Annotated in this window: 101 protein-coding genes and 1 riboswitch; of the genes, 55 read left to right on the top strand and 46 right to left on the bottom strand. The window is 72.0% G+C overall.

The window, feature by feature from the left end:
- Both ABZ815_RS22250 and ABZ815_RS22245 read left to right on the top strand, forming a co-directional pair.
- Positions 1–2,613 (top strand): bifunctional [glutamine synthetase] adenylyltransferase/[glutamine synthetase]-adenylyl-L-tyrosine phosphorylase (locus tag ABZ815_RS22250; RefSeq protein WP_357700744.1); only part of this gene is annotated, 2,613 nt, incomplete at its 5' end.
- A 33-nt stretch (positions 2,614–2,646) separates the two neighbouring features.
- Entirely contained in the window at positions 2,647–3,690 is a 1,044-nt protein-coding gene (locus ABZ815_RS22245) for a hypothetical protein (protein ID WP_357700742.1), read from the top strand.
- 13 nt (positions 3,691–3,703) lie between these two features.
- On the opposite strand, the gene ABZ815_RS22240 is transcribed toward ABZ815_RS22245, so the two are convergent.
- Positions 3,704–4,531: a LysR family transcriptional regulator gene (locus ABZ815_RS22240; RefSeq protein WP_357700740.1), complete on the bottom strand. Its 828-nt coding sequence runs from the start codon at positions 4,529–4,531 to the stop codon at positions 3,704–3,706.
- A gap of 83 nt (positions 4,532–4,614) precedes the next feature.
- On the opposite strand from ABZ815_RS22240, the gene ABZ815_RS22235 reads away from it, so the two are divergent.
- Positions 4,615–5,889, top strand: a complete 1,275-nt coding sequence (locus ABZ815_RS22235; protein ID WP_357700738.1) for an MFS transporter — start codon at positions 4,615–4,617, stop codon at positions 5,887–5,889.
- Between the two features lie 43 nt (positions 5,890–5,932).
- Positions 5,933–6,619, top strand: a complete 687-nt coding sequence (locus ABZ815_RS22230; RefSeq protein ID WP_357700736.1) for a phenylalanine--tRNA ligase beta subunit-related protein — start codon at positions 5,933–5,935, stop codon at positions 6,617–6,619.
- Between the two features lie 30 nt (positions 6,620–6,649).
- Here ABZ815_RS22230 and ABZ815_RS22225 read toward each other — a convergent pair whose 3' ends face one another.
- The 3 genes from ABZ815_RS22225 to ABZ815_RS22215 form a co-directional block, all read right to left on the bottom strand.
- On the bottom strand, positions 6,650–6,883 hold the full coding sequence (locus ABZ815_RS22225) for a hypothetical protein (RefSeq protein ID WP_357700734.1): 234 nt from the start codon (positions 6,881–6,883) through the stop codon (positions 6,650–6,652).
- A gap of 181 nt (positions 6,884–7,064) precedes the next feature.
- The gene (gene glnA, locus ABZ815_RS22220; RefSeq protein WP_357700733.1) at positions 7,065–8,489 is read right to left on the bottom strand and encodes a type I glutamate--ammonia ligase; all 1,425 of its coding nucleotides are present in this window, start codon (positions 8,487–8,489) and stop codon (positions 7,065–7,067) included.
- A 95-nt stretch (positions 8,490–8,584) separates the two neighbouring features.
- Positions 8,585–9,601, bottom strand: coding sequence for a hypothetical protein (locus ABZ815_RS22215; protein WP_357700731.1), 1,017 nt, complete (start codon positions 9,599–9,601; stop codon positions 8,585–8,587).
- A gap of 77 nt (positions 9,602–9,678) precedes the next feature.
- Here ABZ815_RS22215 and ABZ815_RS22210 point away from each other — a divergent pair, with 77 nt between their 5' ends.
- From ABZ815_RS22210 to ABZ815_RS22195, 4 genes are read left to right on the top strand one after another with little or no spacing between them, the layout of a single operon-like run.
- Positions 9,679–10,140 (top strand): RDD family protein, encoded by a 462-nt coding sequence (locus ABZ815_RS22210; RefSeq protein ID WP_357700729.1) that lies wholly within the window; start codon positions 9,679–9,681, stop codon positions 10,138–10,140.
- Positions 10,137–11,312 carry an MFS transporter gene (locus tag ABZ815_RS22205; RefSeq protein ID WP_357700727.1) on the top strand — a complete coding sequence of 392 codons (1,176 nt, stop codon included), beginning with the start codon at positions 10,137–10,139 and terminating at the stop codon, positions 11,310–11,312. Before ABZ815_RS22210 ends, ABZ815_RS22205 begins: the two co-directional genes overlap by 4 nt.
- 47 nt (positions 11,313–11,359) lie before the next feature.
- Complete coding sequence (locus ABZ815_RS22200; protein ID WP_357700725.1) at positions 11,360–11,986, top strand: helix-turn-helix domain-containing protein; 627 nt, start codon at positions 11,360–11,362, stop codon at positions 11,984–11,986.
- On the top strand, positions 11,983–12,921 hold the full coding sequence (locus ABZ815_RS22195; RefSeq protein WP_357700723.1) for a hypothetical protein: 939 nt from the start codon (positions 11,983–11,985) through the stop codon (positions 12,919–12,921). Before ABZ815_RS22200 ends, ABZ815_RS22195 begins: the two co-directional genes overlap by 4 nt.
- On the opposite strand, the gene ABZ815_RS22190 is transcribed toward ABZ815_RS22195, so the two are convergent.
- The 14 genes from ABZ815_RS22190 to ABZ815_RS22125 all read right to left on the bottom strand — a co-directional run bounded on the left by ABZ815_RS22190 (position 12,902) and on the right by ABZ815_RS22125 (position 27,984).
- A complete protein-coding gene (locus tag ABZ815_RS22190) occupies positions 12,902–13,666 on the bottom strand; it encodes a class I SAM-dependent methyltransferase (RefSeq protein ID WP_357700721.1) in 765 nt (254 codons plus the stop codon). The genes ABZ815_RS22195 and ABZ815_RS22190 overlap by 20 nt on opposite strands.
- On the bottom strand, positions 13,666–14,346 hold the full coding sequence (locus ABZ815_RS22185) for a DUF4191 domain-containing protein (RefSeq protein ID WP_352323051.1): 681 nt from the start codon (positions 14,344–14,346) through the stop codon (positions 13,666–13,668). Before ABZ815_RS22185 ends, ABZ815_RS22190 begins: the two co-directional genes overlap by 1 nt.
- A gap of 57 nt (positions 14,347–14,403) precedes the next feature.
- A complete protein-coding gene (locus ABZ815_RS22180; protein ID WP_357700718.1) occupies positions 14,404–16,746 on the bottom strand; it encodes a glycoside hydrolase family 3 C-terminal domain-containing protein in 2,343 nt (780 codons plus the stop codon).
- A gap of 67 nt (positions 16,747–16,813) precedes the next feature.
- On the bottom strand, positions 16,814–17,623 hold the full coding sequence (locus tag ABZ815_RS22175; protein WP_357700716.1) for an alpha/beta hydrolase: 810 nt from the start codon (positions 17,621–17,623) through the stop codon (positions 16,814–16,816).
- Complete coding sequence (locus ABZ815_RS22170; protein WP_357700714.1) at positions 17,602–17,985, bottom strand: VOC family protein; 384 nt, start codon at positions 17,983–17,985, stop codon at positions 17,602–17,604. Before ABZ815_RS22170 ends, ABZ815_RS22175 begins: the two co-directional genes overlap by 22 nt.
- 97 nt (positions 17,986–18,082) lie before the next feature.
- Complete coding sequence (locus ABZ815_RS22165) at positions 18,083–19,039, bottom strand: helix-turn-helix domain-containing protein (protein ID WP_357700712.1); 957 nt, start codon at positions 19,037–19,039, stop codon at positions 18,083–18,085.
- Positions 19,040–19,126: 87 nt separating this feature from the next.
- Positions 19,127–20,056: a lipoyl synthase gene (lipA, locus tag ABZ815_RS22160; protein WP_357700710.1), complete on the bottom strand. Its 930-nt coding sequence runs from the start codon at positions 20,054–20,056 to the stop codon at positions 19,127–19,129.
- Positions 20,057–20,098: 42 nt separating this feature from the next.
- Complete coding sequence (locus tag ABZ815_RS22155) at positions 20,099–21,082, bottom strand: M48 family metallopeptidase (RefSeq protein ID WP_357700708.1); 984 nt, start codon at positions 21,080–21,082, stop codon at positions 20,099–20,101.
- 58 nt (positions 21,083–21,140) lie between these two features.
- Positions 21,141–21,833 carry a lipoyl(octanoyl) transferase LipB gene (gene lipB, locus ABZ815_RS22150; protein ID WP_357700706.1) on the bottom strand — a complete coding sequence of 231 codons (693 nt, stop codon included), beginning with the start codon at positions 21,831–21,833 and terminating at the stop codon, positions 21,141–21,143.
- Between the two features lie 37 nt (positions 21,834–21,870).
- Positions 21,871–22,608, bottom strand: a complete 738-nt coding sequence (locus ABZ815_RS22145) for a peptidase E (protein WP_357700704.1) — start codon at positions 22,606–22,608, stop codon at positions 21,871–21,873.
- A gap of 36 nt (positions 22,609–22,644) precedes the next feature.
- Positions 22,645–23,538, bottom strand: coding sequence for a TIGR01777 family oxidoreductase (locus tag ABZ815_RS22140; protein WP_357700702.1), 894 nt, complete (start codon positions 23,536–23,538; stop codon positions 22,645–22,647).
- A gap of 67 nt (positions 23,539–23,605) precedes the next feature.
- A complete protein-coding gene (gene sucB, locus ABZ815_RS22135; RefSeq protein ID WP_357700700.1) occupies positions 23,606–25,060 on the bottom strand; it encodes a 2-oxoglutarate dehydrogenase, E2 component, dihydrolipoamide succinyltransferase in 1,455 nt (484 codons plus the stop codon).
- 38 nt (positions 25,061–25,098) lie between these two features.
- The gene (lpdA, locus tag ABZ815_RS22130; RefSeq protein ID WP_357700698.1) at positions 25,099–26,463 is read right to left on the bottom strand and encodes a dihydrolipoyl dehydrogenase; all 1,365 of its coding nucleotides are present in this window, start codon (positions 26,461–26,463) and stop codon (positions 25,099–25,101) included.
- 51 nt (positions 26,464–26,514) lie between these two features.
- A complete protein-coding gene (locus ABZ815_RS22125) occupies positions 26,515–27,984 on the bottom strand; it encodes a leucyl aminopeptidase (protein ID WP_357700697.1) in 1,470 nt (489 codons plus the stop codon).
- 105 nt (positions 27,985–28,089) lie between these two features.
- Here ABZ815_RS22125 and ABZ815_RS22120 point away from each other — a divergent pair, with 105 nt between their 5' ends.
- The 3 genes from ABZ815_RS22120 to ABZ815_RS22110 are packed head-to-tail and all read left to right on the top strand — an operon-like array spanning position 28,090 to position 30,283.
- Positions 28,090–28,437 (top strand): GntR family transcriptional regulator, encoded by a 348-nt coding sequence (locus ABZ815_RS22120; protein WP_357700696.1) that lies wholly within the window; start codon positions 28,090–28,092, stop codon positions 28,435–28,437.
- Entirely contained in the window at positions 28,434–29,399 is a 966-nt protein-coding gene (locus tag ABZ815_RS22115; protein WP_357700694.1) for a hypothetical protein, read from the top strand. Before ABZ815_RS22120 ends, ABZ815_RS22115 begins: the two co-directional genes overlap by 4 nt.
- Complete coding sequence (locus tag ABZ815_RS22110; protein WP_357700692.1) at positions 29,396–30,283, top strand: CPBP family intramembrane glutamic endopeptidase; 888 nt, start codon at positions 29,396–29,398, stop codon at positions 30,281–30,283. Before ABZ815_RS22115 ends, ABZ815_RS22110 begins: the two co-directional genes overlap by 4 nt.
- A gap of 42 nt (positions 30,284–30,325) precedes the next feature.
- Here ABZ815_RS22110 and ABZ815_RS22105 read toward each other — a convergent pair whose 3' ends face one another.
- Complete coding sequence (locus ABZ815_RS22105) at positions 30,326–31,069, bottom strand: adenosylcobinamide-GDP ribazoletransferase (RefSeq protein WP_357700690.1); 744 nt, start codon at positions 31,067–31,069, stop codon at positions 30,326–30,328.
- A gap of 35 nt (positions 31,070–31,104) precedes the next feature.
- Between ABZ815_RS22105 and ABZ815_RS22100 the strand changes: the two genes are divergently transcribed.
- Positions 31,105–31,905, top strand: coding sequence for an ATP-binding cassette domain-containing protein (locus ABZ815_RS22100; protein ID WP_357700688.1), 801 nt, complete (start codon positions 31,105–31,107; stop codon positions 31,903–31,905).
- 39 nt (positions 31,906–31,944) lie between these two features.
- Here ABZ815_RS22100 and ABZ815_RS22095 read toward each other — a convergent pair whose 3' ends face one another.
- Positions 31,945–32,928: a bifunctional adenosylcobinamide kinase/adenosylcobinamide-phosphate guanylyltransferase gene (locus ABZ815_RS22095; protein ID WP_357700686.1), complete on the bottom strand. Its 984-nt coding sequence runs from the start codon at positions 32,926–32,928 to the stop codon at positions 31,945–31,947.
- A gap of 204 nt (positions 32,929–33,132) precedes the next feature.
- Here ABZ815_RS22095 and ABZ815_RS22090 point away from each other — a divergent pair, with 204 nt between their 5' ends.
- On the top strand, positions 33,133–33,339 hold the full coding sequence (locus ABZ815_RS22090; RefSeq protein ID WP_357700684.1) for a hypothetical protein: 207 nt from the start codon (positions 33,133–33,135) through the stop codon (positions 33,337–33,339).
- A gap of 61 nt (positions 33,340–33,400) precedes the next feature.
- On the opposite strand, the gene ABZ815_RS22085 is transcribed toward ABZ815_RS22090, so the two are convergent.
- The gene (locus ABZ815_RS22085) at positions 33,401–34,399 is read right to left on the bottom strand and encodes an aldo/keto reductase family protein (RefSeq protein WP_357700682.1); all 999 of its coding nucleotides are present in this window, start codon (positions 34,397–34,399) and stop codon (positions 33,401–33,403) included.
- 56 nt (positions 34,400–34,455) lie between these two features.
- Between ABZ815_RS22085 and ABZ815_RS22080 the strand changes: the two genes are divergently transcribed.
- Positions 34,456–35,406, top strand: a complete 951-nt coding sequence (locus ABZ815_RS22080) for a hypothetical protein (RefSeq protein ID WP_357700680.1) — start codon at positions 34,456–34,458, stop codon at positions 35,404–35,406.
- Positions 35,407–35,507: 101 nt separating this feature from the next.
- Here the strand turns inward: ABZ815_RS22080 and ABZ815_RS22075 are convergent, their stop codons facing one another.
- The gene (locus tag ABZ815_RS22075) at positions 35,508–36,092 is read right to left on the bottom strand and encodes a DUF3043 domain-containing protein (RefSeq protein ID WP_357700678.1); all 585 of its coding nucleotides are present in this window, start codon (positions 36,090–36,092) and stop codon (positions 35,508–35,510) included.
- Positions 36,093–36,243: 151 nt separating this feature from the next.
- Between ABZ815_RS22075 and ABZ815_RS22070 the strand changes: the two genes are divergently transcribed.
- The 6 genes from ABZ815_RS22070 (at position 36,244) to ABZ815_RS22045 (ending at position 40,829) form a co-directional block, all read left to right on the top strand.
- The gene (locus ABZ815_RS22070; protein WP_357700676.1) at positions 36,244–37,047 is read left to right on the top strand and encodes a PspA/IM30 family protein; all 804 of its coding nucleotides are present in this window, start codon (positions 36,244–36,246) and stop codon (positions 37,045–37,047) included.
- On the top strand, positions 37,044–37,322 hold the full coding sequence (locus ABZ815_RS22065; RefSeq protein ID WP_357700674.1) for a hypothetical protein: 279 nt from the start codon (positions 37,044–37,046) through the stop codon (positions 37,320–37,322). Before ABZ815_RS22070 ends, ABZ815_RS22065 begins: the two co-directional genes overlap by 4 nt.
- Positions 37,323–37,327: 5 nt before the next feature.
- The gene (gene htpX, locus ABZ815_RS22060; RefSeq protein WP_357700672.1) at positions 37,328–38,227 is read left to right on the top strand and encodes a zinc metalloprotease HtpX; all 900 of its coding nucleotides are present in this window, start codon (positions 37,328–37,330) and stop codon (positions 38,225–38,227) included.
- A 6-nt stretch (positions 38,228–38,233) separates the two neighbouring features.
- Positions 38,234–38,791 (top strand): hypothetical protein, encoded by a 558-nt coding sequence (locus ABZ815_RS22055; RefSeq protein WP_357700670.1) that lies wholly within the window; start codon positions 38,234–38,236, stop codon positions 38,789–38,791.
- Between the two features lie 25 nt (positions 38,792–38,816).
- Positions 38,817–40,160 (top strand): alpha/beta fold hydrolase, encoded by a 1,344-nt coding sequence (locus ABZ815_RS22050; RefSeq protein WP_357700668.1) that lies wholly within the window; start codon positions 38,817–38,819, stop codon positions 40,158–40,160.
- A gap of 66 nt (positions 40,161–40,226) precedes the next feature.
- Positions 40,227–40,829, top strand: a complete 603-nt coding sequence (locus tag ABZ815_RS22045; RefSeq protein ID WP_357700666.1) for an SIMPL domain-containing protein — start codon at positions 40,227–40,229, stop codon at positions 40,827–40,829.
- 81 nt (positions 40,830–40,910) lie between these two features.
- On the opposite strand, the gene nadA is transcribed toward ABZ815_RS22045, so the two are convergent.
- Complete coding sequence (nadA, locus tag ABZ815_RS22040; RefSeq protein WP_357700664.1) at positions 40,911–42,068, bottom strand: quinolinate synthase NadA; 1,158 nt, start codon at positions 42,066–42,068, stop codon at positions 40,911–40,913.
- A gap of 157 nt (positions 42,069–42,225) precedes the next feature.
- Here nadA and erpA point away from each other — a divergent pair, with 157 nt between their 5' ends.
- Both erpA and ABZ815_RS22030 read left to right on the top strand, forming a co-directional pair.
- Entirely contained in the window at positions 42,226–42,579 is a 354-nt protein-coding gene (gene erpA / locus ABZ815_RS22035) for an iron-sulfur cluster insertion protein ErpA (protein WP_125630793.1), read from the top strand.
- Positions 42,580–42,687: 108 nt separating this feature from the next.
- Positions 42,688–43,674 carry a carbohydrate kinase family protein gene (locus ABZ815_RS22030; RefSeq protein WP_357700662.1) on the top strand — a complete coding sequence of 329 codons (987 nt, stop codon included), beginning with the start codon at positions 42,688–42,690 and terminating at the stop codon, positions 43,672–43,674.
- 53 nt (positions 43,675–43,727) lie between these two features.
- Here the strand turns inward: ABZ815_RS22030 and ABZ815_RS22025 are convergent, their stop codons facing one another.
- From ABZ815_RS22025 to ABZ815_RS22015, 3 genes are read right to left on the bottom strand one after another with little or no spacing between them, the layout of a single operon-like run.
- On the bottom strand, positions 43,728–44,156 hold the full coding sequence (locus ABZ815_RS22025) for a CBS domain-containing protein (protein ID WP_357700660.1): 429 nt from the start codon (positions 44,154–44,156) through the stop codon (positions 43,728–43,730).
- Between the two features lie 53 nt (positions 44,157–44,209).
- Positions 44,210–44,455 (bottom strand): sulfurtransferase TusA family protein, encoded by a 246-nt coding sequence (locus tag ABZ815_RS22020; RefSeq protein WP_352353344.1) that lies wholly within the window; start codon positions 44,453–44,455, stop codon positions 44,210–44,212.
- On the bottom strand, positions 44,452–45,594 hold the full coding sequence (locus ABZ815_RS22015) for an aminotransferase class V-fold PLP-dependent enzyme (protein ID WP_357700657.1): 1,143 nt from the start codon (positions 45,592–45,594) through the stop codon (positions 44,452–44,454). The genes ABZ815_RS22020 and ABZ815_RS22015 overlap by 4 nt, the downstream gene beginning before the upstream one ends.
- 142 nt (positions 45,595–45,736) lie before the next feature.
- Here ABZ815_RS22015 and ABZ815_RS22010 point away from each other — a divergent pair, with 142 nt between their 5' ends.
- The 4 genes from ABZ815_RS22010 to ABZ815_RS21995 all read left to right on the top strand — a co-directional run bounded on the left by ABZ815_RS22010 (position 45,737) and on the right by ABZ815_RS21995 (position 49,989).
- Positions 45,737–46,570 (top strand): cytochrome c oxidase subunit II, encoded by an 834-nt coding sequence (locus ABZ815_RS22010; protein ID WP_357700655.1) that lies wholly within the window; start codon positions 45,737–45,739, stop codon positions 46,568–46,570.
- A complete protein-coding gene (gene ctaD / locus ABZ815_RS22005) occupies positions 46,567–48,228 on the top strand; it encodes a cytochrome c oxidase subunit I (protein WP_357700653.1) in 1,662 nt (553 codons plus the stop codon). The genes ABZ815_RS22010 and ctaD overlap by 4 nt, the downstream gene beginning before the upstream one ends.
- On the top strand, positions 48,228–48,641 hold the full coding sequence (locus tag ABZ815_RS22000; protein ID WP_352353336.1) for a cytochrome c oxidase subunit 4: 414 nt from the start codon (positions 48,228–48,230) through the stop codon (positions 48,639–48,641). The genes ctaD and ABZ815_RS22000 overlap by 1 nt, the downstream gene beginning before the upstream one ends.
- Positions 48,642–48,819: 178 nt before the next feature.
- Positions 48,820–49,989: an Ig-like domain-containing protein gene (locus ABZ815_RS21995; RefSeq protein WP_357700651.1), complete on the top strand. Its 1,170-nt coding sequence runs from the start codon at positions 48,820–48,822 to the stop codon at positions 49,987–49,989.
- A gap of 108 nt (positions 49,990–50,097) precedes the next feature.
- Here ABZ815_RS21995 and trpD read toward each other — a convergent pair whose 3' ends face one another.
- Both trpD and ABZ815_RS21985 read right to left on the bottom strand, forming a co-directional pair.
- Positions 50,098–51,144: an anthranilate phosphoribosyltransferase gene (trpD, locus tag ABZ815_RS21990; protein ID WP_357700648.1), complete on the bottom strand. Its 1,047-nt coding sequence runs from the start codon at positions 51,142–51,144 to the stop codon at positions 50,098–50,100.
- A 6-nt stretch (positions 51,145–51,150) separates the two neighbouring features.
- Positions 51,151–51,549, bottom strand: coding sequence for a hypothetical protein (locus ABZ815_RS21985; RefSeq protein ID WP_357700985.1), 399 nt, complete (start codon positions 51,547–51,549; stop codon positions 51,151–51,153).
- A 207-nt stretch (positions 51,550–51,756) separates the two neighbouring features.
- Between ABZ815_RS21985 and ABZ815_RS21980 the strand changes: the two genes are divergently transcribed.
- Genes ABZ815_RS21980 through ABZ815_RS21965 form a run of 4 tightly spaced genes read left to right on the top strand, consistent with a single transcriptional unit; the run spans position 51,757 to position 55,989 of the window.
- Positions 51,757–52,407 (top strand): heme-copper oxidase subunit III, encoded by a 651-nt coding sequence (locus tag ABZ815_RS21980; RefSeq protein ID WP_357700646.1) that lies wholly within the window; start codon positions 51,757–51,759, stop codon positions 52,405–52,407.
- A gap of 14 nt (positions 52,408–52,421) precedes the next feature.
- Positions 52,422–53,231, top strand: coding sequence for a c-type cytochrome (locus ABZ815_RS21975; protein WP_357700645.1), 810 nt, complete (start codon positions 52,422–52,424; stop codon positions 53,229–53,231).
- Positions 53,228–54,343, top strand: a complete 1,116-nt coding sequence (locus tag ABZ815_RS21970) for a Rieske 2Fe-2S domain-containing protein (protein WP_357700643.1) — start codon at positions 53,228–53,230, stop codon at positions 54,341–54,343. The genes ABZ815_RS21975 and ABZ815_RS21970 overlap by 4 nt, the downstream gene beginning before the upstream one ends.
- Positions 54,340–55,989, top strand: a complete 1,650-nt coding sequence (locus ABZ815_RS21965; RefSeq protein WP_357700641.1) for a ubiquinol-cytochrome c reductase cytochrome b subunit — start codon at positions 54,340–54,342, stop codon at positions 55,987–55,989. Before ABZ815_RS21970 ends, ABZ815_RS21965 begins: the two co-directional genes overlap by 4 nt.
- A 229-nt stretch (positions 55,990–56,218) precedes the next feature.
- Here ABZ815_RS21965 and ABZ815_RS21960 read toward each other — a convergent pair whose 3' ends face one another.
- Positions 56,219–56,506 (bottom strand): Lrp/AsnC ligand binding domain-containing protein, encoded by a 288-nt coding sequence (locus tag ABZ815_RS21960; protein WP_357700639.1) that lies wholly within the window; start codon positions 56,504–56,506, stop codon positions 56,219–56,221.
- A 17-nt stretch (positions 56,507–56,523) separates the two neighbouring features.
- Positions 56,524–58,248 carry a DEDD exonuclease domain-containing protein gene (locus ABZ815_RS21955; protein ID WP_357700637.1) on the bottom strand — a complete coding sequence of 575 codons (1,725 nt, stop codon included), beginning with the start codon at positions 58,246–58,248 and terminating at the stop codon, positions 56,524–56,526.
- Positions 58,249–58,429: 181 nt separating this feature from the next.
- Between ABZ815_RS21955 and ABZ815_RS21950 the strand changes: the two genes are divergently transcribed.
- From ABZ815_RS21950 to ABZ815_RS21940, 3 genes are all read left to right on the top strand, one after another.
- Positions 58,430–59,938 carry a serine/threonine-protein kinase gene (locus ABZ815_RS21950; RefSeq protein WP_357700635.1) on the top strand — a complete coding sequence of 503 codons (1,509 nt, stop codon included), beginning with the start codon at positions 58,430–58,432 and terminating at the stop codon, positions 59,936–59,938.
- Entirely contained in the window at positions 59,928–61,367 is a 1,440-nt protein-coding gene (locus ABZ815_RS21945) for a serine/threonine-protein kinase (protein WP_357700633.1), read from the top strand. Before ABZ815_RS21950 ends, ABZ815_RS21945 begins: the two co-directional genes overlap by 11 nt.
- Positions 61,368–61,436: 69 nt before the next feature.
- Entirely contained in the window at positions 61,437–63,059 is a 1,623-nt protein-coding gene (locus ABZ815_RS21940; RefSeq protein WP_357700631.1) for a hypothetical protein, read from the top strand.
- A gap of 192 nt (positions 63,060–63,251) precedes the next feature.
- Here the strand turns inward: ABZ815_RS21940 and ABZ815_RS21935 are convergent, their stop codons facing one another.
- From ABZ815_RS21935 to ABZ815_RS21925, 3 genes are read right to left on the bottom strand one after another with little or no spacing between them, the layout of a single operon-like run.
- On the bottom strand, positions 63,252–64,760 hold the full coding sequence (locus ABZ815_RS21935) for a PH domain-containing protein (RefSeq protein WP_357700629.1): 1,509 nt from the start codon (positions 64,758–64,760) through the stop codon (positions 63,252–63,254).
- On the bottom strand, positions 64,757–65,248 hold the full coding sequence (locus tag ABZ815_RS21930; protein ID WP_357700627.1) for a PH domain-containing protein: 492 nt from the start codon (positions 65,246–65,248) through the stop codon (positions 64,757–64,759). Before ABZ815_RS21930 ends, ABZ815_RS21935 begins: the two co-directional genes overlap by 4 nt.
- Positions 65,245–65,484 (bottom strand): hypothetical protein, encoded by a 240-nt coding sequence (locus ABZ815_RS21925; RefSeq protein ID WP_357700625.1) that lies wholly within the window; start codon positions 65,482–65,484, stop codon positions 65,245–65,247. Before ABZ815_RS21925 ends, ABZ815_RS21930 begins: the two co-directional genes overlap by 4 nt.
- 110 nt (positions 65,485–65,594) lie before the next feature.
- Between ABZ815_RS21925 and ABZ815_RS21920 the strand changes: the two genes are divergently transcribed.
- Positions 65,595–66,818, top strand: coding sequence for a histidine kinase (locus ABZ815_RS21920; protein WP_357700623.1), 1,224 nt, complete (start codon positions 65,595–65,597; stop codon positions 66,816–66,818).
- Positions 66,819–66,832: 14 nt separating this feature from the next.
- A complete protein-coding gene (locus ABZ815_RS21915) occupies positions 66,833–67,489 on the top strand; it encodes a response regulator transcription factor (RefSeq protein WP_357700621.1) in 657 nt (218 codons plus the stop codon).
- On the opposite strand, the gene ABZ815_RS21910 is transcribed toward ABZ815_RS21915, so the two are convergent.
- Complete coding sequence (locus ABZ815_RS21910) at positions 67,479–68,558, bottom strand: phosphotransferase family protein (protein ID WP_357700619.1); 1,080 nt, start codon at positions 68,556–68,558, stop codon at positions 67,479–67,481. The two genes, ABZ815_RS21915 and ABZ815_RS21910, sit on opposite strands and share 11 nt — an antisense overlap.
- Positions 68,559–68,702: 144 nt before the next feature.
- Here ABZ815_RS21910 and ABZ815_RS21905 point away from each other — a divergent pair, with 144 nt between their 5' ends.
- The 6 genes from ABZ815_RS21905 to ABZ815_RS21880 all read left to right on the top strand — a co-directional run bounded on the left by ABZ815_RS21905 (position 68,703) and on the right by ABZ815_RS21880 (position 76,195).
- Positions 68,703–70,025 carry an NYN domain-containing protein gene (locus ABZ815_RS21905; RefSeq protein WP_357700618.1) on the top strand — a complete coding sequence of 441 codons (1,323 nt, stop codon included), beginning with the start codon at positions 68,703–68,705 and terminating at the stop codon, positions 70,023–70,025.
- A 132-nt stretch (positions 70,026–70,157) separates the two neighbouring features.
- Positions 70,158–71,084, top strand: coding sequence for an NlpC/P60 family protein (locus tag ABZ815_RS21900; RefSeq protein WP_357700616.1), 927 nt, complete (start codon positions 70,158–70,160; stop codon positions 71,082–71,084).
- Positions 71,085–71,479: 395 nt separating this feature from the next.
- Positions 71,480–71,642, top strand: a riboswitch (cyclic di-AMP (ydaO/yuaA leader).
- A 130-nt stretch (positions 71,643–71,772) separates the two neighbouring features.
- Complete coding sequence (locus tag ABZ815_RS21895) at positions 71,773–72,255, top strand: C40 family peptidase (protein ID WP_357700614.1); 483 nt, start codon at positions 71,773–71,775, stop codon at positions 72,253–72,255.
- Between the two features lie 153 nt (positions 72,256–72,408).
- The gene (locus tag ABZ815_RS21890) at positions 72,409–73,239 is read left to right on the top strand and encodes a hypothetical protein (protein ID WP_357700612.1); all 831 of its coding nucleotides are present in this window, start codon (positions 72,409–72,411) and stop codon (positions 73,237–73,239) included.
- Between the two features lie 11 nt (positions 73,240–73,250).
- The gene (locus ABZ815_RS21885; protein ID WP_357700610.1) at positions 73,251–75,113 is read left to right on the top strand and encodes a M48 family metalloprotease; all 1,863 of its coding nucleotides are present in this window, start codon (positions 73,251–73,253) and stop codon (positions 75,111–75,113) included.
- The gene (locus ABZ815_RS21880) at positions 75,110–76,195 is read left to right on the top strand and encodes a glycosyltransferase family 4 protein (protein ID WP_357700608.1); all 1,086 of its coding nucleotides are present in this window, start codon (positions 75,110–75,112) and stop codon (positions 76,193–76,195) included. Before ABZ815_RS21885 ends, ABZ815_RS21880 begins: the two co-directional genes overlap by 4 nt.
- A 20-nt stretch (positions 76,196–76,215) precedes the next feature.
- Here ABZ815_RS21880 and ABZ815_RS21875 read toward each other — a convergent pair whose 3' ends face one another.
- From ABZ815_RS21875 to ABZ815_RS21865, 3 genes are read right to left on the bottom strand one after another with little or no spacing between them, the layout of a single operon-like run.
- Complete coding sequence (locus tag ABZ815_RS21875) at positions 76,216–77,133, bottom strand: carbohydrate ABC transporter permease (RefSeq protein ID WP_357700606.1); 918 nt, start codon at positions 77,131–77,133, stop codon at positions 76,216–76,218.
- A complete protein-coding gene (locus tag ABZ815_RS21870; protein ID WP_357700604.1) occupies positions 77,130–78,002 on the bottom strand; it encodes a sugar ABC transporter permease in 873 nt (290 codons plus the stop codon). Before ABZ815_RS21870 ends, ABZ815_RS21875 begins: the two co-directional genes overlap by 4 nt.
- Complete coding sequence (locus ABZ815_RS21865) at positions 78,002–79,288, bottom strand: ABC transporter substrate-binding protein (RefSeq protein WP_357700602.1); 1,287 nt, start codon at positions 79,286–79,288, stop codon at positions 78,002–78,004. Before ABZ815_RS21865 ends, ABZ815_RS21870 begins: the two co-directional genes overlap by 1 nt.
- A gap of 183 nt (positions 79,289–79,471) precedes the next feature.
- Between ABZ815_RS21865 and ABZ815_RS21860 the strand changes: the two genes are divergently transcribed.
- Positions 79,472–80,254: a DeoR/GlpR family DNA-binding transcription regulator gene (locus tag ABZ815_RS21860; protein ID WP_357700600.1), complete on the top strand. Its 783-nt coding sequence runs from the start codon at positions 79,472–79,474 to the stop codon at positions 80,252–80,254.
- A 43-nt stretch (positions 80,255–80,297) separates the two neighbouring features.
- On the opposite strand, the gene ABZ815_RS21855 is transcribed toward ABZ815_RS21860, so the two are convergent.
- Entirely contained in the window at positions 80,298–81,191 is an 894-nt protein-coding gene (locus ABZ815_RS21855) for an aldo/keto reductase (protein ID WP_357700599.1), read from the bottom strand.
- A gap of 59 nt (positions 81,192–81,250) precedes the next feature.
- Between ABZ815_RS21855 and ABZ815_RS21850 the strand changes: the two genes are divergently transcribed.
- Positions 81,251–81,619, top strand: coding sequence for a MerR family transcriptional regulator (locus ABZ815_RS21850; protein ID WP_357700597.1), 369 nt, complete (start codon positions 81,251–81,253; stop codon positions 81,617–81,619).
- Between the two features lie 4 nt (positions 81,620–81,623).
- Here the strand turns inward: ABZ815_RS21850 and ABZ815_RS21845 are convergent, their stop codons facing one another.
- Entirely contained in the window at positions 81,624–83,369 is a 1,746-nt protein-coding gene (locus tag ABZ815_RS21845; protein ID WP_357700596.1) for an AMP-dependent synthetase/ligase, read from the bottom strand.
- 128 nt (positions 83,370–83,497) lie between these two features.
- Here ABZ815_RS21845 and ABZ815_RS21840 point away from each other — a divergent pair, with 128 nt between their 5' ends.
- From ABZ815_RS21840 to ABZ815_RS21810, 7 genes are all read left to right on the top strand, one after another.
- Entirely contained in the window at positions 83,498–84,265 is a 768-nt protein-coding gene (locus tag ABZ815_RS21840; RefSeq protein WP_357700594.1) for a metallophosphoesterase, read from the top strand.
- Positions 84,266–84,326: 61 nt separating this feature from the next.
- Positions 84,327–84,770: an SRPBCC family protein gene (locus ABZ815_RS21835; protein WP_357700592.1), complete on the top strand. Its 444-nt coding sequence runs from the start codon at positions 84,327–84,329 to the stop codon at positions 84,768–84,770.
- Positions 84,767–85,930, top strand: coding sequence for an ArsA family ATPase (locus ABZ815_RS21830; RefSeq protein WP_357700590.1), 1,164 nt, complete (start codon positions 84,767–84,769; stop codon positions 85,928–85,930). The genes ABZ815_RS21835 and ABZ815_RS21830 overlap by 4 nt, the downstream gene beginning before the upstream one ends.
- Before the next feature lie 39 nt (positions 85,931–85,969).
- Entirely contained in the window at positions 85,970–86,365 is a 396-nt protein-coding gene (locus ABZ815_RS21825) for a DUF5304 family protein (RefSeq protein WP_189648026.1), read from the top strand.
- Between the two features lie 13 nt (positions 86,366–86,378).
- The gene (locus ABZ815_RS21820; RefSeq protein WP_357700588.1) at positions 86,379–87,311 is read left to right on the top strand and encodes an ROK family glucokinase; all 933 of its coding nucleotides are present in this window, start codon (positions 86,379–86,381) and stop codon (positions 87,309–87,311) included.
- Positions 87,312–87,350: 39 nt separating this feature from the next.
- Positions 87,351–88,010 carry an endonuclease/exonuclease/phosphatase family protein gene (locus ABZ815_RS21815; protein WP_357700586.1) on the top strand — a complete coding sequence of 220 codons (660 nt, stop codon included), beginning with the start codon at positions 87,351–87,353 and terminating at the stop codon, positions 88,008–88,010.
- 37 nt (positions 88,011–88,047) lie between these two features.
- A complete protein-coding gene (locus ABZ815_RS21810) occupies positions 88,048–89,154 on the top strand; it encodes a hypothetical protein (RefSeq protein WP_357700585.1) in 1,107 nt (368 codons plus the stop codon).
- A gap of 36 nt (positions 89,155–89,190) precedes the next feature.
- On the opposite strand, the gene ABZ815_RS21805 is transcribed toward ABZ815_RS21810, so the two are convergent.
- A complete protein-coding gene (locus ABZ815_RS21805) occupies positions 89,191–89,667 on the bottom strand; it encodes a hypothetical protein (RefSeq protein WP_357700583.1) in 477 nt (158 codons plus the stop codon).
- 46 nt (positions 89,668–89,713) lie between these two features.
- Complete coding sequence (locus ABZ815_RS21800; RefSeq protein WP_357700581.1) at positions 89,714–90,472, bottom strand: alpha/beta fold hydrolase; 759 nt, start codon at positions 90,470–90,472, stop codon at positions 89,714–89,716.
- A gap of 147 nt (positions 90,473–90,619) precedes the next feature.
- On the opposite strand from ABZ815_RS21800, the gene ABZ815_RS21795 reads away from it, so the two are divergent.
- Entirely contained in the window at positions 90,620–91,327 is a 708-nt protein-coding gene (locus tag ABZ815_RS21795) for a lysophospholipid acyltransferase family protein (RefSeq protein WP_357700579.1), read from the top strand.
- A gap of 20 nt (positions 91,328–91,347) precedes the next feature.
- Here ABZ815_RS21795 and ABZ815_RS21790 read toward each other — a convergent pair whose 3' ends face one another.
- Entirely contained in the window at positions 91,348–91,803 is a 456-nt protein-coding gene (locus tag ABZ815_RS21790; protein ID WP_357700577.1) for a MarR family transcriptional regulator, read from the bottom strand.
- A gap of 81 nt (positions 91,804–91,884) precedes the next feature.
- Here ABZ815_RS21790 and ABZ815_RS21785 point away from each other — a divergent pair, with 81 nt between their 5' ends.
- Positions 91,885–92,313 carry a DoxX family protein gene (locus tag ABZ815_RS21785; RefSeq protein WP_357700575.1) on the top strand — a complete coding sequence of 143 codons (429 nt, stop codon included), beginning with the start codon at positions 91,885–91,887 and terminating at the stop codon, positions 92,311–92,313.
- A 77-nt stretch (positions 92,314–92,390) separates the two neighbouring features.
- On the opposite strand, the gene mmuM is transcribed toward ABZ815_RS21785, so the two are convergent.
- The 3 genes from mmuM to ABZ815_RS21770 all read right to left on the bottom strand — a co-directional run bounded on the left by mmuM (position 92,391) and on the right by ABZ815_RS21770 (position 96,699).
- Entirely contained in the window at positions 92,391–93,257 is an 867-nt protein-coding gene (mmuM, locus tag ABZ815_RS21780) for a homocysteine S-methyltransferase (RefSeq protein ID WP_357700573.1), read from the bottom strand.
- Positions 93,258–93,661: 404 nt separating this feature from the next.
- Complete coding sequence (locus tag ABZ815_RS21775; protein ID WP_357700571.1) at positions 93,662–96,058, bottom strand: VIT domain-containing protein; 2,397 nt, start codon at positions 96,056–96,058, stop codon at positions 93,662–93,664.
- Positions 96,055–96,699 carry a helix-turn-helix domain-containing protein gene (locus ABZ815_RS21770; protein ID WP_357700569.1) on the bottom strand — a complete coding sequence of 215 codons (645 nt, stop codon included), beginning with the start codon at positions 96,697–96,699 and terminating at the stop codon, positions 96,055–96,057. The genes ABZ815_RS21775 and ABZ815_RS21770 overlap by 4 nt, the downstream gene beginning before the upstream one ends.
- 117 nt (positions 96,700–96,816) lie before the next feature.
- Here ABZ815_RS21770 and ABZ815_RS21765 point away from each other — a divergent pair, with 117 nt between their 5' ends.
- Positions 96,817–97,284 carry a DNA starvation/stationary phase protection protein gene (locus tag ABZ815_RS21765; protein ID WP_357700567.1) on the top strand — a complete coding sequence of 156 codons (468 nt, stop codon included), beginning with the start codon at positions 96,817–96,819 and terminating at the stop codon, positions 97,282–97,284.
- Between the two features lie 269 nt (positions 97,285–97,553).
- Positions 97,554–98,576 (top strand): alkaline phosphatase PhoX, encoded by a 1,023-nt coding sequence (locus tag ABZ815_RS21760; RefSeq protein ID WP_357700565.1) that lies wholly within the window; start codon positions 97,554–97,556, stop codon positions 98,574–98,576.
- Positions 98,577–98,720: 144 nt separating this feature from the next.
- Here ABZ815_RS21760 and ABZ815_RS21755 read toward each other — a convergent pair whose 3' ends face one another.
- Positions 98,721–99,578 carry a helix-turn-helix domain-containing GNAT family N-acetyltransferase gene (locus ABZ815_RS21755; RefSeq protein WP_357700563.1) on the bottom strand — a complete coding sequence of 286 codons (858 nt, stop codon included), beginning with the start codon at positions 99,576–99,578 and terminating at the stop codon, positions 98,721–98,723.
- A gap of 94 nt (positions 99,579–99,672) precedes the next feature.
- On the opposite strand from ABZ815_RS21755, the gene ABZ815_RS21750 reads away from it, so the two are divergent.
- Complete coding sequence (locus ABZ815_RS21750; RefSeq protein ID WP_357700561.1) at positions 99,673–100,572, top strand: beta-propeller fold lactonase family protein; 900 nt, start codon at positions 99,673–99,675, stop codon at positions 100,570–100,572.
- Positions 100,573–100,696 lie beyond the last annotated feature (124 nt).

Here is a 100,696-nt window from a genome sequence, read left to right as displayed (position 1 = left end):
GGGGGGGGGGGGGGGGCGGGGGCGGCGCGGCGCCCCGCCGCCGCCCCCCCCCCCGACGAGCCCGAGCCGCGCGCCGACGGCCCCGACCCGCTGGTGGCGCTGCGGGTGGCCTACCGGGGCCGCCTCATGCACCTGGCCGCCCGCGACCTCACCGGCCAGGCCACGCTCGCCGAGGTCATGGCCGAGCTGTCCGACCTGGCCGCCGCGGCGCTGGAGGCGGCCCTCGCGGTCGCCCGCGCCGAGGTCGACGACTCCGAGGCGCGCCTGGCGGTCATCGGCATGGGCAAGTGCGGCGCCCGGGAGCTCAACTACATCAGCGACGTCGACGTCGTCTTCGTCGCCGAGCCGCGCGAGGGCGCCGACGAGACCAAGGCGCTGCGCTCGGCCACCAGGCTGGCCCAGGCCATGATGCGGGCCTGCACGGCGGCCACCCAGGAGGGCTCGCTGTGGGAGGTCGACGCCGGCCTGCGCCCCGAGGGCCGGTCCGGCCCGCTGGTCCGCACCCTGGGCAGCCACCTGACCTACTACCGCCGCTGGGCCAAGACCTGGGAGTTCCAGGCGCTGCTCAAGGCCAGGCCGGTGGCGGGCGACCCGGAGCTCGGCGAGTCCTACGTCCAGGCGGTCAACGACCTGGTCTGGACGGCCGCCACCCGCGAGCACTTCGTGGAGGACGTGCAGGCCATGCGCCGGCGCGTCGAGTCGCACGTGCGCGCCGAGGGGGAGCGGCAGCTCAAGCTGGGGCCCGGCGGGCTGCGCGACATCGAGTTCGCCGTCCAGCTGCTGCAGCTCGTGCACGGCAGGCTCGACCCGCTGCTGCGCCGCCGGGCGACCCTCCCGGCCCTGGCCGCGCTCTCCCGCGGCGGCTACGTGGGCCGCGACGACTCACGCGGCCTCGCCGAGGCGTACACGTTCCTGCGCCAGGTCGAGCACCTGTTGCAGCTCCACCGGCTGCGGCGTACGCACCTGCTGCCCACCGACGAGGCCGACCTGCGTAGGCTCGGCCGCGCGCTGGGCATGCAGACCGACCCGGTGGGGGAGTTCACCGCCCGGTGGCGGCGGCACGCCATGGAGGCGCGGCGGCTGCACGAGAAGCTGTTCTACCGGCCGCTGCTCCAGGCCGTGGCCCGGCTGCCGGAGTCGGAGGCGCGGCTGTCCACGGCCGCGGCGGCGGCCCGGCTGGAGGCGCTGGGCTACGTCGATCCCAACGGCGCGCTGCGGCACATCGCGGCGCTGTCCACGGGCGTGTCCAGGCGCGCGGCCATCCAGCGCACGCTGCTGCCCGTCATGCTCGGCTGGTTCGCCGACACGCCCGACCCCGACGCGGCGCTGCTCGGCTTCCGGCAGGTCAGCGACAAGCTCGGCAGCACCCCGTGGTACCTGCGGCTGCTGCGCGACGAGACCGCGGTGGCCGCGCGGATGGCGCGGGTGCTCGGCACCGGCCGCTACGCCACCGGCCTGCTCATGCACGCCCCCGACGCGGTCGCGATGCTCGGCTCCGACCAGGAGCTGGCCGTCCGGCCGCCCGGGGCGCTGCGCGGCGAGGCGTCGGCGGCGGTGTCCCGGCACGCAGGAGAGCCGGAGACGGCGGTGGCGGCCGTGCGGGGGCTGCGCCGCAGGGAGCTGTTCCGCACCGCCGTCGCCGACATCTCGCAGCTCCTCGACATCGAGACCGTCGGCACGGCGCTGTCGTCGCTCAACGACGTGACCCTGCAGGCCGCGCTCGACGCCGCGCTGGCCAAGGCCCCGGACGTGACCCGGTTCGCGGTCATCGCCATGGGCCGGCTCGGCGGCATGGAGTGCTCGTACGCCAGCGACGCCGACGTGATGTTCGTGCACTCGCCGCTGCCCGGCGTCGAGGAGCGGGAGGCCACCGACGCCGCCTTCGCCGTGGCCAACGAGCTGCGCCGGCTGCTGTCGCTGCCCGCCCCCGACCCGCCGCTGCTCATCGACCCCGACCTGCGTCCGGAGGGCCGCCAGGGGCCGCTGGTGCGCACGCTGGCCTCCTACCGCGCCTACTACGCCCGCTGGTCGGCGCCGTGGGAGGCGCAGGCGCTGCTGCGCGCCCGCTTCTCGGCCGGCGACGCCGCGCTCGGCGACGCGTTCATCTCCATGATCGACGAGCTGCGCTACCCGTCCGAGGGGTTGCGCGAGGACGCGATCAGGGAGATCAGGCGGCTCAAGGCGCGCATGGAGGCCGAACGGCTGCCGCGCGGCGCCGATCCCGCCCTGCACACCAAGCTAGGCCCCGGCGGGTTGTCGGACGTGGAGTGGGTGGCCCAGCTCCTCCAGCTCTGCCACGCGGGCGGCGTGCCGGCCCTGCGCACCACCCGGACGATCGGGGCGCTGCGCGCGGCGGCGGCCGAGGGGCTGCTCGACCCGGCCGACGAGCTGGTGCTGGCCGAGGCGTGGCGCTTCGCCTCGCGCGTCCGCGACGCGATCATGCTGGTCAGGGGCAGGCCCGGCGACAGCGTGCCGGCCGACGCGGGGGAGCGCAGGCTCATCGCCCGTACGCTCGGCTACCCGCCGGACGGCTCGGAGGACTTCCTCGACGACTACCGCCGCGTCACCCGCCGCGCCCGCCGGGTCGTGGACCGCGTCTTCTACGGGGGTTGATCCCGGTCCTCGCCGGGGTGTATCAAGGCGCAGGTGTTATCCGTTTACGTGGACCTGGCCCTCGGCCTGGTGGTGTCGTTCCTGCTGCTTTCGCTGCTGGTGAGCGGGGTCAACGAGGCGTTCGTGCGCCTGCTCGCCATCCGCAGCAAGTTCCTGTGGGCCTACCTCAGGGACACCCTCGACGGCGCCGACGCGCAGGGCAGGTCGTGGCTGCCCGCCAAGCTGCGCGACGTGTTCGCCGCACTGCCGTTCACCCGCGATCCCCGGCCGGCCCACAGCGACCAGCCCGCGCCCGCCGAGCCCGGCACGCTGCCGGTCGCCGAGCCAAAGGCGCAGGACGCCATGGTCAAGCTGCTGTACGAGCGCGTCCAGGAGATCGACCATCCGACCAAGGGCCGTACGAGCATCGCGAACATCCCGCCGGGGCGCTTCGCCGTCGCCCTGATGGAGATGGCGGCCGCCGAGCCCGAGGGCGTCGAGGGCCTCCTGGCCAAGCTCAAGGAGATGGGCAGCCCCCTGTACGGCCACCTGCGCGGCGTCTGGGAGGCCGCGCAGCGCGACCTCGACCGGTTCAGGCAGGGCGTCGAGACCTGGTTCGACGGCGAGATGGAACGCCTGTCGATGTTGTACAAGCGCTACGTCAAGTGGGTGGTGGCCGTCCTCGGCCTCCTGGTGACCCTGCTGTTCACCATGGACGGCCTGGAGTACGGCAAGACGCTGCTGCGCGACAACGCCTTCCGCGCCTCGGTGACCGCCGTGGCCGAGGCGGGCCCGGCGGCGTACGACGAGCTCAAGGCCCGGTGCGGCCGGTCCGACCCGGTGCCGTGCATCACCGAGACGCTCAGCGAGCCCGCGATGGTCCAGATGCTCCAGCACGCGCTGGTCAGCATCGCCATCCCGGCCGAGGGCGACCCCACGCTCCACTGGAACGGCGCGGCCTGGTGGAACCGGCTCACCACTCCCAGCCACTGGCCCGGCTTCCTGCTGACGTACGTGGCCCTGCTGTTCGGCGCCCCCTTCTGGTGGGACGTGTTCCGCCGCATCACCGGCATCAGGTCCCGGCGCAAGGACCGGTGAGGGGAGCGGCGGGTCAGGCGCTCATGGCGTACAGCACGTCGCGCAGGGACTCCTCGCGGCCGCGCAGCCAGACCAGGCGCAGGGCCAGCGCGGGCGCCCGGCAGTCGAGCTCGACCAGCGCGCCGGAGTCGAGGTCGGAGCCCAGGGCGAAGTCCGGCAGCAGCGCCTGCCCGAAGCCCTGCCTGGCCCACTCGCGGGCGGTGGCGATGCTGGTCAGCTCCCTACGCGGCACGGCCGGGCCGAACGTCTGGTCGGCCGCGAGCCGGATCGAGCAGCCGGGCGGGCTCACCAGCAGCGGCTCGCGCTCGCCGTCGGGCGCGGCGACCAGCGACAGCGCGACCTCGCCGACGTCCAGGAAGTCCATGCCGGGCGGCGGGGTGAACCCGAGGCCGCCGATCCGGGGGCCGAGGTCCAGCAGCAGCGCCGCGTCCAGGTCGCCGGAGGCCACCTGGGCCAGCAGGTCGCGCCGTATCAGGGAGCGTACGTCCACGTCCAGGTCGGGGCGGCGTTCGGACAGGCGGCGCAGCACGGAGGGCAGCCGGGCGGCGGCCAGCATCTCCAGCGCGCCGACGCGCACCCGGCGGCGCCGGCCGGTGACCGCGCGGCGCACCTCCTCGGCGTGGTCGAGCAGGCCCTGCGCGCGGCCGAGCAGGGTGGCGCCGGCGTCGGTCAGCCGCATGCCCTGCGGTGTGCGCTCGAACAGCGCCACGCCGAGGCTGCCCTCCAGCCTGCGCACCTGCTCCGACACCGACGCGGGGGCCAGGCCGAGCGTGTTCGCCGCGCCGGTGACGGTGCCCGCGCCCGCCACCGCGACGAAGCCCCTCAACTGCCGCAAGTCCATATAAAGCAGCATAAGGTTTTCCCGAATGCCCCGTGCGGCGGCGCCTGTTGAGGGGAGAAGTCGCGTTTCAGCAGGCTGTGGGCATGCGAATGTTCGGCTTCTCCCTCGCCTACTTCCTGGTGATCCTCGACACGACCGTGCTGACGATCGCGCTGCCGGACCTGCGTGCCTCGCTCGGCGGCTCGCTGGCCGGGCAGCAGTGGGCGGTCAACGCCTACACCGTCGCCTTCGCCGCGTCGCTGCTCACCGGGGGCGCGGTGGCCGACCGGTTCGGCGCGGCCCGCGTCTTCAAGGCCGGGGTGGCGCTGTTCGGCGTGCTGTCGCTGCTCAGCGCGGCGGCGCCGGACCTGGGCGTGCTGGTCGCGCTGCGCGCCCTGCTCGGGGTGGCCGCGGCGCTGTGCACGGGCGGCTCGCTCGGCCTGCTCGCCGAGATGTACCCGGCGCCCGCCGTCCGCGCCCGTGCCACCGGCCTGTGGGCGGCGATCACCGGCTCGGCGCTCGCCGCCGGCCCCCTGCTCGGTGGCCTCCTGGTCGGCCTGTCCGGCTGGCGCGCCGTCTTCCTGGTCAACGTGCCCTTCGCCGTGACCAGCCTGCTGATCATGCGCGGCGTCGCCTCGCCGCGCGGCTCCCGCCGGATCGACTGGCAGGTCCAGGCACTGGCCTGCGTGCTGCTCGGCCTGGTCGCCGAGGCCCTGATCGACTCCTCCGCGCTCGCCGCCGCGCCGGCCGTGGCCGTCCTGGTGGCGCTGGTGCTGGTGGAGCGCCGCAGCCACGCCCCCGCCCTGCCCGGCGGCCTGCTCGCCGCCACCTGGCCCGAGCTGCTGGCCGGGACGGCCGCCAACTTCGCCTTCTCCGGCGCGCTGTTCGTGCTCACCCTCCTCCTCCAGGACACCCGCCACCTGTCGCCGGTCGCCGCTGGGCTCGCCTTCCTGCCGCTCACGCTGCCCATGACGGTCAACCCGCTGCTCACCGGCCGCCTGGTGGCCCGCCACGGCCCGCGTCCGCCGATCCTGGGCGGCCTCGCCCTCCTCGCGACCGGCCTGGCCGGGGTCGCGCTCACCGACGTGTCGTGGCCCTGGCTGGTGGTCATGGGGTTCGGGCTGTCGTTCGTGCTCCCGGCGCTGATGGCGGGCATGGTGAACGCCGCCCCCGCGGGCACGGCGGGCACCGCGGGCGGCGTGCTGAACGCCTCCCGCCAGGTCGGCGCCACCCTCGGCGTCGCGGTGCTGGGCGTCGTCGGACGGCCCCTGCTCGTCGCGGCCGTCGTGACGGCGCTGGCGTTCGCCTGCTACGCCCTGGCCGCCGCCCGCGCCCGGCACGCCGCGAACGGGCGACGGGAGGCCGCCGCAGTATCGTGAGGCGCACCAGCGTGACGACCGGCACGGTGACAGTGAGGTGACAGTGCGTTTCCAGCATTCCGACGACATCTGGCGGGACTTCCCCGACCTGGTGCCCTTCGCGCTCCACGTGGAGGGGGTCGACGCCGCCGCCCGCGTCGACGACCAGGTGGCCCGCTACGGCGACCTGGCCGCGCGGCGGGCCGGCCCCGAGAGCGAGCTGCCCGAGATCCAGGCGTGGCGGCGGGCGTTCACGCGGATGGGGCTCAAGCCGACGCAGTACCGGTGCGCGTCGGAGTCGCTGCTGCGCCGCTTCAGGAAGGAGGGCGCCCTGCCGCGCCTGCATCCCCTGATCGACCTGTGCAACGCGGTCTCGATCGCCTTCGCCGTCCCGGTGGCGGTGTTCGACGTCTCCCGGATCTCCGGCTTCGTGGAGGTGCGGTACGCCACGGGCGAGGAGACATACCAGACCTTCTCCGGCGAGACGGAACATCCGGCGCCCGGAGAAGTGATCTTCGCCGACGCGGACGGCCGGGCGCACGCGCGCCGCTGGACCAACCGGCAGAGCGGCCTGTCGGCGGTCGGCGACACCACCACCGACGTGCTCATCGTGGCCGAGGCCCTGCACGAGACGGCCCGCGCCGACGTCGAACGCCTGGCCGCGGCCCTCTACGACGAGCTGACCGCCCTGTGGCCGGTGTCGCCGAAGTCGGAGATCCTCACGCCGTCGGCGCCGCGCTTCGACTTCTGACCACCGCCGGCCACGGGCGGTCTCCCCGGATCAGCAGGGCGTGAAGTAGACCTTCTGGGTGCCCGACAGGATGCCCCACTCACCGGCGGGCTGGCCGCAGCCGAACCAGCGCTGGCCGACGAGCTGGTCGCCGCTGAAGTAGGCGAAGACGACGAGGAGGTCGCCGCCGGGCGGAGGCGGCGGAATGGCGTGAGCCGGGGTGGAACCGAGACAGAGCGCGCCGGCGGCCAGCACCGCGGCTAACACCCCTCGTGTGATCCTCATGACGGTCCTCCAGACCGTTCGGGCGCGTTCGGCCGATGGCCGGTTGCGTGATCTGGGATCAAGGTAACCGCGTTCGGGGACGGCCGCCAGAGCCCTCCTGGCGCCGCCCCGGCCCCCGCACACGGAACGGCCCGGCGTCGCGAACGATCGCGGCCGGGCCGTCTCCGTCAGGCCTTCGACGTCACACGTCGTAGTACAGCTCGAACTCGTGCGGGTGCGGCCGCAGGCGGATCGGGTCGACCTCGTTCTCCCGCTTGTACGACACCCACGTCTCGATCAGGTCGGGCGTGAACACGCCGCCTTCGAGCAGGTAGTCGTGGTCGGCCTCCAGCGCGGCGAGCACCTCGGGCAGCGAGCCGGGCACCTGCGGCACCTGGCGGGCCTCCTCCGGCGGCAGCTCGTAGAGGTCCTTGTCGACCGGCTCCGGCGGCTCGATCTTGTTGCGGATGCCGTCGATCCCCGCCATCAGCATCGCCGCGAAGGCGAAGTACGGGTTGCACGACGGGTCGGGCACGCGGAACTCGATGCGCTTGGCCTTCGGGTTGGACCCCGTGATCGGGATGCGCACGCAGGCCGAGCGGTTGCGCTGGGAGTAGACCAGGTTGACCGGCGCCTCGTAGCCCGGGACCAGGCGGTGGTAGGAGTTGACCGTCGGGTTGGTGAAGGCCAGCAGCGACGGCGCGTGCCGCAGCAGGCCGCCGATGTAGTAGCGGGCGGTGTCGGACAGGCCCGCGTAGCCGACCTCGTCGTAGAACAGCGGCGAGCCGTCCTTCCACAGCGACTGGTGGCAGTGCATGCCGGAGCCGTTGTCACCGAAGATCGGCTTGGGCATGAACGTGACGGTGTGGCCATACTCCAGGGCGGTGCTCTTGATGACGTACTTGTAGAGCATCAGGTTGTCGGCCGTCTTGAGCAGCGTGCCGAACTTGAAGTCGATCTCGGCCTGGCCCGCCGTGCCGACCTCGTGGTGCTGCATCTCGACGTCGATGCCGCACTCGATGAGGTTGCGCACCATCTCCGAGCGCAGGTCGGTGAAGTGGTCCATCGGCGGGACCGGGAAGTAGCCGCCCTTGTAGCGCGGCTTGTAGCCCAGGTTGCCGCCCTCGGCCCGCTTGCCGGTGTTCCAGGCGCCCTCGATGGAGTCGATGTAGTAGTAGCCGGCGTTCGCCTTCGTCTCGAAGCGCACGTCGTCGAAGATGTAGAACTCGGCCTCCGGGCCGAAGTAGGCCGTGTCGGCGATGCCGGTGCCCTTGAGGTACTCCTCGGCCTTGCGCGCCACGTTGCGCGGGTCGCGGCTGTAGGCCTCGCCGGTCAGCGGGTCGTGCACGAAGAAGTTGAGGTTGAGCGTCTTGTGCTGGCGGAACGGGTCGAGCACCGCGCTGGACGGGTCGGGCAGCAGCAGCATGTCCGACTCGTGGATCGCCTGGAAGCCGCGGATGGACGAGCCGTCGAACATGAGCCCGTCGGTGAAGACGTTCGCGCCGAAGTTCTCAACCGGGAAGGTGAAGTGGTGCGTCGTCCCCGGCAGGTCGGTGAACCTGACATCGACGAACTGCACCCCTTCGTCACTGATGAACTTCAGGACGTCGTCGGCGGAGTTGAACACTCTCGAACCTCCCTGAGGGACTGGCCATCATGCCGACGCTAGGTCGCGGCCGTTTCCGTACGGTGTCTCGATTGTTTCGCATGTGTTACGCAGGGTCACGTCTCCTCGGACGTGTCGCAGCCCCCGTCGGAAACCGATCGTTCCTCCAGTTCGTAGGGGTCGGTGGCCGGGCCGCTCGGCGCGACGGAACCGGGCGGGTCGTCGTCGTAGACGGGATGGACGAAGCCGTCTTTGGTGCCGCACCTGGCCGGGGTGTGACTCATGCCCCACTCCACGTACGCGGCCGTCCGGCCCTCCGAGCGGTACACCTGCACCTCGCCGGTGAGGTGCGAGACCAGCCGCATGGTGGTGGACGGCTCGCCGGGACGGCGCACGGCGTAGACGGCCAGGTAGTTCACCTCGACCTTGACGCCGTGCAGGCCGTCCTCCCGGAAGGTGCCCAGGCGGGCGGTGCCGTTGACCTTGATCACGTCGCCGACCGGCTCGGCGCTGCCGGGGGCGAAGCTGTTGACCAGGTCGCGGCTGTCGTAATTCTTGCCGCCCAGCGCCTCGTAGAACAACTCGCGCTGGTCGGGCTCGAGCAGCCCGGCGAACGCCTTGGGCCTGCCTCCCAGCAGCGTCTCGCGGTCGAGGAGGGCCGCCGCGAGCAGGGCGCGGGTGCGCTTCAGCCCCTTGGCCACGTCCGCCTTCGACAGGCCGCCCAGCGCCTTGGCCTCCGGCATCACGAAGCCCGCGGCGCCGTCGGCGTAGCGCTCGGCGGGCGAGCCGGCGAAGGGGTTGTCGGTCCGTACGGGATTCGCGAGGACCGGCAGGCCCTCCAGGCCCGGGTTCGCGCCGAGCCGGTCGGGGCGGTAGATGATCATGAGGCCCGCGGCGCTCACGACCACGCCCAGCACGATCAGCGCGACCGACATGCGTCCGAGCCTGCGCGAACCGGGGCCGGCGGGTAAGCGCTCCGGCCGCGGCGGGCGTGGCGCGCGTTGTGGCGGGGCGCCCGCCCTGGCCTCCCTGGCCTGCCTGGCGGCCGACGAGCGCATCCTGCGGCGCTCGCCCTCGTCGATCTGCGCGACCACCTCGTTGAAGCGCGCGTCAAGGTCATCCCCGTGTGGCATGGCGACCATGATGGCGGCGGCAGGGCGCGGTTGGGTCACGACGCCGACCGGCCCGGGGGCCGGATACCGTTGAAGGCATGAGCAGCAATGAGCCTCGGTGGACGCAGACCTGGCTGGGCGGCGTCCGGTCCGCCGGGATCGACCTCGGATACCCGGGTGAGCGTCTCGGGCTGCCCGAGGAGGGCAGCGGATCGGTCGCCGGGTGGGGGCGCAGGATCGCCGCGCTCGCGATCGACTGGATGATCTGCACCTGGTTCGTCGTGCAGTTGCTACTCAGGATGAACCCGGCCGAGTCCCCGTGGGCGCCCGTGGCGGTGTTCGCGCTGCAATACCTGCTGCTCGTCGGCTTCATGGGCCAGACGTTCGGCCACCGGCTGGCCGGCATCCGCGTCGCCGCCATGGACGGCGGTGCACCGCGCCTGCTGCCCGTGCTGGTGCGCACCGTGCTGCTGGGCCTGGCCCTGCCGGCCCTGATCTGGGACCGCGACCACCGCGGGGTGCACGACCGGGTGTCCAACACCGTGGTCGTCCGGATGTGACGACCTCCGGGGCGGGCCGGTGGTTCGGCCCGCTCATGGTGGCGGCGGTGTGCGTGCAGGCGGCGACGTTCGCGGCCCGTCCGATGGTGAGCTACCGGGCCATCGAGATCGGCGCCGGCAACCTCGGCATCGGGCTCGTCACCGCCGGTTTCTCGCTGCTCCCGCTCTTCGCGGCCGTCTCCGTGGGGCGCTGGGTGGACGCCTCCGGCGAGCGTGGCGCGACCCTGCTGGGCGCCGCGCTGATCACCGGCAGCGCCCTGGCGCTGGCCGTGGCCCGTTCGTTGTGGGCGCTGGTGCTGCTCAACGCGGTGTTCGGGCTCGGGCACCTGCTGTCCGTCGTCGCCCAGCAGGCCGTCATCGCCAACCGGGTCGCCGCCGGAGGCCACGACCGCGCCTATGCGCGCTTCACCGTCTTCACCTCGCTCGGCCAGCTCGCCGGGCCGTCCGCCGCGGCCCTGGTGGCGGCCGGCACCGCCTCCGGGGGCGCGGCCCAGGTGGGGCCAGCCCTCGCCGTTGCGGCCGGGTTCGGGCTGGTGGCGGGGCTGGCGAGCCTGCGCACCGGCGGTCCCGGCCCGGCTCGGGGGCGGGCCGCCGTCCGGCGCTTCCCGCTGCGGGGCACGCTCGGCCAGGAGGGCATGTGGCAGGCCCTGATGACGAGCCTGGCCACCGTGTCCACGCTCGACCTGGTGCTGGCGTACCTGCCGGCCTGGGGGGAGAGCCGCGGCGCCGGGGTGGTCGCGGTCGGCGCGCTGCTGGCGCTGCGGGCCGCCGCCACCATGGCGAGCAGGCTCGCCATGGAACGCCTGGTCCTGCGGTACGGCCGCCGCGCCGTCCTGGTGACCAGCACCGTCGTGGCCGCGGTCACCGTCGCCGCGCTGCCCCTGTGCGGGCCGGCCGCCGCGGTGCCGGTCGTCGCGCTGATGGGGCTCGCGCTGGGGCTGGGCCAGCCGCTGACGTTGTCGTGGGTGGCCGGACGCGCGCGGGCGGGCGAGCGCGGCACGGCGCTCGCGCTGCGCCTGACCGGCAACCGGCTGGGCCAGGTGCTGGTGCCGGCCCTGGCGGGCGTGGTGGCGGGCGCGACCGGCGTGCTCGGCGTCTTCACGCTCAGCGCCGCCATGCTGGCCGCCACCGCCGGCCTGGCCGCCCGCGCGCCGATGAGCACCGCGGAGTAGAACCATACCGGGTTGGAAAACGTACCCGGTATGGTTATGGTGGTCCCATGATGGCGGGGCTCAGGGAACGCAAGAAGGAGCAGACCCGGCGGCGCATCGCGGAGACGGCTCTGCGGCTGTTCGCCGAGCGCGGCTACGACGCGGTGACGGTCAACGAGATCGCCGAGGCGGCCGGGGTCGCGAAGGTCACGCTGTTCGCGTACTTCCCCAGCAAGGAGTGCCTGGCGCTCGACGGCGTGTCGGAGGACCCGGCCGCGATCGTGGCGGGCCGCGGGCCGGGCCGCTCGCCGCTCGGCGCGCTGCGCGAGCACTACCGGTCGATGGCCGCCCGGGGCGCCGGAGAGGTCGACGTGGAGGGGCTGCTGACCCGGGTCCGGGTGATCGCGGCCACCCCGGCGCTGCTGGCCGCCGTCCAGCAGGTGCACGCGGGGGAGCGGTACGAGCTGGCCGCGGCGCTGGCCGAGGCGGCGGGCGCGCCCGCGGACGACCTGACCGCCCGGCTCATGGCGGCCCAGATCACCGGCGCGATCACCACGTTGCAGGAGGCGTTCTTCCAGCGGCTCGTCTCGGGGGCCTCGCTGGAGGAGGCGGGCCGGCTGCTGGCCGGTGACGTCGAGACGGCCTTCGACCTCCTCGAACACGGCTTTTCATCCACCAAAAGGGGAAAATCATGAAAAAAGGGATTAACTATGACACCGGGTTCTTGAACGGCCCCCAGCTCACCCGTCGCACCCTCGACCCCGACGTCGTCGCCCGCGAGATGCGGGTGATCGCCGACGAGCTCCACTGCACGGCCGTCCGCGTGTCCGGCGGCGACCCCGAACGGCTGTCCGTCGCGGCCGAGCGGGCGGCGGCGGCCGGCCTGGAGGTGTGGTTCGCGCCCTTCCCCGTCGACGCCACCCCGGAGGAGGCCGTCGCCCTCTACGCCGACTGCGCCGCCCGCGCCGAGGACCTGCGCCGCGGCGGCGCGGAGGTCGTGCTGGTCGCCGGGTGCGAGACCAGCGCGTTCTGCCACGGCTTCATCCCCGGGGCCACGTACGGCGAGCGCCTGGCGGCCATGACGACGGCCGACCTCGCCTGGTGGCAGTCGCTGGCCGAGATCGTGCCCCGCTTCAACGCCTTCCTGGCCGAGGCCGCCGCGACGGTCAGGGCCGGGTTCGGCGGCCGGCTCACGTACGCGTCGGGTCCCTGGGAGCTGATCGACTGGACGCCGTTCGACATCGTCGGCGTCGACGCCTACCGCGCCGCCTACAACGCCGCGGACTTCCCCGCGGAGCTGCGCGTCCACTTCACCCACGGCAAGCCGGTGGCCGCCACCGAGTTCGGCACCTGCGCCTACAAGGGCGCGGGGGAGCGCGGCGGCTCGGCGTACATGGTGCCCGAGGGGGCCGTCCCGGACGAGGGCGAGCAGGTCCGCTACCTGACCGAGCTGCTCGACGTCTTCGAGGCCGAGGGCCTGGACGCCGCCTTCTGGTTCACCTTCGCCGCCTACCACCGGCGCGGCGCCGACGACCTCGGCTCCTACGGCGTGGTCAGGATGCTCGACGAGACCCGCTGGGAGCCCAAGGAGGTCTTCGCCGCGATGGCGGCTAGGTATTCGCGCACGTGAAGATGGCCGTGCCGGGCAGGTGACGGCCGCGCAGCGGGCTCCAGCCGCCCCACGCCCGCTCGTGACCCTGCGGCCACTCCGGCTCCAGCAGGCCGGTGAGGGTCAGCCCGGAGGCGGCCAGCAGGCCGATCCAGTCGCCCATCGTGCGGTGGTGCTCGACGTAGGAGGCGGAGCCGTCGTCGTCCCGCTCGACGTAGGGCGAGCGGTCGAAGTAGGAGCGGTCGGAGGTGAGCCCGCGCGGGCCGGGGTCGTCGGGGAAGGCCCACCGGATCGGGTGGCTCACCGAGAACACGAACCGGCCGTCCGGTCTCAGCACCCTGCGCACCTCGCGGAAGACCGCCAGCGGGTCGGCCACGAACGGCAGCGCCCCGTACGCCGAGCACGCCAGGTCGAAGGCGCCGGACGCGAACGGCAGCGACTCGGCGTCGGCCTGGGCCACGGGGACGCGCAGGCCGGTGTCGAGGTCGATGCGCTGGGAGTGGCGCAACTGCCGGTGGGAGATGTCGAAGGCGGCCACCCGTGCCCCCTGCGTCACCAGCCACCGCGCGCACTGCGCCGCGCCGCAGCCGATCTCCAGCACGTGCCGGCCGCGCACCTCGCCCAGGAGGTGCGCGTCGGCCTCGTCGACGCCCTCGGGACACCAGACGAACCCGGTGTCCCGCAGGAAGCCGCCGTGCTCGACCTGGTAGTCGTCGGCGTTGCCGTCCCACCAGAGGCGGTTGGCCCGCGAGGAGACCGACAGCACTAGCGCATCTTCGGGCCGCGCGGCATGCGGGCCCCCTTGGGCATCGGGCCCTTCGGCATCGGCAGGTTCTTCGGCAGCGAGCGCAGCCGGTCCTTGACCTCGTTGACCGAGGGCTTCTTCAGGTTGCGCGGCAGCTTCATGATGTGCCGCTGGAGCTTGGCGATCGGCACCTGGCCCTCGCCGTCGCCGCACTGGATGTCGTAGATCTCGACGCCCAGCACCACGCGCGCGACCCGCTTCTTCTCGGCCGCGAGCATCTTGGCCACCCGGTTGCCCGGCCCCTCGGAGACCAGCACGACCCCCGGGAAGCCGACGACGAGGTGGACCAGGTCCTGGTCACGGTTGACGGCGATGGCCGGGGTGACCTGCCAGTTGCCCCGCATGCCCTGCAGCACCGCGGCGGCGGCGCCGGTCTGGCCGTGCAGGATCGAGTACTGGGCCTTCTGGGCGAGCTGGCCGAAGACGACCAGCCCGACGGTGAGCGCGGCCAGGACGCCGATGAACACCGAATACCACAGGTAGTCCGTGACCAGGCCGATCACGACGACCACAGCCAGCGTGCCCACCGCCGAGAGGAAGACGATCGGCATCCCCTTGGGATTGGCCTGCTTGATGATCTGCGCGATCATGCGGAGCTGTTTGATGCGCCCCGGCTTCTCTGGATCCTCGGACTTTGCCATGCTCAGAAGGATACAAACCAACTGGTGCACTATGGAAAACGCGGCTGGCCTTTGTCGCTAGATCTTCACCGTGATCGACAGCCTGGGGTCCGCGACGTGGTGCGACGCCTGGAGCGTGTACTCGCCCTCGACCGTGCGCCAGCCGTCCCGCCACACCTGGAAGGCGCGTTCGGGCAGGAAGACGGTCGTGATCACGGTCTCTCCCGGCTCGGCCTCGACCACGTCGAACCCGGCCAGACGGCGTTCGGCGCCCTGGCCGAGATAGATCTGCACGACCTCGCGGCCGAAGCGGTCTCCGGTGTTGGTCAGCGCGACGGTCACGGTGCCGCCCTCGGCGGCGATCGAGTCGTAGCTCCAGGTCGTGTAGCCGAGCCCGTGGCCGAACCAGAAGGCCGGAACCCGCCCCGACCGCTCCCAGGCCCGGTACCCGATGGACGTGCCCTCGTCGTAGGCCACAGCGCCGTCCACGGGGGTGACGTCGGTGACGGGGGCGTCCTGGAGCGTCCGCGGCCACGTGGTGGGCAGGCGGCCGCCGGGCTCGGCGTGGCCGGACAGCACGTCGGCCAGCGCCGACCCGGCCTCCTGCCCGGGGAACCAGGTCAGCAGCACGGCCGCGACCTCGTCCGCCCACGGCATCTCCACCGGTGAGCCCGCGTTGACCACGACCACCGTGCGCGGGTTGGCCGCGGCCACGGCGCGGATCAGCTCGTCCTGGCGGCCGGGGAGCGCGAGGTCCGCGCGGTCGAAGCCCTCGCTCTCGACCTCGGGCGTCGTCGAGGCCACGACCACCGCCACGTCACTGTCCGCCGCCAGCCGCACGGCCTCGGCGATCAGCTCGTCCGGGCCCGGCGCCGGGTCGGCGTGGCCCAGCGTGTACGCCACGAACGCCATGCCCCCGAAGGCCCCCGCCGGATGCGTCACGCTCAGCTCGTACGGCTCGCCCGCGGCCATCTCGACGGCGAACCGCCGCTCCGGCGGCGCCAGGAACGCGGCCGCCGGATCGCCGCCCTCCAGCTCGATCGCCGCGTCGAAGACGGTCTCGCCGTTCACCGTGACGGCGAAGTGGCCCACGCCCGCCACCGACAGCTCGTGCCGGCCCGACCTGCCCGGCGTGTACGCCGCCCGCAGCCGTACCGCCCCGAGCCGCTCGCCGTCCACGTCCGGCGGCAACTGGCCGATCCACCGCGCCTCGGCCGCCGCCAGCGGATGCTCGGCCAGCAGGCCGCCGTCGCCGTCGAGGAACTGCGCCACGACCGGGCAGGCCAGCGGGGCCAGCCGGATGCGCGGGTCGGTCCCGACGGCGTGGCGGACCTCGACGCCCTCCAGCGCGCCCAGCCCCGCCAGCGGGGAGACGACCCGGTCGGGGAAGACCTGGGCGCTGCCGCCGCCCATGACCCGGGCCTCGTCCGCGGCCGAGCCGATGAGCGCCAGCGTGCGCACGTCCCGCAGCGGCAGCACGCCGTCGTTGGTGAGCAGCGTGAACCCGCGCACGGCCACCTCGCGGGCCAGCGCGACGCCGTCGATCACGCCGGGCTCGGGCCGGTCGCCGCCGCCGAGCGCGCCGGTGCGCCGGGCGAGCCGCAGGACGCGCCGCACCTTGTCGTCGATCACCGACTCGGGCACCCGCCCCTCCCGTACGGCGGCCTCCAGCTTCTCCCCCCAAGGGCCGAACGGTCCGGGCATGGCCACGTCGGTCCCGCCCAGGGCGGCGGCCTCGGTGCTGCGCACGGCCGTCCAGTCGGACACGACGAGCCCGTCGAACCCCCACTCGTCCTTGAGCACGCCGTTGACCAGGTCGGAGTGCTCGGTCATGGTGGTGCCGTTCACCGAGTTGTAGGCCGTCATCAGCCCCCAGGCGCCGGCCCGCACGACCCGCTCGAACGGCTGGAGGTAGACCTCGCGCAGCGCCTTCTCGCCGACCTCGACGTTCACGGTGAAGCGGTCGGTCTCGAAGTCGTTGGCCACGAAGTGCTTGGGCGTGGTGGCCACGCCGCCCTCCTGCACGCCCTCGACGTAGGCCGCGCCGATCTCGCCCGTCAGGTACGGGTCCTCCGAGAAGCACTCGAAGTGCCGGCCGCCCAGCGGGGAGCGGTGCAGGTTGATCGTGGGCGCGAGCAGCACGTGCACGCCCTTGCGCCGGGCCTCCTGGGCCAGCAGCGCGCCGGCCCGCCGGACGAGGCCCACGTCCCAGGTGGCCGCGAGCGCGGTCGGGCTTGGCAGCGCGATCGACGGGTCGGCGGAGGTCCACTGCTCGCCGCGGACGCCGATCGGGCCGTCGCTCATCACGAGCCGGTCCAGGCCGATCTCGGGGATCGCCGGAAGGGACCACATGCCGGCACCGGTGAGCAGGCGGATCTTGGTGGGGAGGTCGAGCCGGTCGATCAGTTCGTCGAGTTCCACGGCATCAGTGTTTCTCAGGAAACCGAGTACTCGATAGGTTTGTGACCTTTACGTTACGCAAAGCCTGTCATCGGGCGAAGAACTCCAGCAACTCGGGCACCAGCGCCTCCGGCGTCACGGCGTGGGCCTGATCCTCCAGCACCCGGTGCCGCGCCCCCGGCACGGCCGCCGCGACCGCCCGCGCCGCGGCCGCCATCCACCGGGGGCTGCGCTCGCCGCTCAGGACGAGCAGCGGCTGCGCGATCGCGGCCAGCGCGGCGGCCGGCAGCCGGTTGCCCGGCCCGAGGACGGCGGCCTCGTAGACCAGCGTGCGGGCCACGCCCTTGAGGTGCGCCCACGACGCGTCGGCCCGCATCGCGGCCACGGCCTCGGCCGGCACCTCGGCCGCCTCCACCATGAACCGCTCGACCGCCTCCTCCCACCGGCCGGCGTCGACCAGCGACTCAAGCTGCGCGGCGAAGTCGTCCGGCAGCGGGGGAGCGTCGTCGTCCACGTGGTAGGGCGGCTCCCACACCGCCACCCGGGTGATTCCGAGGCCCCGCGCCGCGGCCTCCAGCACGAGCGCCGCGCCGGACGAGCCCCCGAACACCATGGCCGTCCCGCCCGCCGCGCCGATCAACGCCGCCAGGTCCTCGATCTCCCGCTCGACCGCGTACGGACGGGTGTCGCCGCTGCCGCCCCGGCCCCTGCGGTCGTAGTCGAGGACCGTGAACCAGGGCGACAGGGCGGCGGCCACGCCCGCCAGCGTCGGGTGCGACCGGTCGCCGAACGCGCCGTTGACCAGCACGACCGCCGGCCCGGCGCCGTAGCCGTCGAAGGCGAGGACGGTGCCGTCCGCCGAGGTGACCCGGCCGCTCACGCGGGCTGGACCAGGCACAGCGCCTCCCAGTGGTGCCCGTCGAGGTCGGCGAAGCCGCGCTGGTAGCGGAACCCGGCCTCCTGCGGCACGCCGGCCGGGGTGGCGCCGAGCGCGAGCGCCTTGTCCACCAGTTCGTCCACCTGGGCCGGGTTCTCCATGCCGAGCACCACGATGGCCTCGGTGCTGGTGGCGGCGTCGGCGATCTCCTTGCTGACGTACGTGGCGAACGTCGGCTCGGTGAGCAGCATCACCTGCGTCTGCTCGTTGATCAGGATCGAGGCCATGCCCTCGGCCATGCCGTACATGGTGAAGCCGAGCTCGGTGAAGAACTTCTGCGACCGGTCCAGGTCCTTCACCGGCAGGTTGAGGAAGAGCTGCATGTCGTGGTCCTTAGCGTTCTGAGGGGTTTTGCGACACCCTCAGTCTGCTCACCACGGCCCCACGCGTCTTGGATCCCAGCGCCAGGGAAGTTGACGATCAGCGCACGGGATCGGCGCGCCGGAACTCGGCGGGCGGCATCCCGTACGCCCGCTTGAACAGCCTGCTGAAGTGCGCCGAGTCGGGCAGCCCCCACCGGGCCCCGACCTCGCTCACCGGCACGTGGCGGGCGGCGAGCAGGTCGGCGCGGCAGCGCTCCAGCCGCCGGTGCCTGATCCAGGCGGCCACCGTCGTGTTCTCGGACCGGAACAGCCGGTGCAGGTGACGCACCGAGACGTGGTGCGCCTCGGCCACCATGGCCGGGTCGAGGTCGGGCCACCCCAGACGCTGGTCGATGAAGGCGCGCACGCGCACCAGCAGCGCGCGGCGGCGGGCGTCCTCGGGCACCGCGTCGGCCCGCTCCGCGCGCTCGGCCAGGGCCGTGGTGACCAGGTCCATCACCACCGTCGCCAGCCTGGCCGCGCTGGCCGGGGTGTAGTCGTCGTAGTCCTGGGTGACCCGGCGCAGCAGCGGCACGGCCAGCGCGCCGGCGCCGTCGCGCGCCGAGACGGGCACCGCGGTCAGCCGGGCCATGTCGTCGTACGGCAGCGGCAGCAGCTCGTGCGGGAAGCTGAACACCGCGAGCTGCACGGCCGAGTCGTAGGCCACCTCGTAGGGCCGGGTGAAGTCGTAGACGGCGAACTCGCCCTTGTCCAAACGGATCTCGCGGCCGTCCTGGCGCAGCACCGGGTTGCCCGAGACGGCCAGCACGGCCCGGTAGAGCTCGGGGTTGTCACGGTGGATCAGCCGCGCGGTGCGGTGGACGCTGTGCGGCGTGGACGTGCGCACCCGGCCCACGCCCACCGGGCCCAATTGGCCCAGCTCGATCTCGCCCCGCAGCGGCGCGCCGGAGTCGATGCGCAGGTCGAGCGGGCCGAGCGTGTCGCAGACGATGCCGCGCCAGGCGTCGTGACGGCTGCGCGCGGGCAGATCGCTCGTGCGGATCACGGTCGCCATCGCCTCGCCCCTTCCTCGGCCGCCCTGCCATGCTAGGGACGCGAAAAGCCCCGGGCAAACCGCCCGGGGCTCCGCTCGCGGCGTGGATCAGGTGGTCTGACGGGCCGCGATGGCCTGCTGGTAGAGCCTGCCCGCGCGGTAGGACGAGCGCACCAGCGGGCCGGACAGCACGCCGGCGAACCCGATCGCCTCGGCCTCGGCCTGCAGCTCGACGAACTCCTCCGGCTTGACCCAGCGCTCCACCGGGTGGTGGCGCGGCGTGGGACGCAGGTATTGAGTGATCGTCAGCAGGTCGGTGCCGGCGGCGTGCAGGTCGCGCATCGCCTCGACGACCTCTTCGCGGGTCTCGCCCATGCCCAGGATCAGGTTGGACTTGGTGACCAGCCCGGCCTCGCGGGCCGTCGTGATCACCCCGAGCGAGCGCTCGTAGCGGAATGCCGGGCGGATGCGCTTGAAGATGCGCGGCACCGTCTCCACGTTGTGGGCGAACACCTCGGGCTTGCTGGAGAAGACCTCCTCCAGCTGGTCGCGGTTGCCGTTGAAGTCGGGCACCAGCAGCTCGACGCCGCAGCCGGGCAGCAGGGTGTGGATCTGCCGCGCGGTCTCGGCGTAGAGCCAGGCGCCGCCGTCGGGCAGGTCGTCGCGGGCCACGCCGGTCACGGTCGCGTAGCGCAGGCCCATCTGCTGGACGGACTCGGCGACCCGGCGCGGCTCGTCGCGGTCGTATTCCTTGGGCTTGCCCGTGTCGATCTGGCAGAAGTCGCACCGGCGCGTGCACTGGTCGCCGCCGATGAGGAAGGTCGCCTCGCGATCTTCCCAGCACTCGTAGATGTTGGGACAGCCCGCCTCTTCACAGACCGTGTGCAGGCCCTCCCGGCGCACGAGCGATTTCAGCTCGGTGTATTCGGGGCCCGTCTTCAGCTTGGTCTTGATCCACGGGGGCTTGCGCTCGATAGGGGTCTCGGCGTTACGCACCTCCAGGCGGAGGAGCTTTCTGCCATCAGGAGCAACGGTCACCCGTCCAGCTTACGTCCGCCGCCTAACCGGACCGGTCGAGGGTCAGGTGATCAGGCCGAAGCCGCGGATCGCCCTGGTGTAGTGGCGCGTCAGCTCCTCGTCGATCAGCGCGGACCCGGCGGTGCCCAGCAGCTCCGAGTGCGGCGCCGAGGTGAGCACGCCGTCGTCGGTGAGCCGGCGGCGGGTCAGCGCGCCCTGCCGGATCGCCGTGACGCTCTCGCCGCGCAGCGCCGCGGCCTGCATCGGCGCCAGGTAGCCGCCGGCGGCCAGGTCGCGCAGCTCGGCCAGCTCGTGCTCGGACACGACCCGCCGCGCGATCGCCTCCCGCCGCTCCTCGGTACGGGGACGCCCGGCGCGGGCCAGCGCCGTCAGCGCGTACTCCACCAGCAGCACCGGGCCGCCCAGCACTCGTCCGATCAGCCGGCCGATGGCCCCCGCCGCCTCGTACGTCGTGCCGGTCTGGTCGATCGGGCCCAGTGAGGACCTGGCGATCGCGGCCTGGGCCTCCTCCCTGATCTTCAGCGGGGCGCTCGACACGAGCAGCGCGTCGTGCCAGGCGGCCAGCGTGTACAGCGCGCCGTCCACGATCAGCTCCTCGCCGGCCGGCGTGCGCGCGTACGCGGTGGCCAGCAGCGCCACCCGTTGCCGCGGCGGCAGGGCCAGCCACAACGGCAGCCCGACGACCAGCACCGGCGTGCGCGGCACGCCCACATGGTCGTAGACCGTCTCGGTGGCCAGGTCTCGGACCGCGATCTTGCGCGGCCTCTTGACGCCGGCCCGGTCGGCCACGCGGTCGGCCAGGGCGTACAGCTCACCGGCGGCGGCGCGGTCGAGCACCTCGGCGTCGGCCGGCAGGCGGGGGAGGCGCGGTCGCAGCGCCCATCCCACGGCCAGGCTCACGCCGCCGACCAGCCACGCGAGGAGGGAGCCGAGATTCGTCAGCACGGCCCACGCGCCCAGCGCGAGGAAGGCCAGCGTGAGCAGGTGAACCAGGAGCGCGAGGAGAAGAGCGGCAGAACGCTTCACACGGGCGATGATAAGCCGGAAAGATCCACATTCGATCGCTGTTTCGATGCCGATTCGGTCACCTGCGCAGCAGATCCTCCTCGTGCAGGTCGAACGGCTCCCGGCCGAGCGCCTCGGCCAGCCGCTTCTCGGCGATCGGGACGACCTCCTCGACCACGATCCGGCGGCCGGTCTCCGCCGACAGCGAGGAGACCCCCGCGTCGGCCAGCCCGCACGGCGTGATCCGGTTGAACCACCGGGGGTCGTTGGCGCAGTTGAGCGCGAACCCGTGCATGGTCACGCCGCGCGCGACGCGGATGCCGACCGCGCCGAGCTGCCGGTCGGGCAGCCCCAGGGCGGCGTCGCCGGCCGCCCACACCCCCGGACGCCCCGGCACCCGCCGCCCGGTGACGCCGAAGTCGGCGCACACCTGGATCATCGTCTCCTCAAGGGCGCAGACGTAACGGGTCACGTCGGTCACGGCGACGATGGGGTAGGCGACGAGCTGACCGGGGCCGTGCCAGGTGACCCGGCCGCCCCGGTCGACGTCGACGACGGGGGTGCCGTCGTCGGGACGGTCGCCGGGCAGGGTGCGCCTGCCCGCGGTGTAGACGGGCGCGTGCTCCAGGATCAGGACGGTGTCGCCCAGCTCACCGGCGACCCGCTTGCCGTGCATCCAGCGCTGCAACGACCAGGCTTGCTCGTAGGGGACGTCCACACCAAGGCGGACGACGGCCAGCGCGTGGGGATCGTCCCCGTGGATGGGGCGCATGAGCCTATTGTGCCGTTCCCTCACCCTGTCAGGGTAATCAGGAGGTCAACAGGCGTGGCTCGATCCTGAACTCCTTGACGCCGTTGGAGCCGTCGTACTCCAGCCGGTACGCGTAGGCCCGCGGGTCGACGGTGACCGCCTGGATGAACTCGGTGCCCACGTAGTGCAGGGCCACGCCCTCGTCGGCGGCGTACCCGCCGGGCAGCTCGCCCGAGGCGACCGACTCCTGCAGCAGCGGGCGGCGCTGCGGCTCGGCGTTGTAGTGGACCCCGCACGAGTACGGCAGCAGCCCGAGCCCGTCGGCCCACGGACGCAGCGCCGGGCCGAAGGAGTCGGTGTTGCCGCCCACGTGCCAGCACAGCGCGCCCGCGCTCTGCCCGGACAGCACCACGCCCGCCCGCCAGGCCTCCTCGAAGACCTCGTCGAGGCCGTGCAGCCGCCACAACGCCATCAGGTTGGCCACGCTGCCGCCGCTGACGTAGATCATGTCCTGTTCGAGCGCCCACGACCGCGCGTCCTCGACGTTGGGCATGGGGAAGACGGTCAGGTGGCTCAGCTCGACGTCCCAGCCGGAGAAGGCGCCGTACATCTTCAGCAGCCAGTCGGAGGAGTCGCCGAGCGCGGTGGCGACCAGGCCGAGCTTGGGGCGGTCCTGGCCGGTCAGGTCGAGGCCGTACCGCAGCAAACCGCTCGCCTCGATGAAGTTGTGACGCTCGCTCGGGCGGAACGACCCGCCCCCGATCGCCAGAATGTGCGACTGCCCTGACCTGCTCATGTCGGATCTCCTGCGTGCTGAAGGACGAACGGCACCCTACAGTACGGCGCGCAGCGCCTCGTCGAGACGGGTATGCGTGAAGCCGTAGCCGCTGTCAAGCAGTTTCCGCGGAATCATCCGATGGCTCGGCAGCAGCCCCGCGCGAGCGAATTCGCCCACCCCGATGGACAGCGCGAACGCCGGTACGGGCATGGGGACAGTGCCTTTACGCAGGCATTTACCTAGAGTCCGAGTGAATTCTTCGTTGGTGACCGGAGAAGGCGCCCCAAGATTCACCGGACCCTCGATTTCCCGATTTTTCAGGATATGTAGGGCGGCGGCCACCCAATCGTCCTGCGAGATCCACGACCAGTACTGCCGGCCCGTCCCCAGCGGCGCGCCCAGCCCGATCCGGAAGATCGGCAACATGCGCCCGAGCGCCCCGCCGTGCGGGCTCAGCACCATCGCCGTACGCAGCAGGGCGACCCGGCAGCCGGCCTCGGCGGCCCGCTCGGCCTCCCGCTCCCAGCGCTCGCACAGCTCGGCCAGGAACCCCTTGCCCCTGCCCTGGCTCTCGTCGATCTCGCGGCTGCCGGTGTCGCCGTAGAAGTCGACCCCGGAGGCCGACAGCAGCACCGGGGGCGGGCTGCCGAGCGCGCGCAGGGCGTCGACCAGCAGCCGGGTGCCCTCGACGCGGCTGCGCACCAGCTCCCGCTTGTAGGCGGTGGTCCAGCGCCGGTCGCCGACGGAGGCTCCGGCCAGGTGCACCACGCCCTCGGCCCCTTCGAGCGCGGCCCGGTCGATCACCCCCGCCGACGGGTCCCAGAAGGCCTCTCCCGGCCCCGCCGGCTCCCGCCGGACCAGCCGGACGACCTCCCGCCCCTCGTCCCGCAGCGCCCCGACCAGCGCCGTACCGAGCAGGCCCGACGCGCCGGTCACGATGATCGCCATGGCCCCACAGTACGCCAAAGGCCGGGCGGCCCCCCGCAGGAGCCGCCCGGCCTGTCAGACGCGATGACTACGCGAGCCCGAGCTGGGCCTCGAAGCGGCCCTCCTCCAGGCGACGCTTGATCGTCGTCAGGAAGCGGGCGGCGTCGGCGCCGTCGACCAGGCGGTGGTCGTAGGTGAGCGCCAGGTAGACCATCGACCGCACCGCGATGACCTCGCCCTCGGGCGTGTCGAGCACGACGGGCCGCTTGACGACCGCGCCGGTGCCGAGCATGCCCACCTGCGGCTGGTTGAGGATCGGCGTGTCGAACAGCGCGCCACGGCTGCCGGTGTTGGTCAGCGTGAACGTGCCGCCGGTGATCTCGTCGGGCGTCACCTGGTTGTTGCGGGTGCGCTCGGCCAGGTCGGTGACCTTGCGGGCGATGCCGGCGAGGTTGAGGTCGCCGGCGTTCTTGACGACCGCCGCGAGCAGGCCGCGCTCGGTGTCGACCGCCATGCCCAGGTTCTCCACGTCGAAGTACGTGACCTCGTTGGTCTCGTTGTTGATCGTGGCGTTGAGCTTCGGGTGCTGCTTGAGCGCCTCGACGGTGGCCATCGCGAAGAACGGGGTGAAGGTCAGCTTCACGCCCTCGCGACGGAAGAAGTCGTCCTTCGCCCGCGCCCGGAGCTGGGCGATCTTCGTGACGTCGACCTCGACGACCGACGTGAGCTGCGCCGCGGTCTGCAGCGACTCGACCATGCGCTTGGCGATGGTCTGACGCAGCCGCGTCATCTTCTCGGTACGGCCGCGCAGCGTCGTGTCGACCTCGACCGGCTCCGGTGCGGCGGCGACCGGGGCCTGGGCGGCGGCCGGGGCCGGCGCTGCGGCGGCCGGCTGGGCTGCCGGAGCCGCGGCCGGGGCGGCGGCCTTCTCGCGCTGGGACTTGGCTGCCTCCAGCACGTCCTGCTTGCGGATGCGGCCGCCGACGCCGGTGCCGCTGATCGCGTCGAGGTTGACGCCGTGCTCGTTGGCGAGCTTGCGCACCAGCGGCGTCACGTAGGGGCTGTCGCCCGAGGACGGCAGCGGCGTGGGCTCGGCCGCGACCGGCGCCTGCTGCGGAGCCGGAGCCTGCGGGGCGGGGGCCTGCGGGGCGGGGGCCGGGGCCGGGGCCGGGGCGGCCTGCTGGGGAGCGGGCTGGGCCGGGGCCGGCTGCGGGATGGAGGAGGCCGGGGGAGCCGGGGCGGGCTCGGGCTCGGGCTCCGGCTCGGGAGCGGCCTGCGGGGCCGGGGCGGCGGCACCCGGCTGGGCGTTCTCGTCGATGATGGCGAGCTCGGCGCCGACCTCGACCGTCTCGTCCTCAGCCACGACGATCTTGGTGAGCACACCCGCGGAAGGCGACGGGATCTCGGTGTCGACCTTGTCGGTCGAGACCTCGAGGAGCGGCTCGTCGGCCTCGACGCGCTCGCCCTCCTTCTTCAGCCAACGGGTTACCGTGCCCTCGGTCACGCTCTCGCCGAGCTGGGGCATCTGTACGGAGACCGGCATCGTTATTCTTCTCTCGCGTTCTGATCTCGAGGGCTGGACTAGTTGTGTACGTGCAACGGCTTGCCGGCCAGGGCCAGCATCGCCTCACCGACTGCCTCGGACTGGGTCGGATGTGCATGGATGAGCTGGGCGACCTCTGCGGGCAGCGCCTCCCAGTTGTAGATCAGCTGGCCTTCCGTGACGAGCTCGCCGATGCGCCGGCCCACCATGTGGACGCCGACGACCGGCCCGTCCTTCTGGGCGATCACCTTCACCGCCCCGGAGGTGCCGAGGATCTGGCTCTTGGGGTTGCCCGCCAGGTCGTAGACCTGCTCGACGATCTCGATGCCGCGCTCGGCGGCCTGCGCCGACGTGATGCCGACCGAGGCGACCTCGGGGTCGGAGTAGGTGATGCGGGGCACGCCCGCGTAGTCGATCGGCGGCGGGTTGAGGCCGGCGATGTGCTCGGCCACCAGGATGCCCTCGGCGAACCCGGCGTGGGCCAGTTGCAGCGTGGGGATCAGGTCGCCGATGGCGTAGACGCCGGGGACGGAGGTCTGGCAGTGCTCGTCGACCACGACCGCGCCGCGCTCGACGGTCACGCCCTGCTCCTCGAAGCCCATGCCGGACGACACCGCGCCGCGGCCGACCGCGACGAGCAGGAGCTCGGCGTCGAGGGTCTTGCCGTTGGCCAGGGTGACGACGACGCCAGTCTCGGTGGTCTTGGCGGAGTCGAAGAAGACGCCCAGCTCGTACTTGATGCCGCGGCGGCGGAAGGCCCGCTCCAGCAGCTTGGAGCTGGACTCCTCCTCGGTCGGCAGCAGGTGCGGCAGCGCCTCGACGATCGTGACCTCGGCGCCGAACGAGCGGTAGACGCTGGCCAGCTCGACGCCGATCACACCGCCGCCCAGGACGATCACCGACGACGGCACGCGGTCCATCTTCAGGGTGTGCTCGCTGGTGATGATCCGCTCGCCGTCGATCTCCAGGCCGGGCAGCGTGCGGGGGGCCGAGCCGGTGGCCAGCACGAGGTTGGCGCCCTCGTAGACCTCCGAGCCCACCTGCACGCTGCGCGGGCCCACCAGACGGCCCTCGCCCTCGACCACCGTCACGCCCGCGCCCTTGAGCAGGCCCTGGACGCCCTTCCAGGCACGCGTGACGATCTTGTCCTTGAACGCGTGCACGCCCTGGACGTCGATGCCCTCGAAGCTCGCCTTGACGCCGAAGGACGCGCTCTCGCGGGTCTCGTCGGCGACCTCGGCGGAGTGCAGCAGGGCCTTCGTGGGGATGCATCCCCTGTGGAGGCAGGTGCCGCCGATCTTGTCCTTTTCGATGAGGACGACCGACTTGCCCAGCTCGGCCGCCCGGAGCGCGCAGGCGTAACCGCCGCTGCCGCCACCTAGGACGACGATGTCATAGGCCACAGGAAGGCTCCTTGTCGGGGTGTTCGTGATGCCGTCATCTTTTCATTTGTTTCAGATGCTCGCGTGCCGCTCTGCGAGTCCGATGAGGGTGCGGGTGATCGCGCCGGTGCCGCCCTTGGGGGTGTAGCCGTACGGCTCGCCCTTGTTGTACGCGGGTCCGGCGATGTCGAGGTGCGCCCAGCGAACCCCGTCGGGCACGAACTCCTTGAGGAAGATGCCCGCGGTGAGCATGCCGCCGAAGCGCTCGGGGTGGAGGTTGGCGATGTCGGCGATCGGCGAGTCGAGGCCCTTGCGCAGCTCCTCCGGCAGCGGCATGCCCCAGGCGCCCTCGCCGGCGGCGGTGGCGGCCTCGACGACCAGCTCCCTGACGGCGTCGTCGTTGGCCATGACGCCCGCGGTGCGCCAGCCGAGCGCGACGATCTGGGCGCCGGTCAGCGTGGCGATGTCGACGATCAGGTCGGGGGAGTCCTCGGCGGCGCGCGCGATGCCGTCCATGAGCACCAGACGGCCCTCGGCGTCGGTGTCGAGCACCTCGACCGTCTTGCCGCTGTAGCTGTGGATGACGTCGGAGGGACGCTGGGCGGTGCCGCTCGGCATGTTCTCGGCCAGGCAGAGGTAGCCGACGGCGTTGACCGGCAGGCCGAGCCTGGCGATGCCGATCAGCGCGCCGAGCACGGCGCCCGCGCCGCCCATGTCGGACTTCATCCAGTCCATGGCGGCCGACGGCTTGAGCGACAGGCCGCCGGAGTCGAACGTGATGCCCTTGCCCACGAACGCCAGCGTCTTGGCGGCGTCGGGGTGGCTGTAGGCGACGCGGACCAGGCGCGGCGGGTTGACCGAGCCCTGGCCGACGCCGACCAGGCCGCCGTAGCCGCCGTCCTTGAGCTGCTTCTCGTCGAGCACCTCGACGGTCAGCCCGGCCTTGGCGCCCTCCTGCTCGGCGAGCTCGGCGAACTTGGCCGGCCACAGGTCGGACGGCGGCGTGTTGACCAGGTCGCGGACCAGCGCGACCGACTCGGCCAGCACCCCGGCCCGCTCGGCGACGGACTCGGCCTGCCCGGACAGGACGGTGATCTCGGCGACGGGCGCCTTCTGGCCCTCGCCCGTGCGGTAGCGGTCGAAGCCGTACGCGCCGAGCAGCGCGCCCAGCGCGACGGCCTCGGCCTGGGCGTCGTCGTCGGCGGGCAGGGCCAGCGCGGCGCGCGCGGTGCCGGCCAGCGACCGGACGGCGGCTCCGGCCGCGCGGCGAAGGGACTCGTGGTCGGACGACTCGCCCAGGCCGACGGCGACGAGCACCGGGGCCGTGACGTTGCCGAAGGTGGGCAGCTTGGCGACCTCTCCGGGTTTGCCGGAGAAGCCGAGGGAGCTGAGGGAGGCGGAGAGGTTGCCGCCGAAGGCCGCGTCGAGGGACTCAGCGCCCGTGGCCGGGCGGGGGCCGTTCTGGCCGGGCCGGAAGCCGACGATCAGGGCATCGGTGTCGACAGAGACTGGGTCTGCTGAGTTCAGCCGCACAGTGGTCACGTAAACCGATGCTATCCACGGTTTCTGCGTACTCACAAACAGGGGTTCATCCTACAAATGCTGGTCGCGCGCATTCCGTTTCTTGGTGCTAGTGTCATTAGCATCATGTTGCTCGCGCTCGATCTCAACGACGCACGGCCCCTCCACGAACAGGTGTCCGGCGCCATCCGCCGTGCCATCGGCGAGGGCTCCTACGCGCCCGGTGACCGCCTTCCGCCGGCCCGCGACCTCGCCAGGGTGCTCGGCATCAACCCCAACACCGTGCTGCGCGCGCTGCGCGACCTGCGCGACGAGGGGCTGCTGGAGTTCAGGCGGGGGCGCGGGGTCAGCGTCGCGGGCCGGGCCGACGGGCGCGCGCTGCTCGTGCAGCGGGCCCGCGAGCTGCTGGAGGAGGCCGAGAGGCACGGCTACCGCCGTGAGGACCTCATCACCATCCTGGAGGATCTGCCATGAACCCACGAGTCGCCGCCGCGGCGTGGGGCGCGGCCGTCACCGCCGCCCTGGTCCTTGGCCCGATGGCGCTGCGCGACCGGCTGCCCGAACCGCTGGCCACCCACTGGAACGCGGGAGGCGTCGACAACTCGGCCTCCTTCCAGGCCCACGTGCTGACGGTGGCCGCGGTGTGGACCCTGGTGTGGGTCGCGCTGCTGGCCGTCGCCGCGCGCGGCTGGGCGCTGCGGCACAGGAACGGGCGGGCGCTGTGGTGGGGCGGGCTGTTCGGCGGCGGGGTCCTGGTGCTCGGCACCCAGGCCTCCACCCTGTCGGCCAACCTCGACGTGCCCGACTGGACGGCCGCGAGCCTCTCCGGCTGGCAGGTCCCGCTGGTCGTCGTCGGGTCGCTCGGCGTGGGCGTGCTCGCGGGCTACCTCGGCAGGGGCGCGCCCGACCCCGTCCAGGCCGTGCAGCCGCCCCCGGCGATGCGCCTGCGGCCCGGCCGGCGCACGGTCTGGGTCAGCCGTCTGGTCAACCCGTGGCTGGTCGCGCTGGCGCTCGTGGCCGCGGCGGCCGTCGCGGTGCTCTGCGGGCTGCGCCTGGCCGGCGCGGTCTCGGCCGCGACGCTGGCCTCGGCCCTGCCCGGGGCCGTGATCGCGATGGTCGTCGGGCTGGCGACCGCCGGCCTGACCGTACGGGTCGGCGGCGACGCGCTCGTCATCGGCTTCGGCCCGCTCGGCTTCCCGGCGCGCAGGATCCCGCTGTCGAAGATCGACCGGGCCTGGACGGAGGTCCGCAGGCCGAGCGAGGTCGGCGGCTGGGGCTTCCGGGGCATCCCGGGCATGGCCACCATCATGCTGCGCGGCGGCGAGTGCCTGGTCGTCGGCTACCGTTCCGGCGGCCGGCTGGCGATCAGCATCGACGACGCCGAGAGCGGCGCGTCCCTCATCAACGCCCTCGTCGCGGAGCGTGTCCGGTCATGAGAAAGCAGCTCGCCGTCTTCCTCGTCCTCGCGTTCGGGCTGTCCTGGCTGGTGGCGCTGCCCATCTGGCTCGGCGCCGGTCTCGCCTCGCCCGCGGCCAAGGGGCTGGCCGCCGTCATGATGTTCACCCCCACCGCCGGGGTGCTCGGCGTGTGGGCGCTGTCCCGCGCGCCCTGGCGGCGGTGGGCCGCCGAGACCGGCCTGACGCTGGGGGAGAGCAAGGGGCGCACCGGCCGGTACGTGCTCGCCGCCTGGCTGGGCGTGCCGCTGCTGATCGCCGTCTGCGCCGGGCTCAGCACCGCGGTCGGGCTGTTCCCGCTCGACCTCGACCGGTTCAGCCTCTACCGGGCCACGCTCGAAGCCGCGGGCGTGCGGCCGCCGGCCGACCCGGGCCCGGCTCTCTACCTGCAGATCGCCATCGGCGTGCTGGCGGGCCCGGTGCTCAACGCCATCCCGGCGCTGGGCGAGGAGTGGGGCTGGCGCGGCTGGCTGCTGCCGCGGCTGTCGTCCACGTACGGGGCGATCGGCGGGCTGGCGCTGTCCGGCGCGATCTGGGGACTGTGGCACGCCCCGGTCACCCTGCTCGGCTACAACTACCCGAGCCTCGGGTCGTGGGCGGCGCTGCAGTTCATCGGCTTCTGCGTGCTGGCCGGGATCGCGGTGGGCTGGCTGCGGCTGCGTACGGGCAGCGTGTGGCCCTGCGTGGTCGCGCACGGCTCGCTGAACGCGGTCCTTCCGGCCGTGCTGCTGCTCGGGGACGCCGCGGCCCCGCCCGACACGGCGGTGTCCGGGCTCACCGGGCTGGTCGGGTGGGTCCCGCTCGCCCTGCTCTGCGTGATCCTCCTCCGCACCCTCCGGACCCGCGTCCCGCAGCCGGTCGCCTGACCCGCCCCCCGTCCTCCGTGGCCGCGTGGGCGAGCCGCTGGGTCAGCCCAGGATCGCGCACACCACGAGCGCGGCCGCCGTACCGGTCTCCACCAGCGCGCCGAGCACGTCGCCGGTGACGCCGCCGAGCCGCCGCCGGGCGTGCCGGAGCAGCAGCAGCGCCGCCCCGAGCCCGGCCGCCAGCGCGAACGGCGGCGCCCACGTCCCGGCCGCCAGCCCCAGCCCGGCGCTCACCGCGAGGGCGGCCAGTGTGGCGAGCCACGCCGCCGGAGCGCTCACGGTGCCCGCCACCATCGCCCCGAGCCCGCCCGGACGGGCGGCGGGCACGCTCGCCCGGCAGGCCCAGGCGAGCGCCAGCCGCCCGGCCACGCAGGCGGTCACCAGGGCGGCGTAACCGGCCCCGGTCAGCGCCGCCGCCTGGACGAGCAGCGTCAGGACCAGCGTCATCACCCCGAACGGCCCGATGTCCGACTTTTTCATGATGTCGAGGGCCGCGTCGGCGGGCTTGCCGCTGCCCAGGCCGTCGGCGAGGTCGGCCAGCCCGTCCAGGTGCAGCCCGCGGGTGAGCGCGGCCAGCAGCGCGAGCGCGAGCCCCGCGCCCAGCAGCGGCGGCCCAGGAAGCAGCAGCGCCAGGCCCGCCACCGCGCCGAGCCCCAGCCCGACCGCCGGAGCCGTCACCATGGCCCAGCCGGCGACCTCCCGATCGACCCGTTCGACCCGCACGGGAACGGCGCTGAGCGTGCCGATCGCGAGGCGCAGCCCATGGGTCAGCTCAGCAAGCCGCATAACGACCGATCCTAGGGCCGACTAATGTGGCGGGAATGCACGTGCTTGAACTCGAAGGTGTAGCTGTCCGGGTTGTCGGCAAAACGCTGCTCGACGCCATCGACTGGCAGGTGGAGTACGGCGACCACTGGGTGATCCTCGGCCCCAACGGCGCGGGCAAGACCACCCTGCTCTCCCTGGCCGGAGCGGTCCGCCACCCGAGCGAGGGCACGGTCAGCGTGCTCGGCCACCGGCTCGGCCGGATCGACCTGCGGGAGCTGCGCCGCCACATCGGCCTGGTCGCCGCGAGCCAGCGGCTGGTCGACGAGGAACTGATGGAGCAGGAGGGCGCCACCGCCCACACGGTCGTCCTGACCGGCCACACCGGCACCAGCGTCCCGTTGTGGGACAAGTACGGCGACGCCGAACGCGAACGCGCCGGCCGCCTGCTGGCCGACCTGGGCTGCAAGGACCTGGCCGAGCGGCCGTTCCGGGTGTGCTCGCAAGGGGAGCGGGCCCGGGTCAGGGTGGCCAGGGCGCTCATGGCCGAGCCCGCCGTGCTGCTGCTCGACGAGCCGTTCGCCGGGCTCGACCTGCCGGCGCGCGAGGACCTCATCACCGCGGTCGAGCACCTGGCCGCCACCCGGCCCGTCCTGACCACGGTCACGGTGACCCACCACCTGGAGGAGGTGCCCGCGACCACCACGCACGCGCTGCTCATGCGTGACTCGCGGCTGCTGGCCGCGGGGCCGGTGTCGGAGGTGCTCACGGCCGGCAACCTGTCCGACTGCTTCGGCCGGCCGCTGCAGGTGGACCGCCTCGACGGTCGCTGGTACGCCAGAGCCGTCCGCCCGTAAGGCCCTTCTTCCGCAGGTCGTGGACTCCCGCTCGCGGGGTCAGAGCTCCAGGGGGCGTCCGGCGACCACCAGGGCGACGTACTCGGACTCGGCGGCGAGCCGTTCGTTGAGCCTGCCGAGCGCGTCCCTGAAGGCCCGTCCGGCGGACGTGGCGGGCACCACGCCCATCCCCACCTCGTCCGAGACCGCCACGAGCGGCACCGGCGTGCCCCGCCACGCCGCGACGAGCTCCGCGCAGCGCCGCTCGACCGGCGCGCGGTCGCCGTCCCATGCCCCGTGCTCGTCGAACACCGCCGCCAGCCACGTGCCCAGCCCGTCGATCAGCAAGGGCGTGCTCGCCGCGCCGATGACACCCGCCAGGTCCGTGGTCTCGACCGTGTCCCAGTGCGCGGGCCGCCGTTCCTTGTGCGCCCGCACCCGCGCCGCCCACTCGCCGTCCGCCGCGCCGTCGCCGCCGGTGGCGACGTAGGTGACGTACGGCTCGGCCGCCAGCCGCAGCTCCGCCTCGGCCGACTTGCCCGACCTGGACCCGCCGAGCAGCAACGCCCGGCGCGGCGGCGTCCCGCGTACCGTCCGGCCGCTCTCCAGGACCGTCCCGTCCGGCACGGCCACCGCCCCCCACAGCCGCAGCCGCCTGGCCAGCTCCTCCTCCGACCTGATCCGGTGGTCCAGCCACGCGGCCACCACCATGGTGCGGTCGTCGGCCAGCCCGGCCCGGCGCAGCTCGCCGAGCCGCTGCGGGCGGTCGAGCAGGTCGAGCACGACGACGTCGTACCGCGCGGGACCGTCGGCGGGGGGCTCGCGGCCCGGCGGCAGGCACAGGACGGCCTCGCCCCCGGCCCCTGCCAGCCCGAGCCCGTCGCCGAACGCGCCCTCGCCGGTGAAGGGGAAACGGGCCACGTCGTCCACGACCAGGTCGAAAGGGCGGCGACCGTGGCGGGGGAGCCGGGCGCAGGAGGCGCACGCGCACCCGTCCGCGGGCCATCCCGCCTCACCCGCGGTCCCGGAGAGAAGAAGCTTCACCGCCCAGAGGCTACGCGCCCGGACAAGAACCGCCCGCCAGGCCGCACACGACGACGAGCCGGACGGCCACCCCCAGGACGGCCCCGCCGGCCCCGCCGCGACACGGCACGCGCGCGGCCTCGATGGACTTCCGAGCTCGGGAGTAGGGTTCCAGTGCCGTCGGAGGGAAAGCGCCGGCGAACCCGCGGAGAAGGAGCGTATGGCATGACATGGCGGTGGCGTTATGAAGATGCAAATGGTGGTGAGGTGACGGACCGCCCTTTGCCGCGAGAGATTTTTCCGAGTCAGGCCGATGCGGAGTCCTGGCTCGGGGAGAACTGGCGCGACCTGCTCGAATCCGGAGTCGAGCAGGTGGCGCTGCTCGACGAGGACCGCGTCGAATACACCGGGATGTCATTGCGTCCGGAGTGATCCGGGAAAAGGAAGAACCCCTTGAGCGCATCGCGGCTCAAGGGGTTCTCGTCACCTCGGGTCAGGGACGGGTGGCCGGGCTCACCGTCTTGGCCGGGTCGCGCTCCACGACCGTGCCGAGCACGTCGTCGATGCGCTTGAGCACCTCGTCCTCCAGCTTGACGCCGGCCGCCTTGACGTTGTCGCGCACCTGCTCGGGGCGGGTGGCGCCGACGATGGCGCTGGAGACGTTCGGGTTCTGCAGCACCCAGGCGACGGCCAGCTGGGCCATGGTCAGGCCGAGGTCGTCGGCGATCGGCTTGAGCTCCTGCACGCGGGTGAGCACGTCGTCGTTCAGGTAACGCGCGATCATGGCGCTGCCGCTCGCGTCGGTCGCCCGCGAGCCCTGCGGCGGCTGCTGGCCGGGCAGGTACTTGCCGGTGAGCACGCCCTGCGCGATCGGCGACCAGACGATCTGGCCGACGCCCTCACGCTCGCTCAGCGGCACGACCTCCGACTCGATGACCCGCCACAACATCGAGTACTGGGGCTGGTTCGACACGATCCGGTCGAAGCCCATCTCGTCGGCGATCTTCAGCGCCCGGCCGATCTGCTCGGCCGTCCACTCGCTGACGCCGACGTAGAGCACCTTGCCCTGCCGTACGAGGTCGTCGAACGTCTTGAGCGTCTCCTCAAGGGGCGTCTCGTTGTCGAAGCGGTGGGCCTGGTACAGGTCGACGTAGTCGGTCTGGAGGCGGCGCAGCGAGGCGTTGATCGACTCGGTGATGTGCTTGCGGGACAGCCCGCGGTCGTTCTTGCCGGGGCCGGTGGGCCAGTAGACCTTGGTGAAGATCTCCAGCGACTCCCTGCGGACGCCCTTGAGCGCCCGGCCGAGCACCTCCTCGGCTTTCGTCCCCGCGTAGACGTCCGCGGTGTCGAAGGTGGTGATGCCCTCGTCGAGCGCCGCCTGCACGCACAGCTTGGCGGCGTCCTCCTCGACCTGGGAGCCGTGGGTGAGCCAGTTGCCGTAGCTGATCTCGCTGACCAGGAGACCGCTGCGGCCGAGGTGTCGGAATTCCATACGTTCGACCTTAGAGCGTCACATGAGCCGATTCGTTTCGGGATAGGGTGCGCGACGTGCTCAAGCTCGTCCGCCAGGCTCTCACCGCGGCCGTCCTGATCGCCCTCGCGGTGCGGTTGCGCCGCCGTGCCCGTCTGCCGAGGGCCGAGCCGCCGCCGTCCGTCCCGGCGCCCGTACGGCGGGCCCGAGGCGCGGGAACGGTCCTGGCGTGGCTGGTCATCGCGGTCGTCGTGGCCCTGATGCTGGGGTTCGCCCTGATGGGTACGTCGGTGCAGCGCGGCGCCCCGGCCCTCGTGCGCGCCGTCACCGAGCAGCAGGAGCCGCTCCCGGTCCACACCGGGAACGCGACGCCCGTGGAGCCTGCGGCCGACCCTGTGGCGACCGGCGAGCCCACTCCGGCCGCCTCCGCCGCCCAGGCCCCCAACTGCGCGCCCCGGCGCCGCCCGATCGACCCCCGCAGGGTCGCGCCCGACGTCAAGCGGGCCGTGGACGGCCAGTGGCGGCGCATCGAACGCTGGCTCAGGCGCAACGCCCCCCGCACCTACCGCACGCTCGGCGGCCCGGTCAGGGCGCGCACGATCGCCGTGGCCGAGTCGCAGATGGGCGTGGACTTCCCGGACGCCCTGCGCGCCTCCCTGCTGCGTCACAACGGCGCGCGCGGGGCCGGCGTGCTGGGCTTCCGCCCCGGGGCGCGCCAGCAGCTCACCGTCCGCGGCATCAGGGACGCCTGGCGCGAGATGTGCGCCCGCCGGCCGGCCGGCACCTGGGACGGCCTGCTGATCCCGTTCCTGTCCTACACCGCCTCCGACGGCGTCACGGCGTACGCCACCGGGTACGCCACCGTCAGCTCCGCCGACGGGACGGTGTCCGGGGCCACGAGCAGGCGGCTGCGGTCGTCGTACACGCTGCTGCGGACCGTCGCCGACGCCCTCGAACGCGGCGGGACGATCGACGGCCGCCGCCCGGTCGTCACCGGCGGCCACCTGCGCTGGAAACCGGCACGCTGAAGGCGGGCGTGAGGGGGAAGCACGAGTGCCCACCACCGGACGGTGATGGGCACGCGGGCGTCGCCGATAGGCCGTTTTCCCGAAAAATCGGGAAAACAGGGCTACTTCTTGGGCGGTGCGGGCTTGCCGCCCGGAAGCACCGTGGGCGGCGGGAACCGCAGCTTGCGGATCTGCAAAGCCCGCATCGCCGCGTAGAAGCCGACGCCCTTGACGCTCTCGTTGGGAAGCTTGGCCGCGACCTCCTTCTTCACCTTCCACGCCACGTAGACGGAGGTGAACAGGACGCCGACCATCATGATCGGCCAGCCGACCGCGATCACGATGTTGAGCACCTGCGCGCGGACCTCGATCGGCCACGGCACCCAGGTCGCCAGCAGGATCAGTAGCGAGAACGGCAGGAAGTACTGGCTCGGCAGGCGTCGCGAGTCGACCCAGTCGCGCGCGAACTTGCGCGCCGGACCCTTGTCGCGAACGGGAAGAAACCGCTCGTCACCTGCGAGCATGCCCTTGCGGGCCCGGTCGCGCTCGGCGGCCTGCTTGGTCCGCATCTGCCGATAGGCCTCCTTGCGGTCCTTCGGCGCGGAGACCGGCTGGCGTCGTCTGCCCTCGGCATCCCGGCGCTTGGGTGTGGGACGACCTTTACCCTGGGGCTTAGGATCGTCAACGGGGACGGGGGTGTCGTCCACGGAGGTTTGGGATCGGCGTCGCAACACACGTCAACCCTACCTGGACTGCAACTTAGTGACGCCCCCGTGCGTTATGCGTAGGGTAATCCCAAGGCGGCTGCGCTGCATTGGGTGAACACCAGCACGACCTAGAAGGGGACGGCCGACGCGCATGAGCGTGATGAAGAGACTTTCGATGATCTTCAAGTCCAAGGCCAACAAGGCCCTGGACAAGATGGAGGATCCGCGCGAGACGCTTGACTACTCCTATCAGCGGCAGCTCGAGTTGCTGCAGAAGGTGCGTCGAGGGGTGGCAGACGTGGCCACCTCGCGCAAGCGGGTAGAACTGCAGATCAACGGCCTGGAGGCCCAGGCCAGGCGCTACGAGGACCAGGGCCGCAAGGCGCTGTCCGTCGGGCGCGAGGACCTCGCGCGTGAGGCCCTGCAGCGGCGGTCCAATCTGCAGGGGCAGATGGCCGACCTCAAGGTCCAGCACGACAACCTGCAGGCCGAGGAGGAGAAGCTGACCACGGCTTCCCAGCGGCTGCAGGCCAAGGTCGACTCCTTCCGCACGAAGAAGGAGACGATCAAGGCGACCTACACCGCCGCCGAGGCCCAGACGCGCATCAACGAGGCGTTCTCCGGCATCTCGGAGGAGATGGGCGACGTCGGCCTGGCGATCCAGCGCGCCGAGGACAAGACGGCGCAGATGCAGGCCCGCGCGGGCGCGATCGACGAGCTGCTGGCCAGCGGCGCGCTCGACGACTTCAGCGGCACCCGCGGCGACGACATCCAGGCCGAGCTCGACCGCATGGGCGGCGGCATGGACGTCGAGCTGGAGCTGGCCCGGATGAAGTCCGAGCTGGGCCAGGGCCCGGCGCCCAAGAGCGCCATCGAGCAGGGGCAGCCCCAGCAGCAGGCCCAGCCGCAGCAGGGTCACACCCAGCAGCTGCGTCAGCCCGGGGAGAACGCATGATCGTCAGAATCATGGGCGAGGGCCAGGTCGAGATCTCGCCGGACGACATCACGGTGCTCAACGAGCTCGACAGCGAGCTTGAGGCCGCCATCGAGACCGGTGACGAGAAGGCCTTCCGCGTCAAGCTGCACGCGTTGCTCGACAAGGTGCGCCATGTGGGCAAGGCGCTTCCCGACGACAGCCTTGAGCCGTCAGAGCTGATCCTTCCCCCCGCGGACGCCTCGATCGAGGAGGTCCGGGAGATGCTGGGCGACCAAGGCCTCATTCCGGGCTGATCCCCGTGGGCACGCGGTTCGCGTCCGACAGCGGCCTGACCCGCCGCATGGTCGTGACGATGTTCCTGCTGGGGCTGCTGTACGTGGTGTTCGTCGGGGTGCTGATCGCCCTCGGCGTGCGCGCTCTGACCGTGCTGGTGCTCGCCGGGGGGCTGCTGCTGGTGCAGTACTTCCTGTCCGACCGCATCGCCCTGTTCGCGATGCACGGACGGGAGGTCTCCCCACAGGAGGCCCCCGAGCTCCACGGCCTGATCGACCGGCTGTGCGCGCTGGCCGACATGCCCAAGCCACGGGTGGCGATCGCCGACTCCGACGTCCCCAACGCCTTCGCCACCGGCCGCAACCAGAAGCGGGCCGTCGTCTGCGTGACGACGGGCATCCTGCGCCGCCTGGAGCCGCAGGAGCTCGAAGGCGTCCTGGCCCACGAGCTGTCGCACGTCGCCCACCGCGACGTCGCCGTCATGACGATCGCCTCGTTCCTGGGCATCGTCGCGGGCCTCATGACGAGGTTCGCCCTGTACGCCGGCTTCGGCGGGCGGCGGGACAACGGCCAGGGCGGCATACCGGTCGGGCTGATCATCATGCTCGTCTCGATCGTCGTGTACGCCGTCAGCTTCCTGCTCACCAGAGCCCTGTCGCGCTACCGCGAGCTGGCCGCCGACCGGGCCGGAGCCCTGCTCACGCAGCGTCCCTCGGCCCTGGCCAGCGCGTTGACCAAGGTCACCGGCGACATGGCGCGCATCCCGACGACCGACCTGCGCGAGGCGGCGCCGTTCAACGCCTTCTACTTCGCCCCGGCTCTGGCCAGGGGGGAGACGCTGGCGAACCTGTTCTCGACGCACCCGCCGCTGGAACGGCGGCTCGAACTCCTCGCGTCCATCTCCAAGCAGCTCGGAAGGGGCTGAGGCCGCATGGGCTGGCTCGACTCGCTGCTGGGCCGGTCCAAGCCGGTCAAGCCCAACCTCGACGCGCTGTTCGCGCTGCCGTCCGCGGCCGTGACGCTCCAGGCCGCGACCGGTCTCGTCCCCACCGGTCTCGGCTCGGTGTCGTTCAGGGCCGCGGAGGGCGGCGCGTTCGCCACGCTGGAGAGCGACGTCAAGGCGCTGCTCGGCGGGCGCGTCGAGGAGTCCGACGACGGCTACGGCTACACCTGGCTGCTGGTCCGCCGCACGCCGGACGCCGTCGGCGACCTGGTCACCGAGCTGCACGCGGTCAACTCCTCGCTGGAGTCGGCCGGGTTCGGGCCCTCGTTGCTGTGCTCGCTGGTGTCGTTCGCCGATCCCGGCGGGAAGCGGCTGGCGGTCGTGTACCTGTACAAGCGCGGCACGTTCTACCCGTTCGCGCCGCTGCCCGGGAACAGGCGTGACAACGCCCTCGAACTGCAGGTCCGAGGGGCTCTGGAGGGCGAGCTGCCACTGGAGGCCGACCTCAGCCGATGGTTCCCGGTATGGGGTGCTCCGGGCCTTTGACCACGGCTGGTGATGTAATCATCACGTGGAGCGAAGGTTGTTCATCGCCGCGGCATCGGCGCTCATCGTGGCGGCCGTGCTGTACAGCGCGTGGATCACCGGCCAGTTCACCACGCCCGCCGTGGACAGGACCGACGGTTACGTCAGCGAGCTGGCCGCCCGCGACCAGCCCTGGACACGCCTGTTCCGGGTCAGCGACGTGCTGTCCGGGCTGGCCTGCCTGGCGGCCGTGGCGACGCTGCCGAGGGTGGCGCGCGAGTGGGCGGGCTGGCTCGCGCTGGCCGCGTTCGGGCTGCTGACGGTCGTCTCCGGCCTGATCCCGCTCGACTGCGCCGTGCTCAGCGACCCCACCTGCGTCGGCGACGGGATCGCCCACCGGCTCCACATGGTGGCCGGCGCGCTGGCCATGACGGCCGTGCTGACCGCCATGGCGCTGCTGTCGGCGCGCTGGCGCTCATGGGTGTCGTGGCTGTTCACCGGCCTGAGCGCGGGGGCCACCGGGCTCATGCTGGTCGCCCTGGCCGCCGGGCGGCTCGCCGGCGTCGCGCACCGGATCCAGCTCACGATGATCGCCGTCTGGGTGGTGTACGTGGCGCTCAGGCTGCTCGTCCACGACGGCGAGGAGGCCCACTGCGGCCCCCCGCACGTCGTCGACCAGGGCGCGGGCCCCGGCGTGCTCATCACGGCGGGCCTCGGGGGCGCCTGGTTCCACTGGGACGCCGTGGCCGCCGGGCTGGCCGCCTGCCACCGGGTCGTGCGCTTCGACCGGCCGGGGCTCGGGCTCAGCCCGCCGGCGACCGACCGGCCCACCCTGTACGCCGAGGTGGCCCGGCTGGCGGCGCTGGCCCCCTCGCACCCCTCCCAGGTCACCCTGGTGGCGCACGGCCTGTCCTGCTGGCACGCCGAGGCCTTCGCCCGGCTGCACCCGTTGTGCGTGGCCAAGCTCGTCCTGGTGGACCCGAGCCCGCCGCCCGGACGCCGGCCGCTCGCGCTCGCCGCCGTCCTGGGCGCGTGGCTGCCCGCGCTGGGCGGCACGTGGGGCGCGAACGTGCTGGCCCGGCTGGCCGGACCGCCGGCGCACCGCCTGGTCACGGGCACGGGCGACCCGTTCGGCGTGTACCGCATGGGCAAGGTGCCCGCGGCGGTGGCGGGGGAGTGGCTGGCCCGCCGCGACATGGCCGCCGACCTCCGCAGCATCAGGGCCGGTCACCCTTTTCCCGACATCCCGGTCACCGTGCTCGGCGCCGGCGCCCGGGACGCCCGCCAGGAGCGCCTGGCGGGCTACCTCGACGCCAAGCTCGTCCTGCTGCCCGGCTCGGGGCGCCGGATCGAGCTGGACGATCCAGGGTCGATCGTGGACGCCGTGTGACACGGCCGTAGGCGGGGGCAGGACACGCCCGTAGGATCGAGGCGAACCCAGTCGAGGGGGGCAGGCGTGGACATCTCCGTCGTCGGTGAGGGCAGCGTGCAGGCGGCGCCCGACGTCCTGCGGTTGCTGGCGGGCGTCGAGGTGCGCAGGTCGTCGGCGTCCGAGGCGTTCACGGCGGTCAGGGCCGCCGCGGCCCGGCTGGCCGGCGCGCTGGCCGGGGCCGGGATCGCGGCCCACGACGTGCGCACGGTCGAGCTCTCACTCGGCCCCGAGTACGAGGTCTACCCGAAGGTCTCCGCCTACCGGGCGGCCCAGGGCGTCGAGGTGGTCGTCAGGGACCTGTCGCGGGCCGACGCCGTCATCGACACGGTCGCCGGCGTGGGCGAGGAGGCCCGGCTCAACGGCGTGACCTTCGAGCTGTCCGACCCGGCGGCCGTCCTCGGCGAGGCCAGGACCGGCGCCTTCAGGGACGCCGCGGCCAAGGCCGCCCAGTACGCCGAGCTGGCCGGACGCCCGCTCGGGCCGGTCGTGTCGATCTCCGAGGAGGTCCGGGGAGGCGGCCCCCAGCCGCTGTTCGCGATGGCCGCGGCGGCCGACGCCGGCTCCGCGGTCAGCCCGGGCCGCCAGACCCTGACGGTGAACGTCCGCGTCGGCTACGACTTCGCCTGACGGCGGCATAAGCACGCCGGCCCGCGGCGAGGGCGGGCGCTCCTCGCCACGGGCCGGGTCCCTCCCCGCGAGGGGAGGGCGTTACGGGAGGGCCAGCATGCGGTCCAGGGCGACCCTGGCCCAGTGGGCGGTGTCCTCGTCCACCGTGATCCGGTTGACGACGTCGCCCAGGACGAGTGACTCCAGGGCCCACACCAGGTGCGGCAGGTCGATCCGGTTCATGGTGGAGCAGTAGCAGACCGTGCGGTCCAGGAACGAGATGTTCTTGTCGGGGAACATGGTGGCCAGCCGCTTGACCAGGTTCAGCTCGGTGCCGATGGCCCAGCTCGAACCGGCGGGAGCGGCCTGGAGGGTCTTGATGATGTGCTCGGTCGAGCCCACGTGGTCGGCCTTGAGCACCACCTCGTGCCGGCACTCGGGGTGGACGAGCACGTTCACGCCGGGGATGCGCGCGCGCACGTCGTCGACGGACTCGGCCGTGAAGCGGCCGTGCACCGAGCAGTGGCCCTTCCACAGGATCATCCGCGCCCGGTCGAGCTGCTCGCGGGTCAGCCCGCCGCCGGGGCGGTGGGGGTTCCAGACCACGCAGTCCTCCAGCGACATGCCCATCTCCAGGACCGCCGTGTTGCGCCCGAGATGCTGGTCGGGCAGGAACAGGACCTTGCTGCCCTGCTCGAACGCCCAGTCGAGGGCCCTCTTGGCGTTGGAGGAGGTGCACACCACGCCGCCGTTGCGCCCGCAGAACGCCTTGATGTCGGCTCTGGAGTTCATGTACGTGACGGGGACCACCTCGCCGGCCAGACCGGCGTCCTCAAGCGCCTCCCAGCACTCCTCCACCTGGTCGAACGTGGCCATGTCGGCCATGGAGCACCCGGCGGCGAGGTCGGGCAGCACCACCTTCTGGGCGTCACCGGTCAGGATGTCGGCGGACTCGGCCATGAAGTGCACGCCGCAGAAGACGATGAACTCCGCCTCGGGCCGCGCCGCGGCCTGCTGGGCGAGCTTGAAGGAGTCGCCCGTCACGTCGGCGAACTGGATGACCTCGTCGCGCTGGTAGTGGTGGCCCAGCACGAACAGGCGGTCGCCCAGCGCCTCCTTGGCCTTGCGGGCGCGCTCGACCAGGTCAGGGTCGGACGCGGGCGGCAGCTCGCCGGGACACTCGACGCCCTTCTCGCTGTGCGGATCGGCGCCCTGCCCGAGGACGAAGAGCGGCAGACCGGTCTGGGTGGCCATCGCCATACCCCCTTATCGTCGTTTTGACGATACTCACTATGACACACGGACGAATGTGGTTATTCCGGGGGTAGGGGACCCGGGAATGTGTGGCATGGGCGAGGTGTTGGTAGCGTCATCAGTAGGACGTCGGAATCAGACAGCCGGGTTAGGGAGTCAGCAGATGACGGTTGAGAGCAGCGAGACCACGACGCAGGGCCTGATCCTGACTGACGCGGCCGCCGCGAAGGTCAAGAGCCTGCTGGAGCAGCAGGGCGAGGAGGGTCTGCAGCTGAGGGTCGCCGTGCAGCCGGGTGGTTGCTCCGGCCTGCGCTACCAGCTCTTCTTCGACGACCGTTCCATGGACGGTGACGTGGTGACGGACTTCGGCGGCGTCAGTGTGGTCACCGACCGCATGAGCGCCCCGTACCTGCTGGGCGCCAGCATCGACTTCGTCGACACCATCGAGAAGCAGGGCTTCACCATCGACAACCCCAACGCCACCGGCTCCTGTGCCTGTGGCGACTCGTTCAACTAAGGGGTCACGGCTTCGGTCCGTGGGGTCCCGCCCGCCTTTGTGCGAGCGGGACCTTCGCGTATTCTCGGGGGGCTCATTGGCCTGCTGACAACGAGGAAGAAGAATCCCGTGCGCATCGCCGTAACCGGCTCCATCGCGACTGACCACCTGATGACGTTCCCAGGAAGCTTCGGCGACCAGCTCATCGCCGAGCAACTCGACCGGGTGTCGCTCTCGTTCCTGGTCGACGACCTTCAGATCCGTCGTGGCGGTTGCGCGGCCAACATCGCCTTCGGCATGGGCTGCCTCGGCCTCAAGCCGATCCTGGTCGGCGCCGTCGGCAACGACTTCGCCGACTACCGCTCCTGGCTGGAGCGCCACGGTGTCGACTGCGAGTCCGTGCACATCTCCGAGACGCAGCACACCGCGCGTTTCCTGTGCACCACCGACGAGCACCACAACCAGATCGCCTCCTTCTACACCGGGGCGATGGCCGAGGCGCGGCTGATCGAGCTGCAGCCGGTCGCCACCCGGCTCGGCGGCCTCGACCTGGTGCTGATCAGCCCCAACGACCCCGACGCGATGCTGCGGCACACCGACGAGTGCCGCCAGCGCGGCATCCCCTTCGCCGCCGACATCTCCCAGCAGCTCGCCCGCATGGCGGACGAGCAGATCAGGCAGCTCGTCGACGGCGCCGCGTACCTGTTCTCCAACGACTACGAGAAGGGGCTCATCGAGCAGAAGACCGGCTGGTCCGACGAGGAGATCCTCGACCGGGTCGGCGTCCGGATCACCACGCTCGGCCCCAAGGGCGCGGTCATCGACCGCAAGGGCGAGCCCTCCATCCAGGTCGCCCCGGCCCCCGAGCGGGGCAAGGCCGACCCCACGGGCGTCGGCGACGCCTTCCGCGCCGGCTTCCTGTCCGGCCTGGCCTGGGGCCTGCCGCTGGAGCGCTGCGGCCAGATCGGCAACCTCACGGCCACGCACGTGCTGGAGCGCGTCGGCGGCCAGGAGTACGAGCTGGGGCAGAAGGTCTTCCTGGAGCGCTTCTCGGCCGCCTACGGCGCCGAGGCCGCGGCCGAGATCGCCGACCACGTGCGCTGCTACCACCCCTGACAGCCGTACGCCCCGCCCGCCGTACGGCGTGGCGGGGCGATCCCGCACCGGCGTCAGCGGCTGGCGTACACCCGGTGCACGAACTCGGCGAGCTGGTCGTCGGGCAGGCAGCGGGCGAGGTCGGCCTCGCTGATCATGCCGACGATGCGGTCGCCCTCCAGCACGGGCAGTCGCTTGATCTGGTTCTCCTCCATGCGCGTCAGCGCCTCCTGCACGGTGGCGTCCGCCGGGACCCAGACCAGGCCGGTAGCCAGCTCGCCCGCCGTCACCTGCGCCGGGTCGTGACCGGCCGCGACGCACTTGATCACGATGTCGCGGTCGGTGATGATGCCCGTCACCCGGTCGTCGGGCCCGCACACGGGCAGCGCGCCCACGTTGCTGTTGCGCATCATCTGCGCCGCCCGGTCGAGCGTCTCGTGCGCGGCGATGCACTCCGCGCCCGTGCTCATCACGTCGCGGGCGGTCTCGTTCGCCTTGGCCATGTCTCCCCCGAATGGTCGAAGTGCCCTCAGGGGAGGGCCCTACCCACAAACCATCAGTAGTTGCGCATCACGTGGATGGCCCAGCCGCCCTCGGGCAGCTCGTACGAGGCCACATGGCGGTGGGACTTCAGCCGGCACCACGCCGGCACGTCGGTGTAGGCCGCCGGATCGTCGGCCAGCACCGCCACCACGGCGTTGAGCGGCACGTGGTTGATCTGCTCGGCGAGCATGATGATCGGGATCGGGCACTTCTTCCCGAGCGCGTCGATCGTCAATGACGGCTGAGTTACCTCGGTCATGCGACTCCTGCGTCGTGCCGGATGCGGCGTACCAGCTCGGGCAGCACGGCCAGGAACCGGTCGACCTCGGCGGCGGACGTGCCCCTGGGCAGCGACACCCGGACGTTCCCGTGCGTCAGCACGCCCATCGCTTCGAGGACGTGCGATGGACGAAGCGTACTAGCGGTGCACGAGCTTCCGGACGATACGGCGAATCCGGCCTTGTCCAGCTCGGTGAGCAGCGCCTCGCCGTCGACATAGAGGCAGGAGAAGGTCACGATGTGGGGCGCCCGGCCGACCGGGTCGCCGATCACCTCGACGTCCGGCACGATCTTCGGGACGGTCTCCCTGATCCTGGCGACGAGCGTGGACAGCCGCGCCTGCTCCTGGGCCGCCTCGGCGCTCATCGCCCGCAGCGCCGCCGCCGCGGCCACGATGCCCGGCACGTTCTCGAACCCCGGCACCCGCCGCCGCTCCCGCTCGTCCTCGGGCAGGAACGAGCGGAAACGGGTGCCCTTGCGCACCGCCAGCACGCCCACCCCGGCCGGACCGCCCCACTTGTGGGCGCTCGCGGTCAGCACCGACCAGCCGGGCGGGATCGGCATGCGGCCCGCGGTCTGGGCCGCGTCGACCAGCAGCGGCACCCCGTGAGCCCGGCACGCGGCGGCGGCCTCGGCGACCGGCTGCACCGTGCCGACCTCGTGGTTGGCCGTCTGCAGGCAGGCCAGCGCGGTGCCGGGAGCCGCGACCGCCCGCGCGAACGCGTCGAGGTCGACCCGGCCTTCGAGATTCACGCCCACGGTCTCGACCGTGCCGCCGTCGCGTTCGTGCACGCCGGCCGCGTGCAGCACGCTGGAGTGCTCGACCGCACCCGTGACCAGATGACGCCCGACCCTGCGCCTGCCGTGTAGGGTGCCGAGCACGCCGAGATGCGCGGCCTGCGTGCCGGACGAGGTGAACGACACCTCGTCGGGGCGCGCGCCGAGCGCCTCGGCCACCTCCGTGCGGGCCTGCTCCAGCAGCAGGTGAGCGCGGCGGGCCTGGGTGTACAGTCTCGCGGGGTCGGCCCAGCCGACGTCGATCGCCGCCAGCAGCGCCTCGCGTGCCTGAGGGTGCAGCGGCTCGCTCGAGGCCGCGTCGAAATACGCCACGAGACCCATCGTCCCACTTGCGGCGCCATCGAGGGGTCGCGCGGTAGGGCGGGACACCTGCACGCTAATGTGTCTGCAATCAGCTGTGCATTTGGAAATACGAGCACCCAAGGGAAAGACTCTTGGGCTTCATCTGTGGGGTAGGCGATCCGTGAGTCCGACTCGCCGTACGACGCGGCGTTCGTTGGCCCGGCGCAGGGTGCCGCGCGCCGCCGCTTTGGCGTTGCTGCTGGCCACTGCTACGGCGTGTGCTAATGACGTTCCCAAGTTCGACTGGTCCAACGGCCTGCTGCCCGAGGGCGTGACCGAGCAGGCCAAGGTCGTTCAGCATCTGTGGAACGGGGCCTGGATCGCCGCACTCGCCACGGGCGTCGTCGTCATCGTCCTGATCGTCTGGGCCGCGATCTTCCACCGCAAGCGCAAGGGGAAGGCCGAGCTGCCGCCCCAGGTGCGCTACAACCTGCCGATCGAGATCCTCTACACGGTGGTCCCGCTCGTCATGGTGTCGGTGTTCTTCTTCTTCACCGCCCGCGACAGCAAGGTCCTCACGGACGTCGCAGGCGACGCGCCCGTCAAGGTCAAGGTCGAGGCCTACCAGTGGAGCTGGCGCTTCACCACGACCTACAACGGCAAGACGTTGCAGCCCGTGCCCGGCATGCCGGTGAGCGACTACCGCAACGGCCCCGAGCTGATCCTGCCGACCAACACCAAGGTCGAGTTCGACCTGTCGACCGACGACGTGATCCACTCGTTCTGGGTGCCCGAGTTCCTGTTCAAGCGGGACATCATCCCCGGCATCCCGGAGGGCAACCCCGGGCGCAAGTTCGAGATCAAGACCCTCGGCGACGACCGCGCGGGCATCTACGCCGGCCGATGCGCCGAGCTGTGCGGTGTCGACCACAGCCGGATGTTGTTCCAGGTGAAGCTCGTCAAGCAGGCTGAGTTCGACAAGTACATCGCGACCCAGGCTGGAAGTGCCCAGTGACCGCCATCCAAGAACCGCTTCGCGCACCGGTCCGGCCCGTCACCAAGGGCCAGATCATCGCCAAGTGGCTGTCCTCGACTGATCACAAGATCATCGGACACATGTACCTGATCACGTCGTTCGCCTTCTTCCTGATCGGCGGCGTCATGGCGCTGATCATGAGGGCCGAGCTGGCGCAGCCCGGGCTGCAGATCACCAGCAACGAGCAGTTCAACCAGCTGTTCACCATGCACGGCACGATCATGCTGCTGATGTTCGCGACGCCGCTGTTCGCCGGCTTCGCCAACGAGCTGATGCCGCTCCAGATCGGCGCCCCCGACGTGGCCTTCCCGCGTCTGAACATGGTCAGCTACTGGCTCTACCTGTTCGGCAGCATCATCGCCGTGTCCGGCTTCCTCACGCCGGGCGGCGCGGCCTCCTTCGGCTGGTTCGCCTACACGCCGCTGTCGAACGCGATCCACTCGCCCGGCATCGGCGGCGACCTGTGGATCATGGGACTGGCCCTGTCGGGCCTCGGCACGATCCTCGGCTCGGTGAACTTCATCACCACGATCATCTGCATGCGCGCCCCCGGCATGACCATGTTCCGCATGCCGATCTTCACCTGGAACGTCCTGCTGACCAGCATGCTCGTGCTGATGGCCTTCCCCGTGCTGGCCGCCGCGCTGCTGGCCCTGGAGGCCGACCGGAAGCTGGGCACGCACATCTTCGACCCGGCCAACGGCGGGCCGATCCTGTGGCAGCACCTGTTCTGGTTCTTCGGCCATCCCGAGGTGTACATCATCGCGTTGCCGTTCTTCGGCATCGTGACCGAGGTCCTGCCGGTCTTCAGCCGTAAGCCGATCTTCGGCTACATCGGCCTGGTCGGCGCCACCATCGCGATCGCCGGTCTGTCCATCACGGTCTGGGCGCACCACATGTTCCCGACCGGGCAGGTCCTGCTGCCGTTCTTCTCGTTCATGACGTTCCTCATCGCGGTGCCGACGGGCGTGAAGTTCTTCAACTGGATCGGCACGATGTGGCGGGGTCACCTGTCGTTCGAGTCGCCGATGTTGTTCTCGGTCGGCTTCCTGATCACGTTCCTGCTCGGCGGCCTGACCGGCGTCATCCTGGCCTCGCCGCCGCTCGACTTCCAGATCAGCGACACCTACTTCGTCGTCGCCCACTTCCACTACGTGGTCTTCGGCACGGTCGTGTTCGCCATGTTCGCCGGCTTCTACTTCTGGTGGCCCAAGTTCACCGGCAAGATGCTCGACGACAAGCTGGGCAAGGTGCACTTCTGGTTGCTGTTCATCGGCTTCCACACCACCTTCCTCGTCCAGCACTGGCTGGGCATGATCGGCTTCCCGCGGCGTTACGCCGACTACAGCGCGGCCGACGGCTTCACCGACCTGAACATGATCTCGTCGGTCGGCGCGTTCATCCTGGGTGCCTCGACGCTGCCGTTCTTCTACAACGTCTGGAAGACCTGGCGTTCGGCGCCCAAGGTCACCGTCGACGACCCCTGGGGCTACGGCGGCTCGCTCGAATGGGCGACCTCCTGCCCGCCGCCGCGGCACAACTTCACCTCGCTGCCGCGGATCCGGTCCGAGCGCCCGGCGTTCGACCTGCACTACCCGCACATGTCCGCCAAGTCCGCCCAGGAGGTGGAGGCCTGATGAAGGTCCAGGGTTGGCTGTTCCTGCTGTGCGGCCTGTTCTTCGCCGGTGTCGACGTCGGCTACTGGTTCTGGACGAAGGCCGCGACCGGTCACGGTGAGCCCGTGGGCACCACCGCCATGGCGATCTCGGTCGGCTTCGCCTTCATGGTGGGCTACTACCTGATGTTCACCGCGCGGCGCATCGGCGCCCAGCCGGAGGACGACAAGCAGGCCGACATCAGCGACGGCGCGGGCGAGATCGGCTTCTTCAGCCCGAGCAGCTGGTGGCCGCTGTTCCTGTGCCTGGCGGCGGCCTTCGCCTTCGCCGGGTTCGTGATCGGGTTCTGGATGTTCCTGATCGGCGTGTTCCTGATCATCATGGCCATGATCGGGTTCGTGTTCCAGTACTACCGGGGCAACTTCTCGCACTGAGAAACCCCTAGCACCTCGAAGCGGGCGTCTCTCCCATAGGGGAGGACGCCCGCTTTTTCGTGTTCTTTACCAGGTGGCGGATGTCGTGAATAGATCACTCAGGGTAATAAGGGAGGAGAAGGTTGGATCTTGGGCGAGGGGGGCACTCGTGAGGCGCTTGGCGAACGGATCGGCAGGCTTGTTGGCCTTGGCCCTGCTCACGGCGTGCTCGCTGAGCGGCGAGGCCAACGAGACGAAGGAGCTGGCCGCCGTCGCGCGGCAGCCGGCGGTGGCGATCACGCCGCAGGACAAGGCCGTGAACGTGGCCACCGACCAGGCCGTGGTGGTCTCCGCCCACGGCGGCACGATCAAGAGCGTCCGGGTGGACGGCGGCAAGGCCGGGCGGCTCAAGGGCGTCCTGAGCGGCGACGGCACCCGCTGGCGCAGCACGGCCACCGCCCGGCCCAGCGCCGGCTACACGGTCACCGTCGTCAGCGTGGACGCCTCGGGCAAGCAGAGCGAGACCTCCAGCACGTTCACCACGGTCAAGGGCGACAAGACGTTCGACATCCAGACGGTCACCCCCAACAGGGACGACACCGGGCTGACGGTCGGCATCGGCATGCCCGTCATGATCGCCTTCGACAAGCCCGTGAGCGACCGGGTGGCCGTCGAGCGCAACCTCACCATCCGCAGCTCCAAGCCGGTGGAGGGGGCCTGGCACTGGTTCGACGACAGCCACGTGGACTTCCGGCCGGAGGACTACTGGCCGGCGTACACGAAGGTCCGGCTGGAGGCGAAGCTGGCCGGGGTGCGCGGCGGCCCGGGCCTGTACGGCAAGCGCGACGTCACCCTCGACTTCAAGATCGGCCGTGCCCAGATCACCAAGGGCACCACCGACGAGCACGTGCTGACGGTCCGTCGCGACGGCAAGCGCATCCGCACCATGCCGATGAGCGCCGGACAGGGCGGCCAGTGGAAGTACTACACCACCTCGGGCGTGCACCTGGCGATGTCGAGGGAGCCGGTGACCGTCATGACCTCGCCCGGCATCGGCCCCGGCCAGTCCGGCTACTACCAGCTCACCGTCTACAACACCGTGCGCATCTCCAACAGCGGCGAGTACGTGCACAGCGCGCCCTGGTCGGTCGGCTCGCAGGGCAACTCCAACGTCAGCCACGGCTGCGTGAACGTCAGCCCGGAGGACGCGGCCTGGTTCATCAAGAACACCCTGATCGGGGACCCGATCATCATTACGGGATCGCCGCGGAAGCTGGAGCCCACCAACGGGTGGGGACACTGGCAGGAGAACTGGAAGGAATGGCTCAAGTGGAGCACGCTCAAGGACGGCCCGAGCATCACCTTCTGACCGGGTGACCGCCGCACGGCCCTGAGCAGGCCGTGAAGGCGCCGCCAGGGCTTTCGTGCACCACGTGCCGCCAGAAGACGTGAGCGCGCCTCAGGGGCGCGCTCACGGTCACGACGGGCGGTAGGAGCTGCTGACCTCGACCCAGCGGCGCAGCGTGTCGGAGGCCAGGCCGGAGTCGACGGCCTGCCTGGCGCGCTCGTAGCCCTTGAGCATCGCCGAGTCGAGGTCGTCGCCGGCGCCGTCGTGGGCGACCAGCGCGGCGGCGGCGTTGAGCAGGACGGCGTCGCGCACCGGCCCCTGCTTGCCGCCCAGCAGGTCGTGCACGGCCTGGGCGTTGAACTGCACGTCGCCACCGCGCAGCGCGCCCGCGTCGGCCCTGGGGATGCCCAGCACCGCGGGGTCGAACCTGGCCTCGGTGGCCGTGCCGTCGCGGACCACCCACACCGTGGAGGTGCCGGTGATGGTCAGCTCGTCGAGCCCGTCGTCGCCGCGGAACACCAGCGCCGACACGCCGCGCTCGGCGAAGACCCCGGCGATGACGGGCAGCATCCGGGCGTCGTAGACGCCGATGGCCTGGGCGCTGGGCCGGGCCGGGTTGGTCAGCGGGCCGAGGAAGTTGAAGACCGTCGGGACGCCGATCTCCTTGCGCGCCGGCCCGGCGAAGCGCAGCGCCGGGTGGTAGACGGGGGCGAAGCAGAAGGCGATGCCCGCCTCGCGCGCCACCCGCGCGGTCTGCTCCGGCGTCAGGTCGAGCCTGATGCCCATGTGCTCCAGGACGTCGGCGGCGCCGCACAGGGAGGACGCCGACCGGTTGCCGTGCTTGACGACCCTGGCGCCGGCCGCGGCGGCCACGATGGCGGCCATGGTGGAGACGTTGACGGTGTGGGCGCGGTCGCCGCCCGTGCCCACGACGTCGAGGACGGGCCCCTCGACCGTCAGCGGGGTGGAGAACTCCAGCATCGTCCGGGCCAGGCCCACCACCTCGGCCACCGTCTCGCCCTTGGCGCGCAGGGCCAGCGCGAAGCCCGCGATCTGGGCGGAGGTGGCATTGCCTGAGAAGATCTCCCGCATCGCCCAGGCCGCTTCGTCGGCCGTCAGATGCTCGCCGGAAAGGAGCGCGGAGAACAGAGCGGGCCAGGTCGTCCGGGAGTCCATGAGCACCTACTTCGCGTTGAGTCGGGTGGAGGAGCGGCGGCGCATCAGGTCGGCCACGGTGTCGGCCAGGACCATGGGCTCGATGGGCTGCGGCACGACGGCGTCGGCCTTGGACCAGTCGGCCAGCCAGCGGTCGTCGCGCCTGGCGATGATCAGGCAGACGGGCGGGCAGTCGTAGACCTCGTCCTTGGCCTGACGGGAGACGCCCATGCCGCCGGCAGGCTGGGTCTCGCCGTCGAGGACCGCCACGTCGATCTCGCCGGAGCCGAGCCACTGGTGGACCTTGGGCTCGGTGGCGCACTCGATGATCTCGACGAGGGGCACATCGGCCGCCGGCCGCCGGCCGATCGCCTGGCGGACCTCGGCCCGGGTGGTGGCGTCGTCGCTGTAGACGAGGACCCTCATCGTGTCGTCGGTGCTCCCAGAGGACGTCACTTTCGCGCTCACTATCGCTCGAAGCTGTATGGTCACCTGGATCGTACCGTTGCGTCGGGATGCAATCCCAGGCCACCGGGTCTGACAGGCGTTTTGTCCCAATTATCCCAGGTTGATGGCCGGTTTGTTCCTCCTAACGGGGGGTCGTTGGCCGGACCGAACACCGGAGCCGCAATAATGCTGCCCGTGGCGACAGCATCCGCAATAACTTCGACGACGACAGCACAGTCGTACCGACGGCCGAACCTGGTCAGTGTCGGGACGATCGTCTGGCTGTCCTCTGAGCTCATGTTCTTCGCGGCGCTGTTCGCGATGTACTTCACCATCCGGTCGGTGAGCGAGGGGAAGGGCATCGAGTGGGGCCCTGCCTTCCTTCCTGCAGGCATTGAGGCAGAAGGCGCTCACCTGAACATCCCGTTCGCGACGGTCAACACGATCATCCTGGTCCTGTCGAGTGTGACGTGCCAGCTTGGCGTGTGGGCCGCGGAGAAGGGGCAGGTCGGCAAGCTCCGCTTCTGGTACTTCGTCAGCTTCCTGATGGGCGCGGTCTTCGTCGCCGGTCAGCTGTACGAGTACGGCGAGCTGGCGTCAGAGGGCGCGACCCTGTCCGCTAACGCCTACACCTCGGTGTTCTACCTGACGACGGGCTTCCACGGCCTGCACGTGACCGGTGGCCTGATCGCGTTCCTGTTCATGCTGGGACGCACGTACGCCGCGAAGCGCTTTACGCATGAGCAGGCCACCAGCGCGATCGTCGTGTCCTACTACTGGCACTTCGTAGACGTCGTCTGGATCGGTCTTTTCGCGACCATCTACATCATTCGTTAAGGAACGGGATCTCTGTGACTAGGATCACCGCTTGGCGGCGGCATCCCCTCGCGAGATACGCCGTCCTGATTTTGGCGTTGGCGCTGGTCGGGATGGTATACGCCGCCTTTGTCCAGGCGGGCAAGCCTGCGGACGCGGCGCTGGCGGCAGGCAAGGTCGACGACGTGGCCGAGGGCAAGAGCCTGTTCGTGGCCCACTGCTCAAGCTGCCACGGCATGAACGCGGAGGGCACCAACACCGCCCCCACGCTCGTCGGCGTCGGCGCCGCGGCGGTCGACTTCCAGATGAGCACCGGCCGCATGCCCGCCGCCAACCCCGGCCCGCAGGCGCCCCGCAAGCGTCCGGCGCCGTGGGTCAACGAGGAGTCGACCCGGCAGATCGCCGCCTACGTGCAGTCGCTGGGTGGCGGCCCGCAGGTGCCGGGCAAGGAGCAGGTCGACCCGAAGCTCGGCGACGCCGGCAAGGGCGGCGAGCTGTTCCGGGCCAACTGCATCCAGTGCCACAACTGGGCGGGCGCCGGCGGTGCCCTGACGCAGGGCAAGTACGCGCCCAACCTGAACGAGTCGTCGCCGACGCAGATCTACGAGGCGATGGTCACCGGCCCGCAGGCGATGCCGGTCTTCAACGACTCGACGATCACGCCTGAAGAGAAGCGCAGCATGATCGCGTACATCACCCAGGTCCGTGAGCAGAAGGACCCCGGAGGGTTCGGCCTCGGGCGCATCGGCCCGGTCACCGAAGGTCTCGTAGCGTTCGTGGCGGGCATCGCCGCGCTCGCCCTCGCCGCCATCTGGATCACCGCGAAGAAGCGACAGAAGTCATGACAGACAACGAGCACGAGATCGAGCAGCCGGACGAACGCGTGCCCAAGCGCGTCATCGGCACTCCCGCGGCCGGCACGTCGATGCTGGGCGCCGCTGAGACCGAAGAGGTCGCGGACCGCGACGTCCCGGGCGTGACGCTGCAGGACGAGTCCAAGGCCGGCAAGGCCGAGAAGATCGTGGCGCTCTGCTTCGCGATCACGTTCCTGGCCGGGATCGCCTTCCTTATCTCCTACGTGGTGTTCCAGGTGGGCAGCCCGGAGGCGACGGGCGTCTCCAACCTCGCCCTCGGCGGCACGCTGACCCTCGCCGTCCTCGGCCTCGCGGTCGGCATCGTGGTCTGGGTCCGCCAGATCATGCCGAAGTACGCGCTGGTCCAGGAGCGCCACTCGATGGCCTCGGACGAGGACGACCGCGAGGTCGTCTCCGAGACGTTCCTGCAGGGCGCCAACGAGAGCGGGTTCGTCAAGCGCAAGCTGATGCGCCGCACGCTGCTGCTGGCCGCCGCGCCGCTCGGCCTGGTGCCGCTGGTGCTGCTGCGCGACCTCGACAACTCCAAGATGCCCGCGGCGAAGTTCAACAAGCTGCTGCGCCACACCGTCTGGGGTGAGAAGACCAAGGAGGGCAAGCCGCTGCGCCTGGTCGTCGAGGGCACCGGCCAGCCGATCCGCGCGGCCGACTTCAACTCGCCCGGCGGCATCCTGTCCGTGGTGCCCGAGGGCTACCAGCACGACCTCAACGCGCTCGCCAAGGCCACGCTGATCCTGATCAAGTTCCGTCCGGAGGAGCTCAAGAGCGGCGTCAGGCAGAACTGGACGCACGACGGCATCGTCGCCTACTCCAAGATCTGCACGCACGTCGGCTGCCCGGCGGCGCTCTACGAGCAGACCACCCACCACATCCTGTGCCCGTGCCACCAGTCGACGTTCGACGCGGCCGACGGCGCGAAGGTCATCTTCGGTCCGGCCGCCAGGCCGCTGCCCCAGCTGCCCATCACGGTCGACGGCGAGGGCTATCTGATCGCCAGAGGCGACTTCGACGTACCCGTCGGTCCCAGCTACTGGGAACGCGGCGACGCCGAGGCCGAGGCCAGGGAGAAGGGAGGCCAGGCATGAGCGACATGAACGCCGTACCGAAGGCCATCGCCGGGCCGTCGAACTTCCTCGACGAGCGTCTGGGCGGGGCCAACTTCCTCAAGCGCAACCTGCGCAAGATCTTCCCCGACCACTGGTCGTTCCTGCTGGGTGAGATCGCGCTCTACTCGTTCATCATCCTGCTGCTGACCGGTACGTTCCTGACGCTGTGGTTCAAGCCGAGCATGGGCGAGGTCGCCTATGACGGCTCGTACGCGCCGCTCAAGGGCGTCATGATGTCGGAGGCCTACGCGTCGTCGCTGGAGATCAGCTTCGACGTCCGGGGTGGTCTGCTGATGAGGCAGATGCACCACTGGGCGGCCCTCCTCTTCGTGGCCGGCATGACGGTCCACATGCTGCGGGTTTTCTTCACCGGCGCCTACCGCAAGCCGCGCGAGCTCAACTGGATCATCGGCGTGCTGCTGCTGACCCTGGCGCTGGCCGAGGGCCTGACCGGCTACTCCCTCCCCGACGACCTGCTCTCCGGCGCCGGTCTGCGGATCACCGAGGGTGTGGCGATCTCGCTGCCGCTGGTGGGCACGTACATCACGTTCTTCCTGTTCGGCGGGGAGTATCCGGGCGGCGACGTCGTATCCCGGTTCTACTCGCTGCACATCCTGCTCATCCCGGGCATCCTGCTGGCGCTGGTCTCGGCTCACATGGTGCTCATGTGGGTGCAGAAGCACACGCAGATGCCGGGCAAGGGGCGGAACAACAAGAACGTGGTGGGCGCGCCGTTCTACCCGGCCTTCATGGCCAAGGCGGGCGCCTACTTCCTGTTCACGCTCGCCGTGGTGTCGGGGCTGGCGACGTTCGCCCAGATCAACCCGATCTGGCTGTTCGGGCCGTACACGCCGGCGGACATCTCCGCCGGTTCGCAGCCCGACTGGTACATGGGCTTCCTCGAAGGCTCGCTGCGGCTCATGCCGCCATGGGAGTGGAACCTGTTCGGCACGGCCCACGCGGGCACGCTGCCGCTGAGCGTGATCATCCCGGCGCTGGTGCCGATGGGCATCATCATGACCGGTCTCGCGCTCTACCCGTTCATCGAACGGTGGGTGACCGGCGACCACCGCGAGCACCACGTCGCCGACCGTCCGCGCAACAACCCCCACCGCACCGCGATCGGCATCTCGGCGATGACGTTCTACGGTGTGCTGTGGCTGCTCGGCGCCAACGACGAGATCTCGGCCAACTTCCACGTCAGCCTCAACTGGACGACGTACATCGGCCGGGTGCTGGTGTTCGTGGGGCCGGCGCTGGCCTACCTGATCACCTACCGCATGTGCCTCGGCCTGCAGCGCAGCGACGCCGCGGTCATCGGGCACGGTGTGGAGTCGGGTGTCATCAAGCGGCTGCCGCACGGTGAGTTCATCGAGGTGCACACGCCGCCGTCCGACGACATCGAGGCCCACCTGCGGGGCAAGGAGGCGGTGCCGGCCCTGCCCGTGGACGAGGACGCCTCCGGCATCCCGCCCAAGGGCATGCGCGGCCCGCTCGGCAGGCTTCGCGGCAAGATGTCCCAGGCGTACGGCGGGGAGAAGATCCCGCTCGACGACGGGCACCACGAGGAGCACGGCGAGCACGCCGCCATCGGTTCCGGCGACGACCGGAGCCTCACCCACTAAGGGTGTTCGTGCATGATCGGCCCGGACGGGGTGACCCGTCCGGGCCGTTTCGCGTTCCGGGCCGGCCGCGGGGAGGACGGGCAGGTTCCTGCTCCCGGCCCGCCGTCTGAGGGGGTGGGCCGGAGGCGTCACGGGGCGGCGGCCGTCCGTTCGGGCCGGGAAACGCCTCGGGCCCGGCCGGGGGACGGCCGGGCCCGGGAACGGACGCGAGGGTGGCGGGGGAGCGGGGTCAGTCGGTCTCGGTGAAGCCGATCGAGAAGGCGGCGTCGAGGTCGTGCTTGGAGTAGGTGCGGAAGGCGATGTGGGTCTCGGTGTGCTCGACGCCGTCGACCTTGTTGACCCGCCCGGGGATGACCTCGGCCACCTCCTCGTAACGGGCGACCCTGACCATGGCGAGCAGATCCCATTCGCCGGTGATGGAGTAGACCTCGCTGACCCCGTCGATCTCGGCGATCGTCTGGGCGACCTCCGGGATCCGGTCTACCTCGGCCTTGATGTGGACAATTGCCGTGACCATGCATTAACTGTATCCGGTCATCGCAAAGGCCGTCCCTCGCGGTCGCGACGCTGATCAAGGCCGCGATAGGCCAGATCGATGCGGGCCTTGTGGCGGGCCGCGCCCCGGGCGGGCATCGACCACACGCCGTCGACCTCGACCAGCCGCACGCCCGGCGACTCCAGCCAGCGGAGAATGCACTCGGTCTCCTCGGCGCTGGCCGCGTGGACCGGGCCGGGGCCCGGGATGACGGCCTCCGCCATCGCCTTGAGCGAGGCGACGAAGGGCGTGGGATGGGCGCCCTTCGGCATCACGCCCGCCGCGGCCAGGCGGCCGTAGCGGACCACGTGGATGTCCCAGCCGCCGTCGAAGGCCGGGCTGGCGGCCACCAGCTCGGGGAGGCGGGTGACGGCGGTCAGGCGCTGCATGCGGGCCGCCGCCCGGACGAACGCGGCCAGCCGGTCGCGGTCGACGGAGGCCTCCTCGTAGCGCTGCTCGACCGACAGGCGCTCCATGCGGGCCGACACGGCCGTGAAGACGAGCGAGGCGTCGGAGGTCATGGCCCGGCGCGCGCTCTCGACGTGCACGGAGTATTCCTCGGGGCTCTCGTTGCCCGCGCAGGGCGCGCCGCAGCGGCCCATCTCGTGCAGGACGCAGGCGGCCCGCCGGGTGCGCAGGCTGATCGGCTGGGTGCACTGGCGCAGCGGCACGGCCTCGTGCAGGGCGATGCGGGCCTCGTCGGCCAGGCGGGTGCTGCTGAACGGGCCGAGGTAGGTGGCGTCGTCGTCCTTCAGCTCGCGCACGATCGACAGGCGGGGGAAGGGGCCGGCGGTGAGCTTGAGCCAGACCATCTTCTCCGGGAAGCGTGAGCGGCGGTTGTAGCGCGGCTTGGCGCCGCCGATCAGCCGCAGCTCTCTGACCTCGGCCTCCAGCGCGGTCGCGCAGACGACGTGGCGCACGCGCTCGGCGATGCCGATCATCTCGCGGATGCGCGGGCGGGTCTCGGCGGCCGTGAAGTAGGAGCGCACGCGGTTGCGCAGGTTGGTGCTTTTGCCGATGTAGAGCACCTCGCCGCGTTCGTCCTCGAAGAAGTAGACGCCCGGCGCGTGCGGGACGGACTCGGCCAGGTGGCGCTTGCGCTGCTGCTCGGGCGTGGGGGCGCGGACGAACGACTTCAGCTCTTCGAGCGTGTGGACCTGGAAGGAGCCGGCCCGCTCGATCAGCCCGTGGAGCACGTCGACGGTGGCCCTGGCGTCCTGGAGGGCGCGGTGGCACGGCTCGGTGGGGCTGCGGAAGAACCGGGCGAGGGTGGACAGCTTGGCGTTGGGCGTCTCGTCGCGGGTCAGCACCCGCCGGGCCAGGTCGACGGTGTCGACGACCGGGTTGGCCGGCGGGGGATAGCCGTGGGCGGCGCAGGCGGCCTTGACGAAGCGGGTGTCGAAGCTCGCGTTGTGGGCCACCAGCGTGGAGCCCCTGATGAACTCCAGGAAGCTCGGCAGCACCGCCTCGATGCGCGGGGCGGCCATCACCATGGCGTCGGTGATGCCGGTCAGCACCGAGATGAACGGCGGGATCGGCCCGCCGGGGTCGACCAGGGTGGAGAACTCGCCCAGCACCTCACCCGCCCGCACCTTGACCGCGCCGATCTCGGTGATCGAGTCTTCGGCCGGCGAGCCGCCGGTGGTCTCCAGGTCGAACACGACGAACGTGACGTCGCTGAGGGGGGTGCCTAGCTCGTCGAGGGTGCCTTGTACCGCGTCCACGTTCCAAGACCATAGAGAGGGGGTCCGACAGTTACTCCGGCGGACCACGCCGGAAGGCGTGTCGGAGCGCGCCGGAATGGCAGGTGGGGACGCGGTGAGGGTGGGCGGGAAGGGCGAAGGGGGCGAACGGGAAATGTGCTCGAATAACCATCTTTCTTGATCCTTAGTTACCCTTCCCTTTATGTCCGCGGGAAGACTTGCCGGCCGCTACGCCCTGCTGCGCCCACTCGGCGCCGGCGGCATGGGGAAGGTGTGGCTGGCCAAGGACGAGATGCTCGACCGCGAGGTCGCGGTCAAGGAGCTCACGCTGCCCGAGGGCATCCCGCCCAAGGAGCGCGCCCACGCGGTCACCAGGGCCGTGCGCGAGGCGCAGGCCACCGCCCGGCTGCGCCATCCCGGCATCGTGGCGCTGCACGACGTCATCGTCGAGCACGAGCGGCCGTGGCTGGTCATGGAGCTGCTGCGGGGCCGTACGCTGGCCGAGACCGTCCGCGAGTTCGGGCCCATGCCTCCCGAGTACGCCGCCCGCGTCGGCGCCGACGTCCTGGAGGCGTTGCTGGCCGCCCACGCCCAGGGCTTGCAGCACCGTGACGTGAAGCCGGGCAACGTGTACCTGACCGACAGCGGCAGGGTGGTGCTGACCGACTTCGGCATCGCCCGGCAGGAGGGGCAGGCCACGCTCACCGAGCAGGGGCTGATGATCGGCTCGCCCGGGTTCATCGCACCCGAGCGGTTGGAGGGCGAGCCCGGCGGCCCGGCCAGCGACCTGTGGTCGCTCGGCGCGACCCTGTTCGCCGCGGTGACCGGCGGCAACGCCTACCAGGGCTCGGTCGCCGAGCGGGTCAGGGCGACCGTGACGCAGCCGGTGCCGGTCGCGCCGGGTCCGCTCGGGCCGCTGCTGGCCGCCATGATGGCGCGTCACCCGGGCGCCCGTCCCGATGCGCGCAACGTCGTGCACGCGCTCAGGCAGGTGGCCGCGGGCGGTCAGCCGCCGGTCCCGGCGGCCGGTGAGCAGGCGACCGCTCCCCGCCGGGTCGGCCGGCGCGGCCGGCCGCTGCTGCTGTGGAGCGCGGCCGGGGCCGTGCTCGTCGTCGCCGCCGCGGCCACCGGCTTCCTCCTGCTGCGCGACGACGTCGGCGGCGGGACGCCGACCGCGTTCACCGTGCCGTTGGACGTGTGCACCCTGCTGACCCCGCAGGACGTCGGCGGCCTGCTGCGCACCCAGAGCCCGCCCAAGGCCCAGCCGGACGGCGACGAGGTGGGCCCGGAGTGCGGCTGGCCGGTCGCGGGCACCGGGGTGGGCCTGCAGGTGCAGAAGGACTCCGACACCGTCGATCCGTGGTCGATGACCGCCGACACCGCCCGCACCCTGTTCCAGAACCAGAAGCGCTACTGGGCCAAGTACGACCAGGTCGACTGGACCTGGCCCGAGATCGGCGTCAAGACCGACATGCGCTCCACGCGCACCCCCGTCCACGATCTGAAGGGGCTGGGCGAGGAGGCGTTCGCGTTCGAGCTGAAGGGCAGGACGGGCCGCGTCCACTCCGCCCACGTCTACTACCGGATCGCCAACCTGGTGGTGGCCGTCGAGTACGCCACCCTGGGCGACAAGCCGACCGACGAGGACGTCCGGCAGGCGGCGATCAAGGCGGCCAGGGCGAGCGAGCAGGCGTTGCGCCGTGCGAGGTGACCACTACCTGCTGGCCGGCCGGTACCGGCTGGTCGAGCAGCTCGGGCAGGGCGGCGCGGGCACGGTGTGGCGGGCGCTGGACGAGACGCTCGACCGCGAGGTCGCCGTCAAGCAGGTGCGGGTGCCGCCGGGGCTCAGCCCCCACCAGCGGGCCGAGTTCGCCGGCCGCGCCATCCACGAGGCCAGGTCGGCCGGACGCCTGCGCGACCCGGCCATCGTGCTCGTGCACGATGTGGTGCTCGACGGCGACCAGCCGTGGATCATCATGGACCTGGTCACCGGCCGGTCCCTGGACAAGGTGATCAAGGAGAACGGCCCGCTGCCGCCGCCGTACGCGGCCCGCATCGGGCTCCAGGTGCTGTCGGCGCTGGAGGTCGCGCACGCCCACGGCATCCTCCACCATGACGTCAAGCCGGCCAACATCCTGCTCGACGCCGACGGCTCGGCCATGCTGACCGACTTCGGCATCGCCGTCCCCATGGACGGCCAGGGCGACGGGGGTGTCGGCAGTGGCTCGCCCGGTTACATGGCTCCCGAGCGGCTCAACGAGCAGGCGCCGGGACCGGCGTCCGACCTGTGGTCGCTGGGCGCGAGCCTGTACACCGCCGTGGAGGGGCGGGCGCCGTTCGAGCGGCAGTTTCCCGCGGCGGTCGCGGCGGCGGTGCTGCTGCACGAGCCGCCCTTCCCCGCGCGGGCGGGCCGCGAGTTCGGCGGGCTGCTCATGGCGATGCTGGCCAAGGAGCCCGCCGCCCGTCCCACGGCGGCCCAGGTCCGGGAGGTGCTCAGCGGCGCGCCGGTGCGCTCGGGTCCGATCCCCGTGCGCAGGCGGCGGTGGCTGCTGCCCGTGGCGATCGCGTCCGGCGTCGCGGTGCTGGGCGCGGGCGGCTGGTACGCCGTCGGCGCGGCACAACCCGAGACCGGCCGCTACGCCGCCGCCCCCGACCCCTGCCGCCTGCTCAGGGACGCCCAGGCCGCCGAGCTGATGCGTGGCGCCGCCCGGCGCAGCGCCACGCGGGACGGCGAGTGCCAGTGGGTCGCCGGCCTGGAGGAGCGGCAGGGCCGGCGGATCACCGTCCGCACGTGGATCGAGAGGCCCGACGGCGGCCTCGGCGGGCCGCAGGTGGCGTTGCGCCGGTTCACCAGCGAGAAGGGCACCAGGAGCGCGGCCGAGGGCACCCGGGCGCGGGTGGCCGTCGGCGAGGTCGGCGACGTCGCGGGGGTGGGGGAGGCGGCGTTCGTGCAGCACCGGTTCGAGCTGTTGATGTCCTCCAGCGCGGTCGGCCGGTTCGACAGCACCGTGCTCTTCCGTTCCAGCAACCTGCTCGGCGAGGTGGTCTGGCACCGCGACGAGGTGTCGGTCAAGGCGCCGGTCGACAAGGAGACGGCGCTGCGGGTCGCCCGGCTGGTCTCCGGGGCGCTGCCGCGATGACCGTCCAGCGCACCGCACGGGCGTTATCACCATGTGTCCCCGCAAGTCAGGGCAAGCTCAGGAGTGCCAGTGAATCCCGGTAGCGAGTACGAGCCGCCGACCACCCCTCATCCGGTGCCGGGCCGGCGGTTCGAGCCGCCGTCCGGGCCGCAGCAGGGTTCGCAGCGGGGTTCGCAGTGGGGGCCGCCGCAGGAGCCGCAGTGGGCGCCGCCGGCGCTGCCGCCCACCGGGCCGATGGGCAGGCCGCCCGGCCCGCCCACTGGTCCGCCCGGACGCCGGCCGGCGTGGTTGACGCCCGTGCTCGCCGCGGCCCTCGTGGTGGTCGTGGCCGCGGGCGGCGTGGGGGCCTACCTCCTGATCTCCGACAGGGGCTCCGGGGGGACGGCGGCCGGGCCGTCGTCGTCCTCGTCGGCGGCGCACTCCGCGGTCCCGGCCGCCGCCGCGACGGGCCCGGACGTGTGCTCGATGCTGCCCCAGGACGAGGCGGAACGGCTGGCGCCCGGCGCGACGGTGGCCAAGTCGTCCAGGGACTCCGACTACACGGTCACCTTTGCCTGCAACTGGCAGAACCAGCGCATCTCGTTCGGCGAGTTCTGGCGCAGCAGGGAGATCGACGTCAAGATCGACCAGCACAAGGGCGAGGGGGCCAAGACCGGCCGCTCGATGGCCCAGAGCTCGTACGAGATGGACTACCGGGGCGCCAAGTACGGCGCCACCGCCAAGCCCTCGCTCGACCCCGACGAGAAGGAGTACGTCTCCCCGGTCAAGGACGTGACCGGCGTGGGCGAGGGCGCGTTCGCCCAGTACACCTGGCGGCGCGACGGCAAGCTGTTGTGGTACTCCTTCGGCAAGGCCCACGCCCAGGTCGGGGACATGACGATCGAGGTCAAGTTCCAGGCCGGGCAGCAGCGCAAGGACGCCCGGATCCTGTCCAACGAGAGCACCAGGTCCATCACGGAGGACAACGCGATCCGCGAGGTCAGCGGCCTGATCGAATACTTCGCCAAGGGGGTGGTCGCCTGGCAGGCGCAGCACCCCGGCGTGCTGGCCAAGCCCGACCAGGCCCAGGTCACCCAGAGCCCGACCGCCCGCCCGACGCCGTCGCCCACGGTCCTGGCCGCCTTCCCACCCGCCTGCCAGGCCGTCACGGAGGCCGCCACCCGCCTGGTGCCGAAGCCGACGACGAGGGCGCGCGCCACCGAGTCGGGCAACGACGACGAGACCGAGTGCCGCTGGCTCAACCTCGACCTGCCGGGCACGGCCGGGAACGTCAAGATCCGCAGCATGCTGATCAGCACCCACCGCTTCACCAACCGGGCGGGCGCGATCGACCCGGGCGCGGCCAAGGCGTACTACGCCGGCGAGCGCGGCGGCGACAAGAACACCGAGAAGTCGACCATCGGCGGCATCACCTGGGGCGAGGTGCGCGACCTCGAAGGGCTCGGCGAGCAGGCGTACAGCCAGTTCGTGCAGACCAGGCAGGGCGACGTGTCGGCCTCCAGCGGCACGGTGATCGCCCGTACCGGCGCGCTGGTGGTCAGGGTCGACTACTCCGGCGCCGAACGGCCCGAGAGTGAGCCGGCGAACTCGCCCAAGGTCAAGCTCATGCCGCAGAAGGAGGCGCAGGAGGGGGCGCTCACCCTGGCCAGGGCGTACCTGGCCGAACTGGTCAAGCAGCCGGTCGGAAGCTGAGCCCGCGCGTGGCGCAACGCCGCCGGTCCTCGCGTGCCGCGCGGGGACCGGCTCTCTGACAGGAGATCCGCGTCAACAGTTAACAGGGCTGCAACTCGGTTGCAAGCGGGACAAATAGCGTTGTTGACCAGCAAGCCGCCGGGCCGCGCGATCACGCTTGTCCGCTACAGGGGCATGGGCAGCCGTGGTGGATCACGCGGCCTGCCGCTCGCCACCCGGCTCGCGGATCAGGAACGGCTCCAGCAGGCCCGGCACCGCGTGCGCCGCCAGGTCGAGCCCGGCGCCGCGGCCCACGTCCAGGATCTCGTAGTGGCCGCCGCCCGCGGCCGTGCAGGCCGAGACGGTCAGCAGGCCCGAGCGCCGCTGGAAGAACGACTGGCGGAACGTCCAGCCGGTGATGCCGGCCCGGTCCAGCGCCACCGTACGGCGGACGAGCGCGCCGCGGCGCATGACCAGGTGCCGCCGGCCCAGCGCGTGCCCGAGACCGCGACGGCTCTCGGCGGCCAGCCACAACCCCGCCGGGAGCGCCAGGACGGGCGCCGCCCAGAGCCACCCGCGCGGCCACGACGCGGGCAGCAGCCACCAGGCGAGCCCGGCGCACGCCGCCAGCACGACCGTCGTCGCCAGCGCCCGCACCACCCGCCGCCGCCCGGCCGCCGCCGGGTGCGGGACGAGCGGCGCGCCCATGACGGAGCCCAGGGGCGGGCCTGTGAGGGTGGCGGCGATGCGGGTCGCCTCGGCGCGGGGGAGCGGGGGCGTGAGCGCGGCCACGTCCTCGGTCTCGTCGTCCTTCTTGGCCAGCCCGGTCGTGACGGCCTTGACGCGGGCGCCGCCGCCCAGCCGCAGCAGCAGCGGTTCGCTGATCTCGACGCCGCGCAGCCGCCGTTCCTCCAGGGTCAGCGAGCGCGTGGTCAGCAGCCCCCGGCGCAGCCTGAGCCGGCCGGGCTCGCGGTCCAGGCGGTAGCGGCCCCAGGACTCGGCGTACAGCAGGAACGCGCCGAGCGCGCCGACGGCCGCGTTGAGCGCCAGGAGCAGCGGGACCGCGAGCCAGGGCTGCGTGCTCACCCAGTCCCACAGGCTGGTCGCCGCCCGGTCGGAGAAGTCCTTGAGCCCGACGGCGCCGAGCGCCTTGTAGGCCGCGCCCAGGACCACCGCGGCGCCGGTGAACGTCCAGATCGACAGGGGCGCGTACCGGATCCAGGACCAGCGCAGCTCGGCCAGGGGGCCGTCCGCGGGCGCGGGCGCGTCCTGGCGCAGCAGCGTACGGCGCAGCATCTCGGCCGAGTGCCGGTCCAGGGCGTCCAGCGCCAGCTCGGAGCCCTCGGCCGCGTGCTCGCCGGTGCCCACCTTGACCACGGTCAGGCCGAACGCCCGGCGTACCGGGTCGGCCCGCAGGTCCACGCTGCGCACCCGGTCCAGCGGGATCGAGCGGTGCTGCCGGACGGTCACGCCCGAGCGCAGTTCGAGCCGGTCGGCGGTGAGCCGCCAGGACGTCGTACGCAGCCGGGCCTCCTCGTAGGCCACCGCCCCGGCCACGATCAGCACGGCGGCCCCCGCGCACGCGGCGACGACGCCGCCCAGGCCCCAGTCCTGGCCCACCAGGAACCGCGCCAGCCCGGCCGCCGCGCCCGCGACCAGTGCGAGCGACCTGGCCGCCGCGTTCCACAGGCTCCGGCGCGACAGGCGCTGCCAGCCGGTCACGTCGCGTCCCCGGGCGTCGCCTGGGTGCGCGCGGTGAGCAGTTCGGCCAGCTCCGCGGCGAGCGCGTGGTCCAGCGCCGTGATCTTGACCGCCCCGGCGGAGGAGGCGGTGGTCACCGTGACGTCGGCCAGCCCGAACAGCCGCTGCACCGGCCCCCGCTCGGTGTCGACCCGCTGGATCCTGGACATCGGCGCCACCTTCCACGTGTGCGTCAGCCACCCCTGGCGGACGTAGACCGCCTCGTCGGTGACCTCCCACCGCTGCACCCGGTAGGCCGCCCGCGGCTCGACCAGCGCCACCAGCAGGCACGCCACCGCGAACGCCCCCGCCGCCGCCCCCAGCCCCGGCGTACGCGGCGTGAACACCACGTACGCGCCCACGGCCGCGGCCGCCACCGGGACCATGAGGACGAGCCACTGCACCGTCCACCACGCCACCGCCCGGCGGTCGGGCCGGTGCCGCGGCGGACGCAACACGGTCCCGCTCATCGTCCCTCCTCCGTCCGGCCCGACGCCTTGGCCACAGAGCCGGCCACCGCGAGCAGCGCGAACCCGAGCACCCCGATCACGACGGCCGCGAAGATCTCGTAACCGTCGAGGAACGGCAGCACGTTGACCACGAGCAGTCCGTGCGCCCATCCCCACCAGCCGAACAGGGTGTTGAGCAGGCCGCCGATCCCCTGCAGGACCAGCAGCCAGCCGAAGACCTCCACCACCGCTTTCATGCCTCCAGCCTCGCCGCCGGGGCGGCCCGCCCGCCTCGGCCATCGGTCTGCGGCGACATCGACTTTGGTCGCTGTCGGGCGGTCCTCGGCAGGGCATAACCTCGACGAATGTGAGAGAGCTGCGGGGGGAGGGCGATCCGGCCCTGGAATACCGGTGGGCGTTGCCGTCCACGCTGCTCGGCGACGGCCGCGGGCGGCGGGTGCGGCGCTCGACCCTCGACTGGCTCTCCGACATCGCGCTGTTCCTGCTGGCCTGCGGCCTGACGTTCATCAGCCTGGAGGAGATCCGGAACGAGCCCGAGCCGCTGCTGGCCGTCGAGCAGATCGTGGGGGCGCTGGCGTGCGCGGGGGTGTGGCTGCGGCGGCGCTGGCCGGTGGCGTTCGCGCTGGTGACGACCCTGCTGTCGTCCTATCTGGAGCTGGTCGGCGGGGCCTCGCTGGTGGCGCTGTTCACCGTGGCGGTGCACCGGCCGTTCAAGGTGTCGGGGCCGGTGGCGCTGCTGTCGCTGGTCACTTTGGCCCCGTACGTGCTGCTGCGGCCCCAGGAGGACCTGACGCCGCTGTGGGGGGCGGCGTTCGGGGTGACGATCGTGGTGGCCGTGTACGGCTGGGGCATCGTCATCCGGGCCAGGCGGCAGCTCGTCTGGTCGCTGCGGCAGCGGGCCGAGACCGCCGCCGAGGACGCCAAGCGGCTCGAACGCGAGCGCATCGCCCGCGAGATGCACGACGTGCTGGCCCACCGCATCTCGATGCTCAGCCTGCACGCCGGGGCGCTGGAGTTCCGGCCGGACGCGCCCGCCGAGGAGGTCGCCAGGGCGGCGGGCGCGATCAGGAGCAACGCCCACCTGGCGCTCCAGGACCTGCGCGAGGTGATCGGCGTGCTGCGCCACACCCCGCCCGGCGCCGCCGACCCGGTGCCCGACCGGCCGCAGCCGACGCTGGCCGACCTGCCCGCGCTGGTCGAGGAGTGCCGCCAGGCGGGCATGGACGTACGCTTCGACCTGGGCGCCGCGGACGGCGTCCCCGAGGGGCTGGGCCGTAACGTCTACCGCATCGTGCAGGAGGCGCTCACCAACGCGCGCAAGCACGCGGGCGGCGCGCCGGTGGCGGTGGCCGTGGCGGGGGAGCGGGGCGAGGGAGTCTCGGCGGAGGTGCGCAACCCGGTGTGGACGCGGCACGGACCGCGCATGCCGGGCGCGGGCGCCGGGCTCATCGGGCTGACCGAACGGGCCGAGCTGGCAGGCGGAAGGCTGGAGCACGGCGTGACGGACGGCGAGTTCCGCGTCCACGCCTGGCTGCCGTGGCCGCACGAGAAGGACGGGGACCGGGGTTGAACGACGGAGGGCTGATGGACGCGCCGATCAAGGTGCTGATCGTGGACGACGACGCGATGGTGCGGGCCGGGCTGTCGATGATCCTCGGCGGGGCCGCCGACATCGAGATCGTGGGCGAGGCGGCCGACGGGGCCGAGGTGCCGCCGCGGGTGGCCGAGCACCGGCCGCACGTCGTCCTGATGGACATCCGCATGCCGGGCGTCGACGGGCTCACCGCGACCGAGGCGCTGCGCCGCACCGCCTCGCCGCCCGAGGTCGTGGTGCTGACCACGTTCCACGCCGACGCCCAGGTCGTGCGGGCGCTGCGCGCGGGGGCGGCCGGGTTCCTGCTGAAGGACATCCGGCCCGGCGACCTGGTCGACGCCATCAGGAGGGTGGCCGCGGGCGAGCCGATCCTGTCGCCGGCGGTGACGCGGCAGCTCATCGCGCACGTGTCCGACGGGGGCGGGCGCGACCGTACCGAGCGGGCGCGGGGGCTGCTCGGGCGGCTGAGCGAGCGGGAGCGCGAGGTGGCGCTGGCGGTGGGGCAGGGCAGGTCGAACGCCGAGATCGGGCGCGAGCTGTTCATGAGCGTGCCCACGGTCAAGGCGCACGTCTCGCGCATCCTGACCAAGCTCGACCTGAACAACCGGGTGCAGGTCGCGCTGCTGGTCTACGACGCTAGCGGGTGAGCAGCTCCTCGATGGCGGCCCGGTGGAGCACCAGGTCGTCGGGGTCGTCCGGCATGGGCTGCTCGCCGAAGTGGATCCGGCGCTGCCACACCCTGGCCATGATGATGCCGTGGCGGAGGGCGGCGTACATTTCGTAGAAGTCGAGGTCTCGGGGCTCGTAGCCAGTTATTTCGCAATATTTCTGGCATACGTCGGCGCGGTGCATGAAGTCCGGTATGCCGGGCAGGCCCATCGTGACCGCGAGGTCCTGGAAGAAGCGGTGCAGGAAGATCATCCAGGAGACGTCCAGCTCGCGCGGGCCCACGGCGGCCATCTCCCAGTCGAGCACCGCCACCGGCGTGAAGTCCCGGTACATGATGTTGCCGATCCTGGCGTCTCCCCAGGTCAGGACGTCGGGGCCGGGGTCGTCCGGCCAGTGTGAGGCCAGCCAGTCGAAGGCCCGCTCCAGCACGGGGATCGGCCGCTCGCCGTGCGCCCACCGGTAGTAGGCGCGTTGGGCCTCGACGTGGGCGCGCAGGCCGTCCCCGCCGCCGGGGGCGAGCGGGCCGAGCACCGCGACGTCCTCGCCCGTGCACGGCGTCTCGTGCAGCGCGGCCATGAGCCCGACGCTCGCGTCCTGCAACCGGCGCCGGTCGCCGGGGGAGGCGTCGTGCAGCCAGCCCCCGAACGTGTACGGCATGACATCGGGCGGCACGTCCCCCTCGGCCTGCTCCATGACGAAGAACGGCGTCCCGAGCGGCGCCGGGTCGGGCTCGAACCAGAGCGGCCTGGGCGCTGGGATTCCAGCTTTCTCCCTGGCCAGTCGCATGATCTCGAACTGGGCGCGCAGATCGTAGGAGGGGAACACCGGAACGGCTTCCTTCGCAGGTGCGAGCCTGGCCACGCACCGCCGGGTCTCCTCGCCCCACGTGGCGGTGAAGAACAGCGTCTCGCTCGACATGCCGTTGCCGGAAGGGCGTGAGAGCTCCGAGACCGCGGCGTCCCCGCCGACCCGGCCGCGCAGCCAGCCGGACGCGCGCTCGCGCAGTTCCTCCAGGTCACGCGTGGACGTGCGCATCTGTTCCGTCACCGCTCACCTCCACGCCGCACGGCTGCCCCGGCTCAGTCGTATACCCCCTACCAAGCGCTTGTCTAGGTTCAAGGGACCGTTACGGTCAGGTACGCAAGAGCCGTACCCTTGTCTGAAAGGGCATGTCACGAAGGGACAAGTGGGATGAGTTCAGCGGGTGAAGGCCTGTCTCGCCCGCTTCCCGAGCAGGTGCGCCTCAACGTCGTCGACCTGGCGGCGCAGGTTCTCGGCACCATGCCCGCGGTCTCCGTGCCGCCGCCGCTGCGCGGCATCGCCAAGTTCGACCCGCGCAAACGCGCCAAGCTGGGCAGCGCGCCGATCGCCGCGCAACTGGAGAACGACAAGAAGTTCCGCGAACTGGTCGCCGAGTCCGTCGCCGCCGGATGGCCCGAGCTGGTCGCCGCCCTGGCCGAGGGGAGCGTGCCGCCCGCCGCCGACCCCGTGCTGGTGGCGGCCGCAGCCTATCTCACCAGGCCGCCCGGCTGGGCGGAGATGATCGAAACCGCCCGCGCCGACCTGGAGCAGTCCGCCGTGGCGGCCGAGGGCTCCGAGCGCGAGGAGGCGGTGACCCGGCTGCGCGAGCAGCTCGCCGCGCAGAAGACCGCCGCCAAGGAGGAGGCCGACCGGCTGCGCGAGCAGATCAAGGCGGCCCGCGCCGAGAACTCCGACCTGCGGCGCAAGCTCCACGACGCCCGCGAGCGGGCCAAGGCCGCCGTCCGCAGGGCCGAGGAGATGGAGCAGGCCGCCGACGACGCCCGGCACGCCGCCTCCACGGCCGGCAACGCGGGCGAGGCCGAGCTGCGCCGCCTGCGCGAGCGGCTGGCCGACGTGGAGAGGCAGCTCGAAGCCTCCCGCCGGGCCGCCCGCGAGGGCCGCAGCATCGAGGACGCCCGCATCAGGGTGCTGCTCGACGCGCTCCAGGACGCCTCGGCCGGGCTGCGCAGGGAGCTGGCGCTGCCCACCACGATCAGTAAGCCCGCCGACTCGGTCGCGGCCAGCACCGGCGAGCGTCCCGGGGTGCGCGGCGTGCCGGCGCGGGCCCTGGCCGACGACGACCCGCAGCTCCTCGACCAGCTCCTGGCGCTGCCGCAGGTCCATCTGATCATCGACGGCTACAACGTCACCAAGACCGGCTACGGCACGTTCACCCTCGCCGACCAGCGCAACCGGCTGATGACCGGCCTGGGCGGCCTGGTCGCGCAGACCCGCGTCGAGGTGACGGTGGTCTTCGACGGTGCAGAGCTCAACGCGCCCGTGCAGGTGGTGGCGCCGCGCGGGGTGCGGGTGCTGTTCAGCGCGCCGGGGGAGATCGCCGACGACCTCATCCGCCGGCTCGTCCGCGCCGAGCCGCCCGGCCGGGCCATCGCCGTCGTCTCCTCCGACCGTGAGGTGGCCGAGTCCGTCCGCCGGATGGGCGCCAGACCCGTTCCGTCGGGTCTGCTGCTGCGCCGGTTGGGCCGCGCATAAGTTACGAATTAGCACTATTGGCGAGACCCCACCCGCCACTTCTGTACTATTTCGCCCCAGGTGTAATCCCTGGGAGGCGACGCTGTGAGGTTTGGCCGGGTCACGTTGGCGGCGGGTCTCGCGATCGGGCTGATGACGGTCCCGATGGGTGCGGCGCTCGCTGATCCCAAGCCCACTCTCAAGCAGGCCAAGGCCAAGCTGGAGAAGCTGAACGACAAGGCCGACAAGGTCGTCGACCGGTACAACACGGCGACCGAGGAGTACAAGAAGGCCAAGAACGCCTACACCAAGCTGAACGACCGCTACAAGCAGAAGCTGCAGACGGTCGCCGACCTGCGGGCCGACATCATCAGGGCGGCGGTGGACTCGTACAAGATGGGCGGGGACGTCGCGTCCCTGCCGGGCTTGATGGGCGCGGACGACCCCGAGAACCTGCTGGCCGGGATGGCCATGGCCGGGCAGCTCTCGCGTGAGCGGCTGGAGAAGCTGGCCGCCTTCGACCGCGAGAACAAGGGGCTCAAGGTCGAGCGCGACAACGCCGAGACCGCCCTGGCGGACGCCGACAAGGAGCGGGACGCGGTCCAGAAGGAGCGCGCCGAGGTCCTGAAGCTGGTCGGCGAGCAGAAGAAGCTCCTGGACAAGCTGGGGGCCTACAACCCGGGCAACCCCAACAGCACCGGCATCAAGTACACCGGTCCCGCCTCGGGCAACGCGGCCGCCGTTCTGCGCTTCGCCTTCGCCCAGGTCGGCAAGCCGTACATCTTCGGGGGCACGGGCCCGCGCGGCTACGACTGCTCAGGGCTGACCCAGGCCGCCTGGCGCGCGGCCGGCGTCTCGTTGCCGCGTACGACGTGGCAGCAGTGGGCCTGGGGCTCCGGACGCAAGGTGGACATCAAGGACCTCCAGCCCGGGGACCTCATCTTCAGCGAGGGGCTGGGGCACGTCAGCATCTACGCGGGCGGGGGCAAGATCGTCCACGCGCCGCAGACGGGTGACGTCGTGAAGGTCGTCCGGCTCTCGGACTACCGCCGCCCGCTGGTCGGAGCCATCCGCCCCTGACCTCCGGTCCACCGGGACTCCTCCCGACACTCGCCCTCGGCCGCCCGTCTCGAAGGCCGCAGGGACCACCGGCGTGCCCGCTCTTCCGGCCTGTGGGACGAAGGGGACAAAAGGTGTCAAAGGGCCCTGACAAGCGCCTGCGTCAGGAAGTGTGAGAAGGGTCACATTTAGGTAACGGAGCCTGTGGCTCCAGCAGGGGTTTCCTCCCTTACTCGTGCCTTTATTCGATCTTTACAACCTGACTCCCCCTTTGCACTTTCTTGACCCCTCGGCGTAGTTTCTGGCGTCGCGGTCGGCAAGCCATGCGAGCCGCGAATCGACATCGGAACCCCCGATGTGGACCACATAAAAATCCGTCGGTCGCCGCCGATATCCCCATTCAGGCACATCAATCGAGTGGCGACCTGCCGAGTCCGTGCAGCCAGGAGGCGCGGAGCCGGGGACCCAAAGATCCCGTCATCCCCCGGGATCAGGGGTGAATCGGCGCGTTCAGCGCCGTAGGGCGACTTCCAGGCCCGAATCCGTCAGCTAACCCGGTAGGCGTTCGTGGAAGACACAAGGAGAAATCCTGTCTACCTCCCTGCATAACCCCCGTCTGTCCCGTCTCGCCCTGAAGGGCGTCGCACTCACGATGACCGTGACGGCCGGAGGTGCGGTTCTCCATGCCGTGCCGGCCGGGGCGCAGACGGTGAGCGAATCGGCCGTCAGGCTCACCGCGGTGTCCAGCACCGCCGAGGCGGCCACCACCAGGTCGGCCAAGTCGGCGAAGAGCGCCAGGTCGGCCAAGGCGGCGAAGGCCGCCAGGCAGAAGGTGAGGGCCCACAAGGCCGTCGCCGTCGCCAAGCACCAGATCGGCGACCCGTACCGGTACGGGGCCACGGGTCCTGGTGCGTTCGACTGCTCCGGACTCGTCCAGTACGCCTGGAAGAAGGCCGGGGTGCGACTCCCACGCGTGACGAGCAGCCAGTTCGCCCGCATTCGGCACAAGGTCTCCTGGCGGAAGCTCAAGCCGGGCGACCTGATGTTCTTCAACGGGCTGGGCCACGTCGGCATGTACGTCGGCCACGGCAAGATGATCCATTCGCCGAGGACCGGCGAACGGGTGCGCATCGACAAACTGGGCGGATGGCGGAAGTCGTCGTTCGTCGGCGCGGTGCGTCCCGGCGCGTGACAACAGGCCCCGCCCGGACCCTCCCCGGTCCGGGCCGGGGCCTGTCGCATGTCCGGCTTCCTGCTGCGAACCGCAGGTCCGGCCTTGCGGAGAGGGCGTGGGCCCGGTCTCGTGAAGGGGGCGTGCGGGCCGCGGGCCGACTAGCATCGGGCCGTGTCCTCGCAGGTGCGTCCGTCCCTCCGCGGTCCGCGTCTGCTCCTGCCCGTCCTGCTGCTGGCGGCGGTTCTCGTGGTCGCCGACGCGCCGCCCGGCGCCGTCCTGCCCGCCGGGGCGCGCGATCTGTGGGCCGGCGGCGGTCAGGTGGTCCGCGGCGGACGGTCCGTGGTCGTGGGGCATCACGCCGAGCCCGGCGTGCTCGCCGATCTCGCCCGTCGCGCCGACCTCGCCGGTCGGCGGGTGTCCGCGCTGCTCGGCCGGCCGGTACGCGCGCTGGTCGTCGTACCGGACTCCGACGCCGAGGCGGCCGGGCTGGCGGGCACGGGCCCGCTGGACGGGCTGGCCGCGGTGGCCGACGGCCCGAGGGTGATCATCGTCCCCGGCTCCTTCGCGCGGCTCACCCCCACCGGACGCGACGTCGTCCTCACCCACGAGCTCACGCACGTCGCCGCAGGCACCGACCGGCTGCCCGTCTGGCTCTACGAGGGGTTCGCCGACTACGTGGCCTACCGCGACGCCGGACTCCCCGTCAGGACTGCCGCCGCCGAACTCGCCGCCGAAGTACGGGCCGGCCGGCTGCCGAGCGAGTTGCCCGGAGCCGCGGCTTTCGCCCCCACGGCAGCCGACCCCGGACGGCTCGCGCGGGCGTACCAGGAGGCCTGGATGGCGTGTCGCTTCCTCGCAGACCGGTTCGGTGACGGGACCCTGGTACGGCTCTACCGTGATGCCCGCGTGGCCGGCGTCGATCAGGCGCTCGCCTCCGTGGGGCTGACCGCCGAGACACTGGCGGCACGGTGGCGCGAGTACGTACGAGAGCAGCTCGCGTGAAGGGGAGGCAGATGAGCGAGCGGAACGACCCGCCCCGGGAGGGGGACGAGCCCGCGGGAGCGGTCGCCAGAGGGGCCGACGAGCCCGGTACGGCGGTCGCGGCGGGCCACGGCGGCGGTGTGGCCATCAGGGACGACGAGGACGGGCGCCCCGGCGACGGCGGCCCGCCGGAACCCTCCGGCACCACCGAACCCCCCGAGTCCCCAGGTCACCCCGACGACCCGGACGACCCGGACACCTCCGGCCCCACCCCCGGCGAACGCCCCGACGCGGACGCCGACCCCGACACCGAGGACCCCCGCCACCTCCATCCCCCCACCCCCGACGAGCGCCCCCACGCGAAGGACGCCGAGAGCCCCGCCGAGAACTCCGCCGAGAACTCCGCCGAGAGCGCGGACGCCCCGGGCAAGCCCGGCAAGGGCCGAGGCGACGGCAAGGGCGGCAAAGGCGGCAAGCGTGGCAAGGGTGGTGAAGGCGGAAAGGACGGCGCGGGCCGCCCCGGCGACCCGTCGGACAGCACCACCACCCCCAAGGACGCCCCCGACGACGCCGACCCCCGTCCCGGCCCCGGCGACCTGGTAGGAACGGCGGAACACCTGATCGCCCGAGAACGGCAACGCGCCGAATCCCGCTCCAGGCGCGCCGCAGGCATCGCCCTGGCCCTGGTCGGCGGCGTGATCCTGGCCGTGGCCGCGTTCACCACCCCGTGGCGGGTCCTGGCCGCCGGCGCGCCCGCCGTCACCCCCGACCCCGCCCGCGACTTCAGCGCCGCCCAGATCGCCAGGGCGCAGGCGTTCGACGCCGCCACCTCCCTGCCCGGCTACATCTCGCTCGGCATCACGGTCCTGTTCGCCGGGCTGCTGGTCCTGACGCCGTTCGCGGCGAAGGTGCTGGGGGTGCTCAGGGGCCCGTGGTGGGTGCGGGTGGTCCTCGGCGTGGTGGTGCTCACCGCGATCACCGAGGTGCTGCGGTGGCCGCTCGGCATGTGGTTCGAGACGATCCTGCGCGACTACGGCCTGTCCACCCAGGACTGGGCGGGCTGGACCGTCGACCGGCTCAAGAACACCGGCGTCGGCGTGGTGCTGCTGTCCGTCATGCTGCTCGCCCTGGTGGCGCTGGCGCGCAAGGTGCGCCGCTGGTGGATCCCGGCCGCCGTGGGCGCGTTCGCGCTCACGCTGGGCGTGTCGTACGTCTACCCGGTGGTGTTCGAGCCGCTGTTCAACGACTTCACCTCCATGCCGCAGGGCTCGCTGCGGTCGGACCTGCTGGCCATGGCCGAGCGGGACGGCGTCCCGGTCAAGGACGTGCTGGTCGCCGACGCCTCGCGGCGCACCACGGCGCTCAACGCGTACGTGTCGGGCTTCGGGGCCACGCGCCGGATCGTCGTCTACGACACGCTGCTGAAGGCGCCGGAGTCGGAGGTCGAGCTGGTGGTCGCGCACGAGCTGGGCCACGCCAAGCACGCCGACGTGCTCGACGGCACCCTGCTCGGCGGCCTGCTGGCCGGGTGGGGCACGATCGTCCTGTTCCTGCTGGTCGGCCCGCTGCGGCGGCGTACGGGGATCGCCTCGGTCGCCGACCCGCGGGCGATCGGCGTGCTCATGGGCCTGATGACCCTGGGCTCGATGGTCACCGACCCGGCCCAGAACCTGATCACGCGGCACGTGGAGGCGCGGGCCGACGTGCACGCCCTCGACCTCACCAGGGACCCGGCCACGTTCGTCGCGATGCAAAAACGCCTGGCCATAACCAACATTTCCGACTTGTCGCCGGATGCGGTGGAATATGTGCTCTATGCCTCCCATCCCTCCACCCCCGAGCGCATCGCCCTGGCCCGGTCGTGGGCGAAGCTGAACGGCGTCCCCGAACCGTGACCAACGTGGTCTTCGTGACGAACGACTTCCCGCCCAGACCGGGCGGCATCCAGTCGTTCGTGCACGGACTCGCGCTCCGCACACCGGGTGTGGCGGTCTACGCCCCCACCTGGCCGGGGTGCGAGGAGTTCGACCGGCGTCAGCCGTACCGGGTCGTACGGCACCCGACGCGGCTGATGCTGCCCACTCCGGCCGTCGCGCGCACGGCGGCCGGGCTGGTGGCCGAGCACCGTGCCGAGACCGTGGTCTTCGGCGCGGCGGCGCCGCTCGGCCTGCTCGCGCCGCGCCTGCGCGCGGCGGGCGCGCGGCGGGTGGTGATGCTCACCCACGGCCACGAGGCGTCGTGGGCGGGCGCGCCGGGCTTCCGTTCGGTGCTGCGCAGGATCGGCGCGCACGCCGACGTGGTCACCTACCTGGGCGACTACACGCGCGAGCGCCTGGCGGCGGCGATCCCCGCGCACAAGCTCGTACGCCTGGCGCCCGGCGTCGACGCCGACCAGTTCCACCCGCGGGCCGCCAAGGCGGCGCTGGGCCTCGACGGCCGGCCGGTGGTCGCCTGCGTGTCCAGGCTGGTCCCGCGCAAGGGCCAGGACCAGCTCATCCGGGCCTGGCCCCGCGTGCTGCGCGCGGTGCCGGGCGCGGTGCTGCTGCTGGTGGGCGGCGGCCCGTACCGGTCGCGGCTGGAGCGCATGGCGGGCGGCCGCGAGTCGATCAGGTTCACCGGTACGGTCCCCGCCGCGAGCCTGCCCGGCTACTACGCGGCGGCGGACGTCTTCGCCATGCCCTGCCGCACCCGCTGGAACGGCGTGGACGTCGAGGGCCTCGGGATCGTCTTCCTGGAGGCGTCGGCGACCGGCCTGCCGGTGGTCGCGGGCAACTCCGGCGGCGCGCCGGACGCCGTACGCCCGGGGGAGACCGGCCTGGTCGTGGACGGCGAGGTCGTCGCGGACGTCGCCCAGGCCGTCGTCGACCTGCTCGCCGACCCGGCGCGGGCGCGCAAGATGGGCGCGTGCGGCCGGGACTGGATCACCCGCGAGTGGACGTGGGACCAGGTCGCCACCCGCTTCCATGCCCTTCTCTGAGCCCTCCTCCGGGCCCTCCTCTAACCTTTGGTGGACCCCAGCGTGAGCCCGGCGACGAACTGCTTGTGCAGGAGCTGGAAGACGATCAGCGTGGGCAGCGCCACCAGCACGGACCCGGCCGCCAGCAGGTTGTAGTCGGTGAAGAACTGGCCGCGCAGGTTGTTCAGCGCCGAGGTCACCGGCAGCTTGTCGCCCGAGGACATCAGCACCAGCGCCCACAGGAAGTCGTTGTACATCCAGGTGAACTCCAGGGTGGCCAGCGCCGCCAGCACCGGCCGGCACAGCGGCAGCGTGAGCCGCCAGTAGCGCTTCCACACGCTCGCGCCGTCCACGAGGGCCGCCTCGGTGATCTCCTCGGGGATCGTCCGCATGAAGTTGGCGATGACGAAGACGCAGAAGCCGAACTGGAACGCCACGTGGATGAGGATCAGCCCGAGGTAGGAGTCGTAGAGCGACTGGGAGTCCGACAGCCAGGCGGGCAGCGGCACCAGCGTGTAGAGGGAGTAGAGCGGGGTGATGAGCACCTGCGGCGGCATCAGGTTCCCGGCGGTGAACACGATCAGCAGCACCTTGCGCCCGGGGACGCGCACCCGCGCGACGGCGAACGCCGTGAACGAGGCCAGGAACAGCGTCACCAGCAGCCCGGGGACGACGATGATCAGCGTGTTCAGGTAGTAGTGGGGCAGCTCGGCCTGGCTCCACGCCTTGGCGTAGTAGTCCAGCGTGAGATGCTCGGGCAGCGAGAAGTAGCCCAGCCTGGCCGTCTCCTCGTACGGCCGCAGCGAGGCGTAGAGCGACAGGGCCAGCGGCAGGAACCAGCCCAGCGCCACCAGCGCCAGGAAGGCGTGCAGCAGGATCCGCAGCGGCCGCACGGGCCGGCGCGCGGGCGCGCGCCGGCCCTGGGCCGGGGGAGCGGGGGCGGGCGCGGTGAGCGTCATCGCTCCTCCTTGAACAGCTGCGACAGGTACGTGACGATGAACCCCAGCGAGGTCGCCAGCAGGATCACGGCGATGGCCGAGCCGAAGCCGATGCGGCTGGCCTCGCCCACGATGTTCTCGGTGACCAGCACCGACAGCAGCTCCAGGCCGTTCCTGCCCTTGTTGACGGCGTAGACGATGTCGAACGCGCGCAGCGCCTCGATCACGGTGATGACCAGCACGATCACGTTGACCGGCCGCAGCGTCGGGAACACCACGCGGAAGAAGGCCTGCGCCTCGGTGGCCCCGTCGATGGCGGCGGCCTCCTTCAGCGCCGGGTCCACGGCCTTGAGTCCGGCCAGATAGATGATCATGACGTACCCGACGTGCCGCCAGCCGGCCGCGAGCATCACGACCCAGATGTTGATCGAACGGTCGCCCAGCCAGTCCACGGTCAGGCCGGTCACCGCGTTCAGCACGCCGTAGTCGGAGGAGTAGACGAGCTGCGCGATGAAGCCCACCACGGCCAGCGACAGCACGACCGGCATGTACAGCGCGCTCTGGTAGACCCGCGACAGCCGCAGCCGCCGGTCCAGCAGCACCGCGCAGAACAGCCCGAACGGCGTCGCGACCAGCCCCAGGAAGCCGAGCCACAGCACGTTGTTGCGCACGGCCGACCAGAACGGCGGGTAGGCGGTGGCCAGGTCGTGGTAGTTGCGCCCGCCCACCCACTCGATCGGCCCGATGCCGTTCCAGTCGGTGCCGGACAGCGCGGCGGAGGCCAGCGTGGGCCCCCAGATGAGGCCCACGTTGACGATGACGGCCATCCCCAGCCCGATGACCAGGACGGTCACGTCGCGGGCGGAGTAGCGACGGGTCTTGACGGTCATCAGCGGAAGAGGTTGGCCTTCTGCTTCTCGATGCTCACCAGCAGGGACTCGATCTCGTCCGGCTTGCCGACGAACGCCTGGAGGGAGGGGATCATCACGGTCGAGGCGAAGTCCGGCCGGGTGTCGCGGTCGAGGAACTGCGCCAGGTGGGTGGCCTGGGAGACCAGCTCCGCGCCGCGCTTCTGCAGGGCGCTGTAGCCGCCGGTGTCGGCCTTGGAGCTGGCGGCGAGCGTGCCCGGGTCGAGCTTGGTCGCCTCGTTCTGGGAGGAGCCCTTGGCCAGGTGCCTGAGCAGGGCCTTGGCGCCGTCCACGTTCCTGGCCTTGGCCGAGATCATGTAGCCGTCGATGGGGGCGTCGATCGAGTCGGTGCCGTACGCGGGGTTGATCTCGGGGAAGGTGAAGAAGTCGAGGTCGTCGCGGTCGGCCTCGGGGAACTGCTGGGCGACGAACATGCCGAGCAGGATCATGCCGGTCTTCTTCTGCGCGAGCGACTGCCCGGCCTCCTGCCAGGTGCGCCCGAGGGCGGCCGGCTGGTGGAACTCCATCAGCCCCCGCCAGGTGTCGAAGACCTGCTTGACCCGGGGGTCGGTCCACGACTCCTTACCGGCCATGAGCGAGATGTGGAAGTCGTAGCCGTTCGTGCGCATGTTCAGGATGTCGAACGTGCCCATCGCCGGCCAGCCGTCCTTGTCGGCGAACGCGATCGGCACCAGTCCGTCGGCCTTCATCCTCCTGGCCAGGGCGGTGAACTCGTCCAGGGTTTTCGGCGGCTCGTACCCCTTGGCCCGCCACAGGCTCTTGCGGTAGAAGACGGCCCACGGATAGTAGGTGAACGGCACGAAGTACTGCTTGCCGTCGATGCCGGTCGACTGGTCCTTGAACGCCTGCGTGTAGTCGCCCCCGATCTCCTGCCACACGTCGGAGATGTCGGTCGCCAGGCCCTGCTGGGCGAAGAACTGCATCCGGTAGCCGGCGAACCAGGTGAACACGTCGTCGGGCGTGCCCTTGAGATAGCGGTTGATGTTCTCCTGGAACGTGTTGTGGTCGACCGTGTTGACCTTCGGGACGGCCTGGGTGAAGCCCTTGAGCACGGTCTCCAGGGCCTTCTTGGGGACCTCGTCGGAGGCGTTCGAGCCGATGGTGACCGTGCCGAGCCCGCCGCCGGACGACCTGCCGGGCGCGGTGGAGGGGCTGCCGGACCCGCAGCCGGCGAGCACGGCGGGCACGCCGAAGGCGGCGGCTCCGAGGAGTAGACGGCGGCGGGAGATCGGCATACGTCGGTCCATGGTGGTTCCTCCTTGCCGGACCCTTCAGATTCCCCCGAGTTCGTTCACACCCATTCATCGAAAGACGAACTTTCACTGCTGTCAACGCACTGTTTCATGACGTTTTCGACGCATTCACCAGGTCGCTGTCATGTCATGATGCGAACGGGATGGTGTCGGAACCTGTTGGGATCTGGTGATGCGATGCTCGCCCCGCAGCGTCAGCAGGCGATCCTGGACCTCGTCCGGCAGAACGGCGGCGTCAGGGTCGTGGACCTGGTGCGCACGTTCGGCGTCTCCGACATCACGATCCGGCGCGACCTGGAACTGCTGGCCGAGCGCGGCCTGCTGGCCAAGGTGCACGGCGGCGCGACCACCATCGGCTCCACCAACGAGCCCGGCTTCGCGGCCAAGTCCGTGCAGCAGGAGGAGGAGAAGCAGGCCATCGCCGGGCACGCCGCCGCGCTCGTACGTCCGGGCACGGCCGTGGCCCTGTCGGCCGGCACCACCACCTGGACGCTCGCCCACCACCTGGGCCAGGTCCCGGGGCTGACCGTCGTGACGAACTCCGTCCGGATCGCCGACGTCTTCCAGCACGCCGGCCGCCCCGACCAGACGGTCGTGCTCACCGGCGGCGTGCGCACCCCCTCGGACGCGCTCGTCGGCCCGGTCGCGGTCGCCGCGATCCGCCAGCTCAACGTGGACCTGCTGTTCCTGGGAGTGCACGGCATGACCGCCAGGGCGGGCTTCACCACGCCCAACATGATGGAGTCCGAGACCGACCGGGCGCTGGTCGAGGCGGCCTCCAGGCTCGTGGTGCTGGCCGACCACACCAAGTGGGGCACCGTCGGCATCAGCACGATCGCCCGGCTCGACGAGGCGGACGTGGTCGTCTCCGACACCGGCCTGCCGGAGGCGGCCAGACAGGCGCTGTCGGAGCGGGCGGGCCGGCTCGTCCTGGCACAGGCGCGGCCCGTCACCGGGTAGCGGGCCCGTCATCCGGCGACGGGCCCGCCCCCGGACGGCGGCCTCAAGCGACCGCCGCCGACAGCCGGTCGTACTGCTCGTCGGAGAGCTTGACCGACAGCGCCCCCACGTTCTCCTCCAGGTGGCCGATCGAGGAGGTGCCCGGGATCGGGATCACGGTGGGGGAGCGGCGCAGCAGCCAGGCCAGCGACGCCTGGGCCGGGGTGACGCCGATCTCGGCCGCCACCGCCGCCAGCGGCGTGCCGGGCCCGGCGTGGGAGCCCGCCGCGATCGGGAAGAAGGGCAGGAACGCGATGCCGTGCGCGGCGGCGTGGTCCACGACGTCCTCGTGCTGCCGGGTGGCCAGGTTGTACAGGTTCTGCACGGCCGCGATCGGCGTGATCTCCGCCGCCTGGCGCAGCTCCTCGGCGCTCACCTCCGACAGGCCGATGTGCCGGACCTTGCCCTCGTCCCTGAGCTGCTTGAGCGCGCCGATCTGGTCGGCGAGCGGGTAGGCGGGGTCGAGGCGGTGGAGCTGGAGCAGGTCGATGCGCTCCACTTGCAGCCGGCGCAGGCTCAGCTCGGCCTGCTGGCGCAGGTAGGCCGGGTGGCCGAGCGGCACCCACTCGGCGGGCGAGGGCCGCAGCACGCCGATCTTGGTGGCCACCGCCACGCCGTCCCCGTACGGGTGCAGCGCCTCGGCGATCAGCTCCTCGTTGGCGCCGAGCGCGTAGGAGTCGGCGGTGTCGAAGAGGTTCACCCCCAGCTCGGCCGCCCGGCGCAACACGGCCACGGCGCCCGCCCGGTCCGCCGGCGCCTCCCAGACGGGCGCCTCCAGGGCCGAGCGCGAAGGGTCGGGGGCGTCGGCCAGCCGCATCGACCCGTAGCCGATCCGGCGCACCTCAAGGTCTCCGCCAATGGTGAACGTCTGTACAGTTTCGCGAGGAATTTCTCTCATGGACGTCACGCTAGAAGCTCACATGGATGTGAGATGCAAGCGGGTGTGAGGAGCATCACGTGAAAATCGGCGCTCTCTCGGCGGAGACCGGGGTCAGCCCCCGGTTGCTGCGCTACTACGAGGAGCAGGGCCTGCTGACCTCGTTCCGGGCCGACGGCGGTCACCGGCGCTACGGCCCGGACGCGCCCGTCGTGGTCCGCCGCATCCGCACCCTCCTGGCCGCCGGCCTGCCGACCAAGGTCATCAAGGACGTGCTTCCGTGCGCCTCCGGCTCCGGCGACGTGCTGGACGCGTGCACCCTGGGCCAGCTGCGCGGCCGGCTCACCGGCCTGGACGAGCAACTGGCCGAGCTCCAGGCCACCCGCCAGGCCCTGGCCGCGATCCTGACCGCGACCGAGCGGGCCGGTGAGCTGGTGGGGGCCGCCTGACGGCTCAGTGGCCGTAGAGCTCGTCGATCTCCTTGGCGTAGTCGCGCATCACCAGGTTGCGCTTGACCTTCAGCGTCGGCGTCAGGTGGCCGCTCTCCTCGGTGAGGTCGGCGTCGAGGATCGTGAACTTCTTGATCTGCTCGGCCTTCGACACCGTGCTGTTGGCCCGGTCGACGGCCTCCTGGACCTGCGCCAGGATCGCCGGGTCGGCGCGCAGCTCGGCCACGCTCCGGCCGGCGGGCGTCGCCTCGGGGTCGAGCGTGACCAGCGCGGCGACGAAGGGACGGCCCTCGCCGACGATCATGGCCTGGGAGACCAGCGGGTGGGCGCGCAGCGCGTCCTCCAGCGGGCCGGGGGCGACGTTCTTGCCCGCGGCCGTCACCAGGATCTCCTTCTTGCGGCCGGTGATGCGCAGGTAGCCGTCGGCGTCGAGCTCGCCCACGTCGCCCGTGTGGTACCAGCCCTCGGCGTCGACCGCCTCGGCGGTGGCCGCGTCGTTCTTCCAGTAGCCGTGGAAGACGTTGCGGCCGCGGGCCAGGATCTCGCCGTCGTCGCCGATGCGGATCGAGACGCCGGGCAGCGGCTTGCCGACCGTGCCGATCTTGTTGGCGCCCGGCATGTTGACCGAGACGGGGGCGGAGGTCTCGGTCAGGCCGTAGCCCTCGAAGACCTCGATGCCGACGCCCCTGAAGAAGTGGCCGAGACGGTCGCCGAGCGCCGAGCCGCCGGAGACCGCGGCCGACAGCCGGCCGCCGGTGGCCGCGCGCAGCTTGGCGTAGACCAGCCGGTCGAACAGCAGGTGGCGCAGGCGCAGGCCGAGCGGCGCGCCGCCGGACGCCTCGGCCTTGCTCCAGGCCACCGCCACGTCGACGGCGCGGGCGAAGATCTTGCCCTTGCCGCCCGCGGCGGCCTTCTGCTCGGCGCCGTTGTAGACCTTCTCGAACACGCGCGGCACGCCCAGCAGGAACGTCGGCTTGAAGTCCTGGAGGTCGGGGGCGACGTTCTTCATGTTCGGGGTGTGCGCCATGATCGCGCCGGCCTCGACCAGCACCACCTGGATCATCCGCGCGAAGATGTGCGCGAGCGGCAGGAACAGCAGCGCCGCCGGGTCCTTGGAGCTGAACAGCGGTTCCAGCGGGCCGCGCAGCACGTTGAGCGCGGTGAACAGCAGGTTGTCGTGCGTGATCCGGCAGCCCTTGGGACGGCCGGTGGTGCCCGAGGTGTAGACGACGGTGGCCAGGTCGGAGGCGACGACCCGCTTTCTGCGCTCCTCAACGGCCGAGTCGGGCACGCCCTCGGCGTCGAGCCGCCCCTCGACCCGCCAGACGGCCTTCAGCCCGGGCGCGGCCTCCCGGACGGTCTCCTCGTGCGCGTCGAGCTCGACGAAGGCGGCCTTGGCCTCGCTGTCGGCCAGGATCCACCGGACCTGCTCCACCGACGAGGTCTCGTAGATCGGCACGGTGACCGCGCCCACGGACCAGAGGGCGTAGTCGACCAGCGTCCACTCGTAACGCGTGCGCGACATCAGCGCGACCCGGTCGCCGTGCTCGATCCCCGCCGCGATGAGACCCCTGGCCACCTCGACCACCTGGTCGCGGAACTCGCCCGCGGTCACCACGGGCCAGCCGTCGTCGGTCTTGCGGCGCATGATCACGGTGCCGGGCTCCCGCTCGGCCCGGTCGAAGACCGTGTCCGGCAGGCTCGCTGAGGCAGGCACATCGACCAGGACGGGGACGCTGTACTCGCGCACGAACTTTCAACTCCTCTACAGGGACCGCCTGGACGTTACCGCCTTAAGTTACGCGTCGGTAGCATCGTCATGGGAGCGTTATGAAGGGCGTTCATCACGCTAGCAGCCGTCCCACCTAGGATTTCCCCATGAGGGTCCACGTGGTGAGTGACGTGCACGGCAGGGCCGACGCGCTGGCCCGGGCGGGCGACGGCGCCGACGCGCTGGTGTGCCTGGGCGACCTGATCCTCTTCATCGACTACGACGACCACTCCAACGGCATCTTCGCCGACCTGTTCGGCGCGGAGCGGGCCGCCGAGTTCATCGCCCTGCGCACGGCCAAGCGCTTCGACGAGGCCAGGGCCATGTCGGCGCGCCTGTGGGCCTCCCTCGACGGCGACCCCCGCGAGCACATCGAGCGCAACGTCCGCGCCCAGTACGCCACCCTCTTCGCCGCCATGCCCACCCCCGCCTACCTCACCTACGGCAACGTCGACATTCCCCGTCTGTGGCCCGACTACCTCAAACCGGGTCATCAGGTGCTCGACGGCCAGGTGGTGGAGATCGGCGGCCTGCGTTTCGGCTTCGTCGGCGGCGGCCTCAAGACCCCCTACCGCACCCCGTACGAGCTCGGCGACGACGAGTACGCCGCCAAGGTCGAGGCGATCGGCGAGGTCGACGTGCTGTGCTGCCACATCCCGCCCGCCCTGCCCGAGCTGCTCTACGACGTCGTGGCCAGGCGCTTCGAGCGCGGCAGCGAGGCCACGCTGGAGGCGATCCGGCGCACCCAGCCGCGCTACGCCCTGTTCGGCCACGTCCACCAGCCCCTCCACCGCCGCGCCCGCGTCGGCCGCACCGAGTGCGTGAACGTCGGCCACTTCCGTGGAAAGGGTGAGCCGTTCGTCCTGGAATGGTGAGCCAGGCGGCCGGTGACCGGCGCTCCGCCGCAACGGGCGGATTCTGCATTACGGTGGTCGCATGGCTGATCGCACCACTTCGAGCACCACCGTCGGCGCCGCCCGCGCCGAGGTCATGGCGGTCATCGCCGACTTCCCCGCCTACCCGGAATGGGCAGGTTCGATCAAGAGCGCCGAGGTCGTGGGCATGGGCCCCGACGGGCGCGCCGAGCGGGTGCGGTTCGTCCTCGACGCGGGCGTGATCAACGACACCTACACCCTCGCCTACACCTGGGAAGGCGACGAGGGCGTGCGCTGGCAGGTGGTCGAGCCGGGCAAGATGGTCGGCGACCTGCGCGGAAGTTACCAGCTCGCCGAGACGGGCAGAGGCACCGACGTGACGTACGAGCTCACCGTCGACCTCACGGTGCCCATGATCGGGATGATCAAGCGCAAGGCCGAGAAGGTGATCGTGGACACCGCGCTCAAGGGCCTGAAGAAGCGCGTAGAGGGCCGTCCGAGGTGAGCCCCCGGGTCCTGCTCTTCACCGGCAAGGGCGGCGTGGGCAAGACCACCGCCGCCGCCGCGACCGCCACACTGGCCGCCGAGCGCGGGCTCAAGACGCTGATCGTCTCCACCGACACCGCCCACTCGCTGGCCGACGCGCTCGCCGTCGAGCCCGGCGAGATCGCGCCGGGCCTCCACCTGCACCAGGTCGACACGCAGAAGACGCTGGAGCGCCACTGGGGAGAGCTGCAGCACTACGCCAGGGGCGTGCTCACCGAGCTGGGCCTCGACGAGATCACCTCCGAGGAGATCACCGTGCTGCCCGGCGCCGAGGAGGTCATCGCCCTCCTCGAACTGCGCGAGCACGCCCGCCACGGCGCCTGGGACGTCATCGTGATCGACTGCGCCCCCACCGCCGAGACGCTGCGGCTGCTGGCCCTGCCCGAGGCGCTCGACTGGCACGTCACCAGGCTCATGCCGGTCGGCCGCAAGCTCGTCAAGGTCGTCTCGCCGTTCATGCGCAGCGTGGCCCGGGTCAGCGCGCCCGGCGAGGACGTCATGAGCGCCGCCGAGCGCTTCCACCGCGGCCTGATGGAGGTGCGCGAGCTGCTCACCGGCGACAGCGCGTCCGTGCGGCTCGTGCTCACCCCCGAGGCCGTGGTGCTCGCCGAGGCCAGGCGCACCCTCACCTCGCTCAACCTCTACGGCTACCGCGTCGACGCGGTCATCGCCAACCGCGTCTTCCCGGCCGGCGGCGCCGACGAGTGGCGGAGCAAGTGGGTGGACGCCCAGTCGCGGCTGCTGGCCGAGGCCGAGGAGTCGTTCGCGCCGCTGCCCATCCACACCATTCCCTACCTGCCCGCCGAGCCGGTCGGCCGGCGCGCGCTGGCCGAGGTGGGCGCCTCCGTCTACGGCGAGGCCGACCCGTTCGCGGCGCCCGCCGTCGAGCCGCCGCTGCGGCTGAGCGCCGACGAGCTGACGCTCGCCCTGCCCGGCGCCGACCGCGACGACGTCGACCTGGCCCGCAAGGGCGACGAGCTCATCATCACCGCCGGTCCGTACCGCAGGATCCTGGCGTTGCCGGCGGCGCTGGCCCGCAGGAGGATCGGCTCCGCCGTGCTCCGCGACGGCGTCCTGAGAATACGGTTCAGTGTGGGGAGCGAATCCGCCTCCGAATGAGTTGAGCAGGATGAGCGAACCGTACTCAGGGAGGGCCAGATGACCGAGAACAACGACAGGGATCCCATCGGCACCGTCGCCGACGAGGCCCGCAAGCTGTTCGAGACGATCCAGGGGCGCGCCACGCGTCAGGTCGGCAAGACCGTCTACAACTCCTTCACGGGCGGCGGCGCCCGCAAGGAGAAGGACGTGTGGAGCGAGGCGGTGTCCGAGCCCCACGACGAGTACATCTGCCGCGCCTGCCCGGTGTGCCGGGCGATCGCGGCCCAGCGGGAGTCGGGCTCCGACGTGACCGGCCACCTGGTGGCCGCGGGCGGCGAGCTGTTCGCCGCGGTGCGCGGTGCGTTCGACGCGCTGAGCAGGCCCGCCCCCCGCGGGCCGCGCGACACCCGTGACCGCGATCGCGGCGACGTGGAACACATAGATCTGGGATAGGGAGACACGCGGCATGCTCACGATCGGTGTCGACATCGGCGGTACCAAGGTCGCCGCGGGCGTGGTCGACGACAACGGCGAGATCGTCGAACACACCCTCAGGCCGACCGCGGCCGATCGGCCCGACGTGGTCGCCGAGACGGTCGCGGACGTCGTCCGCGAGCTGTCACGCGACAGGGACGTCGAGGCGGTCGGCGTCGGCGCGGCCGGGTTCGTCGACGAGACCCGCTCGATCGTGCGTTTCGCCCCCAATCTCGCCTGGCGCGAGGAGCCGCTGCAGAAGAAGATCAGCGACCTGGTCGGCCTGCCTGTCGTGATCGAGAACGACGCCAACGCCATGGCCTGGGGCGAGACCACGTTCGGCGCCGGGCGCGGCCAGTCCCACGTGGTGTGCCTGACCCTCGGCACCGGCATCGGCGGCGGCATCGTCATCGACGGCGCCCTCTACCGCGGCCGCTGGGGCATGGGCGCCGAGCTCGGCCACATGCAGGTCGTGCCCGAGGGCCGGGTGTGCGGCTGCGGCAACCTCGGCTGCTGGGAGCAGTACGCCAGCGGCCAGGCCCTGGTCAAGGAGGCCAGGGAGATCGCGGCCCGGCAGCCCGAACGCGCCGAGATCCTGCTCGGCCTGTCCGGCGGCCGGATCGAGGGCGAGGAGGTCACCGAGGCCGCCCGGCTGGGCGACAAGGTCGCGCTGGCCGCCTTCCGCAGCCTGGCCGACTGGCTCGGGCAGGGCATGGCCGACCTGGCCGCCGTGCTCGATCCCGGCTGCTTCATCGTCGGCGGCGGCGTCTCGCGGGCCGCCGACCTGTTCCTGGACGAGGCCCGCGAGGTGTTCGCCAGGCAGCTCACCGGCCACGGCCACCGGCCGCTCGCCGAGATCCGGCTGGCCGAGCTGGGCGCGTCCGCGGGTGTGGTCGGGGCCGCCGACCTGGCCCGGCGGCGCTAGCGCGTGCTGGTCAGGGTCGCCTCGTACAACGTGCGGAGCATGCGTGACAGCGTGCCCGCGTTGCGCCGGGTGCTCGCCGCGATGCGGGCCGACCTGGTCTGCGTCCAGGAGGCGCCCAGGTTCGCCCGGTGGCGGTCCAGGCGCCGGGCCCTGGCCGAGGCCGGCGGGCTGCGCGTGGCCACGCCGGGGCGCGCCGGCGGCGTGTGCGTGCTGGCCGGGCCGCGGGTCCGGGTGCTGGAGGCGCGGCTCCACCGGCTCAAGGCGTTCCCCGGCCTGGAGCGGCGGGTGCTCGCCGTCGCCGTCGTCGAGATCGGCGGCGCGCGGCTGGCCGTCGGCTCGCTCCACCTCGACCTCCACCTCGCCGCCCGGCTGCGGCACGCGGGCGAGGCCATGTCCCTCATGGAACGGGCGGCCGCCGCGCACGACGCCGCGATCGTGGTCGGCGCCGACGTCAACGAGCGGCGTCACCAGCCGGCCTGGCGTTTCCTGGCCGCCCGGCTCACCGACTGCCACGCCGTCGCGCCCTCGGGCGACGGGCTGACCTTCCCCGCCGCCCGGCCCGCCGAGCGCATCGACGCGGTGTTCGCCGCGCGCGGGACGAGCGTCCTGTCCTGCGGCGGAGTGGCGGCCGGGAACGCCGATCTGGCCGGGGCCAGCGACCATCTGCCGGTGCTCGCGGAGTTGCAGGTTGGACTCTGACGGGCGAGCCGCCCGGGGCAGCCCGTAGCATTTGCTCATGACCCGTCGCTCTCAGCGGCGTGCGCTCTCCGTCCTTCTGGCGACGTCCGTGGCCTTGCCGCAGGTCACGCCCGCCGCGCATGCCGAGCCCCGTCCCGCCGCCGAGGCGTGGCAGAAATCGACGAGCGCGCGCCTCGACGCGGACGGCTCGCTCTCCGACGTGCTCGCCGTCTCGCCGGGCGACGTGTGGGCGGTCGGCCAGCAGGAGATCTGGGACGTCTGGAAGAACCGCGGCACGATCCGCCACTGGAACGGCACCGCCTGGAGCGAGGTGGCCGTGCGCGACGCCACCGCCGCCGGCAACCTGCGCGGCCTGGCCGCCGCCGGCGCCTCCGACGTGTGGGCGGTCGGCGACGGGCACGACGGCCTGCCCTACCTGGCCCACGGCGATGTCACCGGCTTCGACCGGGTCCGGCCGCAGGGGCTGCACGCCGGCGACTGGCTGGGCGGCATCGACGCCAAGCCGGGCCGGGTGGTCGCGGTCGGCAGCCGGGAGAAGTCCGGGCTCATCCTCACCGGCCAGGGCAACAGCTGGACCGTCCAGCAGACCAAGGAGAAGGGCGCGCTCTACGCGGTCGCCTCGGGCTTCGCGGTCGGCGACACCGGCGGCGCGCCGCTGATCATGCACTACACGTCGGGGGCCTGGAAGTCGATGTCCGTGCCCGCCGTCCCCGGCGGCTACCTGCGCGACATCCAGGTCGACAGCTCCAAGCGCGCGGTGGCCGTGGGCGGCGTCTACCACGGCCCGGGCGAGATCTCGCCGCTCGTGCTCACCTGGAACGGCAAGCGCTGGCAGCGCCTGGCGATCCCGGCCACCGGCGCCCGCCTCTACGGCGTCACCGGCGACGGCAAGGGCCGCTACTGGATGACCGGCTACGACCCCGAGCAGGCGGCCCAGCCGTTCGTGATGCGCTGCGAGAAGGACGCCTGCCAGATCATCCGCGGCGCCGCCGAGAAGGGCCGCGACAGCGTGCGCCTCCAGGCGGTGGCCTACCTGGCCGGCAAGGGCGCGCTGTGGGCGGTCGGCCACGCGGTCGACACGGCCGACCGCTACTCCGACGTGGTGGAGTCCTTCGCCCCCCGCACCACCACGGCCAAGTCGTAACGGACCGGGTCGCGAGGGCCGCCCCACAGGGCGGCCCTACAGGACGGCGCCGTCGTCCCAGCCGGAGTCGTTGGGCGGGCCGTCGCCCATGCGCACCACCAGCGCCACGAACCCGCCGATGAACGCCGCCACCGCGGTGAACAGCGCCCAGCCCTCCATCTGCCAGCTCGCCATCGCGGCCACCAGCAGGTAGGCAGGCCCGCCGAACAGGGCCACCCACGCCAGCTTGGTGGGCAGGTCGAGCTTGGGCAGCGGCGGCGGGGGCGGGGGCTCGAAGTGCCCCTCGTCCTCGTCGTCGTCCCGGTTGTGGTCGGGCTCGTGGTCGGACTCGCGGTCGGGCTCGTCCTGGTCGAGTTCGAGCTCCTCGGAGGGTTTGACCACCCTGCGGGTGGGCTCGGCGGGCACGTTCTCGCTGTCCGGCCATGGCTGGTCGGCCGAGTCGCGCTCGGCTGTGTCGTTGAAGGACGCGACGATCTGCCGCCAGACCTCGTCCTCGTCACTCTGGGGCGTCACCTAGATGGGCCTCTCCGCAGCGATCGCGACTTCCCCCTGGGTGCGATCAGTCCCTCTGCAAGGGTACCGAGGCATGTGTCCGGATGAAGTCGAGGCTACCGGCAAAGATCCTGTCGGCATCGTTGTCCAGCGTCGCAACATGGTAGCTATCGGTAAGCTCCTCGATCGTGGCCTGCGGGACCTTCTGGCGAATGATCGCCACACTCGTCGGTTTCACCACGTGGTCGTCGCGGCTGTGGAAGACCAGCAGCGGCTGGGTGACCTTCGCCAGGTCGGCCCGCACCAGCGACCACAGCCCCGGCAGCGACGCGGCCGCCTTGACGGGCGTGCGGGCGTAGGCCAGCTCGGTCACGCCGGGCTTCTTGACGTCGTTGGCGACACCGGGCACCGACGGCAGGAACCACTTCAGCAGCGGCGCCAGCCTCAGCAGCGGCACGTCCACGGCGATGGACGGGTTGACCACCACCACGCCCCCGACCGCGTCCCCGTGCACCTCGGCCAGCCGCAGCGCCAGGCAGCCGCCCAGCGACAGGCCCGCCACGAACACCTCCGCGCAACGCCCCTGGAGGTCGGCGAACGCCTTCTCCACCTCGGCGTACCAGTCTTCCCAGCGGGTGCGGTTCATCTCCTGCCACGTGGTGCCGTGGCCCGGCTGGCGGGGGAGCGACACGCTGACCCCGTGACCGGCCAGGTACTCGGCCCACGGCCGCAACGACTGCGGCGTGCCGGTGAACCCGTGGCAGAGCAGCACACCGACCTGACCCGCTTGGTGGTGGTAGGGCTCCGCGCCTGGCATGAGCGGCATAACAGCTCCTCCACGCAATTTCATCCCGGATCTGCCCGATCGTCGCACGTTCCGGGGTGATTGTGCGAGAGCTGATGTAGTTGCATCTCGCCAGGGATGGGAAGATGACTCTGCTCCATCATGATGTCCTGCGGAAGAGGTGGCCGGGTGTTCTACTGGGTGGTCAAGGCCATCTTGAAGCCGATCCTCATGCTCTTCCGTCCGTGGACGGAGGGTGGCGACAACGTACCCAAGCAGGGGCCCGCGATCCTGGCCGGAAACCATCTCTCCTTCGCCGACCACTTCTTCGGCCCGCTGCAGATCCGCCGTAAGGTGATCTCGCTCGGCAAGGCCGACTACTTCACCGGCACCGGCCTCAAGGGCTTCTTCACCCGGCTGTTCTTCAGCGGCGTCGGCACCGTGCCGATCGACCGCTCCGGCGGCAAGGCCAGCGAGGCCGCGCTCCGCACCGGCCTGCGCATCCTGCGCGAGGGCAACATCCTGGGCATCTACCCCGAGGGCACGCGTTCGCCCGACGGCCGCCTGTACAAGGGCAAGACCGGCGTGGCCCGGCTCGCGCTGGAGTCGCGCGTGCCGGTCATCCCGTGGGCCATGGTCAACACCTACGAGATGATGCCGCCCGGGCGGCTGTTCCCCAAGCTCGGCATCCGTCCGGGCGTCAGGTTCGGCAAGCCGCTCGACTTCTCCCGCTACTACGGCATGGAGGACGACCGGCTGGTCCTGCGCGCGGTCACCGACGAGATCATGTACGCGCTGATGGAGCTGTCCGGCCAGGAGTACGTCGACAAGTACGCCGCCAGCGCCAGGGTCGAGATGGAACGCGCCGCCCGCGCCGCCGCCAAGGCCGCCTCCTAAGAGGCGGCCCCGCTTTCCCGTCAGGTCCTGAGGGCCTGTTCGCTCTTCGTCATCGCGCTGGTCAGTGAGGTCAGCTCCGCGCTGCTGAGCCGGTCGATCAGGTAGTCCCGCACGACCGCCACGTGGCCGGGCGCGACGCGTTCCAGGCAGCGCTCGCCCGCCTCGGTGAGCACGGCCAGCACCCCGCGGTCGTCGGAGGGGCAGGTGGTGCGCTCCACCAGCCCCGCCTTCTCCAACTGGGTGATCTGGTACGTCAGCGCGCTCTTCGACACCACCACGCCCCGGGCCAGCTCGGTCATGCGCATCTGACGGCCGGGCGCGTCCGACAGCCGCGCCAGGATCTCGTACTGCGGGTGTGTCAGCCCGGCCGTGGCCTTGAGCTGCTCCTCGATGCGCCGTTCGAGCAAATGGGAGGCCGACAGGAAGGCGCGCCAGGCGGCCATCTCCGTCTCGTCGAGCCAGCGGGTGTCCGTCACGTCCCAAGTGTACTTGTTGTTCAGTTTTGAACTACCGATAGAGTGGTTGTTCAAATCTGAACGACTCCATCTGGAGGTTCCATGATCGACAGGGCGCGTCCCATCGCTCTGCTGCTGGCCAGGATCGCCGTCGGGGTGATCTTCCTGGTGCACGGCTACCAGAAGTTCGCCGACATGGGCATCGCGGGCACCACGAAGTTCTTCGAGTCCGCGGGCATCCCGCTGGCCGGGCTGGCCGCGCCCGCCGTGGCCGTGCTGGAGGTGGTCGGCGGCATCGCGCTGATCCTCGGCGTCGCCCTGCCGGTCGCGGGCACGCTGCTGGCCCTGAACATGATCGGCGCGGTGGTGTTCGTCCACGGCGCCAACGGCTTCGGCGCGGGCGACGGGGGTTACGAGTTCGTCCTCGCCCTGGCGGCGGCGAGCCTGGCGGTGGGCTTCACCGGGGGCGGCGCCCTGTCCCTCGACACCGTCCTCGACCGCCGCCGCACCACCGCCCCGGTGACCGTCTAGAGACCGTCCCGTCCGGCCGCCTCACGGCCTTCGCGTGCGCCCTCTTCGGTGTGGCGTGCGCGAGGGCCCCGCGGCGCTCAGGTCAGGTGGGCGCGGATCTGCCTGATGTGGTCGGGGGTCGTACGGCAGCAGCCGCCGATCAGCGACGCCCCGGCGCGCTCCCACTCCTTGGCGGCCAGGCCGTACTCCACCGGGTCGGACAGGCCCAGCCAGCGGCGCCGCCCGGCGTCCCACGTCTCGCCGGAGTTGGGGTAGACCACGACGGGCAGGCCGCCGGACAGGCGGGCGACCAGGCCGGGGATGTGCCGCGGCGCCGTGCAGTTGACGCCCACCGCCACCACCTGCGGGTTGCCCGAGAACAGCGCGGCGGCCCGGTCGATCAGGGTGCCGTCGTTGATGTGCTCGGCGTCGCGGCAGGAGAAGCTCACCCACGCCTTGACCTCCGGCGTGGCGGCCAGCAGCCTGGCCAGCGCGCGCGCCTCGGCGTAGGACGGGATGGTCTCGCAGGCCAGCAGGTCGGCGCCGGCGGCGGCCAGGATCTCCCAGCGCGGACGGTGCCAGGCCAGCAGGCCGTCCTCGTCGAGGTCGTAGTCGCCGGTGTACTCGGCGCCGTTGGCCAGGTAGGCGCCGTAGGGGCCGACCGAGGCCGCCACCAGGCCGTGACCGGCCTCGTCGCGGGCCTGCCCGGCCAGCTCGACCGACAGCCTGATCAGCCGCTCGGCCTCGGACCGGTCGAGCCCCCGCCGCTGGAAGCCGGGGATGGTGGCCTGGTAGCTCGCCGTGGTCGCCACGTCGGCGCCCGCCGCGTAGTAGTCGGCGTGCACCCGCCTGATCAGCTCGGGCTGCTCCAGCAGCAGGCGTGCCGACCAGAGCTCGTCGCGCAGATCCGCGCCGAGCGACTCCAGATGCGTGGACAGGCCGCCGTCCAGGACGAGTGTGCTCACCCGTCCAGAATAGGAGGCCGCGGGCGATGATGGCGCACGAGAATGGCACGCCTTTTCCTGGGGGCGTCCGAATATCGCGGCGAAGATATCGCCGGGCGTGAAATTCATAATGCTCGCGCGAGGATTCGGGTGGCGTCCGCGTCATGGGAGGCCGGTCGGCGGGCGGGAGTGCGCTGCGGCGTATTGCGCGGGGATCGCGCGTTATCGGGCTGATTGTTCGTCGAAATCGGCAAAGACTGTTGGATTCCCGGGTTCGGGGCGAACGGCGGCTTTGAAGGGATGCCGTGCGACATGGTCGGCCGCCCTTTCGCCATTCTCCAGGAGTGTCCCCGGGGTGCGGTTCCACCGCCCGCCCGGCGTCACGCGTGGCAGCGCCGCGTGATTCCGCAGCGCTGCCACAGGTGTCAGCGGCGTTTCCAGAAGGGGCCGCGGCGCGTTCCTGAGCCGGGGTCCCCCGGAAGGGCGGGACCGGCGGCGTCGTCGGCGGACCCTGGGGCGCCGCCGGTGAGGCCGGTGAGGAGGTCGACGGCGTGGTCGTGCAGGGCCCGGAGGTCCGTGCCCGGACGCTCGGCCGCCTCCAGGTCGCGGGCCAGCGCCGTCAGCGCCTCGTTCCCGCCCAGGTACGCCGCCAGCGCCGCCAGCCGGGAGCCCAGGTCGGCCAGGTACAGCGCGTCCGGGACGCGCATCGCCGTGAGCCGGTCCAGTTCGGCCTTCAGCTGCGGCCTGACCGACTCCAGCCGGTGCGCCGGACGCGGTGACACCGGAGGCGCGAACATCGGCGAGCCCCCGAACCCCGACCCACCGGAACCCGGCGCGGGCGGCGGCGGACCGGCGGGGCCGCCGGCCGAGGGCGGCGCCGGGAAGGGGGCCTCGGCCGAGGAGGCGGCGGGCCCGCCGCCGGCCGGCGGGGCGAAGCCCTGAGGCATCATGCGGGGAGCGCTTGCCGGACGGGCCATCGTCATGGCCTGCGCCACGAACCCTCCGCCCATGGACGGGTTCGGCGGCAGCTCCCACCCGCTCGGCGGCTCGACCGGCTGGATGACCCGATGCTCGGGCCCGCCCTCCGCGACCTGCCGGGTGTCGATCGCCACGTACGCCGTGAACCTGCACAGCACGCCGTTCTCCAGCGAGACCCCCACGATCCGCGACTCCAGACCGTGCTCGCCCATGGCGTACCGGTCCTCCAGCTCGCGCAGATGGGCGCGGGCCCAGACGGCACGGAGGGCGGGACCGTCCGTGGTCACCCCCGTGACCCGCTCCTCCCACGGCCCCTCGGCCGACGTCCCGCGTACGGTGACGGCCTCGGCGCCCTCGCGGCACCGCCCGTACACCCGGAGCGGCACGCCCGGGAAGATCGAGCCGAGATGGGTGACGGTGTCCGGGTCGGTCTCCAGCCCCTTCAGGGACAGGTCCGTCACCAGCGGCGCGCCGATCCTGCGGTGGATCTGCTCCATCGCCGCGTCGAGCCGGTCCTCGGACTCCACCAGCTCGCACCGGCCCGCGCCCAGCCCGGCGAGCCTGCCGAGGAACCCGGCGTTCACCGCCCGGTCGATCCCGACCGTGTGCACCCGCATCGCCGACAGCGCGCCGCCGGTCTGTTCCAGGATCTGGTCCTCGTTGCCCACCTGGCCGTCGGTGACCAGCACCAGCACCCGCTCCCTGTCGCCGGGCGCGCCGAGCAGCGCGATGGCGCGGCGCAGCGGTTCGAGCAGTTCGGTGCCGCCGCGCGCGTCGACCCGCGCGAGGTGCTCGACCGCCCGGTACCGGTTGCGGTCGGACGCCTCCACCAGCCCCTCGAACGCCGCCTCGACCACCGAGTCGAACGTCAGCACGTCGAAGCGGTCGTGCGCGGTCAGCGTGTCGACGATGCGCGCCGCCGCCCGCCGCGCCGCGACCATCTTCCAGCCGCCCATGCTGCCCGAACGGTCGAGCAGCAGCACCACGTCCCGCGGCGCGCGGGCGGCCTGGAGCGCGGGCGGGACGACGGTGAGCGCGAACGTCCCCCGGCCGTCGAACTGCAGCGACGTGGACGCCTCGAACGACAGGCGCAGCACGAAGTCGCGGTCGAGCCGCTCGCCCGGACGCAGCCGTACGGTGTGGTTCTCCTCCTCGACCACGTGCAGGCTGGAGGCCAGCTCCCGCAGGTCGAGGCCGGAGGCGTCGACGCGGGCGGTGAGCGAGAGGCGCACCGGGCTGGGGAAGCCGGGCAGCAGCACCGGCGGCGTGATCCTGGACGCGTCGGGCACGGCGTCGGTGTCCGGCGCGCCCCCGGACCCCGCCGGATCGCCGTCGAGCGGGGTGCCCGGGACGTACCGCGGGGCCACGACGAGCGGGAAGCGGAACGTCGCCGCGCCGTCCTCGTAGGGGAGGGGCTGGCTCATGCTCAGCCTGACCGAGACGCGTTCGCCGGGCAGGATGTTGCCCACCCTGATCGTGAACACGTCGGGCCGGTCCTCCTCGGCGATGGCCGCCCGCCTGCCCTCGCGCAACGCCTGGTCGTAGTCGGCCCTGGCCTGGCCGCGCTCTTTCAGCACGCCCTCCACGACCCGGTCGTCGGCCTCCATCCTGAACCCCGTCACCGCCGCCCGGTCGGGCAGCGGGAAGACGTAGGTCGCCTCCAGCGTGACGTCGAACGGGTTGCGGAACCCCTGCTCGACCTCGACCCCGGCGATGAGCCCGGCGATGTCGGCGTGGACGTCCACGCTCTCCAGCGGCAGGTTGCCGCGTTCGGTCAGCAGCGCGCCGAACCCGGCGTCCGGCACCGGCAGGCACCGTGCGGGCTCCAGCGAAGTGATCTTCACAGCAGTCTCCTCTCTACGAGCACCGCGAGCAGCGGTCCCGCCGCCGCCAGCACCGCCTGGACGTCCTCCTCGGACGGAGGCCGCCCCCCGTCCCACACGATCCGCACGCCGTCGCCGAGCGCGATCCCCGCGACCGCGCCTCCGGCGGCGTGCCCGCCCGTGTCCCCGGCCGCCGGTCGCGGCGCGGCTTCGGGGCCCCCCGGTTCTTGGACGGCGGCCGGGGCGGGACGGCTCGGCCGATCGGCCCAGAACCGGCCCCGTCCCGCGTCGCCGCCGCCGTCCGGGCCGCCCGGTGGGGGACGCCGGACCGCCGGGCCCGGGGGCGGCGCGTCGGTCAGGCCGGCGGCCGTCGCCAGCGTCGTGTTCGTCGCCCCGGCCAGGGCCGTCTGGATCTCCGCGATCGAGTGCCCCGCGGCCTGCATGCGCTTGACGGCCACCAGTTGCAGCAGGTGCCGCCGGCCGTAACGGGCGATCCTGCCGCGCCGGGTCAGGGGCGGGTCCACGAGGCCGATGGTGGTGTACCACCTGATCAGGCGCTCCCCGGGCACATCGCGGACCCGGCCGTTGACCGGCTGCGCGCCGGCGCGCAGCGCGTGCGCCGCGTGCTCGGCCAGCTCGCCGATGGTCCAGGTGTCGCTCATACCGTCCACAATGACACTGTCACTATTGCACTGTCAATGACGGAAAGATCGGAAGAATCGAGCCCCGAATGACGTTGTAAAAGGGGAAAAGCACTACTGAAGGGGAGGAAATACGACATGGCTACGATCACCGGTCCGCTCTCGGGTGACGCCAAGAACACTGTCGCCGAAGCCCTGCAGGGCGCCCTTGTCGATCTGATCGATCTGTCGCTGATCGCCAAGCAGGCGCACTGGAACCTCGTCGGCCCCCATTTCCGCCCGATTCACCTCCAGCTTGACGAGCTGACCGACCTGGCCCGTACCCATATGGACACCATCGCCGAACGCGCCGTCGCCCTCGGCGTGAACCCCGACGGACGATCGGCGACCGTCGCCAAGTCCACCCAGCTCCAGCAGCCCGAGCGCGGCTGGCTGGAGGACGGCAAGGTCGTGGCGACCGTCACCGACATCCTCGACGGCATCAGCAAGCGCATGTACGAGCGCATCCGCGCCACCGACGAGGCCGACCCCGTCAGCCAGGACCTGCTCATCGCCGTGACGCAGGACATCGACAAGCAGCACTGGATGTTCCAGGCCCAGCGCTGACCGCAGGCCGACCGCGCAACCGAAAGGCCCGGGCACGAGCCCGGGCCTTCGCGCGTCCGGGCCTTCGTGCGTCCGGGCGTTTGTGTGTCCGGGTGGGGAAGTGGGCGATCTTCCGCGCAGTGGGTACGGACTGTCACGCATCGTCCAGGGACCGCCGACGATCTCCCGCCGCGACGGAGCGCGGGGTTTGCACAGAGTTTGATGTCGCGAGTCCTTGCCATTCATGTCGATGCGGTCGACTAGCGTGGCACCTAGAGGGAGGCCCCACGATGTCCCACAAGACTCTCCTCCGCACGGGCCCGCTCTTGCAGGGCGGCATCAGCCCGTACGGGCCGCTCACGCCGGCGTCCGCCGACGGGCTCGCGCTGCCGCCGGGCTTCACCGGCCGGGTCGTGGCCCGCTCCGGTGACAAGGTGGCCGGGCTCACCTGGCACGCGGCGCCCGACGGCGGCGCCTGTTTCCCCGACGGCGCCGGCTGGATCTACGTGTCCAACTCCGAGCTGCCCCTGCTCGGCGGCGCCTCCGCGGTGCGCTTCCAGGCCGACGGCACGGTCGCCGACGCCTACCGCATCCTGTCCGGCACCGACCTCAACTGCGCGGGCGGCGCCACGCCGTGGCACACCTGGCTGTCGTGCGAGCTCGGCGACCGCGGCCGCGTCTTCGAGTGCGACCCCTACGGCGCCCGCGCCGCCCGTCCCCGCCTGGCCATGGGCCGCTTCAGGCACGAGGCCGCCGCCTGCGACCCCGAGCGGCGCGTCGTCTACATGACCGAGGACGAGCAGGACGGCTGCTTCTACCGGTTCCGGCCCGGCGACTGGGGCGACCTGACCGAGGGCACGCTGGAGGTGCTGTGCGCGTCGGGCGGATGGCGGCCGGTGCCGTCCCCGGCCGCGCTGCTCACCGCGGCCCGCCACCAGGTCGAGGACGCCCGCCACTTCGACGGCGGCGACGGCTGCCACTACGCGGGCGGCGTCTGCTACTTCACCACCAAGGGCGACACCGGCCTGTGGGCCTACGACGCGCAGACCTCCACGCTCGACCGGCTGTGCGAGGGCGTGCGCGCGATCACGGCCGCGCCCTCGGGCGACCTCTACGTGGCCAGGGAGACGACGGAGATCGACGTCATCGCCCCCGACCGGGCCGTCACGCCGTTCCTGCGGCTCACCGGGCACGACGGGGCCGAGCTCACCGGGCTGGCGTTCTCGCCGAGGGGCGACCGGCTCTACTTCTCGGCCAGGCGCGGCCGCACCGAGGGCCACACCTTCGAGGTCGGCGGCCCCTTCCGCCCCTGACCGGACGTCCTCGGCCCAGGCCGGGCAGCGGACCGGCATCAGCTTCAACTCGGCCACGAGCTGCCCCACCAGCGCCTCCAGCGGGACGTCCGGGGCGACCCCCGCCGCCCAGAACTCCTTCCGGTCGTCGGTGTGCCGGGCCGCTCAACCGGTGGCCCCGAGGTCGAGCGACCACATCTCCTCGGTGACCTCGGCGCCGTTCTCCACGCCCCGTTCGGCCGACTCCAGCTCGAACCCGGCCGCCTGGTAGATGCGCCGCGCGCTCACCAGGCAGTCGCGGGTCCACAACGTGATCCGCCGGTAGCCGCGCGCCCTGGCGTGGCGCAGGCACTCGGCCACCAGGCGCCGGCCGATCCCGAGCCCCCGCGCCGACGGCTCGACCAGCAACATGCGCAGCTTGGCCGTCGTGTCGTCCTGGTGCACGCAGAACACGCATCCGGCGCGCTCGCCGTCGACCTCGGCGATCCAGCCGGCGTCGCGGGCGGGGTCGTAGGCGCCCACGATCCTGGCCACGAGCTGCTCGAACTCGGTGCCCCAGCCGTACTCCTCGCTGTAGAGGGCGCCGTGCCGGTAGGCGACCCAGCCCAGGTCGCCCGTCCGCGGGGGCCTGATCACGTACGAGCGCTCGGAGGGCTCGCCGAGCAGCCGCCTGATCGTCGCCATGCCGCCGACCAGCAGCGCCTGGTCCTCCTCGGGCAGGCCGCCGAGCAGGCGCTCGATCTCCTCGGCCGACCGGCGGTCGAGCCCGGCGAAGGTCGCGGCGCCGGCCTCGGTCAGCCGTACGAGCTGCTTGCGGGCGTCGGCGGCCGACCGCTCGCGCGACACCAGGCCGTCGCCCTCGAACCGGGCCAGGATCCGGCTCAGGTAGCCCGCGTCGAGGTCGAGCAGGCCGCGCAGCTCGCCGGTCTCCATGCTCTCGGCGTGCGCCAGCTCGAACAGCACCCGGACTTCCGTCAGCGAGTAGGGCGAGTCGAGCATGCCTGCCTGGAGGACGCCGATCACTTTCGTATAGAACCGGTTGAAGGCTCTGATCTCAGAAACCCTTGCCTCCGTCAACGAATTCATTGCTCCAGTCAACCATAAGAAGGATCCCGTTGTGAACCTCTACATAGGCGGCTACGGCCCCGGCATCGTGACCGCGGACGGCGAGCTGATCCGCGTGGCCTCGCCGTCGTTCCTGGCCGCGCACCCCACCCTGCCGGTGTTGTACGCGGTGGGCGAGTTGCGGCGCGGCTGGCTCACCGCCTTCACCATGGACGGCGGCCTGTCCCCGCTGGACGAACGCTCCAGTGACGGCGACAGCCCCTGCCACCTGGCGGTCCACCCCTCGGGGACCCTGCTGGCCGTGGCCAACTACGGCGACGGCACCGCGGGCCTGCACCACCTGGACGAGCGGGGGGCCTTCGCCGGCGACCCGATCGTCCTGAGGCACGAGGGCTCGGGCCCCGACCCCGACCGCCAGGCCGGCCCGCACGCCCACATGTGCGTCTTCCACGAGGACGTCCTGCACGTCTCCGACCTGGGCACCGACGAGATCCGCCGCTACCGCCTGGACGGCTCCCCGCTCGACCCGATCACCCTGGCCCCCGGCACCGGCCCCCGCCACTTCGCCTTCGCCGGCGACCGCCTGTACGTGGCCGGTGAGCTGGACGGCACCGTGACGCTCGTCGAGGGCGAGCGCCGCACCGTCGTCCCCGCCTCGCGCGCCGGGGGCGACAACGCGCCCTCTCACCTGCAGCTCGACGGTGACCTGGTCTACGTCGCCAACCGCGGGCCCGACACAGTCTCCGTGCTGCGCGCCGCCGACCTGACCCCGGTGGCCGAGGTGCCCTCGGGCGGCGACTGGCCCCGGCACTTCGCCATCGCGGGCGACCGCCTGTATGTCGCCAACCAGAACTCCGGCCAGGTGACCGTGTTCACGCTGGACGACGGGGTGCCCGAGCCGGCCGGGCAGTCGTACGAGGTGCCCAGCCCGTCCTGCGTGCTTCCCGCGTAGGGGGGCACGGCCTGTGCGGGGAGGCGGGCCCGTGTAAGAAGTTGACCAAGTGGTGGGCCGGCGCCCCCCCCGGCCCCCACCGTGGGGGGGGGGGGCAGAGGCCTGTGGTGCGCGCCCCGCGGGG

It is taken from the genome of Nonomuraea sp. NPDC047529, from assembly GCF_040642995.1.
Classification (GTDB): Bacteria; Actinomycetota; Actinomycetes; order Streptosporangiales; family Streptosporangiaceae; genus Nonomuraea.
This window is presented reverse-complemented; position numbering and strand designations above follow the sequence as displayed.

What these genes read in the sequence shown, in the direction of transcription:
- nadA (WP_357700664.1), bottom strand. Translation starts at nt 42,068, where the DNA reads ATGGCGATGGCCACCCAGACCGGTCTGCCGCTCTTCGTCCTCGGGCAG.
- ABZ815_RS22170 (WP_357700714.1), bottom strand. Translation starts at nt 17,985, where the DNA reads ATGCAGCTCTTCCTCAACCTGCCGGTGAAGGACCTGGACCGGTCGCAG.
- ABZ815_RS22085 (WP_357700682.1), bottom strand. Translation starts at nt 34,399, where the DNA reads ATGGAATTCCGACACCTCGGCCGCAGCGGTCTCCTGGTCAGCGAGATC.
- ABZ815_RS22210 (WP_357700729.1), top strand. Translation starts at nt 9,679, where the DNA reads ATGAGCAGCAATGAGCCTCGGTGGACGCAGACCTGGCTGGGCGGCGTC.
- ABZ815_RS21760 (WP_357700565.1), top strand. Translation starts at nt 97,554, where the DNA reads ATGTCCCACAAGACTCTCCTCCGCACGGGCCCGCTCTTGCAGGGCGGC.
- ABZ815_RS22100 (WP_357700688.1), top strand. Translation starts at nt 31,105, where the DNA reads ATGCACGTGCTTGAACTCGAAGGTGTAGCTGTCCGGGTTGTCGGCAAA.
- ABZ815_RS22105 (WP_357700690.1), bottom strand. Translation starts at nt 31,069, where the DNA reads ATGCGGCTTGCTGAGCTGACCCATGGGCTGCGCCTCGCGATCGGCACG.
- ABZ815_RS21770 (WP_357700569.1), bottom strand. Translation starts at nt 96,699, where the DNA reads ATGAGCGACACCTGGACCATCGGCGAGCTGGCCGAGCACGCGGCGCAC.
- ABZ815_RS21765 (WP_357700567.1), top strand. Translation starts at nt 96,817, where the DNA reads ATGGCTACGATCACCGGTCCGCTCTCGGGTGACGCCAAGAACACTGTC.
- ABZ815_RS22000 (WP_352353336.1), top strand. Translation starts at nt 48,228, where the DNA reads ATGAAGGTCCAGGGTTGGCTGTTCCTGCTGTGCGGCCTGTTCTTCGCC.
- ABZ815_RS22065 (WP_357700674.1), top strand. Translation starts at nt 37,044, where the DNA reads ATGATCGTCAGAATCATGGGCGAGGGCCAGGTCGAGATCTCGCCGGAC.
- ABZ815_RS22110 (WP_357700692.1), top strand. Translation starts at nt 29,396, where the DNA reads ATGAGAAAGCAGCTCGCCGTCTTCCTCGTCCTCGCGTTCGGGCTGTCC.
- ABZ815_RS22090 (WP_357700684.1), top strand. Translation starts at nt 33,133, where the DNA reads ATGACATGGCGGTGGCGTTATGAAGATGCAAATGGTGGTGAGGTGACG.
- ABZ815_RS21840 (WP_357700594.1), top strand. Translation starts at nt 83,498, where the DNA reads ATGAGGGTCCACGTGGTGAGTGACGTGCACGGCAGGGCCGACGCGCTG.
- ABZ815_RS21825 (WP_189648026.1), top strand. Translation starts at nt 85,970, where the DNA reads ATGACCGAGAACAACGACAGGGATCCCATCGGCACCGTCGCCGACGAG.
- ABZ815_RS22115 (WP_357700694.1), top strand. Translation starts at nt 28,434, where the DNA reads ATGAACCCACGAGTCGCCGCCGCGGCGTGGGGCGCGGCCGTCACCGCC.
- ABZ815_RS21905 (WP_357700618.1), top strand. Translation starts at nt 68,703, where the DNA reads ATGAGTTCAGCGGGTGAAGGCCTGTCTCGCCCGCTTCCCGAGCAGGTG.
- ABZ815_RS21915 (WP_357700621.1), top strand. Translation starts at nt 66,833, where the DNA reads ATGGACGCGCCGATCAAGGTGCTGATCGTGGACGACGACGCGATGGTG.
- ABZ815_RS21970 (WP_357700643.1), top strand. Translation starts at nt 53,228, where the DNA reads ATGACAGACAACGAGCACGAGATCGAGCAGCCGGACGAACGCGTGCCC.
- ABZ815_RS22120 (WP_357700696.1), top strand. Translation starts at nt 28,090, where the DNA reads ATGTTGCTCGCGCTCGATCTCAACGACGCACGGCCCCTCCACGAACAG.
- ABZ815_RS21960 (WP_357700639.1), bottom strand. Translation starts at nt 56,506, where the DNA reads ATGGTCACGGCAATTGTCCACATCAAGGCCGAGGTAGACCGGATCCCG.
- ABZ815_RS21820 (WP_357700588.1), top strand. Translation starts at nt 86,379, where the DNA reads ATGCTCACGATCGGTGTCGACATCGGCGGTACCAAGGTCGCCGCGGGC.
- ABZ815_RS21870 (WP_357700604.1), bottom strand. Translation starts at nt 78,002, where the DNA reads ATGACCGTCAAGACCCGTCGCTACTCCGCCCGCGACGTGACCGTCCTG.
- erpA (WP_125630793.1), top strand. Translation starts at nt 42,226, where the DNA reads ATGACGGTTGAGAGCAGCGAGACCACGACGCAGGGCCTGATCCTGACT.
- sucB (WP_357700700.1), bottom strand. Translation starts at nt 25,060, where the DNA reads ATGCCGGTCTCCGTACAGATGCCCCAGCTCGGCGAGAGCGTGACCGAG.
- ABZ815_RS22025 (WP_357700660.1), bottom strand. Translation starts at nt 44,156, where the DNA reads ATGGCCAAGGCGAACGAGACCGCCCGCGACGTGATGAGCACGGGCGCG.
- ABZ815_RS21855 (WP_357700599.1), bottom strand. Translation starts at nt 81,191, where the DNA reads ATGAGAGAAATTCCTCGCGAAACTGTACAGACGTTCACCATTGGCGGA.
- ABZ815_RS21925 (WP_357700625.1), bottom strand. Translation starts at nt 65,484, where the DNA reads ATGAAAGCGGTGGTGGAGGTCTTCGGCTGGCTGCTGGTCCTGCAGGGG.
- ABZ815_RS22185 (WP_352323051.1), bottom strand. Translation starts at nt 14,346, where the DNA reads ATGGCAAAGTCCGAGGATCCAGAGAAGCCGGGGCGCATCAAACAGCTC.
- ABZ815_RS22140 (WP_357700702.1), bottom strand. Translation starts at nt 23,538, where the DNA reads ATGGCGATCATCGTGACCGGCGCGTCGGGCCTGCTCGGTACGGCGCTG.
- ABZ815_RS21860 (WP_357700600.1), top strand. Translation starts at nt 79,472, where the DNA reads ATGCTCGCCCCGCAGCGTCAGCAGGCGATCCTGGACCTCGTCCGGCAG.
- lipB (WP_357700706.1), bottom strand. Translation starts at nt 21,833, where the DNA reads ATGCGCCCCATCCACGGGGACGATCCCCACGCGCTGGCCGTCGTCCGC.
- ABZ815_RS22145 (WP_357700704.1), bottom strand. Translation starts at nt 22,608, where the DNA reads ATGAGCAGGTCAGGGCAGTCGCACATTCTGGCGATCGGGGGCGGGTCG.
- ABZ815_RS22015 (WP_357700657.1), bottom strand. Translation starts at nt 45,594, where the DNA reads ATGGGTCTCGTGGCGTATTTCGACGCGGCCTCGAGCGAGCCGCTGCAC.
- ABZ815_RS21835 (WP_357700592.1), top strand. Translation starts at nt 84,327, where the DNA reads ATGGCTGATCGCACCACTTCGAGCACCACCGTCGGCGCCGCCCGCGCC.
- ABZ815_RS21900 (WP_357700616.1), top strand. Translation starts at nt 70,158, where the DNA reads ATGACGGTCCCGATGGGTGCGGCGCTCGCTGATCCCAAGCCCACTCTC.
- ABZ815_RS22195 (WP_357700723.1), top strand. Translation starts at nt 11,983, where the DNA reads ATGAAAAAAGGGATTAACTATGACACCGGGTTCTTGAACGGCCCCCAG.
- ABZ815_RS22235 (WP_357700738.1), top strand. Translation starts at nt 4,615, where the DNA reads ATGCGAATGTTCGGCTTCTCCCTCGCCTACTTCCTGGTGATCCTCGAC.
- ABZ815_RS21965 (WP_357700641.1), top strand. Translation starts at nt 54,340, where the DNA reads ATGAGCGACATGAACGCCGTACCGAAGGCCATCGCCGGGCCGTCGAAC.
- ABZ815_RS22165 (WP_357700712.1), bottom strand. Translation starts at nt 19,039, where the DNA reads ATGGCGACCGTGATCCGCACGAGCGATCTGCCCGCGCGCAGCCGTCAC.
- ABZ815_RS21810 (WP_357700585.1), top strand. Translation starts at nt 88,048, where the DNA reads ATGACCCGTCGCTCTCAGCGGCGTGCGCTCTCCGTCCTTCTGGCGACG.
- ABZ815_RS21815 (WP_357700586.1), top strand. Translation starts at nt 87,351, where the DNA reads ATGCGTGACAGCGTGCCCGCGTTGCGCCGGGTGCTCGCCGCGATGCGG.
- ABZ815_RS21985 (WP_357700985.1), bottom strand. Translation starts at nt 51,549, where the DNA reads ATGAGGGTCCTCGTCTACAGCGACGACGCCACCACCCGGGCCGAGGTC.
- trpD (WP_357700648.1), bottom strand. Translation starts at nt 51,144, where the DNA reads ATGGACTCCCGGACGACCTGGCCCGCTCTGTTCTCCGCGCTCCTTTCC.
- ABZ815_RS22200 (WP_357700725.1), top strand. Translation starts at nt 11,360, where the DNA reads ATGATGGCGGGGCTCAGGGAACGCAAGAAGGAGCAGACCCGGCGGCGC.
- ABZ815_RS21800 (WP_357700581.1), bottom strand. Translation starts at nt 90,472, where the DNA reads ATGCCGCTCATGCCAGGCGCGGAGCCCTACCACCACCAAGCGGGTCAG.
- ABZ815_RS21950 (WP_357700635.1), top strand. Translation starts at nt 58,430, where the DNA reads ATGTCCGCGGGAAGACTTGCCGGCCGCTACGCCCTGCTGCGCCCACTC.
- ABZ815_RS21875 (WP_357700606.1), bottom strand. Translation starts at nt 77,133, where the DNA reads ATGACGCTCACCGCGCCCGCCCCCGCTCCCCCGGCCCAGGGCCGGCGC.
- ABZ815_RS22020 (WP_352353344.1), bottom strand. Translation starts at nt 44,455, where the DNA reads ATGACCGAGGTAACTCAGCCGTCATTGACGATCGACGCGCTCGGGAAG.
- ABZ815_RS21930 (WP_357700627.1), bottom strand. Translation starts at nt 65,248, where the DNA reads ATGAGCGGGACCGTGTTGCGTCCGCCGCGGCACCGGCCCGACCGCCGG.
- ABZ815_RS21865 (WP_357700602.1), bottom strand. Translation starts at nt 79,288, where the DNA reads ATGGACCGACGTATGCCGATCTCCCGCCGCCGTCTACTCCTCGGAGCC.
- ABZ815_RS22070 (WP_357700676.1), top strand. Translation starts at nt 36,244, where the DNA reads ATGAGCGTGATGAAGAGACTTTCGATGATCTTCAAGTCCAAGGCCAAC.
- ABZ815_RS22055 (WP_357700670.1), top strand. Translation starts at nt 38,234, where the DNA reads ATGGGCTGGCTCGACTCGCTGCTGGGCCGGTCCAAGCCGGTCAAGCCC.
- ABZ815_RS21885 (WP_357700610.1), top strand. Translation starts at nt 73,251, where the DNA reads ATGAGCGAGCGGAACGACCCGCCCCGGGAGGGGGACGAGCCCGCGGGA.
- ABZ815_RS21785 (WP_357700575.1), top strand. Translation starts at nt 91,885, where the DNA reads ATGATCGACAGGGCGCGTCCCATCGCTCTGCTGCTGGCCAGGATCGCC.
- ABZ815_RS22240 (WP_357700740.1), bottom strand. Translation starts at nt 4,531, where the DNA reads ATGGACTTGCGGCAGTTGAGGGGCTTCGTCGCGGTGGCGGGCGCGGGC.
- ABZ815_RS22215 (WP_357700731.1), bottom strand. Translation starts at nt 9,601, where the DNA reads ATGCCACACGGGGATGACCTTGACGCGCGCTTCAACGAGGTGGTCGCG.
- ABZ815_RS22225 (WP_357700734.1), bottom strand. Translation starts at nt 6,883, where the DNA reads ATGAGGATCACACGAGGGGTGTTAGCCGCGGTGCTGGCCGCCGGCGCG.
- ABZ815_RS21980 (WP_357700646.1), top strand. Translation starts at nt 51,757, where the DNA reads ATGCTGCCCGTGGCGACAGCATCCGCAATAACTTCGACGACGACAGCA.